The 113,859-nt window shown below is 64.8% G+C and carries 106 protein-coding genes and 3 pseudogenes (1 of these 109 only partly in view); 61 read left to right on the top strand and 48 right to left on the bottom strand.

The window, feature by feature from the left end; all coding sequences use genetic code 11:
* Positions 1-784, bottom strand: partial view of an MDR family MFS transporter gene (locus VSR82_RS28250; protein WP_429455523.1) — the 5' portion only. It extends 710 nt beyond the left edge of the window; only the first 784 of its 1,494 coding nucleotides appear in the window; its start codon is at positions 782-784; the stop codon falls past the left edge of the window.
* A gap of 205 nt (positions 785-989) precedes the next feature.
* On the opposite strand from VSR82_RS28250, the gene VSR82_RS28245 reads away from it, so the two are divergent.
* Positions 990-1,265 carry a DUF1488 family protein gene (locus VSR82_RS28245; protein ID WP_013091756.1) on the top strand — a complete coding sequence of 92 codons (276 nt, stop codon included), beginning with the start codon at positions 990-992 and terminating at the stop codon, positions 1,263-1,265.
* A gap of 320 nt (positions 1,266-1,585) precedes the next feature.
* Positions 1,586-2,221 (top strand): carbonic anhydrase, encoded by a 636-nt coding sequence (locus tag VSR82_RS28240; RefSeq protein WP_368583660.1) that lies wholly within the window; start codon positions 1,586-1,588, stop codon positions 2,219-2,221.
* Between the two features lie 177 nt (positions 2,222-2,398).
* On the opposite strand, the gene VSR82_RS28235 is transcribed toward VSR82_RS28240, so the two are convergent.
* On the bottom strand, positions 2,399-4,684 hold the full coding sequence (locus tag VSR82_RS28235; protein ID WP_429455521.1) for a PA14 domain-containing protein: 2,286 nt from the start codon (positions 4,682-4,684) through the stop codon (positions 2,399-2,401).
* A gap of 246 nt (positions 4,685-4,930) precedes the next feature.
* On the opposite strand from VSR82_RS28235, the gene VSR82_RS28230 reads away from it, so the two are divergent.
* Both VSR82_RS28230 and VSR82_RS28225 read left to right on the top strand, forming a co-directional pair.
* Positions 4,931-5,830: a DMT family transporter gene (locus tag VSR82_RS28230; RefSeq protein ID WP_429457685.1), complete on the top strand. Its 900-nt coding sequence runs from the start codon at positions 4,931-4,933 to the stop codon at positions 5,828-5,830.
* A gap of 181 nt (positions 5,831-6,011) precedes the next feature.
* The gene (locus VSR82_RS28225; RefSeq protein ID WP_368583657.1) at positions 6,012-6,773 is read left to right on the top strand and encodes a DUF4148 domain-containing protein; all 762 of its coding nucleotides are present in this window, start codon (positions 6,012-6,014) and stop codon (positions 6,771-6,773) included.
* A 32-nt stretch (positions 6,774-6,805) separates the two neighbouring features.
* Here VSR82_RS28225 and surE read toward each other — a convergent pair whose 3' ends face one another.
* Positions 6,806-7,582, bottom strand: a complete 777-nt coding sequence (surE, locus tag VSR82_RS28220; RefSeq protein WP_429455520.1) for a 5'/3'-nucleotidase SurE — start codon at positions 7,580-7,582, stop codon at positions 6,806-6,808.
* A gap of 116 nt (positions 7,583-7,698) precedes the next feature.
* Here surE and VSR82_RS28215 point away from each other — a divergent pair, with 116 nt between their 5' ends.
* The 5 genes from VSR82_RS28215 to VSR82_RS28195 all read left to right on the top strand — a co-directional run bounded on the left by VSR82_RS28215 (position 7,699) and on the right by VSR82_RS28195 (position 12,116).
* Positions 7,699-8,874 (top strand): epoxide hydrolase family protein, encoded by a 1,176-nt coding sequence (locus VSR82_RS28215; RefSeq protein ID WP_429455519.1) that lies wholly within the window; start codon positions 7,699-7,701, stop codon positions 8,872-8,874.
* A gap of 66 nt (positions 8,875-8,940) precedes the next feature.
* Positions 8,941-9,555 (top strand): HAD family hydrolase, encoded by a 615-nt coding sequence (locus tag VSR82_RS28210; RefSeq protein ID WP_498858258.1) that lies wholly within the window; start codon positions 8,941-8,943, stop codon positions 9,553-9,555.
* A gap of 48 nt (positions 9,556-9,603) precedes the next feature.
* The gene (locus VSR82_RS28205) at positions 9,604-10,563 is read left to right on the top strand and encodes an aldo/keto reductase (protein ID WP_429455517.1); all 960 of its coding nucleotides are present in this window, start codon (positions 9,604-9,606) and stop codon (positions 10,561-10,563) included.
* A gap of 170 nt (positions 10,564-10,733) precedes the next feature.
* The gene (locus VSR82_RS28200; RefSeq protein ID WP_368583652.1) at positions 10,734-11,678 is read left to right on the top strand and encodes a metallophosphoesterase family protein; all 945 of its coding nucleotides are present in this window, start codon (positions 10,734-10,736) and stop codon (positions 11,676-11,678) included.
* Positions 11,679-11,714: 36 nt separating this feature from the next.
* On the top strand, positions 11,715-12,116 hold the full coding sequence (locus VSR82_RS28195; protein WP_429455516.1) for a cupredoxin domain-containing protein: 402 nt from the start codon (positions 11,715-11,717) through the stop codon (positions 12,114-12,116).
* A gap of 26 nt (positions 12,117-12,142) precedes the next feature.
* On the opposite strand, the gene VSR82_RS28190 is transcribed toward VSR82_RS28195, so the two are convergent.
* A complete protein-coding gene (locus VSR82_RS28190; protein ID WP_429455515.1) occupies positions 12,143-13,210 on the bottom strand; it encodes an aromatic acid exporter family protein in 1,068 nt (355 codons plus the stop codon).
* A gap of 579 nt (positions 13,211-13,789) precedes the next feature.
* Between VSR82_RS28190 and VSR82_RS28185 the strand changes: the two genes are divergently transcribed.
* On the top strand, positions 13,790-14,545 hold the full coding sequence (locus VSR82_RS28185; protein WP_368583649.1) for a hypothetical protein: 756 nt from the start codon (positions 13,790-13,792) through the stop codon (positions 14,543-14,545).
* Positions 14,502-15,698: a diguanylate cyclase domain-containing protein gene (locus tag VSR82_RS28180; protein ID WP_368583648.1), complete on the top strand. Its 1,197-nt coding sequence runs from the start codon at positions 14,502-14,504 to the stop codon at positions 15,696-15,698. Before VSR82_RS28185 ends, VSR82_RS28180 begins: the two co-directional genes overlap by 44 nt.
* Positions 15,699-15,710: 12 nt before the next feature.
* On the opposite strand, the gene VSR82_RS28175 is transcribed toward VSR82_RS28180, so the two are convergent.
* From VSR82_RS28175 to VSR82_RS28165, 3 genes are all read right to left on the bottom strand, one after another.
* Complete coding sequence (locus VSR82_RS28175; protein ID WP_429455514.1) at positions 15,711-16,361, bottom strand: glutathione S-transferase family protein; 651 nt, start codon at positions 16,359-16,361, stop codon at positions 15,711-15,713.
* A 109-nt stretch (positions 16,362-16,470) separates the two neighbouring features.
* Positions 16,471-17,946 carry a sodium:solute symporter family protein gene (locus tag VSR82_RS28170; protein WP_368583646.1) on the bottom strand — a complete coding sequence of 492 codons (1,476 nt, stop codon included), beginning with the start codon at positions 17,944-17,946 and terminating at the stop codon, positions 16,471-16,473.
* A complete protein-coding gene (locus VSR82_RS28165) occupies positions 17,943-18,158 on the bottom strand; it encodes a DUF3311 domain-containing protein (protein ID WP_013091742.1) in 216 nt (71 codons plus the stop codon). Before VSR82_RS28165 ends, VSR82_RS28170 begins: the two co-directional genes overlap by 4 nt.
* Before the next feature lie 351 nt (positions 18,159-18,509).
* Here VSR82_RS28165 and VSR82_RS28160 point away from each other — a divergent pair, with 351 nt between their 5' ends.
* Positions 18,510-19,184 carry a MarC family protein gene (locus tag VSR82_RS28160; RefSeq protein WP_498858257.1) on the top strand — a complete coding sequence of 225 codons (675 nt, stop codon included), beginning with the start codon at positions 18,510-18,512 and terminating at the stop codon, positions 19,182-19,184.
* A gap of 108 nt (positions 19,185-19,292) precedes the next feature.
* Here VSR82_RS28160 and VSR82_RS28155 read toward each other — a convergent pair whose 3' ends face one another.
* A complete protein-coding gene (locus tag VSR82_RS28155; RefSeq protein ID WP_368583644.1) occupies positions 19,293-19,592 on the bottom strand; it encodes a hypothetical protein in 300 nt (99 codons plus the stop codon).
* Between the two features lie 172 nt (positions 19,593-19,764).
* Here VSR82_RS28155 and VSR82_RS28150 point away from each other — a divergent pair, with 172 nt between their 5' ends.
* The gene (locus VSR82_RS28150; RefSeq protein ID WP_368583643.1) at positions 19,765-20,010 is read left to right on the top strand and encodes a DUF6723 family protein; all 246 of its coding nucleotides are present in this window, start codon (positions 19,765-19,767) and stop codon (positions 20,008-20,010) included.
* 48 nt (positions 20,011-20,058) lie between these two features.
* Here the strand turns inward: VSR82_RS28150 and VSR82_RS28145 are convergent, their stop codons facing one another.
* The gene (locus tag VSR82_RS28145) at positions 20,059-20,295 is read right to left on the bottom strand and encodes a hypothetical protein (RefSeq protein ID WP_368583642.1); all 237 of its coding nucleotides are present in this window, start codon (positions 20,293-20,295) and stop codon (positions 20,059-20,061) included.
* A gap of 195 nt (positions 20,296-20,490) precedes the next feature.
* On the opposite strand from VSR82_RS28145, the gene VSR82_RS28140 reads away from it, so the two are divergent.
* The 5 genes from VSR82_RS28140 to VSR82_RS28120 all read left to right on the top strand — a co-directional run bounded on the left by VSR82_RS28140 (position 20,491) and on the right by VSR82_RS28120 (position 24,518).
* Complete coding sequence (locus VSR82_RS28140) at positions 20,491-20,817, top strand: hypothetical protein (protein WP_410849266.1); 327 nt, start codon at positions 20,491-20,493, stop codon at positions 20,815-20,817.
* Positions 20,818-20,885: 68 nt separating this feature from the next.
* Complete coding sequence (locus VSR82_RS28135; protein WP_176123809.1) at positions 20,886-21,062, top strand: hypothetical protein; 177 nt, start codon at positions 20,886-20,888, stop codon at positions 21,060-21,062.
* A gap of 52 nt (positions 21,063-21,114) precedes the next feature.
* Positions 21,115-21,660, top strand: coding sequence for a cupin (locus VSR82_RS28130; protein ID WP_410849265.1), 546 nt, complete (start codon positions 21,115-21,117; stop codon positions 21,658-21,660).
* Between the two features lie 266 nt (positions 21,661-21,926).
* Entirely contained in the window at positions 21,927-24,008 is a 2,082-nt protein-coding gene (gene tkt / locus VSR82_RS28125) for a transketolase (protein WP_498858256.1), read from the top strand.
* Positions 24,009-24,044: 36 nt separating this feature from the next.
* Positions 24,045-24,518 carry a ferritin-like domain-containing protein gene (locus VSR82_RS28120; RefSeq protein WP_368583638.1) on the top strand — a complete coding sequence of 158 codons (474 nt, stop codon included), beginning with the start codon at positions 24,045-24,047 and terminating at the stop codon, positions 24,516-24,518.
* A 46-nt stretch (positions 24,519-24,564) separates the two neighbouring features.
* Here VSR82_RS28120 and VSR82_RS28115 read toward each other — a convergent pair whose 3' ends face one another.
* The gene (locus tag VSR82_RS28115; protein ID WP_498858255.1) at positions 24,565-25,635 is read right to left on the bottom strand and encodes a hypothetical protein; all 1,071 of its coding nucleotides are present in this window, start codon (positions 25,633-25,635) and stop codon (positions 24,565-24,567) included.
* Positions 25,636-26,007: 372 nt separating this feature from the next.
* On the opposite strand from VSR82_RS28115, the gene VSR82_RS28110 reads away from it, so the two are divergent.
* Positions 26,008-26,970, top strand: a complete 963-nt coding sequence (locus VSR82_RS28110; RefSeq protein ID WP_368583636.1) for a universal stress protein — start codon at positions 26,008-26,010, stop codon at positions 26,968-26,970.
* Between the two features lie 25 nt (positions 26,971-26,995).
* Here the strand turns inward: VSR82_RS28110 and VSR82_RS28105 are convergent, their stop codons facing one another.
* The gene (locus VSR82_RS28105) at positions 26,996-27,958 is read right to left on the bottom strand and encodes a LysR family transcriptional regulator (RefSeq protein ID WP_498858254.1); all 963 of its coding nucleotides are present in this window, start codon (positions 27,956-27,958) and stop codon (positions 26,996-26,998) included.
* An 88-nt stretch (positions 27,959-28,046) separates the two neighbouring features.
* Here VSR82_RS28105 and ilvD point away from each other — a divergent pair, with 88 nt between their 5' ends.
* The 9 genes from ilvD (at position 28,047) to VSR82_RS28060 (ending at position 38,676) form a co-directional block, all read left to right on the top strand.
* A complete protein-coding gene (gene ilvD / locus VSR82_RS28100) occupies positions 28,047-29,762 on the top strand; it encodes a dihydroxy-acid dehydratase (RefSeq protein WP_429455511.1) in 1,716 nt (571 codons plus the stop codon).
* 1 nt (position 29,763) lies between these two features.
* Positions 29,764-31,146 (top strand): MFS transporter, encoded by a 1,383-nt coding sequence (locus VSR82_RS28095; protein WP_429455510.1) that lies wholly within the window; start codon positions 29,764-29,766, stop codon positions 31,144-31,146.
* Entirely contained in the window at positions 31,136-32,053 is a 918-nt protein-coding gene (locus VSR82_RS28090) for a TauD/TfdA dioxygenase family protein (protein ID WP_429455509.1), read from the top strand. Before VSR82_RS28095 ends, VSR82_RS28090 begins: the two co-directional genes overlap by 11 nt.
* Positions 32,054-33,340 carry an aconitase X gene (locus VSR82_RS28085; RefSeq protein ID WP_429455508.1) on the top strand — a complete coding sequence of 429 codons (1,287 nt, stop codon included), beginning with the start codon at positions 32,054-32,056 and terminating at the stop codon, positions 33,338-33,340.
* A 2-nt stretch (positions 33,341-33,342) separates the two neighbouring features.
* Positions 33,343-33,828: an aconitase X swivel domain-containing protein gene (locus tag VSR82_RS28080; RefSeq protein ID WP_429457683.1), complete on the top strand. Its 486-nt coding sequence runs from the start codon at positions 33,343-33,345 to the stop codon at positions 33,826-33,828.
* Positions 33,829-33,848: 20 nt separating this feature from the next.
* Positions 33,849-35,174, top strand: a complete 1,326-nt coding sequence (locus tag VSR82_RS28075; protein ID WP_429455507.1) for an FAD-dependent oxidoreductase — start codon at positions 33,849-33,851, stop codon at positions 35,172-35,174.
* 166 nt (positions 35,175-35,340) lie between these two features.
* Positions 35,341-36,747, top strand: coding sequence for an MFS transporter (locus VSR82_RS28070; RefSeq protein ID WP_429455506.1), 1,407 nt, complete (start codon positions 35,341-35,343; stop codon positions 36,745-36,747).
* Between the two features lie 108 nt (positions 36,748-36,855).
* Positions 36,856-38,046, top strand: coding sequence for a porin (locus tag VSR82_RS28065; RefSeq protein WP_368583628.1), 1,191 nt, complete (start codon positions 36,856-36,858; stop codon positions 38,044-38,046).
* A 75-nt stretch (positions 38,047-38,121) separates the two neighbouring features.
* Positions 38,122-38,676: a hypothetical protein gene (locus VSR82_RS28060; protein WP_410849255.1), complete on the top strand. Its 555-nt coding sequence runs from the start codon at positions 38,122-38,124 to the stop codon at positions 38,674-38,676.
* An 85-nt stretch (positions 38,677-38,761) separates the two neighbouring features.
* Here VSR82_RS28060 and VSR82_RS28055 read toward each other — a convergent pair whose 3' ends face one another.
* The gene (locus VSR82_RS28055) at positions 38,762-39,139 is read right to left on the bottom strand and encodes a winged helix-turn-helix transcriptional regulator (protein WP_429455505.1); all 378 of its coding nucleotides are present in this window, start codon (positions 39,137-39,139) and stop codon (positions 38,762-38,764) included.
* 165 nt (positions 39,140-39,304) lie between these two features.
* Here VSR82_RS28055 and VSR82_RS28050 point away from each other — a divergent pair, with 165 nt between their 5' ends.
* Positions 39,305-40,189: an alpha/beta fold hydrolase gene (locus VSR82_RS28050; protein WP_429455504.1), complete on the top strand. Its 885-nt coding sequence runs from the start codon at positions 39,305-39,307 to the stop codon at positions 40,187-40,189.
* Between the two features lie 127 nt (positions 40,190-40,316).
* Here VSR82_RS28050 and VSR82_RS28045 read toward each other — a convergent pair whose 3' ends face one another.
* On the bottom strand, positions 40,317-41,378 hold the full coding sequence (locus tag VSR82_RS28045) for a DMT family transporter (RefSeq protein ID WP_429457681.1): 1,062 nt from the start codon (positions 41,376-41,378) through the stop codon (positions 40,317-40,319).
* A 128-nt stretch (positions 41,379-41,506) separates the two neighbouring features.
* Between VSR82_RS28045 and VSR82_RS28040 the strand changes: the two genes are divergently transcribed.
* The 7 genes and pseudogenes from VSR82_RS28040 to VSR82_RS28010 all read left to right on the top strand — a co-directional run.
* A complete protein-coding gene (locus VSR82_RS28040) occupies positions 41,507-42,487 on the top strand; it encodes a chromate resistance protein ChrB domain-containing protein (RefSeq protein ID WP_429455503.1) in 981 nt (326 codons plus the stop codon).
* Positions 42,484-43,665 carry a chromate transporter gene (locus tag VSR82_RS28035; protein ID WP_429455502.1) on the top strand — a complete coding sequence of 394 codons (1,182 nt, stop codon included), beginning with the start codon at positions 42,484-42,486 and terminating at the stop codon, positions 43,663-43,665. Before VSR82_RS28040 ends, VSR82_RS28035 begins: the two co-directional genes overlap by 4 nt.
* A 169-nt stretch (positions 43,666-43,834) precedes the next feature.
* On the top strand, positions 43,835-44,266 hold the full coding sequence (locus VSR82_RS28030; protein ID WP_498858253.1) for a chromate resistance protein ChrB domain-containing protein: 432 nt from the start codon (positions 43,835-43,837) through the stop codon (positions 44,264-44,266).
* Positions 44,253-45,509, top strand: coding sequence for an MFS transporter (locus VSR82_RS28025; protein ID WP_429455500.1), 1,257 nt, complete (start codon positions 44,253-44,255; stop codon positions 45,507-45,509). Before VSR82_RS28030 ends, VSR82_RS28025 begins: the two co-directional genes overlap by 14 nt.
* Before the next feature lie 211 nt (positions 45,510-45,720).
* Entirely contained in the window at positions 45,721-46,551 is an 831-nt protein-coding gene (locus VSR82_RS28020) for a DUF1259 domain-containing protein (RefSeq protein ID WP_429457679.1), read from the top strand.
* 82 nt (positions 46,552-46,633) lie between these two features.
* Positions 46,634-47,677 carry a hypothetical protein gene (locus VSR82_RS28015; protein WP_429455499.1) on the top strand — a complete coding sequence of 348 codons (1,044 nt, stop codon included), beginning with the start codon at positions 46,634-46,636 and terminating at the stop codon, positions 47,675-47,677.
* A 147-nt stretch (positions 47,678-47,824) separates the two neighbouring features.
* Positions 47,825-48,136, top strand: a pseudogene (locus tag VSR82_RS28010) (ATP-binding cassette domain-containing protein); the annotation flags it as partial.
* Between the two features lie 28 nt (positions 48,137-48,164).
* Here VSR82_RS28010 and VSR82_RS28005 read toward each other — a convergent pair.
* The 3 genes from VSR82_RS28005 to VSR82_RS27995 form a co-directional block, all read right to left on the bottom strand.
* A complete protein-coding gene (locus tag VSR82_RS28005; protein ID WP_410849248.1) occupies positions 48,165-48,803 on the bottom strand; it encodes an alkyl hydroperoxide reductase subunit F family protein in 639 nt (212 codons plus the stop codon).
* A 273-nt stretch (positions 48,804-49,076) separates the two neighbouring features.
* The gene (locus tag VSR82_RS28000; RefSeq protein WP_429455498.1) at positions 49,077-49,448 is read right to left on the bottom strand and encodes a cupin domain-containing protein; all 372 of its coding nucleotides are present in this window, start codon (positions 49,446-49,448) and stop codon (positions 49,077-49,079) included.
* On the bottom strand, positions 49,445-49,771 hold the full coding sequence (locus VSR82_RS27995; protein WP_498858275.1) for a type 1 glutamine amidotransferase family protein: 327 nt from the start codon (positions 49,769-49,771) through the stop codon (positions 49,445-49,447). The genes VSR82_RS28000 and VSR82_RS27995 overlap by 4 nt, the downstream gene beginning before the upstream one ends.
* On the opposite strand from VSR82_RS27995, the gene VSR82_RS27990 reads away from it, so the two are divergent.
* Positions 49,709-49,864, top strand: a complete 156-nt coding sequence (locus tag VSR82_RS27990) for a GNAT family N-acetyltransferase (protein WP_498858273.1) — start codon at positions 49,709-49,711, stop codon at positions 49,862-49,864. The genes VSR82_RS27995 and VSR82_RS27990 overlap by 63 nt on opposite strands.
* A gap of 1 nt (position 49,865) precedes the next feature.
* Here the strand turns inward: VSR82_RS27990 and VSR82_RS27985 are convergent, their stop codons facing one another.
* The 3 genes and pseudogenes from VSR82_RS27985 to VSR82_RS27975 all read right to left on the bottom strand — a co-directional run bounded on the left by VSR82_RS27985 (position 49,866) and on the right by VSR82_RS27975 (position 52,306).
* A complete protein-coding gene (locus tag VSR82_RS27985; RefSeq protein WP_368583615.1) occupies positions 49,866-50,519 on the bottom strand; it encodes a cysteine hydrolase family protein in 654 nt (217 codons plus the stop codon).
* A 281-nt stretch (positions 50,520-50,800) separates the two neighbouring features.
* Positions 50,801-51,226: pseudogene (locus VSR82_RS27980) on the bottom strand (alpha/beta fold hydrolase); the annotation flags it as partial.
* A gap of 246 nt (positions 51,227-51,472) precedes the next feature.
* Positions 51,473-52,306 (bottom strand): oxidoreductase, encoded by an 834-nt coding sequence (locus VSR82_RS27975; protein ID WP_429455495.1) that lies wholly within the window; start codon positions 52,304-52,306, stop codon positions 51,473-51,475.
* A 94-nt stretch (positions 52,307-52,400) separates the two neighbouring features.
* Here VSR82_RS27975 and VSR82_RS27970 point away from each other — a divergent pair, with 94 nt between their 5' ends.
* Positions 52,401-53,372, top strand: coding sequence for an AraC family transcriptional regulator (locus VSR82_RS27970; protein WP_498858252.1), 972 nt, complete (start codon positions 52,401-52,403; stop codon positions 53,370-53,372).
* 40 nt (positions 53,373-53,412) lie between these two features.
* On the opposite strand, the gene VSR82_RS27965 is transcribed toward VSR82_RS27970, so the two are convergent.
* The 7 genes and pseudogenes from VSR82_RS27965 to VSR82_RS27935 all read right to left on the bottom strand — a co-directional run bounded on the left by VSR82_RS27965 (position 53,413) and on the right by VSR82_RS27935 (position 60,540).
* Complete coding sequence (locus VSR82_RS27965) at positions 53,413-53,886, bottom strand: YbhB/YbcL family Raf kinase inhibitor-like protein (protein ID WP_368583611.1); 474 nt, start codon at positions 53,884-53,886, stop codon at positions 53,413-53,415.
* A 159-nt stretch (positions 53,887-54,045) separates the two neighbouring features.
* Entirely contained in the window at positions 54,046-54,342 is a 297-nt protein-coding gene (locus VSR82_RS27960) for a hypothetical protein (RefSeq protein ID WP_368583610.1), read from the bottom strand.
* Positions 54,343-54,543: 201 nt separating this feature from the next.
* Positions 54,544-54,972, bottom strand: a complete 429-nt coding sequence (locus VSR82_RS27955) for a VOC family protein (RefSeq protein WP_368583609.1) — start codon at positions 54,970-54,972, stop codon at positions 54,544-54,546.
* A gap of 68 nt (positions 54,973-55,040) precedes the next feature.
* A pseudogene (locus VSR82_RS27950) lies at positions 55,041-56,147 on the bottom strand (hypothetical protein).
* 224 nt (positions 56,148-56,371) lie between these two features.
* Entirely contained in the window at positions 56,372-57,472 is a 1,101-nt protein-coding gene (zapE, locus tag VSR82_RS27945) for a cell division protein ZapE (RefSeq protein WP_429455493.1), read from the bottom strand.
* Between the two features lie 230 nt (positions 57,473-57,702).
* The gene (locus VSR82_RS27940; RefSeq protein ID WP_368583606.1) at positions 57,703-59,538 is read right to left on the bottom strand and encodes a thiamine pyrophosphate-requiring protein; all 1,836 of its coding nucleotides are present in this window, start codon (positions 59,536-59,538) and stop codon (positions 57,703-57,705) included.
* A gap of 99 nt (positions 59,539-59,637) precedes the next feature.
* Positions 59,638-60,540 (bottom strand): YihY/virulence factor BrkB family protein, encoded by a 903-nt coding sequence (locus tag VSR82_RS27935; RefSeq protein ID WP_410849238.1) that lies wholly within the window; start codon positions 60,538-60,540, stop codon positions 59,638-59,640.
* A 159-nt stretch (positions 60,541-60,699) separates the two neighbouring features.
* Between VSR82_RS27935 and VSR82_RS27930 the strand changes: the two genes are divergently transcribed.
* The 8 genes from VSR82_RS27930 (at position 60,700) to VSR82_RS27895 (ending at position 69,858) form a co-directional block, all read left to right on the top strand.
* The gene (locus VSR82_RS27930) at positions 60,700-61,782 is read left to right on the top strand and encodes a ligase-associated DNA damage response exonuclease (protein WP_429455492.1); all 1,083 of its coding nucleotides are present in this window, start codon (positions 60,700-60,702) and stop codon (positions 61,780-61,782) included.
* A 10-nt stretch (positions 61,783-61,792) separates the two neighbouring features.
* Positions 61,793-63,466 carry an ATP-dependent DNA ligase gene (locus VSR82_RS27925; protein ID WP_368583603.1) on the top strand — a complete coding sequence of 558 codons (1,674 nt, stop codon included), beginning with the start codon at positions 61,793-61,795 and terminating at the stop codon, positions 63,464-63,466.
* A gap of 443 nt (positions 63,467-63,909) precedes the next feature.
* Positions 63,910-64,386 carry a response regulator gene (locus tag VSR82_RS27920; RefSeq protein ID WP_498858251.1) on the top strand — a complete coding sequence of 159 codons (477 nt, stop codon included), beginning with the start codon at positions 63,910-63,912 and terminating at the stop codon, positions 64,384-64,386.
* A 226-nt stretch (positions 64,387-64,612) separates the two neighbouring features.
* Positions 64,613-65,479: a glucose 1-dehydrogenase gene (locus VSR82_RS27915; RefSeq protein ID WP_429455491.1), complete on the top strand. Its 867-nt coding sequence runs from the start codon at positions 64,613-64,615 to the stop codon at positions 65,477-65,479.
* A gap of 86 nt (positions 65,480-65,565) precedes the next feature.
* Positions 65,566-65,880, top strand: a complete 315-nt coding sequence (locus VSR82_RS27910; protein ID WP_368583600.1) for a hypothetical protein — start codon at positions 65,566-65,568, stop codon at positions 65,878-65,880.
* 155 nt (positions 65,881-66,035) lie between these two features.
* Positions 66,036-66,596 (top strand): (2Fe-2S)-binding protein, encoded by a 561-nt coding sequence (locus VSR82_RS27905; RefSeq protein ID WP_368583599.1) that lies wholly within the window; start codon positions 66,036-66,038, stop codon positions 66,594-66,596.
* On the top strand, positions 66,593-67,600 hold the full coding sequence (locus tag VSR82_RS27900) for an FAD binding domain-containing protein (protein WP_498858250.1): 1,008 nt from the start codon (positions 66,593-66,595) through the stop codon (positions 67,598-67,600). The genes VSR82_RS27905 and VSR82_RS27900 overlap by 4 nt, the downstream gene beginning before the upstream one ends.
* The gene (locus VSR82_RS27895) at positions 67,597-69,858 is read left to right on the top strand and encodes a xanthine dehydrogenase family protein molybdopterin-binding subunit (RefSeq protein WP_498858249.1); all 2,262 of its coding nucleotides are present in this window, start codon (positions 67,597-67,599) and stop codon (positions 69,856-69,858) included. The genes VSR82_RS27900 and VSR82_RS27895 overlap by 4 nt, the downstream gene beginning before the upstream one ends.
* A 44-nt stretch (positions 69,859-69,902) precedes the next feature.
* Here VSR82_RS27895 and VSR82_RS27890 read toward each other — a convergent pair whose 3' ends face one another.
* On the bottom strand, positions 69,903-70,325 hold the full coding sequence (locus VSR82_RS27890) for a PRC-barrel domain-containing protein (protein ID WP_368583596.1): 423 nt from the start codon (positions 70,323-70,325) through the stop codon (positions 69,903-69,905).
* A gap of 295 nt (positions 70,326-70,620) precedes the next feature.
* On the opposite strand from VSR82_RS27890, the gene glgX reads away from it, so the two are divergent.
* From glgX to VSR82_RS27875, 3 genes are all read left to right on the top strand, one after another.
* The gene (gene glgX, locus VSR82_RS27885; RefSeq protein ID WP_368583595.1) at positions 70,621-72,834 is read left to right on the top strand and encodes a glycogen debranching protein GlgX; all 2,214 of its coding nucleotides are present in this window, start codon (positions 70,621-70,623) and stop codon (positions 72,832-72,834) included.
* A 161-nt stretch (positions 72,835-72,995) separates the two neighbouring features.
* Complete coding sequence (locus VSR82_RS27880) at positions 72,996-73,172, top strand: DUF2934 domain-containing protein (RefSeq protein WP_368583594.1); 177 nt, start codon at positions 72,996-72,998, stop codon at positions 73,170-73,172.
* A gap of 95 nt (positions 73,173-73,267) precedes the next feature.
* Positions 73,268-75,334 (top strand): AI-2E family transporter, encoded by a 2,067-nt coding sequence (locus VSR82_RS27875; RefSeq protein ID WP_429455487.1) that lies wholly within the window; start codon positions 73,268-73,270, stop codon positions 75,332-75,334.
* 46 nt (positions 75,335-75,380) lie between these two features.
* On the opposite strand, the gene VSR82_RS27870 is transcribed toward VSR82_RS27875, so the two are convergent.
* From VSR82_RS27870 to VSR82_RS27850, 5 genes are all read right to left on the bottom strand, one after another.
* Entirely contained in the window at positions 75,381-76,982 is a 1,602-nt protein-coding gene (locus tag VSR82_RS27870) for an efflux transporter outer membrane subunit (RefSeq protein WP_429457677.1), read from the bottom strand.
* A 70-nt stretch (positions 76,983-77,052) separates the two neighbouring features.
* Complete coding sequence (locus VSR82_RS27865; RefSeq protein ID WP_429455486.1) at positions 77,053-78,642, bottom strand: DHA2 family efflux MFS transporter permease subunit; 1,590 nt, start codon at positions 78,640-78,642, stop codon at positions 77,053-77,055.
* The gene (locus VSR82_RS27860) at positions 78,639-79,835 is read right to left on the bottom strand and encodes an HlyD family secretion protein (protein ID WP_429455485.1); all 1,197 of its coding nucleotides are present in this window, start codon (positions 79,833-79,835) and stop codon (positions 78,639-78,641) included. Before VSR82_RS27860 ends, VSR82_RS27865 begins: the two co-directional genes overlap by 4 nt.
* A gap of 139 nt (positions 79,836-79,974) precedes the next feature.
* On the bottom strand, positions 79,975-80,148 hold the full coding sequence (locus VSR82_RS27855; protein WP_184227466.1) for a hypothetical protein: 174 nt from the start codon (positions 80,146-80,148) through the stop codon (positions 79,975-79,977).
* Between the two features lie 39 nt (positions 80,149-80,187).
* Positions 80,188-81,813, bottom strand: coding sequence for an FAD-dependent oxidoreductase (locus VSR82_RS27850; protein ID WP_429455484.1), 1,626 nt, complete (start codon positions 81,811-81,813; stop codon positions 80,188-80,190).
* 266 nt (positions 81,814-82,079) lie between these two features.
* Between VSR82_RS27850 and VSR82_RS27845 the strand changes: the two genes are divergently transcribed.
* Complete coding sequence (locus VSR82_RS27845) at positions 82,080-84,224, top strand: hybrid sensor histidine kinase/response regulator family protein (RefSeq protein WP_498858248.1); 2,145 nt, start codon at positions 82,080-82,082, stop codon at positions 84,222-84,224.
* A 153-nt stretch (positions 84,225-84,377) separates the two neighbouring features.
* Positions 84,378-84,659: a hypothetical protein gene (locus tag VSR82_RS27840; RefSeq protein ID WP_429455482.1), complete on the top strand. Its 282-nt coding sequence runs from the start codon at positions 84,378-84,380 to the stop codon at positions 84,657-84,659.
* A 120-nt stretch (positions 84,660-84,779) separates the two neighbouring features.
* Here the strand turns inward: VSR82_RS27840 and VSR82_RS27835 are convergent, their stop codons facing one another.
* The 3 genes from VSR82_RS27835 to VSR82_RS27825 all read right to left on the bottom strand — a co-directional run bounded on the left by VSR82_RS27835 (position 84,780) and on the right by VSR82_RS27825 (position 86,652).
* Entirely contained in the window at positions 84,780-85,799 is a 1,020-nt protein-coding gene (locus VSR82_RS27835) for a class I fructose-bisphosphate aldolase (protein ID WP_368583588.1), read from the bottom strand.
* A 97-nt stretch (positions 85,800-85,896) separates the two neighbouring features.
* Positions 85,897-86,316, bottom strand: coding sequence for a secondary thiamine-phosphate synthase enzyme YjbQ (locus VSR82_RS27830; protein ID WP_368583587.1), 420 nt, complete (start codon positions 86,314-86,316; stop codon positions 85,897-85,899).
* 15 nt (positions 86,317-86,331) lie between these two features.
* Positions 86,332-86,652: a thioredoxin family protein gene (locus tag VSR82_RS27825; RefSeq protein ID WP_368583586.1), complete on the bottom strand. Its 321-nt coding sequence runs from the start codon at positions 86,650-86,652 to the stop codon at positions 86,332-86,334.
* 172 nt (positions 86,653-86,824) lie between these two features.
* Between VSR82_RS27825 and VSR82_RS27820 the strand changes: the two genes are divergently transcribed.
* The 5 genes from VSR82_RS27820 to VSR82_RS27800 all read left to right on the top strand — a co-directional run bounded on the left by VSR82_RS27820 (position 86,825) and on the right by VSR82_RS27800 (position 91,204).
* Positions 86,825-87,121 carry a DUF2628 domain-containing protein gene (locus VSR82_RS27820; RefSeq protein ID WP_368583585.1) on the top strand — a complete coding sequence of 99 codons (297 nt, stop codon included), beginning with the start codon at positions 86,825-86,827 and terminating at the stop codon, positions 87,119-87,121.
* 76 nt (positions 87,122-87,197) lie between these two features.
* Positions 87,198-87,641, top strand: coding sequence for a hypothetical protein (locus tag VSR82_RS27815; RefSeq protein WP_429455481.1), 444 nt, complete (start codon positions 87,198-87,200; stop codon positions 87,639-87,641).
* Positions 87,642-87,877: 236 nt separating this feature from the next.
* The gene (locus VSR82_RS27810; RefSeq protein WP_368583583.1) at positions 87,878-89,221 is read left to right on the top strand and encodes a sugar efflux transporter; all 1,344 of its coding nucleotides are present in this window, start codon (positions 87,878-87,880) and stop codon (positions 89,219-89,221) included.
* A gap of 213 nt (positions 89,222-89,434) precedes the next feature.
* A complete protein-coding gene (gnd, locus tag VSR82_RS27805; RefSeq protein WP_429455480.1) occupies positions 89,435-90,469 on the top strand; it encodes a phosphogluconate dehydrogenase (NAD(+)-dependent, decarboxylating) in 1,035 nt (344 codons plus the stop codon).
* Between the two features lie 36 nt (positions 90,470-90,505).
* A complete protein-coding gene (locus VSR82_RS27800; protein ID WP_368583581.1) occupies positions 90,506-91,204 on the top strand; it encodes an HAD family hydrolase in 699 nt (232 codons plus the stop codon).
* A 63-nt stretch (positions 91,205-91,267) separates the two neighbouring features.
* On the opposite strand, the gene VSR82_RS27795 is transcribed toward VSR82_RS27800, so the two are convergent.
* Positions 91,268-91,807, bottom strand: coding sequence for an ankyrin repeat domain-containing protein (locus VSR82_RS27795; protein WP_429455479.1), 540 nt, complete (start codon positions 91,805-91,807; stop codon positions 91,268-91,270).
* 464 nt (positions 91,808-92,271) lie between these two features.
* Here VSR82_RS27795 and VSR82_RS27790 point away from each other — a divergent pair, with 464 nt between their 5' ends.
* Entirely contained in the window at positions 92,272-94,665 is a 2,394-nt protein-coding gene (locus tag VSR82_RS27790; RefSeq protein WP_410849223.1) for a phosphoketolase family protein, read from the top strand.
* A gap of 11 nt (positions 94,666-94,676) precedes the next feature.
* Positions 94,677-95,822 carry an acetate/propionate family kinase gene (locus VSR82_RS27785; protein ID WP_429455478.1) on the top strand — a complete coding sequence of 382 codons (1,146 nt, stop codon included), beginning with the start codon at positions 94,677-94,679 and terminating at the stop codon, positions 95,820-95,822.
* Between the two features lie 30 nt (positions 95,823-95,852).
* On the opposite strand, the gene VSR82_RS27780 is transcribed toward VSR82_RS27785, so the two are convergent.
* A complete protein-coding gene (locus VSR82_RS27780; protein ID WP_368583577.1) occupies positions 95,853-96,107 on the bottom strand; it encodes a BON domain-containing protein in 255 nt (84 codons plus the stop codon).
* A 140-nt stretch (positions 96,108-96,247) separates the two neighbouring features.
* On the opposite strand from VSR82_RS27780, the gene VSR82_RS27775 reads away from it, so the two are divergent.
* Together VSR82_RS27775 and VSR82_RS27770 are read left to right on the top strand one after the other, a co-directional pair.
* Positions 96,248-96,643 (top strand): PaaI family thioesterase, encoded by a 396-nt coding sequence (locus tag VSR82_RS27775; RefSeq protein ID WP_368583576.1) that lies wholly within the window; start codon positions 96,248-96,250, stop codon positions 96,641-96,643.
* 132 nt (positions 96,644-96,775) lie between these two features.
* Positions 96,776-97,471: a YceH family protein gene (locus VSR82_RS27770; RefSeq protein WP_368583575.1), complete on the top strand. Its 696-nt coding sequence runs from the start codon at positions 96,776-96,778 to the stop codon at positions 97,469-97,471.
* A 47-nt stretch (positions 97,472-97,518) separates the two neighbouring features.
* On the opposite strand, the gene VSR82_RS27765 is transcribed toward VSR82_RS27770, so the two are convergent.
* From VSR82_RS27765 to VSR82_RS27740, 6 genes are all read right to left on the bottom strand, one after another.
* Positions 97,519-98,037, bottom strand: a complete 519-nt coding sequence (locus VSR82_RS27765; protein WP_176105924.1) for an SLATT domain-containing protein — start codon at positions 98,035-98,037, stop codon at positions 97,519-97,521.
* 22 nt (positions 98,038-98,059) lie between these two features.
* Positions 98,060-99,103 carry a rod shape-determining protein gene (locus tag VSR82_RS27760; RefSeq protein ID WP_498858247.1) on the bottom strand — a complete coding sequence of 348 codons (1,044 nt, stop codon included), beginning with the start codon at positions 99,101-99,103 and terminating at the stop codon, positions 98,060-98,062.
* A 149-nt stretch (positions 99,104-99,252) separates the two neighbouring features.
* Positions 99,253-100,110, bottom strand: a complete 858-nt coding sequence (locus tag VSR82_RS27755; protein ID WP_429455476.1) for an IclR family transcriptional regulator — start codon at positions 100,108-100,110, stop codon at positions 99,253-99,255.
* Positions 100,111-100,194: 84 nt separating this feature from the next.
* Complete coding sequence (locus VSR82_RS27750; RefSeq protein ID WP_429455475.1) at positions 100,195-100,923, bottom strand: SDR family NAD(P)-dependent oxidoreductase; 729 nt, start codon at positions 100,921-100,923, stop codon at positions 100,195-100,197.
* Positions 100,924-100,936: 13 nt separating this feature from the next.
* Positions 100,937-102,238 (bottom strand): MFS transporter, encoded by a 1,302-nt coding sequence (locus VSR82_RS27745; protein ID WP_429455474.1) that lies wholly within the window; start codon positions 102,236-102,238, stop codon positions 100,937-100,939.
* Positions 102,239-102,322: 84 nt separating this feature from the next.
* Positions 102,323-102,844 carry a 2,4'-dihydroxyacetophenone dioxygenase family protein gene (locus tag VSR82_RS27740; protein WP_429455473.1) on the bottom strand — a complete coding sequence of 174 codons (522 nt, stop codon included), beginning with the start codon at positions 102,842-102,844 and terminating at the stop codon, positions 102,323-102,325.
* Between the two features lie 327 nt (positions 102,845-103,171).
* Here VSR82_RS27740 and VSR82_RS27735 point away from each other — a divergent pair, with 327 nt between their 5' ends.
* The gene (locus tag VSR82_RS27735) at positions 103,172-104,590 is read left to right on the top strand and encodes a Do family serine endopeptidase (protein WP_368583570.1); all 1,419 of its coding nucleotides are present in this window, start codon (positions 103,172-103,174) and stop codon (positions 104,588-104,590) included.
* Positions 104,591-104,653: 63 nt separating this feature from the next.
* Here the strand turns inward: VSR82_RS27735 and VSR82_RS27730 are convergent, their stop codons facing one another.
* The 5 genes from VSR82_RS27730 to VSR82_RS27710 all read right to left on the bottom strand — a co-directional run bounded on the left by VSR82_RS27730 (position 104,654) and on the right by VSR82_RS27710 (position 113,484).
* Positions 104,654-106,159 carry an efflux transporter outer membrane subunit gene (locus VSR82_RS27730; RefSeq protein WP_429455472.1) on the bottom strand — a complete coding sequence of 502 codons (1,506 nt, stop codon included), beginning with the start codon at positions 106,157-106,159 and terminating at the stop codon, positions 104,654-104,656.
* On the bottom strand, positions 106,152-109,349 hold the full coding sequence (locus VSR82_RS27725; protein ID WP_429455471.1) for a multidrug efflux RND transporter permease subunit: 3,198 nt from the start codon (positions 109,347-109,349) through the stop codon (positions 106,152-106,154). Before VSR82_RS27725 ends, VSR82_RS27730 begins: the two co-directional genes overlap by 8 nt.
* Before the next feature lie 11 nt (positions 109,350-109,360).
* On the bottom strand, positions 109,361-110,572 hold the full coding sequence (locus VSR82_RS27720; RefSeq protein WP_429455470.1) for an efflux RND transporter periplasmic adaptor subunit: 1,212 nt from the start codon (positions 110,570-110,572) through the stop codon (positions 109,361-109,363).
* 346 nt (positions 110,573-110,918) lie between these two features.
* On the bottom strand, positions 110,919-112,385 hold the full coding sequence (locus VSR82_RS27715) for an amino acid permease (RefSeq protein ID WP_368583566.1): 1,467 nt from the start codon (positions 112,383-112,385) through the stop codon (positions 110,919-110,921).
* A 370-nt stretch (positions 112,386-112,755) separates the two neighbouring features.
* Positions 112,756-113,484, bottom strand: coding sequence for a hypothetical protein (locus VSR82_RS27710; protein WP_368583565.1), 729 nt, complete (start codon positions 113,482-113,484; stop codon positions 112,756-112,758).
* Between the last annotated feature and the right edge of the window lie 375 nt (positions 113,485-113,859).

Raw genomic sequence — 113,859 nt, 5'->3', positions numbered from 1 at the left:
TCGGGCGGCGGCTCCATAGCGCGAACGAGATCATCGGTTCGGCCGCGCGACGCTCCTGCAGCACGAATAGCAGCACGCACAGCACGAACACGCCGCCCGCGAGCGAGGCGGGCGCGAATGCATCGTCGCCGGCGTAGGTCAGCGTCATCATCAGCGCGGCGATCGCGGCCATGAACAGCGCCGCGCCGGCGAGATCGATGGACGGCCGCGCGTGCCGCTCCGATTCGCGCAGGAACGCGATGAAGCCCGCCGCCGACGCCAGCCCGATCGGCACATTCATCCAGAAGATCCACGCCCACGACAGGTTGTGAATGATGAAGCCGCCGACCATCGGACCCACGACCGCCGAGATCGCCCACACGCTCGCCAGATAGCCCTGCACCTTGCCGCGTTCGCGCGCCGGGTACAGATCGGCGACGATGGTCAGCGTGACCGGCTGGATCGCTCCCGCGCCGATGCCCTGGATCAGCCGGAACACGATCATCGCCGGCATCGACCATGCGAAGCCGGCGAGCACCGAGCCGACGAGGAAGATCGCGATGCCCGCGAGGATCACCGGCTTGCGTCCGTAGAGATCGGCGAGCTTGCCGAACACCACGGTCATCGCGGTCTGCGTGAGCAGGAACGACGAGAACACCAAGCTGTATAAATGCAGGTCACCGAGTTGCGAGACGATCTGCGGCATCGCGGTCGACACGATGGTCGCTTCGATCGCGACCATCGCCATCGAGGCCATCACGGCGGCGATCACGAGCGGGCGTGAAGATTGAGTGTTGCGGGACATGAAGGGCGTAGTATCGGTATGTTGAGTGCGTCGACGGCCCGGAGGAGGCCTTGCTGCGGCGCATCGGCGCGGCCGCGCATGACGGCCGCTCAGGAGTATGCACCTTGCGCAGAATGCGTGCTCGCGCCAGGGCAGCCGGGCAGCCGGCCGGTTTGGGCATGAGCGTTGCGTATTCGGATTTCCCTTTGACACACGGAGGACAATCATGAGGATCGAATTCACCGGACGGCGGGAAGTGGTGGCTGCTGCGCGCGTCGCCTACGAGGCCAATGTGGACGGGAAGGACGTATGGTGCAGCGTGTCGCTCGACGCGCTCAACGACCATTTCGGCAACGGCAGCCTCGGCAACGGCGCCCCGTCCGCTCACGATCTGGTGGGGACGTTCGAGGCGAACCGCGCCCGCATTGAAAATGCTACGCGGCGGGTGCTCGAACGCAACGGGGGACGGTCCGTGGAACTCGAGACGCGCGATTTCGACTGAGCGACCCGCTTAGCGCGTAGCGGGTCAATTGATTCGCGCCGCGGTGGAAAGGACTCTTCCACCGCGGCGGCTATATCCGCGACGCCGGCGCGGCTACAGTATCGACGCACACATTGCTTCATGCGTGTGAGCGAGAGAGTTGGACCCGGCTGCCGGCAGCCGGGTCTTTTTTTTGGCGCGTCCAGGCACACCATTATTTCGCTGGCAATTTTCCGCTGGAGCGTCCGACGATTAGCACGGTGATTCGCGCGACGAGTGAAAGGCTGCGGTATAGTCGCGGCAAACTTTAAATCTGTCTCTTCGATTCTCTGGAGAAAATCGTGCAGGAAATCATCGAAGGTCTGATCCGCTTTCAACGCGAGGTCTTTCCACAGCAAAGCGCGCTCTTCAAGCGTTTATCGACTGCGCAGAATCCCAGCACGCTCTTCGTGACCTGTTCGGACAGCCGCGTGGTGCCGGAGCTGCTGACGCAGACCGAGCCGGGGTCGCTGTTCGTGATCCGCAACGCGGGCAACATCGTGCCGTCGTACGGCCCGGAGCCGGGCGGCGTGTCGGCGACCGTCGAATATGCGATCGCCGTGCTCGGCGTGACCGACATCGTGATCTGCGGCCATTCGAACTGCGGCGCGATGACGGCGATCTCGTCCTGCACGAATCTGGAGCACATGCCGGCGGTCGCGAGCTGGCTGCGTCACGCGGATGCGGCGAAAGCGATCAACGCGTCGCGTCACTATCACTCGGATGCGGAGCGTCTCGCGGCGCTGGTCAAGGACAACGTGATCGCGCAACTCGCCAATATCCGCACGCATCCGTCGGTGGCGGTCGGGCTCGTGAACAAGACGCTGCGGCTCCATGGCTGGATCTTCAATATCGAAAGCGGCGAAATGCTCGCACTCGATGGGAATACCGGTAACTTTTTGTCGCTTGCGGATAATCCGGAAATTTATGCAGTTTGAAGTGGCATTTGGAACGGGCTTTTGCTTTGAGAAATTAACTGATCGAGCTTGCTAAAAGCATTGCCTAAAAAGAACGCGGCGCAGCGGATTTTTCCGGTGCGCCGCGTTGTTTTTTGGGTTGGCCGGCGCGGTGGCGCGGCGTCGATGCCACCGCGCCGCCCGGCACAACCATCTCTATCAGCTCGACGTCACCAGCGAATCCGATGGCACGATCTTCAACACATCAGGGCTCTTCGCAGCCGGGTTCGACCACAGCAGATGCATGCTTGCCGCCCCGCTGCCGTGCACGTACTCGACCTTGATCGACGCACTCTGGTTCGCGGCGAAATGGACTTTGCCCGAAGCGCTGCCCGGCGTCGTGCCCGTTTTGTCGATCACCTTCACGCCGTTGATCCACAGACGCGCGACGTTGTCGCTGTTGATCGTGAACGTGTATTCGCCGTCCTGCGCCGCCTTGAGCGCGCCGGTCCAGCGCACGCCGTAGTTGGTCGCGTTGACGCCGGCCGATGCATCAGGCGAATCGGTGCCGCGCTCGGTGTTCAGATCGAAGTCGATCAGCGGCGTGATCGACGTCTTCACCGGCGCCGCGCTGAAGGTCGGATCGTTGTAGTACGCGACCTGCAGCACCGGCAGCTTGACGTCGAACCCACCCGTCAGCGCCTGCGTTTCCGACGTCTGCCACGGATGGCCGTCCGGGTAGAAGGTCCCCTGGAACGGCGTCGCCGGTTCGACTGTCGCGGGTGCGCTCGGCGTCTGGCCCCAGTGAAAGCGCGTATTGGTGCGGCCGATCATCAGCTCCCACACGATGAAGCCGGTGGTGCCGCCGTAGTTCGCGACGATACCCGGCATCGTCTGACCGGTCGTGCCCGTGAAGCCGCGTTGCAGCGTCTCCGAGTTCATCGCGTTGATGTTGCTGCCATTCACCGGACCCGTGTACGGGTTGTTGTACGGATGGAACCCGTAGAAATCCGAGAAGTAGGTGCCTTCGTCTTCCTGCACCTGCGGCGAGTTGATCGGCTGCGTTGCGCCTGCGTTCAGGATCGCGATGCGCGCATCGTTCATCATCACCGCGCGCGTGTTCCGCAATGAACCATTGCCGCTGCAGCCCGGCTCGTTCATCGGCTCCCAGAAGATGATGCGCGGGTCGTTGCGATGCGGCGCGACGAAGTCGGTGATGTAGTTCGCGAGGCTCTGCTTGTACGTAATCGCCGGGTTCGACGCGCTTGCCTGGAAATACGCCTGCTCGACCGGCGTGCCCGGCGACTGCACCCACTGGCTGTTATGCACGCCCCACACCGGCGCGGGCTGCGGGCCGTATTGCGGGTTGGGGTTCCAGCAGTCGTCGTAGAAGATCGGCGAGACCTTGATGCCGTGCCGCGCGGCGATCGTCAGCAGGTTTTCGAACTTGCTCAGGAAGGCCACGCGATCGTTGGCCCACACCAGATAGTGCAAATACACGGCGACCGTGTTCATGCCGTAGGTCTGCGCATAGGTGAGCTCGCGGTTGACGATCTCGGGGTCGTAGTTCTCCCAGAAGTCGATCGCGTTGACCGCATTGGACGGCGTGTAGACCGCGCCGACCACCTTCGAGAAATCGTAGACGGGCGAGGTCACGGCCGGATACGTATGGATCGTGATGTTGCTGAACGACACGCCGACACCGAAGCGCCGCACGCCGAAGCTGCCCGACTGGAAGACCGCCGGCAGCGCGTTGGTCGCGTCGTTGGCGCTCACCACGCGCTGGCCGTCGAGGTCGACGAGGATCGCGTTGCCGCTCGTCGTCACCTTCAGGTGATGCGTGCTGCCGCCGACGATCGAGGCGACCGGATACTGGATGAAATTGGTCCAGTTGTTGTTCTCGCGACCCACTACGAGCGCATGCGAGCCGGTGTCGAGACCGATGAAATAGCCGGTCAGGCTGTCCGGGCCGCCCGCGGTCGGCTTCGTCGTGCGCACGACGAAACCGGCGTTCGCGGGGCCCGTGCCGACCGGCGCGGTGACGGTCACGTCCGCTTCGTACGAAGCGCTCGCGTAGGTCGTGCCGAGCGCGACCGCCTTGTCGCCGGCGCCGGTGCCGTTGGCGGGCGGCGCGTCGATCGCGAGCGTCGACGCACTCGCGCCTGGGTGCCAGGCGCTCGCCGAACCGGGTGCGAGGTAGCTCGTGAAATCGCCGAACGACAACGTCGTCGTCGCGGTCGGGGCGGGCGGCGCCGGGGGCGTGTACGGCGCCAGATTCAGCGTCGGGTCGGCGATCACGAGCGGCGGGGTGGTCGTTTTCATGCCCACCGGGATGGCTTTGGCAGCCTTGAACTCGTTCTGCACGTCGGCTGTGGCGGCCGCAGCCGCTGTCGCATCGATTGCTTTCACCTGCTTGTCCGCCGTAGCGGACACGTTGGGCGATCCGTCATTACCGCCGCAGGCGCTCAGCATCGCGAGCGCGGCCAGTACATAGAAATTGCGCACCTGTATCTCCAGAGGTCCCCGCTTGATCGATGGTCATAATTATTATTAAAAATGCATACGACGAAGGCACTTGAAGCGTCGGTGTAACGGCGCAAAAATCGCTATGAATAATATTATTAGTTCGTCTGACCAGTATCGGTGGATTCCCTGATTTGCCAAAGCGGGTGCGCGGCGTACGCGCGAGGGCGCGCGCGAGCGCGGGCATAATCCTGTTTCCCCATGACCCACGTTCAACCCGAACCGTCCATGCCGCCCGTCGTCGCCGTCCGCCCGAGCGCCGTACCGTTGCGCAGCGTCGCGCTGATCCTCGTGTCGATGCTTTGCTTCGCGCTCGTCGACGCGTTGGCGAAATCGCTCGCGCTCGCCTATCCGGCCAACGAGGTCACGTTCTTCCGCATGCTGTTCGGTCTGTTCCCGGCCGTCGCGATGTGTCTGCGCGGCAAGCCGCTCGTCACGCGCTTGCGGCAACTCGACGTGCGCGGGCAGACCCTGCGCGCGCTGACGCTGCTCGGATCATCGGGCCTGTTCTTTGCGGGGTTGCCGTACATGCCGCTCAGCGAGGCGGTCGCGATCGTCTATTCGGAGACCTTGCTCGTGATCGTGCTGGCGCCGCTGCTGTTGCACGAAACGCTGAAGCCGCGCGACGCGCTGGCCGCGGCGGTCGGTTTCGCCGGCATGCTGCTGGTGGTGCGTCCGGACGGCTCGCATTCGAGTTGGCTCGGCCCGGCGCTGCTGATCGCGAGCGCGTTGTGCGGTGCGCTGTCGATCATCCAGATCAAGCGCATCAACGCGAGCGACGATTCGGGCACGACCGTGCTGTACTTCACGCTGGTCGGCACCGCGGTGATGGGCGCGTCGCTGATCTTCGCGTGGCGCACACCGTCGTTCGATGCGCTCGCGATCATGGCGCTGCTCGGCGCGCTCGCGACGGCGGGACAGTTGCTGATGACGATGGCGTTCCGCGATGCCGACGCCGGCGCGCTCGCGCCGTACAACTACACGAGCATCGTGTGGGCCGCGCTGTTCGGCTATCTGGTGTGGGGCGAGACGATCGGCGGGATCTCGATGCTGGGTATCGCGTTGATCGTCGGCAGTTCGGTTGCCGTCGCGATGCGCGGCAAGACCGAGGAAGGACCGCTCGTTTGAGCCCTCCTGGCACTCCGGTTAAAGGGCCCGTTTGGACAGAAGAATGCCCGTCGGTTTCGGACACATCCACGACCAGATCCGCCGATTCGTCAGTTGTTGGGTCTAAAAGCGAAACACTGTTCTTCGGATCGCCGACACTTTGACTAATGGGTCGTCGTTCTGTCGAAAGGGGGAGCGTGCCTTGTATAGCGAACCGAGAATGATCGTGTTGACGGGTCTCGTCTTCGGCGCGGTGACGATTGGGGCCTACGTGTCGCAGCTGGACAACGACTGGTCGTCCGGCCGGGACGTGAGCCTCGTCGCCGATGGCGAACGGAGTGTCGGCGCGACGGGCGCGGCGGCGGCGCGGCACCATGCGCTGCCCGACGACGTGACTGCGTTGCGGTCTCAGCCGGCGCCATCGATCGGAGCGCAGGCAGGCGACGCACTGGCCATCGCGGCGCTCCAGTTCGCGCGGGAGTCGAACAAGCCGCAACCGCAGGTGCAACCACAGCCGCAGCCGGCGAATCTGCCGCCACAGCCCGCGGTCAGTTCGAACCGGACCCAGGCGCCGCCTGCGGCAAAGACGGTGCGCTCACACCATAGCCAGGTTGCATCGGGCACCACGACGAAACCGCGTTCAGCGCAAAGCGCTGCGACGACATCGGGTAATCATGCGCGGGGCAGCAGCCACCGGAAAAGTTCTACTGCGGAGCGCTCCGGGAAGAAAGCGGCTGGCGTCGCGCCGGAGGTACGGCAGTCGCCGCAACATGCAACGCAAGGCGTCGAATCGGCATGGTCGATGCCGCGCTCGGGGCAAAGCAGCCAGGCCACGACTGAAGCGATTGTCAACAGCGGCCCCAAAACCCGCGCCGAGGTACAGGCCGAACTCGCGCGCGCGAGAGAGAACGGCACGATGCCCGCGTTCGGCAGACCCGCACCGTCGGGACCTGGAGCGCACTGAAGCGGGGTATTGCGCCGCGTTCCGTGCAACCGTCAGATCAACGACGCGGCGAGCCGCGCGAAGGTGGCTTCGTCGGTGCGATCGAACGCGAGCGGTGTGACCGAGACGCGACCCGCCGCGACCGTCGCCGTTTCGCTGTCGGCCTCGTTCTCGCGCGGGCCGCGATCGAAGCGCAGCCAGTGATACGCGATGCCGCGCGGATCGACTTCCGGCAATACCTCGATGTCCCTGACGAGCCCGACGCCCTGGCGAGTCGGCGTCAGAGGACCCGCATCGGCGGCATCGACGTCCGGGAAGTTGATGTTCAGGCAGGTCGGCGCCGCATGCTCGATCGCGAGCAACTGGCGGATCACGCCGGGCGCGAGCGTGCGCGCGGTGTCCCAGCGCACGCGCTCGCGATCGGTGAATACCTGGCTCAGCGCGAACGACGGCAGCCCGAGCAGCAGACCCGTCATCGCCGCGCCGACCGTGCCGGAGAACATCGTTTCGATGCCGAGGTTGCCGCCGCGATTGACGCCGGACAGCACCAGCGACGGCGCCTCGCGCATCAGATGACGCACCCCCATCACGACGCAATCGCCGGGCGTGCCGGTCACGCCGAAACGGCGTTCGCCCTGGCGGCTCACGCGCAGCGGCGAATGCAGGCTGATCGAATGCGAGGTACCGCTCTGGTCGTGCTCGGGCGCGACCACCCAGACTTCGTGCGCGAGCTCGGCGGCCACCGCTTCGAGCACGGCGAGGCCGGGCGCGTCGATCCCGTCGTCGTTCGTCAGCAGCACTCGCGGCACCTTGGATTCGTAAGCGGACATCGCGTCAATCTCCTGTGGGTCGGTCAATGAATCGTACGGAAGGGACGCCCATTATCCGGCTTTCATTCGACGCGCGTACGATGACGTTGAGCCGCCAACCGACCCAGGACGACCCCATGCAGATCGACCCGTTTGAGATTGCGATCGCCGATCAGGACATCGACGATCTGCGCCACCGCATCCGCGCGACCCGCTGGGCGCCCGCGACGCCCGCGCCCGCATGGCAGCAGGGCGCCGACCCAGCCTGGCTGCGCGAACTCGCGAGCTATTGGGCTGGGCAATTCGACTGGCGCGCGGCCGAACGCAAGTTGAACCGGCTGCCGCAATTTCTCGCCGACGTGAACGGCCAGACCGTGCACTTCGCGCATCGGCGTGCCGCGAGTGTGACGCCGGGCTTCCAGGCTTATCCGCTCGTGATCACGCACGGCTGGCCCGGTTCGTTCTTCGAGTTTCACGCGCTGCTCGATCAGTTGTGCGACCCGGCCGCGTTCGGCGCCGATCCCGCCGACGCGTTCGACGTGGTCACGCCGTCGCTGCCGGGGTTCGCGTTTTCGCCTGCGCCCGCGCAAGCCGGCATGTCCGCGTTCCAGGTCGCGGACCTGTGGGTGTCGCTGATGCGCGGGCTCGGCTACGAGCGCTTCGGCGCGCAGGGCGGCGATCTTGGCGCGGGCGTGTCGATCGCGTTGGCCGCGCATCATCCGCGGGTGGTCGACGGCATTCACCTGAACTTCCTGCCGAGTTCCTATGAGCCCGCGATCGGCGCGGCGCAGCGGGAGCTGACGCCGGCCGAGCAGGACTATCTGCGCGAGAAGAACGACTGGGCCGCACTCGAAGGCGGCTATGCGCATCAGCACAGCACCAAGCCGCTGACCGTCGCCGCATCGCTGAACGACTCGCCGGTGGGACTCGCCGCATGGATCGGCGAGAAGTTTCGCGCGTGGAGCGATTGCGGCGGCGACGTCGAAAGCGTGTTCTCGATCGACGAGCTGCTGACCAATATCTCGCTGTACTGGTTCACGCAGTGCATCGGTCCGGCGATGCAGATGTATTGGGAAAACCGCCTGCAGCCGATGCGTTTCTCCGACGGCGAGCGCATCGACACGCCAGTCGGCTTCGCGCTGTTTCCGAAGGAGATCAATCATCCGCCGCGCAGCTGGCTCGAACGGACCTTCAACGTCGTGCAGTGGAGCGAAATGCCTGCCGGCGGGCACTTCGCGGCGATGGAAAAGCCCGAGTTGCTGGCGGCCGAGCTTCGCAAGTTCTTCAGGCCGTTGCGGCAGAAAACACGTTAGGCCGCAGCGCAGCGCGCAAAAAGCGCATCGCGCACCGCGCAAACTTCAACCCGGGAGATCGACGGCATGAGCGCACCCGTCACGCTGCTTCTGTTCGACCTGGAAGGTGTGCTGTCGCACTACGACCGCGCCGCGCGTGTCGAGCGTCTCGCGGCGATCGCGGGCTGCAGGGAAGAGACCGTGCGTCATGCGATCTGGGGCTCGGGACTCGAGGCGCGCGCCGACGGCGGCGAAATCAGCGACGACGAATATCTGCGCGAACTCGGCGCGCTGCTCGGTTATCCGGTGAGCCGCGCCGAATGGCTCGACGCGCGACTCGCGTCCATCAGGCCAAACGAAGCGGTGCTCGCGCTGGCGTCGCGCGCGGCGCAGCGTTGCCGCATCGCGATACTGACGAATAACTGCCGCCTGCTGACCGATCACATCGCTTATCTGAATCCGCCCGTGGCGCGGCTCTTTGGACCGCACGTCTATTCGTCGGCGGCGTTCGGCGCGGCGAAGCCCGCCACGCAAACCTATCTGCGCTGCGTTGAACGGCTCGGCGCGGCCGCAACGCAGACGCTCTTCATCGACGACAGCGAGGCCAACGTGGACGGCGCGCTCGCGGCTGGTTTGCAGGGCTACCGGTTCGTCGACGCGGATGGCCTCGCGGTCGAATTCGCGCGGCGGGGTGTGCTTTAGCCGCTGCGATGACGGTCGAACTTCCATGCACGAGGGCAGCTACCCGCTATGGCACTTTCGTCGAACCACGCTCGCCGCCGCCGCTTTCTGCGCGCGGCGCTCGGGTTACCGGCAACACTCGCGTTATCGCGCGTCACCTCCGCGCAGACTGAAACACCCGCGCAAGCCGATACCACCTTACCGCGCATGAACCGCCGCGCGATCCCGTCCACCGGCGAAGCGCTGCCCGTGATCGGCTGCGGCACGTGGCGCACCTTCGACGTCGGCGACGATGCCGCCGCGCGCGCCCAACTCGCCGAGGTGCTGCGCATCCTGTTCGAAGCGGGCGGCTCGGTGATCGATTCTTCGCCGATGTACGGTTCGTCGGAAGCGGTCGCGGGCGCGCTGCTCACTCAGCTCGACGCGCATCGCAAGGCCTTCGTCGCCACCAAGGTCTGGACCGAGGGACGCGCAGCCGGCATCGCGCAGATGGAGGAATCGCTGCGGCGTTTTCAGCAGCCGCATGTCGATCTGATGCAGATCCACAATCTGCTCGACTGGCGCACACAGCTCGCGACCTTGCGCGACTGGAAAGCGCGCGGCCGGATTCGCTATCTCGGCATCACGCATTACACGTCGAGCGCGTTCGACGACGTCGCGGCGGTGATGCGAAGCGAGAAGCCCGACTTCGTGCAGATCAACTACGCCGCCGACGATCGCGCGGCTGAGCAACGCATCCTGCCGCTCGCGGCCGAACTCGGCATCGGCGTCGTGATCAATCAGCCGTTCGGCGGTGGTGGTCTGCTCGCGCGCGTGATAAAAACGCCGCTGCCCGCATGGGCCGCCGAAATCGGCTGCACGAGCTGGGCGCAGATTCTGTTGAAGTTCGTGCTCGCGCAGCCGGCGGTGACCGTCGTGATTCCGGGCACCGGGCGGCCGCAATACATGGCGGACAACGTGCGCGCGGGATCGGGTCCGCTGCCCGACGCCGCGATGCGCGCGCGGATCGTCGCGGCGGTCAGCGGCTGACGCGATGCGCAATCCAGTGTGCAATCCGTCACGGCGTTTACTGGCTGCTTTCCATTTGCATACACTCGCCGCGTCCCGCAAACGCCACACAACACGGGAATAAAACCCGCGACACGACAGTCATGCCTCACGAACCGGGTGGTTCGGCGAATCCCTATCGTGAGGTCATCATGTCGTCACAACATTCATTCGATCCGGCGCGTCGCGGCGCGCTGAAGTGTCTTGCGTTCGGTGGTCTGGGCACGGTGTTCATGCTGTCGGGCGGCGTGCTGACGCCGGTCGAACTCGCGCTCGCGGCCGACGCCAAAACCGCGACGCCAGCAGCGGGCACGCCGCTTTTCCTGCAGATCAGCGACACGCATATCGGCTTCAACAAGGAAGCGAATCCCGACGTCGCGGGCACGCTGAAACAGACGATCGATTACGTCAACGCGATGCCGTCGCGGCCGCCGCTCGCGATTCACACCGGCGACATCACGCACCTGTCGAAGCCCTCTGAATTCGATCTGGCCGCGCAGCTGATGTCGGGCCTGAAGATCACCGAGCTGCACACGGTCCCCGGCGAGCATGACGTCACCGACGGCCCCGGCACCGAGTACTTCAGCCGTTTCGGCAAGGCGTCGGATAACCGCGGCTATTACAGCTTCGATCACCAGGGCGTGCATTTCGTCGGTCTCGTCAACGTGATGCATTTCAAGCCGAACGGCCTCGGCGGTCTCGGCAGCGAGCAGCTCGAATGGCTCGAAAACGATCTGAAAGGCCGCTCGTCGAGCACCCCGGTGGTCGTGTTCGCGCACATGCCGATGTGGACGATCTACGAGCCGTGGGGCTGGGGCACCGGTGACGCCGGACAGGCGATGGACTATCTGAAGCGCTTCGGTTCGGTGACGGTGCTGAACGGTCACATTCACCAGATCGTGACGAAGGTCGAAGGCAATGTGACGTTCCATACCGCGCGCTCGACCGCCTATCCGCAACCGACCGCCGGCCAGGGCGATGGCCCGGGGCCGCTGAAGGTCGCGAGCGACCAGTTGCCGAAGATGCTCGGCGTGACGAGCGTCAGTATCGCGCGTCATCCGCTGAAGGCGACGCTCGACGACACGACGCTCGCCTGACCGCACCCGCTACTTTTACGCTCGAGGAGATCAATGATGCCTACCAAGCTGATGGGCCGAGTACTCGCAGTTGCGCTCGGCAGTGCCGCGCTCCTGGCGATGTCGCCGGGGCTCGGCTTCGCGCAAACCACCATGCCGATGCAGATGCCGATGCCGATGAAGGCGGCGCAGCAGCAGACCGTCGCATCGACGCCTAACGCGATGTTCATGAAAAACTTTAATTTCACGCCGACGGATTTGACCGTCAAGGCGGGCACGACGGTCACATGGAAAAATCTCGACGGCGAGCCGCACACCGTGGTCAACGACGCGGGGCTGTTCCGCTCGGCCGCGCTCGATCAGGACGACACCTATCAATTCAAATTCGATAAACCGGGCGTGTACAAGATCTTCTGCGGCATCCATCCGAACATGAGGGCGACCATCACCGTGCAATGAGCGGTGAACCGGACGACCCGCGCCGCTCACGCGGTATGCAGCTCGCTCAACCGGCACAGCAGAATCCCGTAGCCGGTCAGATGCCCGAGGTACACGCTCGTAAACACGTTCGACGCGGGCAGGTCCTCGGTCAGCTGACGCAGGTCCTCCATATGCAGAGGCGGCGCGTCGAGCGGCGCAGGCTCGACGCGCAGGTCCGCCGCCTCGGCCAGTTGCCGGTGGGCGCTGACGAGCCGCGCGAGCCGCGCGAGAAACATTTCGCGCCAGCCGGCGTCGAGCGCGGCGAACTGATCGTGAAACGTGTCCATCGTTTCGAGAAAGTTGACCAGCGAATCGAAAGTCTCCTGATAGCACGCGAACACCGGCAGCCGCGCCGCGTTGCGCTTCAGATGCGGCGACACCCACGCCTGCTCGAGGTCGGTCTTCAGCAGCAGGTGCGCCTGCTTCAGGTTCGTGCTCAGCGTGCGCAGCTTCGAGGCTGCCGGCTTGATCTGCGCTTTGTCGAGCTGACCCGCGGCTAGTTGCGCGACGACATCGGTGGCCAGTTCGTTGCCGTCGTTGACGAGCGTGTTCGCCCAATAGCCGTGATCGGGCGGAAACGCGATCTGCTGGATCACGAAGCCGAGGAACATGCCGAGTACCACGCCAATCAGGCGCTGTTCGAGCAGCGGCAGATGTTCGCCGGTATAGAGCACCAGCGTGATCGGCACCGTGATGCTGGTCATCTGGAACAGCGACGGCCGCAGCGCGACGATGCTGAAGATCACCAGCGGCAGCAGCGCCGCAGCCATCCACAGGTGCGGCGCGGTCAGCCAGATCAGCAGCGTGCCGATCGGCATCGCCACCACGTTGGACAACACCCGTTTGTAGAAGTAGCTTCGCGCCGCCGAAATCGAGCTACCGAGCGCCAGCGTCAGCATCGTCGAACCGGCGAGCGGCACGGCCGCGTCGGGAAAGCCGAGCAGGTACGGGATGCCGAAACCGATCCACAGGCCGAGCGTCAGCTTCGTGTACTTGGCGGTTTCTGAAAGAGAAAAGCGCGCGAGCGCGCGGCGCAACGGCGTGAGTGGTTTGTGCTGATACCTGTTCGACATGATTCTCATGCTGACCGATGAGGTGGGCCGGGGCCGCGTCAGGCCGGGCCGGGTGAGGCATGGCGCGCGTTCGCGACATGCGGCAGGTGACCTTACCACCGGGCGCGAACGGCTTTGGGAATTCGCACGGTAGCAGGTTCGCGCGATGCTGCTTAAGGGCGCGCGGCGCTCTGTCTCACGAGGGTTTCAAGCGGCGCTATCGGGGTCGCGCATGAGTGCGCCTTCAGGCCCGCTTGTTGCATGCGAAACGGCGACCGCGATGGCGCGTTTCGCGGAACCCGCGTCGCATCGGGCGTCGCGGTGACGGCGGGCGGGGGGCTGGCTGTCGAGCGATTAGCGGAGTTGGAGTTTTTACCAGCTTTGCGCACTTTTTTGCCAACTCACGCGGTGTCTGACGGCGTCGTTTGAAGCACCTGGAAGCGAGGCGGAAACGCAACGCTGCTGTGTTGTCGGCCGTTCGCGACAGGGTTACATTCATTGAGCATTGCGTGCGGCGGCAGCCCGCGAGCGCGGCTTACGCGGCGGCTCGCCAGTGCGCCAGCTTGTCAGCAGGAAGTGGCATACCCGGAGCGTATTGCGATGGCTACCGATCCCGACGATACCGACTTGCGTCATTCCACCACGGACAGCCGTTCCTCTTTCGAACCCGACGGCACGGACGAATCGGGCGTACCGCCGCCGCGCTTCGGCCGCCTCGCGCTGTGCCTCGCGGCAGCCGGCGCGCTGACCTTCGGCGTGATGGGCACCGTCGCCTACGGTGTCTGGTTCAACCAGGATCAGCAGACCTACGCGGATGCCATCGCGGGCGCACGCCAGGCGCTCGGTTCGTCGGCGCCCGCGGTGCCGACGGTGGCCGTCGCGCACGCGCCGCAGGAGGCCGCCACGCCCGCCACCGCGCAATCAGCCGCGCAGCCCACCGCGTCGGATGTCGCGCTCGCAACGGCCGGCGCGAACGGCGGCTTCGAGGACACCAACCCGGCCGTGTGGTCCGGTCAGATCCACCCGAGTACGCCTGACCCGAATCTCACCGCCGCGCTGGCCGATACGCCGGTCGATGCCTCGGCGGATCTGTCGGCCGGTCTGTCGGACGACCCGCCCACCGCCCCGATTGTTCCGACGCCACCGCCGCGCTCCGTGCGGCACGTCGCGAATTCGACCGCGAAGCCCGCGGGCGGTCAACATGCGAAAGAAACGCGCGTCGCGCAGCAGGAGCGGCGCGCGTCGTCGCAGCACAACGGCGGTCTGTTTGCGCGGATCGGACAGTTCTTTCGACGCGTGAGCTATCGTCAACATGACAACGGCCGACAGCAACGAGATCCCTACTCCCACCCCTGAGCACGCGCTCGCCGGGTCAGCGGGGCAAGCGGGGCTGCGCGGCGCCGCGCGCGCGCGCGCGCCGGTGTGGCGCTTCCGGCCGGGGCCCGCGAGCGTCGCCGTGGCCGCGCTGTTGTGTCTGCTGTTCGGCCTGCTGTATGTGGCGACGCAGATGCGCACGGTGTTTTCCGATCAGCTGAAGCAGGAGTACGCGGGCCTCGTGCTCGAAGCCGTCGAGCGCGTCGACAGCGCGCGCGAACAGTTGGCCGCGTGGAAGCGCATGGCCGACACTCCGGCGAGCCACGACGCGTCGTTCGTGCCGGCCTATGACGCGGCGCGCGCGGAACTCGCGCGGCGTTTCGCGTCGCTCGCGGCGCTCGTCAACGCGAGTCCGTCGCCGGCGCCGCCCATTCCGTCGATGTCACCGACCCAGGCGACGCCCGAAGCCGTCGCGGCGGTGCTCGGCAGCGTCTCGGCCTACTGGCGCGCGCAACGCGATGCGTCGAGCGCCGACGTGCGGCTGCGCGTCGCGCACGTCGCGCGCACGCTGATCGCGCTCGCCGCGTTACTGTTCTGCATGCTGATCACCGCGCTCGGCATGTACGCGAAGCGCAACCGCCAGCTCGCGGGGCAGTCGCACGAGTTCGAACTGGCGTCGCTGCACGATTCGCTGACCGGCCTGTCGAACCGCCGCAAGCTGCTGGGCGCGCTCGACGCCGCCGCCAGGAATGCGCGGACCGCGGCCGTCGAGCCGCGCCTCGCCGTGCTGTATATCGACCTCGACGGCTTCAAGCAGGTCAACGATTCGTTCGGGCATCGCACCGGCGACGAGTTCCTCGCCGCGGTGTCCGAGCGGTTTCGCGCGTCGGTGCGCAAAGGCGATCTGGTCGCGCGCATCGGCGGCGACGAGTTCGCGGTGCTGGTGCGCACCTTCGCCGGCGATGACGAGCTCGCCGAGATCGCGCGCCGGCTGATGGCCTGCGTGGTCGAGACCGACGAGCAGATGGGAATCGGCCGCGTGCGCGCGAGCGTGGGCATCGCGAGCTACCCCGACGACGTCGACGATCACCGCCGTCTGATCGCCGCCGCCGATGCCGCGATGTATCAGGTCAAGCGCGACGGCAAGAACGGCTTCGCGTTCGCGGCGCAGACGGGCAGGGAAGCGACGATGTGAAGCTGCCGGGCGTTACTGAGCTTCGTTGCGCCACTCGGTCAGCTTCTCGCGCTCATTGAGTTCGATGAACGCCGGCCGTGCGCGCAGCCTGCGGATATAGCCCGCGAGATGCGGCCAGCCCACCGTCGCCGGGTGCGGCATGTTGCGGGTCCAGCGCATCAGTACGAGCGCGAGCAGATCGGCGGTGCTGAGCATATCGCCCGCGAGGTACGCGTGGCCGCTCGCGAAATGCGCGTCGAGCCGCTCGCACGCTGTTTCGATGCGGCGTTGCGCGAGCGCGCGCACCGCGTCGGCGCCGGCCGGGTCGCCGTCGCTGCCGGCGTAGAACCAGTCGCGCATTGCGGGCAGCAGCGTGTTCGCGAGGTAGATCATCCACTCGAACCATTCGCCGCGCGCGGCCGAACCGGGCGCGGGCGCGAGCCCGGCGTCGGCGTGGCGCTCGGCGAGCAGCATCAGCAGCGCGGCCGATTCATGCCGGGGCACGCCATCGACGACCAGCGTCGGCACGCGTCCGGCCGGATTCAAACGCAGATAGTCGGGATCATGCTGCTGGCCCGCGTCGATATCGACGAGGCGCGCTTCGAACGGCACGCCCATTTCGAGCAGCATCCAGTGCACGGGCATGCTGGCCGCGCCGGGCGAGTAGTAGAGAACGTAGGACATGTCGGGGCTCCGTGGATCGAGGGATGAGCGGTCGAACCGTGAACCGGAAGAATAAGGGGCTGTCGCCGAAGCGAACAGCCCCTTCAGATGCATCAGCCGTAGCTGTCTTTCAATGCACCGACGCGTGCTTCTCCTGCTCGGCCGCGCTCGGCTGCGTCACCGCGCTGACGATCACGAACACGATCACGTTCACCGCGAGCGCGAGAAAGCCGATGTTGACGTCCTTCAGCGCCTCGGGCAGGAACGGCATCAGTTGACCGACGCTCCAGTGCAGCGTCGTGGTCAGCGTGACCACCGCGACACCCGCGATGATCCCGCAGAACGCGCCTTGCTTCGTCGCGCGGTTGTGCGGGAACAGGCTGCAGATCACGGCCGGGAACAGTTGCGTGACGAAGCTGTAGCCCATCAGCAGCAGCGCGACGATGGTTTCGCCGCCGTTCAGCGTGAAGAAGACCGCGACCAGCGCCACGATAGGCACGAGGACGCGCGCGATCATCGCGACCGATGCATCCGACGCTTTGCGGTTCACCATGCCGCGATAGACGTCGTTGGCGAGCAGCGTCGAGGCCGAGGTCAGAATCATCGATCCCGGCACCAGCGCGGTCAGGATACCGGCCGCGCCGATCACGCCGACGAACCACGGATCGAACGTCTGCAGCGACAGGCGGAACAGCGACAGGTCGATGTCGGCGCCCTTCAGGCCCGGCACGCGCAGCGTCGCCGCGAAGCCGACGAAGAACACGAACAGCAGGATCAGCTGATAGAGCGGCAGGATCGCGGCGTTGCGGCGGAAGATCCGCTCGTCCTTCGCCGTGAAGATCGAACCGAACGTATGCGGCCACATGAAGAAGCCGAGCGCGGTCAGCAGCACCGTCGACTGGAACCACACGACGCTCGAACCGTGCGCCGGGAAGGTCAGGAAGCCGGGACGGGCGGCGTCGATGGTGCGGAACATCGCGCCGAAGCCGCCGTAGTAATGCAGCGGCAGATAGATGCCGAGGAACAGCACGATCGCGAGAATCAGCAGGTCCTTGACCACCGAGTTCCATGCGGAGCCGCGCACGCCCGACACGATCACGTAAGAGGTCACGACGATCGCGCCGATCCAGATCGCCGCCGTCGACGAGATCACGCCATACGACGCGGTCGCGACGATGATGCCGAGGCCCTTCAATTGCAGCACCAGATATGGAATCAGCGCGGCAACGCCGACCAGCGCGACCAGCGTGCCGAGCGCCGGGCTTTCGTATTTGCGCGAGAAGAAGTGCGGCTGCGACACGAGGCGGTGCGCTTTCGCGTAGCGCCAGATCGGCGGCAGCATCCAGTACGACAGGATGTACGCGAGCGTGCCGTACGCGAGGATGTAGTAGACCGGTGCGCCCTTGCCGTACGCAAAGCCGCTGCCGCCGAGGAACGTGAAGGTCGTATAGATTTCGCCGGCCATCAGCAGGAACACGAACGCGGTGCCGAAGCTGCGGCCGCCCACGCTCCATTGCTCGAGGCTCATGTCGTGGCCGCGCCTCGCGCGCACGCCGAGGAACAGCGCGAACAGCGTAACGGCAGCGATGATGACGAGTGCGCTCATGGGCGAACCTCCTCGCCATTGGCGGCGACGCGCCGGTTGGACGGATCGAGGTTGTAGACGATCGCCATGATGATCGCGCTCAACACCACCCACATGACGATCCAGGCCAGCACGAACGGCATGCCGAGCACGATGGGCTCGACCCGATTGACAAACGTAACGCCGACCAGAATGCCGATGAACGGCAACGCGGCAAGTACACGAAGAAGCATGCGGGCAACTCCTCGAACCAGTAGTTATGTGTCGTTGAAATTCCGGCTTCGCTGATGACTGTATGCCGGATGCTTCGCTCCCGTAAAGTCGGTCAAAATAAATGTGAGGTTGCGACCGTTGCAATTGCATCTTTCCCGCGCGGAATGCTGCGGTGCAAAGCGGGACGCGACGTGACGCGCCAGGTATCGCGCGGCTTTTTTACTGGGGCGACTGGCGCGCCGCGATAGGATCTGCGAGCATTGCAGCATTTTCCGGACCGCGCGAGGCGGGCTGGATTCATGACCGGCGCCGCGCCCAGGCGCGAACCCGCGCGAGAACATGCAGGCACACGTAGACACACGGACAAGCACATGGTCGAAAGTCTGATCTCGGACATTATGTTCGGTTTCATTGGCGTGATCAGCATCATCAATCCGTTCGGAGGCGCGTTCGTTTTTTTGGATCGGACCGCATCGTTGACGCTCGACGAGCGCGACGCGCTTGCCCGCAAGGTCGCGATCAACGCCGCCTGCGTGCTGCTGGTGGCGTTCTTCATCGGCACGCCGATCCTGCATTTCTTCGGTATTTCGATGGAGGCGTTGCGCATCGGCGGGGGGCTCGCGCTCGCCGTGGGCGGCTGGCAGATGCTCAATGCACCGGACACGCCGGCCGAGCAGACGGACGTCAAGCGCGTCGATGCCGAGACCGCGAAGGCCCGTGCGTTCTTTCCGCTCACCGTGCCGCTGACCACTGGGCCCGGCTCGATCGCGACCGCGATCGCGCTGTCCGCGAATCGCACGCACAAGCTGTCGGCGTTCGTGATCTCGGGCATCGCGTCGGTCGCGATCACGTTCGCGGTGGCCGTCTGCGTCTATCTGATCTATAGCCGCGCGACCGTGTTGGCGCGCTATCTCGGCGTCGAGGGCACCAAGGTCGCATTGCGGGTGTCGGCGTTCCTGCTGCTGTGCATCGGCGTGCAGATCATCCTGACCGGCGTGTCCGAATTCCTGACTCCGATCGCGACGATGCGGGCGGCCACCCCGTAACGCCGCGTCGCGCGAAGATTCTTCGCATCGTCACGCGCCACCATTCGGTGGTCCCGCTCTGTGTCGCGCGCCGATAGACAGTGAGGTTGTCGTCCAGGTCGGGCGCGCTCATGGCAAGCTTCGATCTCCGTGCAGACGCCGGCGCCATGCGTGCAACGGCGGCGGTGCCGCGGGCGGGTCGCCTTCCGGTGGTTCGTGGGGGTCGCCGAGCGGGTCGTCCGGGACCGGATCGGGGTCGATGTTCGGCGGCGGCGTCTTAGGCGGGATCTCGGGGTCGACCTCGGGCGGCGTCGGCACATGCAGATGCAGATGCGGCGACTGCATCGAAATCCGCGTCAGGGGTCGTGCGTCCAGGTCGAATGTCCCGATTGCACGGGGCGCTTGCCGGCTCGTGTCAGGTAAATCCATCAGGGTCTCCACAAAGTCTTCGTTCAGACGCGCAATGCTCGTGCCGCATGGCGACGGGTGCCGTTATGTGGAACACCACTTGCTGAAACTTCGCACACGCCGCATCGCGATGACCGCGCGCGCCCGGCTCGCATCGGACATCCCCCCGCAAAACACAGGCAGAGGAACGCACATGGCGCGACACAAGGCCGACGTTGCTGACGACGAGTTCGAGATTTTCGCCAGCTATCACGGAACAGGCGACGGCCGATACATAGGTGGACTGAGGGTCGTGAGGAAAGCGGACAGGCGAATTCTGTTTCCGTTCGACGGCGCACCGCAGATCGGCCCCTATGCGACCGCCGACGAAGCTCGCCGCGCCGCGATTGCGTATGGCCGCGAGATCGTCGCGGCCGATCGCGCCGCACCCGAAGGCTGAGCGCGCGCAGCCGGTGTGGTGCTTGTCCCGCAACACGCGCAGACGCGATCAAGGCATCCCGCCGAGCGACGGCGAAATCGTGCTGCCACGCGCGGGATCGTCCGGATGTTCGTCGGGCACGGTGGGGCGCGTCGACAGCGGCGGATGATCGCGATAGCAGGTGTCGACCGGACCCTCGACGAGGCAGTTCTGGAACGCATCGGCGTCGCTCTTTTGCGCGAACGTGTACAGCGTGCGCTCGACTTGCACCTCGGTGTCGGATACGCGAATAGTCGTGATGCTCATGGGGTTCTCCTTTGGGTTCTACTTTTTACAAAGCGAACGTGCCGCGCTACCGCCATCGAAATCGCAATGGCCGTGCCTGTCGCGCTGCACTCGGACTTCGGCGGCAAGGCTCGAATGTTGCTGCATTAACCAGGTGCCCGTTCGAGATGCCGCGTCACAACGCGAATCGACGGCAGAACCCACGAGGAGGGCGTGATGCCAGATCCCCAATCGACCAACACCGACACCCAGCAGCCGGGCGCGACACCAGGCGGCGAGCAGTCCGCGCGGCCAGATCAGCGCGCCGCGCCCGCGGTGTCCGACGAAGTCAAGGCCCGCAACAAACCGAGCGGCACCCACTACGTCGAGCCGAGTCCGCTCGGCATCGAACCGGTCGTGCAGACCGGCGTGGATAAAGCGACCAATCCGCCACGCTCGAGCGAGAGCCCGCGGCACGGCGCCGAAGTGCCGCTCGGCACCGGCGAGCACGCCGAACCGCCGGGCGGCGGCGGGCGCGAATCGCATCGCAAGCAGCCGGGTTGAGCAATGACGCGGTGCGTTGCGAGCCAGCCCGAGCATCCAATCCTTCAACCTTCAACCGGAGAAAGCGCATGCAACCGGACAATTCAACCGAATCGATGAACCCCGGCGACGAAGCGCCGCCCAACACACCAGGCGCGGGCGAAGACATTTGCCGCGCCTGCCACGGCACCGGCAAGGTCGACGGTGCTCGCTGCACCGTGTGCGGCGGCACGGGCAAGGTGCTGCAGGGGATCGGCGGCGGCTAGCCGACGCTGGACCGCCGGTTCGCGGCAACCGCATCACAAGCCAGGAGCAAACATGTTCAACGAGTCAAAGCACGGCTTCGACGCCGCGCAGACCGAATACGAAGCTTTCATGCTGGAACCGCACGACTGGGTGCCGAACAACAGCAAGCTGCCGGTCGTGCTGTACCGGCGCGCGCTGTCGCCCGGCAGCGGCAATCTGCCCGCCGCGTTCGAAATCCTGTTCGAGCGCAATGCATGGCCCGCGCAGTGGCGCAACAGCATCTTCGACTTCCATCACTTTCACGCGACCGCGCACGAGGTGCTCGGCGTGACCGACGCGAGCGCCGAAGTGATCGTCGGCGGACCGGGCGGACGGGTGGTGAGGCTGCATGCGGGCGACGTGCTGCTGCTGCCGGCTGGCACCGGTCATTGTCTGCAATCGTTCGAGCCGCATTTTCAGGTGGTGGCGGGCTATCCGTTGGGGCAGCAGTGGGACATCCGCCGCGAAGCGCTGACGCCGCAGGAACTCACCGACATGCTGGCGCTGCCGTTTCCGCCGCTCGATCCGATCGACGGCAAGCATGGTCCGGTGGTCGAGCTTTGGCTGCAGGCGGCGTGAACTTCGTCGTTCGCGAAGCAGCCGGTCTGTTGCGGGGTGGCGTGCAGAGTTGCGCGGTTAGGCGCATCATCTGTGGGCTTCGCCGCGATTTTCCCGCGCGCTTTCGGCAGTAACTTCGGCACGTGTGCGGTTCCACGTGCGGCTTCGCGTCCCTGGGGACACGCCCGGACGCGCGCGTTTTCCATGTCGACACGATGCGCCGATCCGTCCGCGCGCTCAGCGGTGTGCGTCGGCCGTCTCCCGAATTGCCGAACAAGGAGCGTCCCATGCAAAACGATCCCTCCCTCGACCAGTTGTGCATCAACACGATCCGCACGCTGTCGATGGACGCCGTGCAGAAGGCCAATTCCGGCCACCCCGGCACGCCGATGGCGCTCGCGCCGATCGCCTATCACCTGTGGCAACACCATCTGCGTTACGACCCTGACGAGCCGCTGTGGCCGAATCGCGACCGCTTCGTGCTGTCGGTCGGGCATGCATCGATGCTGCTGTATTCGCTGCTGCATCTGGCCAACGTGAAAGCCGTCGACGAGCACGGCAAGCCGACCGGCGCGCCGGCCGTGTCGCTCGACGACATCCAGCATTTCCGCCAGATCGACAGCAATACGCCGGGCCACCCCGAGTACCGGATGACAACCGGCGTCGAGACCACCACGGGACCGCTTGGCCAGGGGCTCGGCAATAGCGTCGGCATGGCGATGGCCGCGCGCTGGTACGAGAACCACTTCAACCGCGCGGACGCGCCGCTGTTCGATTACCGCGTGTACGCGCTGTGCGGCGACGGCGACATGATGGAAGGCATCTCGCACGAGGCGGCCTCGCTGGCGGGGCATCTGAAGCTGTCGAACCTGATCTGGATTTACGACAGCAACCGCGTGACGATCGAAGGCCATACCGACCTCGCGTACAGCGACGACGTAGCGAGCCGCTTTCACGGCTATAACTGGCACACACTGAACGTCGGCGACGCGAACGACACCGCCGCGTTCGAAAAGGCGCTGATCGAGGCGAAGAGCGTGACCGACCGGCCGACTTTGATCGTGGTCCACAGCATCATCGGCTGGGGCGCGCCGCACAAGCAGGACACCGCGTCCGCGCACGGCGAAGCGCTCGGGGTCGACGAAGTCGCGCTGGCCAAGAAGTTCTACGGCTGGCCCGAGGACAAGTTCTTCTACGTGCCCGAGGGCGTGCACGAACGTTTCGCGCAAGGCATCGGCGCGCGCGGCAAGGCGGCGCGCGAACAATGGCAGGCGAAGTTCGACAGCTACAAGAAGCAGTACGCGGATCTCGCGCGCGAATTCGCGCAGATGCAGGCGCACGAATTGCCGCAGGTCTGGGACAACGACATCCCGAGCTTCGACGCGGACCCGAAGGGCATCGCGACGCGCGAATCGTCGGGCAAGGTGCTCAATGCGATTGCCGCGCGCGTGCCGTGGATGATCGGCGGCGCGGCGGACCTGTCGCCGTCGACGAAAACCAACCTGAAATTCGAAGGCGCCGGCAGCTTCCAGGCGGATAGCTATGGCGGCCGCAATCTGCACTTCGGCATTCGCGAACATGTGATGGGCGCGGTGGTCAACGGGCTTGCGCTTTCGAATCTGCGCGCGTACGGCTCGACGTTCCTGATCTTCAGCGACTACATGAAGCCGCCGATCCGCCTGTCCGCGATCATGGAAGTGCCGGCCATCTATGTGTTCACGCACGATTCGATCGGCGTCGGCGAAGACGGTCCGACGCATCAGCCGATCGAGCAGCTCGCATCGTTGCGCGGCGTGCCCGGCCTCACGGTGCTGCGTCCCGGCGATGCGAACGAAGCGGCCGAAGCATGGCGGGTCGCGCTGACGCAGCCGCATCGGCCGGCGTGCATCGTCGTGTCGCGCCAGCCGCTGCCGACGCTCGACCGCAGCCGCTATGCGTCAGCGAGCGGCGTCAAGCGCGGCGCGTACGTGCTTGCCGATGCGCCCGATGGCAAGAAGCCCGAGGTGATCCTGATGGCGACCGGCAGCGAGCTGTCGATCTGCGCCGACGTGTACGAGAAGCTGAAGAGCGAGGGCATCGCGGCGCGCGTCGTGTCGATGCCGTCGTGGGACATCTTCGAGCGCCAGGACGGCGCGTATCAGGAGTCGGTGCTGCCGGCGGACGTCGAGGCGCGCGTCGCGGTCGAGCAGGCTGCGTCGCTCGGTTGGGATCGGTATACGGGGCGGCTCGGCGCGCAGGTCGTCATGCATACGTTCGGCGCGTCGGCGCCGATTGCGGATCTGAAGAAGAAGTTCGGTTTCACGCCTGATGCGGTGTATCAGGCGGCGAAGCAGCAGATCGAGCGGGTGAAGAAGGGGAAGGGTGCTTGAGCGTGCGGCGACGGTTTGAGTGAAAGGAGAGTTCAAATGGCCGAGATCAATAAGGAGGACGTGGTTGCGGTGCTGAACCGGATTCTCGAATCCGAGTTGGCCGGCGTCGTCCGATATACGCACTATTCGTTCCTTGTTTTCGGATTCGGACGTATCCCGATCAGGGAGTGGTTGCGCGCTCAGGCGGATGAATCGTTGCTGCACGCGCAGCAGGCGGGCGAATGGATCACCACGCTGGGCGCCTATCCGTCGCTGGCGATCGGTCCTCTGCTCGACTCGCATACCTTCGATATCGCTTCGATCCTTCGCGAGTCGTTGCAAGCCGAGAATGTCGCGTTGCAGTTGTATCGCGACCTGCTGGCGCTGGTGGAAGACCGCTCGGTGGCACTCGAGGAGTTCGCCCGTCAGATGATCCACGTAGAAGAGATGCACGCGGGCGAGGTCGACAAGATGCTGCGCCGCCCGGGGGAAATGATGACGTCGGAGGAACGGCAAGCGCCCCGGGCTTGATCGTGGACGGCCCTGTGCGATGAGCGGGGCATCGCAGAGGGGCCGCTCAGGCGTCGCGTTTCGCGTAGATCTCGTAGTCGACGCCATTCGTCACCACTACGCCGGGCTCCGGGTAAGCGGTGCCGAACAGGTAACTCAGCGCCGAGCCGACCGACTTCGCGCCGGCGAGCCGTTCGTAGATGAACATGCCGTAGTTCGGGTCCAGCAGGATGAAGAAGTCACCCGGATGCCAGTAGAGGGCGACTGCGTGTCCAGAGTCTTCGTTGCCATTCTGCATGCCGAACCCGAGCGTCATTGCGCGGCCGATCGACAAGTCCGTCGGCGCGGGGTTCGTCACATCCTCGATCGCCGCTAGCAGTGAACCATACTGCTTCATCGGGCTCTTCTGCAGCAGCGCGATGCCGCCGAACTTCCTTTTCTTCGGAAATTTCGCGTCGATGTTTTTCGTGAAGGCGGCGAAGCTACTCTTGTGAGTGTCCGAGAGTGACGGCGCTGTTGCCTGCACCGGTGCCTCCAGTGCATTGTGTCTCTCCAGGACCCTCTCCGAAAGCTGATCGAGCTGAAGCACTGTGAGCACCGCCGGCGGTGTTTTCAACTGCGGAAAAATCTTCTGCAGCTTGGCGCCGTAGCCGATCTGCACCTGGTGTGCCTCACCGAGGTACATGTGGTCGTTGTAATCGCTAATCAGTTGCTGGTACACGTCAGACATCAATTGATAGTCATTGACGTACTTGTCGTAGGCCTGATCGTAGGCAGCCTTGTTGCTCTGCTTCTGCACATTCGCGAGATCGATGTAGTGGTTGCTGATCTTGTCGAAGCTGGCCCAGGCGTACCCCTGCCGCTTCGCCTGCCCCTGCCGCCGCGTATGGTAGTCGTAGCTTGCCTTGGCGTTGTTCTCCGGGTTGGGGCCGAAGCGCGGCCGCCCGCCCTGCAACACGCGCCGGATCCAGTCCACGCAAACGCCATGACAGTAGCCATTGTCGGGCGAGTAGCCCGCGACTGGCAACGCACCGGTTTTCGCGTTCGCCTTGCGCTGCGGCTCGGACATATTGAAGTTCTCGAGCTGGCCGCGGCCGAGCTCCTTGAGCTGCGTGATGATTGTTTGCCGGTCGGGCATGGTCGGAGTTCCTGAAGAGATAACAGCAGACGAGCTGTGCTCGTGGGTGGTCGGAACGCACCTCAGAGCAGTACATTCAATCCCGAACGGCTAGCTTTAGAAGGGTAATTTGCCAGGACCGGAATGCAAGGTCGACGGCATTGGGGATTTCAGCGGGCTAAATGACGTGTGTTGTGTGGGATCTCGCGCAGACAGAAACGTCCTCGTGGCCAGGTCCAACCCTGTCGCATCTGCAGGAACTGGCCGCCTGGAATCGACGCCGCGCCTAATCGACCATCGACCCGCAGCCGTTGATCCTGATCAACCAACCACGAGTCTTCGGCAGTAGGATGGTGATCGGAACGCTGCAAACCTGCGAGTACGGAGCCAACCATGAATTCTCTCCATTCACGCGACGCCATCTCGACGCTGCCGCGCAGAGTGTTGATCGCAGTCGATTCATCGGAAGCCTCTCGACAGGCGCTCGACTACGCGCGAAACCTCCTTCCCGCCGGATGCGACGTCCGCCTCGTGAGCGTGGCCGAGAATCCCCATACGCTTTTTCCGACGGGCCGGCGCGTCGGCCACATGCTGGATCTGGCGCGCGACGAATTGCTCCGCGATGCGGTCGAGGCGCTCGAACGAGCGACACGATCGCTAGCCGCGTGTGATGCACGTATCGACTCAGAAGTCATCGACCTCGCGAAACGGGGTAACGACGTCGTGGATGCCCTGATCGATGCGGCCGACACATGGAGAGCCGACCTGATGGTGGTGGGCGCGCGTCAACATCAAGGCTTGCAGCGTTGGGCCGAGGGTACGGTGTCCGAACGGCTGACGAGACGTCTGCGCTGTCCGATGCTGGTCGTTCCGCAGAGCTACAGCACGACGCATAGCGAGCTGCCCGAACGCATCCTGTTCGCGGTCGATGGAAGTTCTCAGTCGATGTCCGCGTTGCAGTACGGCATACGGTTCGCTACGTCCGGCACCGAATTGCGAGCGGTTTATGTGATCGATCGCGCGGTGCGACTCTCCGATTGGATCCCCATCGATTCGCTCGAGGACTCGTTCGTCGGCGAAGGCAACGAGGCAATAGCCGCTGCGGAGCCGATTCTGGCGCGCGTGTCGGCGCGGGTCTCGACGGCGCTCGTCAGGACGAACCGAACCGACGATGACGTTGCGCATGCGATCGTGCGCGAGGCGGGCGGCTGGGAGGCGCAACTGATCGTGATGGGTACGCATGGCAGGCGCGGCATCACACGCTGGATACTTGGCAGCGTCGCTGGGCGGGTCCTGCAAATCACGCAAACGCCAATTCTGCTGATCCACGCGAGCGACGCCACTGCCGCATCGTGAGCGCGTAGCGCCGTAACGGCGTGCGCTACAGCGCCGCGTTCAAGCGCGTCCGTTTCGTATTCGGCAACGGCTCGTGCTGCATCGGCCCCTTGATCAGCTCGCTCATCGCATCGCGGATCCAGCGGTTGGCCGGCTCGTGATGAAAGCGCGGATGCCAGTGCAGATAAAAGTCGTACTTGGGCGCGGGGAAGGGTAGCGGCAGCAGCTTGACGTTCACGAACTCCGCGAAGCGCCGCCCGACCGCCTGAGGCACCGCTGCAATCATGTCCGAGCCGGCGACGACGAACGGCACGCCGATAAAACGCGGCACGCTGAAGCGCACGTTGATGCGAATCCCGAGGCGTTCGTGCGTACGAGCGAGCACGTCCTGCTCGCGGCCTTCGGGATGCACCATCACGTGCGCGGCCGCGCGGTACTGATCGAGCGACAACGTGTCGCCGATTTCCGGATGATCTTCGCGCGCGATACACACATACGAATGCCGGTACAGCGCTTTGCGCTTCAGCGACTCGCTGTTCAAACCCGGAAAGTAGCCGATCGCGAGATCGACGTCGCCGCTCGCCAGACCTTCTTCCAACTCCGGCATGCTGAGCGCGACCGTCTTGATGCTCACGTGCGGCGCGGTCTTGTCGAGAAAGTTCTGCAGGCGCGGCAGGAACACCATTTCGCCGATGTCCGACATACACAGCACGAAGCTGCGCGACGACTCGGCCGGACGGAATTTGGGCATCGGCAGGATTTCGGTCTGCACGAGATCCAGCAGCCGCGCAACCGGATCGCCGAGCGCCTGCGCGCGCGGCGTCGGCTCCATACCCCGGCCCGTGCGCACGAACAGCGGGTCCTCGAACAGCTCACGCAGCTTCGATAGCGCATAGCTCATTGCCGGCTGGCTGAGCCCGATGCTCACGCCCGCCTGCGTCACATGCCGCTTTTTCAGCAGCGCATCGAACACTTTCAACAGATTCAGGTCGACCTGACGAATATCCATGGTTTGGATGATGCCTATCGATGTCACATAATTGACGGATTTTATCGTGCTTCCTAACATCGTTTCCACAACAAAGGAGTGAGACGCCATGTCCGATGGACGCAAGCCGCAACGCCCGTTGCGCAGCAATTTCCCGCGCGGTTCCTATCTCGGCGCGGTGCGCGCCGCCCAATGGCGCAATCTTGGCATCAGCGAGGAAGACCTCGACAAGCCCAAGATCGCCATCGTCAATTCCTCGTCCGAACTCGCTACCTGTTTTAGCCACCTCGACGGCATCGCCGCGCAACTAAAGCAGGCGATCCGCGCGGCGGGCGCGCTGCCGTTCGAAATCCGCACCGCGGCGCCGAGCGACTTCATCACCGGCGCGGGCGCGCGCGGCGCGTACATGCTGGCCGGGCGCGACCTCGTCACGAACGACATCGAAGTGGCCGTCGAAGGCGCGCAGCTCGACGGCATGGTGTGCCTCGCGTCGTGCGACAAGACCGTGCCGGGCCAGTTGATGGCCGCCGCGCGGCTGAACATCCCGAGCATCGTCGTCGCGTGCGGCTATCAGCCGAGCGGCGAATTCCGCGGCGAGCATGTCGACATCGAGGACGTGTTCGTCGGCGCGATGCATACGCTGACCGGCAAGCTGCCCGTCGAAGACCTGATCGGCATGAGCCAGAACGCGGTTCGCGGGCCGGGCGTGTGCTCCGGTCTCGGCACCGCGAACTCGATGCATATGGTCAGCGAGGCGCTCGGCATGTCGTTGCCCGGCAGCACGCCGGTCGCCGCCAATAGCGACAGGATGTTCGCGTTCGTCCGCGAAGCCGGCGCGCGTATCGTCGAGATGGTGCGCGACGACCTGAAGCCGCGCGACATCCTCACGCGCGGCGCGTTCGCGAATGCGGTGAAGACGGTGCTCGCGGTCGGCGGCTCGATCAACACGGTCAAGCACTTGCAGGCGGTCGCGGCCGAAGGCCAGCTCGATGTCGACGTGTACGCGCTGTTCGAGGAATTCGCCGCGCAGATTCCGGTGCTGACCGGCGTGCGTCCGGTCGGCTCGCACACGATCGAGCAACTGGAGGCGGCGGGCGGCGGGCGCGGCGTGATGAAGCGGCTCGAAGCGTGGCTCGACACCGGCGCGCTGACGGTGACCGGCCGCACGGTGAAGGACAACCTGGCCGATGTCCGGATCGCCGACGACGACGTTATCCGCCCGCTGGAGCGCGCGTTCGCGAACCATCCCGCCATCGTGCTGGTGCGCGGCAACCTGGCGCCGCAAGCCGGCATCGTGAAATTCGGCATCTCGCCGACCAAGCAGCGCCACTTCACGGGCGAGGCGATCTGCTTCTCCACCTCCGACGATGCGATCGCGGCGATCAAGGATGGCCGCGTGCAACCGGGCAAGGTCGTCGTGATGCGCGGCGCGGGCGTGTGCGGCGGCCCGGCGATGGGCGGCGGTGCGTCGCGCGTGGTGTTCGCGATCGACGGCGCGGGCCTGTCCGAGCAGGTCGCGATGCTGACCGACGGGCATCTGTCCGGCCTCGTCTGCAAGGGGCTGGTGGTCGCGGAAGTGTCGCCGGAGGCGGCGACCGGCGGACCGCTCGCGTTCGTCGAGGACGGCGACACGATCGAGATCGACCTCGAGCGGCGCGTCTGCGATCTGAAGGTGGGCGAAGCCGAGCTGGCGCGGCGCCGCGCCGCGTGGCAGCGTCCCGCGCCGGTCAACGACACCGGCTGGCTGAAGATCTATCGCGCGACGGTCGGCACGATGCCGCAAGGCGCGGTGCTCGGCGCGGACCGCCCGGCGCGGGAGCGTTGAGATGGGCGACCAGACCGTAATCGACATCGGCACGGTGATCGAGCGTCAGCAGACGAACCGCTTCGGCATGCTGCTGATTGTCGCGATGGGCGTGATGATGATGACCGAGGGCTACGACCTTGCTGCGATGGCCTTCGCGGCCCCGGCGCTGAGCCGCGCGTGGCATCTCGAGCACGGCGTGCTCGGCCCGGTGTTCGGCGCATTCGTGTTCGGCACGATGATCGGCGCGTTCGTGCTCGGCTATCTCGGCGACGTGCTCGGCCGCAAGCGCATGATCGTGATCGGCAGCGTCGTGCTTGCGGGGTTCACGCTCGCGGCGTCGCGCGCCACCGCGCTCGACCAGCTGCTCGTGCTGCGTTTCCTCGCGGGCATCGGCATCGGCGGCGTGGTGCCGAACGCGATCGCGTACACGACGGAGTTCGCGCCGAAGCGCTGGCGCGCGACGTGGGTCACGCTGATGTACACCGGCTACACGATCGGCAGCAGCGTCGGCGGCCTCGTGTCCGCTTGGCTCGTGCCCAAGTTCGGCTGGCAGGTGGTGTTCGTGATCGGCGGCATCGCGCCGCTCGTGTCGAGCGCGATGTTGTGGTTCGCGGTGCCCGAGTCGATCCGCTTTCTGACGCTCAAGGGGCGTCACGCCGAAGTGGCGCGAATCGTCGCGCGGATCGCGCCGGGTTTCCACGTCGCGCCGGGGGCGCGCTTCGTGACCGGCGGCGCTTCGGGCGGTGACGCACATGGCGACGGCCGCGACGGCTCGCTGCGGCTGCTGTTCGCGGGACGGCTGCGCGCGCTGACGCCGGTGCTGTGGGCCGTGTACATCGCGAACTCGATGGCGCTGTTTTTCCTCAGCAGCTGGCTGCCGGTGCTGATCGAAAGCGTCGGCCTTGCACCGCGCGAGGCGGCGCTCGTATCGACGATGTTCCAGCTTGGCGGCACGCTCGGCGGCCTCGCGCTGATGCGCTTCGTCGACACACGTGGCGCCATCATCATCACTGCGCTGCCGCTCGTCGGCACGCCCCTCGTCGCGCTGCTCGGCACCGGGCTGCCGGGTCCGATGCTGGTCGCGGCGGTGTTCCTGACCGGCTTCACGGTGGTCGGCACCCAGTTCGGCCTGAACGCGGTCGCGGCGCTCGTTTATCCGACCGCGCTGCGCGCGAAAGGCACGGGCGCGGCGGTCGGCATCCAGAAGATCGGCGCGATCGCCGGGCCGGTGATCGGCGGGATGCTGATGTCCGCGCATCTGCCGGTCGAGCAACTGTTCTTCCTCGGCGCGGTGCCGGTCGCGTTCGTCGCGGTGCTCGCGTTCGCTCTCGGCCGTCTGCATCGTCGCCGCGACGATGCCGCGCCGGACAACTCTCAAACAGGAGCAGCCCATGTCGCTTGAAGTCGTGCCCATTGACGCCGCGCATCCGGATTTCGTTGGCCTCGCCAGCGGCATCGATCTGACGGCGCCGGTTTCCGAACAGCTCGCGTGCGCGATCGACGCCGCGATGAACCGCTACGCGGTGCTGGTGTTCCGCGCTCAGCCGCTCACGCAGGACCAGCAGCTCGCGTTCGCGCGCTCGCTCGGGCCGCTCGATCTCGGTTTCAAGCGCGTCGCGCGTCCGCATGCGCGGCTCGCGTACCAGGAGCTCGCGGATATTTCGAACGTCGACGAGTCCGGACAGATCGCGGACCGCGCGCACCGGCGCATCGTCGGCAATCTGGCGAACCAGTTGTGGCATAGCGACAGCTCGTTTCAGCAGCCGGCCGCGCGCTATTCGATGCTGCACGCGGTGGTCGTGCCGGAGTCGGGCGGCGAGACCGAATACGCGGACATGCGCGCCGCGTGGGATGCGCTCGAGCCGCGCGAGCAGCGCGAACTCGAAGGGCTCGAAGCGGAGCACTACGCGCTGCACTCGCGCTTCCTGCTCGGCGACACCGACTACAGCGAAGAGCAGCGCAACGCGCTGCCGCCGGTGCGCTGGCCGCTCGTGCGCGAGCACGCCGGTTCGGGACGCCGGCATCTGTTCATCGGCGCGCACGCGACGCATATCGCCGATCGCACGCTTGCCGAAGGACGCGTGCTGCTGATGGACCTGCTCGAACACGCGACCGCGCGCCGCTTCGTGTATTCGCATCGCTGGCAGCCCGGCGACCTCGTGATCTGGGACAACCGCTGCACGCTGCACCGGGGCCGCCGTCACGATCTGTCGGTGCGCCGCGAGCTGCGGCGCGCGACGACGGTGGACATCGACCGGCACGCGGCGCCGCAAGCGGAGCAACTCGAACCTGCCCACGGAGTGAGCTAAATGCAGCTGAACGACGACGAACGGGCGATGCTCGACGGCCGCGACGGCGCGGCCGTGCAGCGCGCGATGGATCTGCTGGTGCGCTACGGCGAGGCGCTCGGCGCGCCGAGGCTGGTGGACACGAACAACGTGTGCGGCACGGTCGGCGCGACGATGCCGTTCCTGCGCGATTACGCGGCGAAGCACGGCGGTCTCGACGCGGTGTTTTCCGAATTCAACCTCGATAGTCCGGAGGTGGTCGAGGTGCCGAAGGCCAGGGTGTTCAGCAGCCATCTGCAGCAGGGGCTCGACCCGCAGCATGCGCAGCGTCAGGGCATCGACAGCGAGGTCGTGAAGCTGTACCGCCAGGGCGAGGCGTTCACGGGGCGGCTCGGCATCCAGCCGCTGAACACCTGTGCGCCGTACCTGACCGGCAACGTGCCGGTGCGCGGCGAGCATTGCGCGTGGATGGAATCGTCGGCCGTCATTTACATCAACGCGGTGCTCGGCGCGCGCACCAACGCGGAAGGGCGCGAGAGCACCGGCGCCGCGATGCTGACCGGCAAGATTCCGTACTGGGGTCTGCACCTCGACGAAAACCGCGGCGGCACGCATCTGATCGAGCTCGACATCGACGTGAAAACGGTGCAGGACTGGGGGCTGCTCGGCTACTACGTCGGCGAGCTCGTGCAGGACCGCATTCCGGTGATCGACGGGCTGCGCGACGTGCCGAACCTGCCGAAGCTCAAGCACTTCGGCGCGGCCGCGGCGTCCTCGGGCGGTGTCGAGATGTATCACATCGTCGGCCAGACACCGGAGGCGCGCACGCGCGTCGAAGCGTTCCGCGGCCGCAAGCCGCTCGAGACGATTCGCTACGGCGCGGCCGAGCGGCGCCTCGCGTACGAGCGCGTGAACACCACCGCGAAAGACGCGCAGGTCGACTTCGTGATGCTCGGTTGTCCGCACTATTCGATCGAGCAGATCTGGGAGGTCTGCCAGCTACTCGAAGGCCGCCGCATCGGCGCGAATACCGAACTGTGGATCTTCACCGCGCGCGCGACCCGTCAGCTCGCGGACCAGGCCGGCTATACGAAGCTGATCGAGGACGCGGGCGGCGTGCTGATGACCGACACCTGCTCGGCGATCGGCCGCGTGATGCCGAAGGGCACGCGCGTCGTCGCGCTCGACTCGGCGAAGCAGGCGCACTACCTGCCCGCGATCATGGGCGTGCAGGCCTGGTTCGGCACCACGGCCGATTGCATCGAGGCCGCGGTGAGCGGCCGCTGGACTGGAGGGCTGGCTGCATGAGCATGAACAACGAGAAGCCGGCCGCGCCTGAGCTGGCCATACCTGAGCCGGCCGCACCTAAGCCGGCCGCACCGATCGTGCTGCGCGGCCGCAAGGTGGTCGGCGGCTATGTCGAGGGCGAGGCGCTCGTCACGCGCGACCGCATCTCCGGCTGGGGCGGCATCGACCCGCGCACCGGCACGATCATCGAGACCCGTCACGAACTGCGCGGCCAGAGCTTCGCGAACAAGGTGCTGGTGTTTCCCGGCGCGAAGGGCTCGTCGGGCTGGTCGAGCCAGTTCCATATCGCGCGGATCGCCGGCACCGCGCCGGCCGCGATGCTGTTCAACGAGATGACCACGAAGATCGCGCTCGGCGCGGTGGTGAGCCATGCGCCGTCGCTGACCGACTTCGACATCGATCCGCTCGACGTGATCGAAACCGGCGACTGGGTGCGCGTCGATGCCGAGCGTGGCGTCGTCGAAGTGCTCAAACGCAGCCGCGCCTGATCTCGCCGCGCGCAACCGCGATGGTTTTTCAAGGAGGAAATGTTTTGAAGACTGGTACTCGTATCGTCCGCCGCGGCGGCCAACCGACGGGCTGGAAACTCGACGCTGACGTGTGCATCGTCGGCGCGGGCATCGCAGGCACCTCGGCTGCGCTCGAAGCGGCCGCGCTTGGCCGCAAGGTCGTGCTGGTGGACAGCCTGCCCGCGCTCGGCGGCCAGGCGGTCAACTCGATCATCGGCACGTTCTGCGGGCTGTTCTCGAATGGGCCGCAGCGCTTCCAGGTGACGCACGGCATCGCGGACGGCATCCTGCGCGATCTCGGCGAGAAGGGCGCGCTGCACTACAAGGAAGGGCCGCTGACGACCGTCGTGCTGTACGACGAAGTCGCGCTCGCGCGCTGGATCGAGCAGAAGATCCTCGACGCCGGCATCACGGTCGTGCTCGGCGCGGTGTTGCGCGACGTCGTGCGCGAAGGGCGGCGGGTGCGCGAGCTCGAAGTCGCGACGCGCTACGGCGACGTGCGCATCGCGGCGAACGGCTTCGTCGATGCGAGCGGCGACGCGGCGCTCACGTGGCTGGCCGGCTTCGACTGCCAGGAGCCGGAAACGCCGATTCGCGGCACGCAGATGATCGTGCTCGAGAACCTCGACGAAACCGATCTGCCGACGCCGCCCGCGTTTCGCGAGCGCGTCGAGGAAAAGGCGCACGCGTACGGGCTGGAGCGCAAGGACGGGCTCGTGTTCTATTTCCGTGGCCGCAATATCGGCATCGCGAACATGACGCACATCGAGACGCCGCTCGAACCGATGGCGGCGTCGCATACGGCGCTAGTCGGCCGCGACCAGGCGGACCGCGCGTTCGAGTTTCTGCGCGGCGAGTATCCGCATATCTATCGCAACGCGCACATCCGCAGCTACGGTCTGCCGGGCATCCGGCAGACGCGCTGGATCGTCGGCGCGCAGCAGTTGAGTTCCGAAGACGTGATCGCCGCCCGGCAGTTTCCCGACGCGGTCGCGCGCACGTCGTGGCCGATCGAATTGCACGATCGCGCCGAAGGCTATGAATGGAAGCCGTTCGGCGACGACCATCTGCATACCGTGCCGTTCGGCAGCCTCGTCGTGAAGGACGCGGACAACCTGATCGCCGCCGGGCGCTGCATCGACGCGGATGCGACCGCGCTGTCGAGCGTGCGGGTGATGGGTCCGTGCATCGCGATGGGCGCGGCGGCCGCGCACGCGTTCGATCTCGCCGACGGCGGCAGTGTCCACGACATCGATCGCGGCAGGCTGCGCGAGCGGCTCGCGGACAACGTCGATCGCATCGATCCGCCGCATCTGAAGAACTGACGCACGACCCGCCGGCGGCGCGGCAATACCAAAGAGGTGCAGCGCGAGCTCCGCTAGGAGGCTCGTGACGAGCACCCACTGCCGCGCCGGCTAGAGACGATATGACGGAACCGCGCGACGCGCCGGGAGTTGCCCGGCCGCCGACGCGGCACCTCTGGAGGAGACGATGATTCAAACCCTGCCCGATGCGCGCACGGTGGACGTGTCGCGCCTGATCGACGAACAGAGGATCGGCCGCTTCGCGATCCTGCTGATCGCGTCCACATGGCTCGTGATGCTGACCGACGGCTACGAGCTCAGTGCGCTGGCGTTCGCCGCGCCTTCGCTGATTCGAGCGTGGCACATCGAGCGCAGCGTGCTCGGTCCGGTGTTCGGCGCCAACATCTTCGGCATCATGGTCGGCTCGATCCTGTTCGGCTATATCGGCGACCGGATCGGGCGCAAGCGCGCGATCCTGCTCGGCGCGTGCTGGTACGGGCTCATCACGCTCGCGACCGCATGGGCCGCGAGTGTCGACCAGCTGCTGTGGCTGCGCTTCGCGGCGGGCATCGGCATCGGCGGCGCGGTGCCGAACGCGTTCGTGCTGGTGTCGGAATTCGCGCCGAAGCGGCTGCGCGCGACCTGGGTCACGCTGATGTTCACCGGCTACACGCTCGGCGCGGGCTTCGGCGGCGGCGTCGCCGTGTGGCTCGTGCCGCACTATGGCTGGCCCGCGGTATTCGTGGTCGGCGGGCTCGCGCCGCTCGTGGTGGCGGCCGGGCTGTCGTTCGTGATGCCGGAGTCGCTGCGCTATCAGGTGCTCAAAGGCTGGCCCCGCGACGGCATCGCGGCGACCGCCGCGCGCGTGCGGCCAGAACTCGCGTTGCCGCCCGGCGCGCAGTTCGTCGTCACCGACGAGCGCCGCGTCGCCAGGTTCTCGCCACGCATGCTGTTCGCCGGCCGCCTGCGCTATGTGACGACCGCGCTGTGGCTCGCGTACATCGCGAATTCGATGGCGCTGTTCTTCCTGCAGAACTGGCTGCCCGTGCTGATCGAGGCGACCGGCGTCGCCGCGCATCGCGCCGCGCTGATGACCACGCTGTTCTCGGTCGGCGGCACGCTCGGCGGCCTCGTGCTGATGCGCTTCATCGATCGCCACGGCGTGCGGCTCGTCACCTGTTTGCCGCTGGTTGGCTTTCCGCTCGTCGCGGCGCTCGGCATGGACCTGAATACGGCTTTGCTGACCGCAGCCGTGTTCGGCGTCGGCTTCTGCGTGGCCGGCACCCAGGCGGGTCTCAATGCGGTCGCATCGATCGTCTATCCGACCAGCTTCCGCTCGAAAGGCACCGGCACCGCGATCGGCGTCGCGAAGATCGGCTCGATCTCGGGCCCGATGATCGGCGGGATGCTGCTCGCCGGACATCTGCCGGTGCGCGAGCTATTTCAGGTCGCGGCGCTGCCGGTCGTCACCGTCGCGGCGCTGATGTTCGTGCTCGGTCGCATGTACCGGCCCGGCGATGCGCACGACGACGGCCTCGCCGAGCACGATCTGGCGGGCGGCGCCGAGCCGCCGCTGTCCGCGGCAGAGCGGTAGGACTCGCAGCGGCGGCAGGGCCGGCTGTGCGCGGCGCACCGTCGCGCACTCGGCTCGCTGGCGCCTTTCATCCGCATCACCCGATTAAATCGAAACCGGAGAAGCACAATGAAAACAGCAGTCTGCACTGCTGCGGTGGTTTGCGCCTTCGCGGCGCCGCTCACGGCCGACGCGCAAAGCTCGGTCACGCTGTACGGCATCATCGATACGGGCATTGCCTGGACGAATACGGTCGCGTCGTCGATCAAGGCGCAAGGGGCCTCGCGCTGGTCGATGGCGACCGGCTGGGGCAGCGGCGACCGCTTCGGCTTCCTCGGACGCGAGGACCTCGGCGGCGGTCTGTCCGCCGTGTTCCAGCTCGAAGCCGGCTTCAGCGGACTGAACGGCACGTCGTCGCAGGGCGGCCGGCTGTTCGGGCGGCAGGCGTACGTCGGGTTGGCGAGCACGCAGTACGGCAAGCTGACGCTCGGCCGCCAGTACGACTACACGTTCGACTACGTCGCGCCGCTGATGTCCTGGCTGATGTTCGGCAGCATCTACGGCGCGCACATCGGCGACGTCGACGACAGCTTCCAGACGTTTCGCCTGAACAACAGCGTCAAGTACGAGGTGAGTCCGCTTACGGGTCTGAAGCTCGGCGCGCTCTACGCGTTCAGCAACCAGGCGGGCGGCGACGCCGGCCAGGGCTTCGCCAACAACCGCGCGTACGGCTTCGGGGTCGACTACCTGCGCGGGCCGCTGCACGTGGTTGCGAGCTACCTGCAACTGAACAATCCGTCGGCGGGGCTCGCGTCGGGGAACAATCCGACCGGCGCGATCGGCGACGAGTACAGCGGCTCGACCAGCATCTTCTATAACGCGGGCTTCGTCGAGCGTCAGCGGATCTCGGCGCTCGGCGCCGGCTATACGTTCGGCGCTGCAAACGTGAACTTCATCTTCACCAACACGCTGCTCGACTATCGCGGCGGCCACAGCCTGCGTGTCAACAACTACGAGATCAACGGGCGCTACTACTTCACGCCGGCGCTGATGGCGGGGCTCGGCTACATCTTCACCGATGGCGGTGGCTATACCGGCACCGGCGCGACGTCGTTCGCAACCGGCGACCGGCCGAAATGGCACCAGGTGGACGCGGGCATCAGTTACCTGCTGTCGAAGCGCACCGATCTGCATATGTCGATGGTCTATCAGCGTCTGGCCGGCGATGCGAGCACCGTCGCAATCAACTTCTTCGGACCGGCTGGGGCGGGGCGCAATAGTCAGATCGCGGTGCTGGCGGGGTTGCGGCATCGGTTTTGAGCGAGGCGGCGGCGGTGGAGGCTCGCGCCTCCCCGCAATGGAACCAGCGACCTAGAATGATTGGTAGGAGGGGCCATGAAACGTGGTCAGGTCGTTGGGCTCATTTGCGGTGCGGTGCTGGCCGGATGCGTGTCGGCCGGTGTCGATGTGAGCCCGGAACAGATGTCGAACTTCAAGCCGGGCGTGACTACGCTGCAAGAAGTCGTGGCCGCGCTCGGTCCCGCTTCGGTAGAGAGTGCGCTGGACGACGGCTCGACGTTACTCGTCTACACCTACGTGACCTCGCGGCCTCACCCGGAAAGCTTTCTTCCGTTCATCGGGTCGCTGGTTGGCGGCTCCGACACACATAGCTCCGCAGCCGTGTTCATGTTCGGCCCGCAGGGCATTCTCAAGAGCGCGAGTACCACGACCTCGACCGTCGGCACGGGCCTTAGCAGCGTTTCGAGCGATCTGCAGCGCAAGGCGCCGGCGGCAAGTGCCAGTCCGCCCGTCGTGGTCGAACGCGTGCAGCCGCCTGCCGTGCAGAGTATCGGGTCGTTTCCGGAAGAAAACGTGCAGTCGGCGCCTGACGATGGCGTCGAAACGTCGCCGGAAGATAGCGTTCAGCCGGACTCGCGGGGGCAGCGGTAAACCGTGCTGTTCGGCACGCGTGGACACCGCCGTCCCGCTCATTGCGAGTGACCGATGTCGAGTCTGGCCGAATGATCTGACAAGCCTATCGCTTCCCCAATGCATGTTGGTCATAATCTCTTTGCGCCTGCTCGATCACATGCAGGTGCTTGATCGACCAGTCATACACTGCGCCAAACGGGACCTGGAGCGTCCGCCCGAGGTCCGTGATCGAATACTCGACCGCCACGGGCGAAGTGTTGAGCACCTCCCGAGCGATCAGGCCATTGCGTTCGAGACGCCTCAACGCCTGGGTGAGTGCCTTGTGAGTGATCCCTTCCAGCCGACGCTTGATCTCATTGAAACGCGTTGGCTTCTGCGTCAGTAGCGTAAGAATCATCACCGACCATTTGTTCGCCACCTGATCGAAAAAGGATCGCGCCGCGCAGTCCGCAAAGAACACCTGGTCCACCTCGCAAGTCATGCCGGTATCCTCCTGTATATCTGCGCACCCGAAGGTGCGTAATTGACTATAGATATCCGCTGTATAACATGGCGCCAAGGTAATCGCTTCGTGCGTGGCGCTCATTAAAATCACACAGCCGCCCGCGTTCGTTCATGTTTTTTTATGCGTAGGTTAGGACGACACATGGAAATCAAACTGCGCGAACTTTCGCGTCGTGACATGCTGAAGGTCGCCGGTGCGGCAGCGATTGCGGCCACTCTCGGCAACCATGAAGCCTTTGCTGCAACGAAACCACTGGCCACATTGTTCGCGACCGAGGCAGGCACGGGCAGGAGCGTCATGTTCATCCACGGCTGGACCTGCGATTCCCACGACTGGAGCTGGCAACTGCCGTTCTTCGAAAGCAGGTTCCGTGTCGTCGCTGTCGATCTGCGCGGGCATGGCAGGTCGGAACTGATGCCGTCCGGGAGTTATGCGCCCGCCGACTACGTCGCGGACATCGAGGCGCTTATCGAAACACAGCATCCCGGACAGAAATTCATTCTCGTCGGACATTCGATGGGCGGCCAGATCGCCGCCCGACTCGCCGCAAAGCGCGCCGATCTGGTCAGCGCGGTCGTGTCCGTCGATGGCGCGCTCGGCTTTTCCGGCGCTGCTGCCGAGCTCTTTGCGAAAACCACGCATGACCTGAATGCGAGCGATCCCGGCATCGTTGTTCGAGCGTTGTTTGAGCATGTTTACGACCGCAACACCGACCCGGCATTCAAACGTTGGCACGCGAGGCGCGTGCAGGGCATGCCGGCGCATGTCGTGCGCGAATCCTTCGGTCCGCTGTTCTTCGGCAGCGATCAGGTCGGCATCGGAGAAGCGAGCGCAACGTTCTGCAGAAGCCTTACCGTTCCCATCTATCACTTGTGTCGCGACCCCGAGCAGGCGCATCGCATGCGCCCCTGGCTCTCGCATCCAAAGTCGAAAGTGGAGGTATGGACCGATACGGGTCATTGGATCATGCAGGACCGAAGTGGCGACGCTAACGCCGCGATTAGCGCATGGATAGACGCGTTATAGCCGGCGGCCTTCGCAACTCGACCCCGGAAAACCTCGTGCCTGAACTCGACGTTCTGCTCGATGAAATCGCAGACTTCACGCCAGACGCATTCTCGACTTTGGACCAGTTCGATCCTCGTGCGCACAACTAGTGCTGATGCCGATGATGAATATCGGGGAAATGCGCGTGCGAATGGGTGATAGGCAGATGCACGTGAGGGTGCGTGTGCGGCTCGTCACCGGCATAAGGAAAATCATGCTCGTGCTGATGATGCTCGTCATGGCGATGCCGGTGCGTGTGTTCGAGAAACTCATGACGGTGCTCATGCTCATGCCGTTCGCGCACATGTAGCCAGATACCGAGCGCCATCAGGACCGCGGCGCTCCAGAAAGACGGGTTGGGCAGGGCGGGCCAGATGATCAGCGAAAGGATCACACCGAACAGCGGCGCAACGGAAAAGTACGCACCTGTACGCGCGGTACCAAGATGGCGAAGCGCAACAACGAACAGCACGAGGCTGATGCCGTAACCGCCGAGCCCGGTCAGCATCGCTGCGGTCATGGTTCCTGCTGACGGCAGCGCAGCGCCAGCCGCGATCGCGATGCCGAGATTCACGGGACCGGCCACCAACCCTTTGAGACACGCGATCACCATCGCATCGTTCGCCGAGACCTTGCGCGTCAGGTTGTTGTCGATTGCCCAGCACAGACACGCGCCGACGATCAGTAACGCACCTACCGGCACGCCTGTCTGTCCCGGATGCCACGACAGAAGCACGCCGCCCGCAACGATCGCCACCATCCCGAGAAAAACCTGAAGGTCGACGTTTTCCCGGAAGACCACCCAGGCAATCACTGCGGTCAACACGCCTTCGAGGTTGAGCAATAACGAGCTGGTTGCCGCTGGAGTGGTGGACAGGCCCAGCATCAGCAGTGCGGGCCCGGCGACGCCGCCCATCGCTATCGCCCCGATCAGCCAGGGCAGCTCGCCTTTGGTGATGCGATGGTGCGAGCCGGACTGACGCCCGCGCGATCGGAAGGCGCGCCACGCGATGCCGACGCCAAGCCCCAGGCCGCTACCGAGATAAAACAAGCCTGCGAGCATGAATGGGCTGACCGAGCCGAGCAGCGCCTTGGCCAGCGGTGTCGCGGCGCCGAACAGCGCCGCAGCGGCCAACGCGGTGAATATCGCGCCATATCCTGATCTCACAACTTCAACCTCATGTTCGCGGCAGAAGGGACAGTTTACCGACCATTGCTGGGGTGACGGATGCAATTCGTCGTACGCAGCAAAAAGTTAACTTGTAGGGAGCGTTACTGCAATGTAACGTAATCTACATGACTACACTTTCAACCTGGTCGCTACTGGTGCTGACTCTCCCGACAGAGAACGCTACCGCGCGGATGCGTTACTGGCGTGCGCTGAAGGCCCGTGGCTGCGCTGTGCTTCGGGACGGCATTTATCTGCTGCCTCACACGGAAGAGCGCGAGCAGGTGCTGCGCGAACTCGCAGGAGCCATCGCTGATAGTGGCGGCACCGCGCACCTGCTACGCGCGGCGAGCCTCGACGCCGCGCAGGAAGCGGAATTCCGGGCACTTTTCGATCGCAGTGACGACCATGCTGAGTTCATGCGCACGCTGAAGGACGCACGCAAGACAGTTTCCGGCCATTCAGCGGCGGACCTTACGAAGCTGCTTCGGCGTCTGCGAAAGGATTACGAAAGCATCGTCGCGATCGATTTCTTTCCGGGCGACTCCGCAACTCGCGCCGAGGCGGCGTGGCAGGACTTCATCGGTTTGGTCGATACCGTGCTTTCGCCGGGTGAACCCCATTCCGCCGAGCGGCCCATCCGAAGCCTGTCAGTAAGCGACTACAAGGGGCGCACGTGGGCCACGCGGCAACACATGTGGGTCGACCGCGTAGCAAGCGCCTGGTTGATCCGGCGCTTCATCGATCGCGATGCGCACTTCATCTGGCTCACATCGCCCAGTGCCTGCCCACCCAATGTGCTTGGTTTCGACTTCGACGGCGCCGCGTTCACCCACGTCGGCGAACGCGTGACGTTCGAAGTGCTGGTCGTCAGCTTCGGTCTCGACAAGGATCCCGCGCTGCTGCGGCTCGGCGAGATGGTTCACGCGCTCGACGTGGGTGGCGCCCCCGTGCCCGAAGCCACTGGGTTCGAAGCCGTGATGGCAGGGGCGAGGGAACGCGCGCCGAATGATGACCAGTTGCTTGATGAAATGGGCCGCGTGCTGGATTCGCTTTACACGCACTTTGCGTCGGCCGCGAAAGGCAGGGACGCTGGAGGACGATCGTGAACACCGCGACGGTGACGGCTCCAGGTTACACGCTCAGCCAACTGGTCCTGTACATGCTGCAGCTTGGCACGTTCGGATTCGGCGGACCTGTGGCGCTCGTCGGCTACATGCACCGCGACCTCGTTGAACGGCGCGGCTGGATCAGCGAGTCGGACTACCGTGAGGGACTGGCGCTCGCGCAGATGATGCCGGGACCACTCGCGGCACAGCTCGGCATCTATATGGGCCACGTGCACTATCACATCCTCGGCGCAACGCTCGCCGGTATCGCCTTCGTGCTGCCGTCGTTCCTGATGGTGGTTGGCCTAGGCTGGGCCTACGCTCATTTTGGCGGTCTCTCATGGATGCAGGCTGCCTTCTACGGGGTCGGTGCCGCAGTCGTGGGGATCATCGCGATGAGCGCGTACAAGCTCACCACGAAGACCATCGGCAGCAACAGGCTCCTGTGGGCGATCTACCTGACGCTCGCGGCGGTGACCGTCATCACCGAATCGGAGATCGTGTGGCTGTTCATTGCGGGCGGCCTCATCAACTGGTTCATCGTTGCCCCACCGAAATGGTTGAGCAGGGGCGGACTGAACGCAGCCGCAGCCGCCCAGCTGCCGGCTGCGAGCGGCATGCTCAGTGGTCTTGACTGGCCGCTGCTCGGCCAGATCGGACTGTTCTTTATGAAGGCGGGCGCTTTCGTGTTCGGCTCCGGACTGGCAATCGTCCCGTTCCTTTACGGCGGGGTGGTCACCGAGCATCACTGGCTCAACGACAAGCAGTTTGTCGATGCTGTGGCCGTCGCGATGATTACGCCGGGACCGGTCGTGATCACGGTTGGTTTCATCGGCTATCTGGTCGCAGGACTCGCGGGCGCTTGCGTGGCGGCTCTCGGCACCTTCCTGCCTTGTTATCTCTTCACGGTGCTGCCGGCACCGTACTTCAAGAAGTACGGCAAGCTGCCCGCCGTCAAGGCGTTCGTCGACGGTATCACTGCCGCTGCTGTTGGCGCCATTACCGGCTCGGTGATCGTGATTGCACGGCGCTCAATCGTCGACGTGCCGACTGTTCTGCTCGCGCTCGCAACCGTGCTCTTGCTGTGGCGTTTCAAGAAGCTGCAGGAGCCAATCATCGTCATCGCCGCGGCCCTAATCGGTCTTGCTGTGTACCCGCTCATCCATGCGCACGGCTAATGGAAGCGGACGCGATGTTGATTCCCAAAGGACGATATTTGATCGCCAGTCCGTTGCTTGCCTGCATGCTTGCGCCCGCCGGCTGCAAGCAGCGGCCTGGCGAAAGAACCGAGGAAGACGACGACTGATCAAGCGTTTTGCACAGCTGTGTTCAAGGAGGAGCAGCGTTATGAAATGGATTACGCGCGAACGACCCAAAGTCGACCGTATCGCCTGCCCGTGGCTGATTGCCCGTTTCATCGACAAGGAACCGGAGTTCCTCTACGTGCCTCGCGACGAGGTCATGCGCCTCGCTCAGCAAACAGGGGCGATTCCCTTCGATGTGCCGGACGTCGAACTCGGTCATCACGGCGAACTCTGCAGTTTCGATGCCTTCCTGCAGAAATATCAACTGGACGAACCCGCGCTGATCAGGCTCGCGCGCATCGTGCGAGGCGCCGACACCAGCCGGCTCGATCTGGCTCCTGAGGCGACCGGGCTCTATGCCATCTCTATTGGCCTGTCACGCAATTTCACAGACGATCATGAGCAGTTGCGACAAGGCATGATCGTCCACGACGCGCTGTATGCCTGGTGCAAGAGCAGCAATGAACACACGTGAGGAAGGTCACACTGTTTCGCTGGCAGCGCGGATGTCAAGACGGGTGTTGCCAGCAGGAGCCGACCGCGCGGCGCAACTGCTGCTGGTAAGCCGTGGACTGCGGGGCCTCTGTGACGGTTTCATCGCGGTGCTGTTACCCGCATATCTGCTTGCGCTTGGGTTCGCCAAGGTCGACGTCGGGCTGATCAGCACCGCGACGCTGGTCGGTTCCGCAGTGGCCACGATCGCGGTCGGTGTGCTTGCCAATCGCTTTGCGGCACGCCGGATGTTTATTTTCGCCGCTCTACTGATGGTCGCGACTGGCCTTGGCTTTGCGGGGCTATCGTCGTTGCTGCCTCTGCTCATCGTCGCCTTTGTCGGTACGCTCAACCCGAGCTCTGGCGACGTCAGCCTTTTTCTCCCCCTCGAACAATCCCAGCTTGCCGGGATGGCGACGGGCGATGCACGAACGGCGCTATTCGCCCGCTACAGCCTGGTCGGTGCCGTTTCAGCCGCAGTCGGTTCGCTCGCAGCGGGCGTGCCCGCGTGGCTGGTAGCACATGCACACATGGCGGAACTCACGGCCATGCGCACGATGTTCATCGTGTATGCGGCGACGGGCGGTGCGATCTGGTTGCTCTATCGTCGCTTGCCGCCTGCTGGCGCACACACTTCTGGCCTGAGCGCACCGCTCGGCAAGTCACGGCGCATCGTGACACGTCTGGCGTTGCTGTTCAGTGTCGATGCCTTTGCCGGCGGTCTGGTCGTCAATTCACTGATGTCGCTGTGGCTCATGCAACGCTTCGGCCTGTCCGCGGGCGCGGCGGGCCAGTTCTTTTTCTGGGCAGGGCTGCTTACCGCTCTCTCCCAGCTTGCTGCACCGCGACTCGCCAGCAAGATCGGGCTGCTCAATACGATGGTGTTCACGCACATCCCAGCAAGCCTGTGCCTCATCGCCGCGGCCTTTACTGCTTCGTTGCCAGTGACTTTGGCGCTGCTGCTCGCGCGCAGCGCGTTGTCCCAGATGGATGTTCCCACGCGCACCGCCTACGTGATGGCCGTCGTTACGCCGGCCGAGCGGTCCGCCGCGGCAAGCTTCACTTCGGTACCACGGAGCCTCGCTGCATCGCTCGCACCGTCTCTGGCGGGCGGCCTGATTGGCATCGGGTGGCTTGGCGCGCCGCTTGTCGCCTGCGGCGCGCTCAAGATCGCGTATGACCTTTCGCTACTTTTCGTCTTCCGTCACGTCAAACCGGATCGCTGAACGAAACGGCCCGGACTAGTTCCACCACGCAGGCGGGAGGAAACCAGACAGAGCGCAGTTCCCGAAGAGCAAAAAAATGCTGCGTACTGGATGCACCCAGTTCAAGGAGGAATTTCTGATGTCATCGTTAAGACGCCTCTCGCATGCATTGATGATCGCCACCAGTGTCTGTGCGTTTACCAGCTCAGCCAATGCAAGGCAGCCTGCGTCAATGGACACGGCTCGCATTGAACAGATCACCGGCCTGAAGGGCACACTTTCCAAACAGGAGGGCGTGTTCAAGATCACGAAACCGCGCAACGATGTAAAGGTCCAGTTAGACGGCTGGACAATGCCACCGTTCATGGGACTCACGTCCTATGCAGCATTCAAGCCGGCACACGGTTCGCAGGTCATGATGATGGGCGACACCGTATTGTTCGAAGATGAAGTCGGTCCAGCCATGAGTGCAGCGCTCGACGCCGGCCTGGAAGTGACGGCGCTTCACAATCATTTCTTCTTTGACCAGCCCAAGGTGTACTTCATGCATATCGGCGGCACGGGCGATGCTGGAAAGCTCGCGGAGGGCGTCAAGGAGGTCTACGACAGAATCGCTGAAGTCCGGGCCGCCCACACCGACCCAGAAAATGCCTTTGCTGGCCACATTGCGGAGCAGAGCAACATCACCCCTGCACCGCTGGAAGCGGTGTTCGGCGCGAAGGGCCAGACGAACAACGGCATGTTCAAGGTGGTCGTCGGCAGGACAGCCACCATGCATGGCGTCACCGTTGGCAACGAGATGGGCGTCAACACGTGGGCCGCCTTCGCCGGCACAGACGACGAAGCGGTTGTCGATGGCGATTTCGCGATGCGTGAAAGCGAGCTGCAGGCGGTACTCAAGAGCATGCGCGCATCGGGGATCAATATCGTGGCCATCCATCAGCATATGACGGGCGAGTCGCCCCGCATCATGTTCCTGCATTACTGGGGCAAGGGTAAGGCCGCCGACCTGGCCAGGGGTGTCAAGGCGGCTCTGGATGCGCAGGCCGCAATCACGCGCTAACGCTGCGCGGCCATATTCTGCGCGATGCCACCGCAGCCGCCATTCGCGCGCAGCGGTGGCCGTCGTGCCGCAGGAGGGTTTGATGAAAATCTTTCAACCTTGGCGTTTGCGCCCGGCGGTGCTCCTGTACCTCGTCCTACTCGGACTGTGTACAGCCTTGGGTGTGCTGGTGCATATGATTCCGCCCGCTGCCGGGCAGGAGGTCAACAATCTCCCACTGACACACGTCGCTGATATCCCGCTGCCGGGTCGCGCCACGCGGCTTGACTACGAAAGCTACGATCCCGAGCGCCATCTGCTGTTCATCGCGCACCTCGGCGACGCAGAGGTGATTGTCGTTGATGTGAATGCTTCGCGCGTGGTCGCACGGATTCCTGATGTTTCATCGGTGCATGGCGTGCTCGCCATTCCCGGGATGTCGCGCGTGTATGCCTCGGCGACGGGAACGGACGAGATTGTGGCCATCGATGAAGCAACACTCAAGATCGTCGCGCGCATGCCGGGCGGACATTACCCGGACGGGATGGCTTATGCGCCGGATGTGCATAAGCTTTACGCGTCAGACGAGACCGGGAGCACGGAGACAGTCGTTGACGTCCGGACCAACCAGCGCGTCACGACCATTCCGCTTGGTGGAGAGGTTGGCAACACGCAATACGATGCGCAATCGCATCACATCTTTGTCAACGTGCAGACGCGCAATGAACTGGTTGAAATTGACCCGACAGTCGACAGGATCGTCGCCCGGTTTGCCCTCCCGGGGGCCGATCACAACCATGGACTGTTGATCGATTCGATAGACCGGCTTGCTTTTGTCGCCTGTCAGGGCAATGACAAACTGCTCGTCTTCGATATGGAAGCACGGCGCGTCGTCCAGTCATTCCCCGTCGGCAAGGACCCCGACGTGCTCGCGTTCGATCCCGGCCTGGGGAGGGTCTATGTCGCTGGCGAAGATGGCGTTGTCTCGATCTTCAATGTCAAAGGCCCTAACGTTGCCAAAATCGCTGAGGGTCGGGTCGGTCCAAACGCGCATGTAGTCGCAATCGACCCTGCCACCCATCACTCGTATTTCCCGCTGAAGAACGTAGACGGACACCCGGTGCTGCGCGTAATGGCATCCGGGTGATGCGGTGATGTCCTCTACAGCAGGGGAAGTCAGGCGTGGCTGAGTTGGGGCAGCTAAGGGCCGTTGCATCGACAGTGGGGCGGCGCCAAATAGGTGTTTGCCCGCATTCTTACCGGAAACGCTTGAAGCGAGACCAGCCGGGCTTTGTCCCTGTGTCCGCACATGAGCGTTCTCGAGAACGTGACGCTCGCGCCGATTCGCGTTCTGAAACAGAGGAAAGACGAAGCAGACGAACGCGCGATGACGCTGCTCAAGCGTGTTGGCCTCGCTCACAAGGCGAAGGAATATCCGGATCGCTTGTCGGGTGGTCAGCAGCAACGCTTGGCGATCGTGCGCGCGTTGGCGATGGACCCGATGGTGCTGTTGTTCGATGAAATTACTTCGGCACTGGACCCCGAGCTGGTCTCCGAGGTACTCAATATCGTGCGCGATCTGGCGAGCGAAGGCATGACGATGCTGGTGTCGTTCGCGGGTTGCAGGGGCGGCGTTACGACTTGCTCGCCGCACGCAGTGCCGCTCGCATGCTCATTTCTATGTCGAGAAGTCGTGCGCCGAGCTCCACGAAGCTGCTGCGCCCCTCGCCGAAAACTTCGCCGTTCATGTAGATCGTCGGCACGACGCTGATATCACGCGCGGACAGCTCACTCTGAAAAATTCCGCCGTCGATCGTAACGTTGTGAATCCGTGGATTGATCACCGCCATCATGTTCAGCGCTTGCACGACGTCCACACAGCTGCCGCACGATAACGAAATATAGGTTTCGAAATAGTAGTCACGTTCCAGTGTTCGAATCCGTTCGATGGTCGTATGGTCTGCGACGACCGGATGCCCGCCAACGTGGAGGATTGCAAGGACAAGGGACGAAAATTCAGGCCCTGTTGGGGTGGCGGCAAACTGAATGCAGGCATCTGCTCCCACCTGCCTGATTGAAAAGGAGGGCTTGCGCTCGTCGCCGTGCTGCTCCTCGACGACCGTGACCAGGTCGGTCAACGACGCAATTTCGTTCAGCATCGCCAGCATTAAGTGCGATGTTTGACTACCGCCCGGCGACACGATCAATTCGACGGGTCTGCGAAGGTTTCGCAGATACGTCTGCAGTTGTGACCTCAGATCGATGTTCAGCATTTGAATTTCGATTCCGTAGCAACCTGCACAGGGTGATGTGAGGAGCCTAACGCCACAACAACACGCGGGTACCCACAACCGGCAGCGCCGGTTGGTGGGTAGGGAGTGCCTCGCAATGCTCCCCCAACATCGGGACGATTTGGTGCGCTATCGCACACATTCAAAGCGGTCGCGAATTACCTCCAATGCTTGTCACCGTGCCTGCTTCAGCGGCAACTTCGGCCAGCGTCGAGGGTGACAATGCCACCGAAGCGTCCGCAGCGCAACTGATCTTCAAAGCTCGATGACGTATGACTGGCCGGGTTCCAGTGCACAAATTGTCAGAAAGCGAAGTGGGCGTTCCGGGTCGCAGTTGCGAAAAAGCGTATGCGGCACGTCCGTCCTGTCCTGCAAAGACGCGCCGGCCGAGTATCGTCGGGGAGCGTCGCTGCCGTATGCAGACTCGGCTACGCCTTCCAGTATGTAGACGATTCCACCAACCGGATGCGCGTGCAGCGGGGCCACGCCACCGGGTGGGTAAGTCACCTCGGTCAGAACGAGTTCCTGACCACTTCCCGGCATCGGCATACGTTCGAGCACGCGTCGCGTGACACCCTGAAACCCGCTTGCTCCGGTATCGGCAGCGGGATCGACAGGTTCAGTCATGGCAAAACTCCTCCCAGCGCAGGCACGATGACCCGATCGAACCCGTCGGCTGCGCTCGGCGCCTCGACCGACATCCGCATTTCGAGCGCCGTGCGCACCTGACGCTTCATTTCCACCACACGAAGGTCGACGGGCCGTGAGTGCGGGTCCTGCTGCGCCGCCAGATCGTTTGCGGTGTTGATGGCATTCAGTACCGCAGTGAGGCCGGTATCGAACACGTCGTCGAGGGCGCGGACGCCCAGCTTCATGGCGTAAACGCTATCAAAGTTGACATTTACCGCAATGGTACAGCGGGAACGGCGCATGTTCGCAATGACAATCATGCCGCGATCGGCTTGTATGAACGCCTGGGGTTCAAATTGAGGCGGCCCTTTCACCTGATCAGCATCGAGCGTGTTCCTGCGCCGGTCTGCTGATCTATCGTTGAGTCATTGCGTCAACCACGTCCCGGGTCTTGACGACGGCGTGCGCAAGAAACGCAAAGTTGGTCAACGCAGCCTTATAACCGTCGCCCCAAACCGGATGCCGCGGTCCCGCTGTGGCATCGGCGACGACGGATACTTCGAAGCCCTGTTCGAGCAGGTCGCGCAGGTGAGCCTCGACACACATATTGGCGAGCATGCCGCCCAGTACGACCTTCTGTACGTTGCGCTTGCGAAGCTGCAGCGTCAGGTCGTTCGTTTGCGGACCAAAAACCTTGTGCGGGCTCACGACGATGGTTTCCCCATCGTCGATGAACGGCTTGAACTCCTCCAGCCAGTCAGCGCCCGATTTCTCGAATCCGCTCAGATTCAGTGCGCCTGTGCGAGCAAAAGTGCCGGTTGCAAACTCGTCCGTCTCCAGCGGGCCATTGAATTTCCACGTGCGATCGGTCGGATAGAAGTAATGCGGCGAGATGAAAACGCTGAATTTCGCCGCTTTTGCCGCCTTGAATATCTGCAGCATGTTTTCGACGGTCCGGTTTTCCGTCACGCTGGCTCCAACAGCGCCCCAGTTCTTCCCCAAAGGGCTGAGCACATCGATTTGGGGATCGATAAACACAACGGCGGTGTCCGTGGGATCGTATTTCATGATTCGAGCTCCAGAGGGTGAAGACTGCGCGTGCCGATTTGCGAAGAACAGCTTCTATCTACATCACTCGAGCGAGTGAGACGAAGTGTAGGCAAAGTCGCGCGTCGCACACAAAGGAAACTTTCCACGCGTTGTGCAGGTTTGCACGTTTATCGCCGATCACGCACGACTATGCGACAGCTTGCGCGAAAGAAATTCGTCGATATACGCGGCGATTTCCGCGCCGTGCGTTTCGAGCGCAAAGTGTCCGGCATCCAGCAAATGGACTTCCGCCGATGGAATATCGCGTCCACATAGGCATTGCCATTCTGGCTGATGATCGCCGTCACACGTTCGGGATGTGCAACAGCGAGCCGGTAACCGGTCGGCGCACCGTCGTCGAATGCGTAGATCGCGTAGCGACTGAGTTGCAGCATCTCGGTGAAAGCGTCGATGACCTTGGCGAGATTGTCGAACGTGTAGTCGAATTCGCCGCGCGGCGGCGCCTTGGTCTGACCGAAGCCAGGAAGATCCGGTGCGACGAGCCGGTAGCGGTCGGCCAGCAGCGGCATCAGATCGCGGAACATATGGCTCGACGTGGGAAAACCATGCAGCAGCAGGATGACGGGCGCGTCTGCCGGACCGGCTTCCCGGTAGAACACTTCGACATCACCGACCTGTCGAGTCTTGTACTGGACGGGATGGGCGGGCAGATTGCGAACGTTCATGGTGCTGCCTCCGTGTGTCGACGATGCCGTCATCAGGCGGCCTGGTTTGCTAACGTTGAAAACCCATTGCAGTTGGGCTAGCGGATGAAGGCTCCCACTGTCGATATCTACTCCAGCAGCATGTTGTCAGATGTTCCGCCGCCGTGGCCGGCGCGGGCATCGTCATGCGGTCTGCGTTTGCAAGAGCGGAACGCTTCGGCTGCCTGACAGTGAGGCCGCCCGACAGCGTCAACAAGACTTCGGTCATTAGCCATCCGTTGAAACGGTGGTGGCCTCCCACGCGCCGATTTCCGCGTTCAACGCCGACAGCTTGTCTCGAACGAGCCCGAGTGCGTCGCTACCGAGCAAAAGATGCGCGGGCGGATGTTCCGCTGCGATGGCGGCCAGCATTGCCCGCGCCGCTTTCCCAGGATTTCCCAATTGCTTACCGCTTTTTTCCTCGCGGGCCTGGCGGATGGGATTGAAGATCTCGTCGTAATCCGGAATCGAGCGGGGCGTCCGAGTCATCGAGCGACCCGCCCAGTCAGTGCGAAACGAGCCCGGCGCCACCGCCGTCACGGCAATACCGAACGGCTTGACCTCTTTGCCGAGCGCCTCGGAGATGCCTTCCAACGCAAACTTGCTGCCGCAGTAATAAGTGATTCCGGGCATCGTGATGTAGCCGCCCATCGATGTGATATTCACAATGTGACCGCGGCGGCGCGCACGCATGAATGGCAGGACGGCCTTCATCATGGCGACCGCACCGAAAACGTTGACATCGAACTGTCGGCGCATCTCCGACAGAGGCGATTCCTCCATGATGCCCTCGTGACCGTAGCCGGCATTGTTGACCAGCACGTCGATGGGTCCGACGCTGGCCTCGATTTCCGCCACGACGCCGTCGATCGCGTCGAAGTCGGTCACGTCGAGCACGCGTGCGCAAGCGGCGTTCGTGGCCAGGGACTCGAATTCGCGCTTTGCCTGGGCACTTCTCACCGTACCGACGACCTTGTGACCCATCGCCAGCGCTTCCTGTGCGAGCGCGCGGCCAAAGCCGCTGCTGACGCCGGTGATGAGCAGAGTTTTGCTGGATGCCATTGAAGCTTCTCCCGAATGTCGATTGGAGAGTGCATACTAATCTGGCAAACGAGGCAAAATAAGCCGAATTCCGCTGAGTTTCTTGCACAAAACTATGAGCACAATCCGCGCTTCGACCCAGCACCCAGCTTTATCCTCGCGAAGCCAGAAACGCATGGTTGCGTTGCTGCGCGCGTTGGCGCCCGACGAGGGCTACAACCTGACGGCACTGCCGAGCGTCCGCATCTTGCGGTCGAACCGGGCGCTATCGCGCACGCCCGTTCTGTACGACCCCGGTATCGTGATCGTCTGCCAGGGCCGCAAGCGTGGTTATTTCGGCGACCAGCTGTACCTGTATGACGAGAGCCACTATCTGGCCGTATCCGTGCCTGTGCCATTCAGCATGGAGACCGACGCAACCGAGGAGCATCCACTGCTCGCGCTGTATCTGCACCTCGATTTCACATTGGCCGCCGAACTCGCGGAGCGCATCGACCGCGAAGGCGTGGCTGAGCGCCCACCAGCACCTCAGAGCATGATGTCGACGCCGATGGATGATGCGATGCAAGCGTCCGTGCTGCGATTTCTCGAGGCGATGCATCGGCCACTCGAAGCGGCTGTGTTGGGTGCCGGGCTGCTGCGTGAACTGTATTTCCGCGTGCTCACCGGAGCCCAGGGAAGCTCGTTGCGCGAGGCTTTGGCGATGCGAGGACAGTTCGGCCAGATAGGCCGCTCACTGCGCGTGATTCATGCAAGCTATGCGCAGCCCCTCGACGTAAGGCAACTGGCCGACGAAGCGGGTATGAGCATTCCGAGCTTCCACAGCCACTTCAAGGCCATTACACAGGTATCCCCGATGCAATACGTGAAGTCGACGCGCCTTCATCAGGCCCGCCTGTTGATGGTGCGCCACGACCTGACGGCGGAGGCGGCGGGACACGCTGTGGGTTACGCGAGCCCGTCCCAGTTCAGCAGGGAATTCAGGCGTCTGTTTGGCTTGACGCCGGCCGCGGAGGCGAGGCGGATGCGCGAGAGCTTCGCGATCCCGGCGGCATTCGCTGATACGGCTTACGTGTCGTCGCACTGATTCTGGGGCACCGGCACTGCTGGATTCTCTTCGTCAGCGCTCATCGCTTCTGATAGGTGCCGATCAGTTCGGCGTGCGTGAGTACGTGCCCTTGCATGGCCTTCTCGAGCGCAGCCTTGCTGGGGCTTTTCAAATCGGGCAATACGGTGTCGAGCGCGTACAGCTTGTGGAAATAGCGGTGACGTCCAACGGGCGGACACGGGCCGCCGTAAGCGGCACGCTTGAAGTCATTGGTGCCTTCGAGCGTGCCGCCCGGCAAAGGCTGTGCATCAGCGCCATCGGCTAACCCGGTGGCTGTCGGCGGGATGTTGTAGAGCACCCAATGCACCCAGGTCATTCTCGGCGCGGCGGGGTCCGGCGCGTCGGGGTCGTCGACGATCAGCGCCAGGCTTTTTGCGTTCGCGGGTACGCCGGACCACGCGAGCGGCGGGGATACATTGGCGCCCTCGCAGGTATGCTGCACCGGAATCTCGCCGCTCTGTCGGAAGGCTTGCGACGTTAGCGTGAGTGTCATGGCAGCCTCCTCGTTGGGTCGCGACCATGCTTTTATTCTAGGTCAGCGCCCACGGAGGTCGCGCGCGGCGAGTTCACGTATACGCGGATCGAACGACCGTATGCCCGCGGCAGAGGCGACGTCCGATTTACCGCGCGGTGTTGCCAGCCAAGCTTGCGCTTATTGGCCGACTGGCGACTTCGTGGATGGGGTCGCCAGTGAGTTGTTGACCCCGTAAGCGGGCTGGCGGGACGTCGAGCTACCGTCCGTGCTCATCGTGTTCATCGGCTGGCCCGAGGTCGGCGACGCCGCGCCGCTGTCCGTGCCGGTGGCGCCAGGCGTGCCATAGCCACTCGTTGGAGCGGCCGGCGACTTCGTGGACGGAGTCGCCAGCGTGTTGTTGCTTTGTGCATATACGCCGCCCGACAGCATCAGCGCGGCGACGGCCGCGATCAATGTGCTGGTTGCCTTGTTCATGAAGCGCTTCTCCTTTGATGGATTGCGATTTCGACGCAAACGCGATGCTCTCGTACGTTTCCGTCAGGGTCGCGAAACTCCAAGTTTAGGAAAGCGAAGGCTGATAGTTATGCGCATTATTCACAATGGTGAATATCGATTTTCGGAATTAACCGGGCAATCTGATGCGCGCTCGTTCCTAATCGGCACGGCGGCCGGCGATCATTTCTTGTCACGCATCCATGGCGTAAACGTGATGCCGGTCAGCAATCCTTCCGGCCCGATAAAGCGGCTGACAGTCTGGCCCCACGGCTCAGTGCGGTTCCTGACCAGCATTCGATACCCTTGCGATTCAAGTTCTGCCGTTGCCGCTTCGACGTCGTCGACGTCGAACTCGATCCAGGCTTGCGGAATGGGTACGTCGGCAGGCCACGATTGCGTGCCGAAGCACGACTGAGAGGCGTGAGAGAGCGGCCACAACGCGAAAGAGTTTGCGCCGTTCAAACTCTCCGTATGCAGATAGCCGCCGTTCTCTTCCTTGAAGGGGATACCGAAGGCGCGGCGGTAGAGATCGCGGCTTGGCTGGGCGTCGGTCACGATCGGGCCAAAGCCTGCGATGAACAAGGCCGTGGTAACGGGGATCTTTTGCATGGCTTCTCCTTTGCCGCGAAAGGGCGGCGGGTGAGCGGCGGGGCGGGTGAGAGGTTTTCATTCACTCGTCAATTCGCCGGAATGGTCACCACCGGCGCCTTACTGCTCGTATCCGATTCCGCGAGCGCCATCAGATTCTGCACGACTGTAAACGCGTATTTCGAATCGAAGTCATTGCGCTCGACCCAATATACCGAAGGCCCATATGCGATCGACACATAAGCATCGGCCGGCGCGGCGTTGCCCGAGTGCACGATAATCGTCGGCCTGGTTTCACCGCCGACCAATCCGACCGTCGGCTTCGTCGAACCGTCGCTGATGCGCTCCTGCGGCACCTGCACCTGCGCGCCGAGATCGCTGAGGATGCCGAGCACCGAGCGCGTGACCATGGTAATGCGCTCGCCCTTCGCGGAAGTCGACGACGGCCCATACACGACCTCATAGCTACGTGTCTTCGTAGACAGATGCAGCAGCCTGCGCACGCGCGCGACATCGGCGGCCGTGCCCGGCGACTCGCCGCTGCTGGTCGCGCCGATCGACAGAAACACCGCCAATGCGGGGCTCTGGCCGCCTTTGAGATCGGCCTTTACATCGAGCTAACGCGTCTCCACGTTCAGCTCGCCCGCCAGTTGCAGACGGCGCAACGCCTGCAGCAATTCGAAGAAGCCCGGCGCGCCCGCACTGTTGTTGCCGCCGAGCACGTCGCCGTTGCGCAGACCGCCGATCGACTGCGCGGTGATGCGCAACAGCAGATCGATCGGCACGCCGCCCTCGGCGAGCGGCAACACGAGCGCCGGCGCGAGCGGCCGGATATAGGCGGACGCGAACGCTTCACCGGTGGTCGGCGTGAACGTGAAGGTCGGCCGGTTCGAGTACGACACGCTGCCGGTTGCCTGCGCGTAGTTCGGCATGGTGCCCGAGCCCGCGTTGAGCGTCGCGCCGCCGGTGGTGTCGAACGTGTAGGCGGCGATGATGCTGCTCACGGTCAGGAACGCGGGCGCATCGCCGTAGCGCAAACCGATCACGGCGGCGAGGATCGCGCGCTTCTTCGCGTCGCCGAGCGCGCGTGCATAGTCGACCTGATCGGCCTTCAGACGCGAGGGGCCGATATGCACGCAGGCGGACGTGAGGCAGGCCGCGCACAATGCGGCGGCTACGGAAGCGGTTCTGAGCATGGGCGGGCGCGAGCGGCGGTAATCCGCTGAACAATGGAGTCTGCGCTCGGCGTTAGCAGAACCCATTCCCGCGCAAGCGGCGGGCCGGCTCCGGGGCCGCTTCGTTGTCGCTGCGGCGCAGCGCGCGCCGCTGGAGCGCGTGTGTCGACGCGAGAGGGCGCTGGCACGCTTTACCGCTGCCTTGCAAGAATTCCAGAAATGGGCGCGGGTCAGATGCCCGGCTTTCAAGCTTCGGCGTCGATGCCGTCTTGCGCTTCGTCCGCGCCGCCTCGCTCGAGCGCGCCGCGATACGCGCGCGATTGCATCTCGGCGAGCCGGCTCAGCGTACGCGACAGATCATGCGCGCCTTCGAGACCGATCAACGCGGTCTCGATCGGCTGATCGGACGCGATGAAGAGGGCGCGCTTGCGGTCGTAGAAGATGTCGATCAGCCACACGAGGCGCTGCAGCGTATGCGACTGTCTCAGTGCTTGCGTATGCAGACGATCGACGATCAAGCCTTGCCATTGCTCGGCGAGATCGAGGTAGTCGAGGTGCGAGCGGTTGGCGACGCATAGCTGGTCGAAGTCCGCCCACAGCAGCGCGCTGCCGGCAGCGCGCGCTTCGAGCGGGCGGCCCGCCGCGCTCAGCTTGACCGGTTCGATCGCAGCGCCGCTTTCATGGCTCGCGAAGATATCGCGCAACGCGGCCGCGCTCGACGCATCGAGCGGCGAGAAAAAGCGCGGCACTTCGGCCGCTTCGCCGCCGAAGCGGTAATCGCGCGCGCCGTCGAAATGGATCACCGTGAAGGCACGTTTGATCTGCGCGATGGTCGGCATAAAGCGCTCGTGGAACTCGGGGTCGGGCAGCAGATCGTCCGGTGCGTAGTTCGACGTCAGCACGATGCGCGTGCCGAGGTTGATCGCGGTATCGAGAAAGCGCCCCATCAGGAACGCGTCGGCGATATCGTGCACATGGAATTCGTCGAAGCACAGCAGCTCGATACCGTCGAGCCATTGCCGCGAGACGTCGCCGAGTCGGTCGTCGCCACGCGGCGCCTGGACGAGCCGGCGGTTCATCTCGCGCAGGAACTCGTGGAAATGCAGGCGCCGTTTGCGGCACGGCGCGAGCTCGAACAGCGTATCGACGACGAGGCTCTTGCCGCGCCCCGGCAAGCCGTGACAGTAGACGCCTTGCGGCCCGAACGCGGCGGTGGACCATGCATGCCGTGCGCGCTGCTGCGCGCCGAGCAACCCGGCGAGCGCGCTGATGGCCTCACGCTGGCGCGGATCGGGCGTGATGCCGCGCGCGGTCAGTGCGCGTGCGATGCGGGTTTCGTCAAGCATGGGCGAGGGCGTCCATGCCAGGTGATGCAAACGATGCGACCTGCGCGAATGACGCAGTCTGGGCCGCCGCGAAAACGGCGAGGACGTGTGTGAGCATGAGATAAGGGGCGACGTGATGGCCTGCGTTGAAGCAGGCCCAATGAGCGCGTGCACGAAGCGCGCGCCATTTTAACAGTCACGTCCTCTGTCGAACCGTTGGTGCGCGCACACGTCGTCGAGCCGCTACCGCATCATTTGTCGTGATGTCCCGGCAGCACCGCACCGAGCACCTGCCTGGCCGTCTCTACCACCACGTTGCCCTGATCGGGATCGCCCTTCAGCAAAGTCTCGGCAAACGCTTTGGCCTGCGCGAGCGTAACGTGGGGCGGCAACGGCGGCACGTTCGGATCGGACTTCACCTCGATCACGACCGGACGATTCGACGCGAGCGCGTCGTCCCAGGCGGTTGCCATCTGCTCGGGATTGTCGACATAGATGCCCTTCAAACCGATCAGCTCCGCGAAGCGGTGATACGGCACGGAAGGAATGTCCTGCGACACCTCGAACTTCGGATCGCCTTCCATCACGCGTTGCTCCCACGTGACCTGGTTCAGATCGCCATTGTTGAGCACCATGCAGATCCAGCGCGGATCGCTCCAGCCTTGCCAGTACTTCGCGACCGTGATCAGCTCGGCCATGTTGTTCATCTGCATCGCGCCGTCGCCGACCAGCGCGATCACGGGCCGCTCGGGATACGCGAACTTCGCGGCGATCGCATACGGCACGGCCGCGCCCATCGACGCGAGCCCGCCCGACAGCGAGCACATCATGCCGCGCTGCACCTGCAGATCACGCGCGTACCAGTTCGCGACCGAACCCGAATCGCTGGTGACGATCGCGTTCGACGGAATGCGCTTCGACAGCTCCCATACCGACAGCTGCGGATTCAGGCCAGCCTTCGCGGGTTCGTGCGCGCGTTTTTCCAGCGTCTTCCACCAGTCCGACACCCAGCCTTCGATGCGCTCCCGCCACAGCCGATCCTCCTTCTGCTCGATGAGCGGCAGCAGCGCGCGCAGCGTCTCGACGCTATCGCCGACGAGGTTCACTTCCATCGGATAACGCAGGCTCAGCATGTCGGCCTTGATGTCGATCTGCACGCCGCGCGCGTCGCCTTCCTTCGGCAGAAACTCCGAGTATGGGAAGCCGGAGCCGATCATCAGCAACGTATCGCAATGGGTCATCATGTCGTAGCTCGGCTTCGTGCCGAGCAGGCCGATCGAGCCGGTCACCCACGGCAGATCGTCGGGCAGCGCCGCCTTGCCGAGCAGCGCTTTGGCGACGCCGGCGCCGAGTTTCTCGGCGACCGCGATCACTTCGTCGGTCGCGTGCAGCGCGCCCGCGCCGACCAGGATCGCGACCTTGCGGCCGGCGTTCAGCACGTCGGCGGCCTCGCGCAACTGCTGGTCGCTCGGCACCACGCGCGGGCGCGCGTAACCGATGCCCGAATGCAGCGTGCCGTGCTTGCGCCCCGGCGGTTCATACGGAATGTCCTGCAGATCGTTCGGCAGTATCAGCGCGGTCACCGCGCGCTCGGCAAGCGCGATACGCACCGCCCGATCGACCAGATGACGCACCTGCGCGGGCATCGTCGCAAAGCCGACGAACGAGCCGGCCACGTCCTTGAACATCGCCGGCAGATCCAGCTCCTGCTGATAGTGTCCGCCGATCGCCGCGCGCGCCTGCTGACCGGCGATCGCCAGCACCGGCATGTGATCCATGCGCGCGTCGTAGAGGCCCGTCAGCAGATGCGAAGCGCCGGGCCCCGAGGTGGCGATGCACACGCCGAGTTCGCCGGTGAACTTGGCATGCGCGGCGGCCATGAACGCGGCCATTTCTTCGTGGCGGACCTGGATGAATTCGATCGGGCCCGGCTGATCCGTGCCTTTATGGCGTTTCTTCGCTTCGCTCTGCGCGCGGTTCAACGCGCCGAAGACGCCGTTGATGCCGTCGCCCGGATAGCCGTAGATACGCCGCACGCCCCATGCATGCAGCCGCTCGATGATGAAATCGCCAACCGTCTCAGCCATGATCCTTGCTCCCTCGATATCCAGTCGAAGCCGCCGTGTGGCATGGGCGGCTTGGGTCGGTATCGAACGAGCAAGGGCTGTACCTTGCGACTGGCTTGCTTAGCCGGTCTTGATCTTCGGCTGCGGCGCGTCGAGCGCTTCGGTGCCGAAGCGCTCGTACTGCGATATCACCTGCGCGCCGAACAGCAGCAGAGTGGCGAGCCATTCGAAGCTCAGCAGGATCACGATCGCCATCGTCAGCGAACCATAGACGAGGCTGACCTGCGACAGCGTGGCGAAATACCAGACCAGCACGTGCCGCGTAACCTCCCACAACACGCCGGCCACCACGCCACCGATCAGCGCATGTTTGAGCGACGGACGTCCGACCGGCATCACCAGATACACCGAAGTCAGCACGAAGATTTCGCCGGCGAGCCCGAGCAGATACAGCAGCACTCGCGTGAAGCCCTGCAACGACACATGCAGGCCGAACAGTTGCAGACCTTCGGCGCCGATCGTGTCGAGCGCGCTCGATACGAACGTGACGATCAAGAGGCCCACGCCGAGAAACATGATGTAGCAGTAGGGCAGCAACGCCGAGACCAGGAAGTGGCGCCGCTTCACGACGACGCGGTGCACGAAGATCAGCGACATCGCGTTTTCGAGCACGGTGAAAGCGAGCGAACTGAAGAACAGCATCGTCAGCAGCAGCACCCAGCCGATCACCGCGCGATGCTGCAAAAAGTTCGACAGCTCACGCACGAGCGCGGCCGATTGCCCGGGCACGAGCCAGCGCAGCAAATGCGACAGCGCCTCTAGCACCAACTGCTGCGGCACCACGCGCGACAGCACGATGACGACCAGAATCAGCAGCGGCACGATGGACAGCAACGCGTAATACGCGACCGCGCCCGCGAGCAGCAGCCCCTGGTTCGCGCGAAACGCCTTCAGCGTTTGCAGCAGGAAGCGCCCGGGATGCCTGGCGATAAACAGCGCATGCTGGTCGAGCAGGATCGGCATGAGGCCTCGCGGTGCGCGCCGGGCGCTGCCGGATGGCAACCGCTCTCGACACGCCTGTGTGCTTTATATACCGTAAGCAGAAACGGGGCCATCAATGGCGCGGCATACAGTTTGCTTGGCCGCGTTCGGAAGATCGCCCGCCAATCCCGAGGACAGCCGATGGATCAGCCGCCCCGTCAGACCAACGCCGCGCAGCAAGCCAATGATCTGGTGGTCGCGCGGCCCGAGGGACTGTATTGCCCGGCCGGCGATTTTTACATCGATCCATGGCGGCCGGTGGAGCGGGCGGTGATCACGCATGCGCATTCCGACCATGCGCGCTTCGGCCATCAGCGCTATCTGGCGACGCGCGCAGGCGCGAGCGTGCTGCTGTCGCGGCTGCCCGGCATCGCGCTGCACACGCTCGACTATGGCGAGCCGCTCATGGTCGGCGCGGCGCGCGTGTCGCTGCATCCGGCCGGGCATGTGCTCGGTTCGGCGCAGGTGCGCATCGAGCACGGGGGCCGCGTATGGGTCGCATCGGGCGACTACAAGCTCGAAGCCGATCCGACCTGCGCCGCGTTCGAACCGGTGCGCTGCGATACCTTCATCACTGAATCGACTTTTGGTCTGCCGATCTATCGCTGGGATACGCCGCAAAGCGTGTTCGATTCGATCGATTCATGGTGGCGTCACAACGCGTCCGAAGGGCGCGCGTCGGTGGTGTTCTGCTATTCGTTCGGCAAGGCGCAACGCGTGCTCGCGAGCGTCGATGCCGCGATCGGACCGATCTTCTGTCACGGCGCGGTCGAGCCGCTCAATCGCGCGTATCGCGACGCGGGCGTGCGCCTGCCGCCAGTCAATCTCGTCAGCGAGATCGCCGCGAAAGACAAGGCCGTGTTCAGACAGGCGCTGATCGTCGCGCCGCCGTCCGCGCAGAACAGCGCGTGGCTCAAGCGCTTCGGCGATTACAGCGATGCGTTCGCGTCGGGCTGGATGCGCCTGCGCGGTGCGCGCCGCCGGCGCGGCGTCGATCGCGGCTTCGTGCTGTCCGATCACGCCGACTGGCCGGGTTTGCAAACGGCGATCCGCGAGAGCGGCGCCTCGCGTGTGATCGTCACGCATGGCTCGATCGAACCGATGGTGCGCTGGCTCAACGAGCAAGGCCTGCAGGCGAGCGCGTTCGACACGCAATACGGCGACGATACCGTCGAAGCCGATGCGGCCGGCGCCGACGAAGCGCCCGCGGCGAGCGAAACATGACGGACACCGTATGAAACGCTTCGCGGCCCTCTACACCGCGCTCGATGCGACCACGTCAACGCACGACAAACTCGCGGCGCTGACCAGTTATTTCTCGGTGGCCGAGCCTGAAGACGCGGCATGGGCGTCGTATTTCCTCGCGGGCGGCAAACCGCGTCAACTGGTGCCGACGCGTTTGCTGACCGACATCGCGCGTGAGCGCGCCGGCTTGCCCGAGTGGCTGTTCGAAGAGTCGTATCACGCGGTGGGCGATCTGGCCGAAACCATCGCGCATATTCTGCCGCCCGCGTCGCGCGACTCCGAACTGGGTCTTACGCAATGGATCGAGCAACGCATGCTGCCATTGCGCGGCCTGCCGCCCGACGAGTTGCGCACGCGTCTACTCAGTTACTGGGACGAACTCGACTGGGGCGGCCGCTTCCTGCTGACCAAGCTGATCGGCGGCGGCTTTCGTGTCGGCGTCGCACGGCAACTGGTGGTGCGCGCGCTCGCCGAAGTGGCCGGCGTCGATCACAAGCGGATCGCGCAACGAATGGTCGGCTGGACCGATTCGCGACAGAAGCCGGATGCGGCGCGCTATCTGCGTCTGATCGCGCCGCAGACCGACGACGATACGCAAGCGCATGCCCCTCAACACGATAGTGACCTGGGCCTGCCGTACCCGTTCTTTCTCGCGCATCCGTTGCAGAGCGATCCGGCGACGCTCGGCGATCCCGCGCACTGGCTGATCGAATGGAAGTGGGACGGCATCCGCGCGCAACTCGTCAAACGCGGCGGCCGCGTGTGGTTGTGGTCGCGTGGCGAGGATCTGATTACCGATCGTTTTCCGGAGGTCGCGGCATTGGGCGAGTCCTTACCCGATGGCTATGTGATAGATGGCGAGATTCTCGCGTGGGAACCCGGTGCGGCTGCGCCGTTGCCGTTCGCGCGGCTGCAACCGCGCATCGCGCGCAAGACGCTGACGCGCAAGATCCTTGCGGATTCGCCCGCAGCGCTGCTCGCCTACGACCTGCTCGAAGCGAACGGCCAGGACCTGCGCATGAGCCCGCTCGTCGATCGGCGCGCGCGGCTCGATGCGTTGAGCGCGTCGGTCGATGGCACGCTCGCGCGCGGTCTGTTGCGCGTATCGCCGCTCGTCCGTGGCGCGGACTGGCATGCGCTGGCGGCCTTGCGTGAGGAGAGCCGCGCGCGCGGCGTCGAAGGCTTGATGCTGAAGGAGCGTGAATCGATGTATGGCGTCGGCCGTACCAAGGCATCGGGCACGTGGTGGAAATGGAAGATCGAACCGTATGCGGTAGACGCTGTACTTGTTTACGCGCAGCGCGGTCATGGCCGGCGCGCGAGTCTTTACACCGACTACACGTTCGCGGTATGGGACGAAGCCGACGGCGTGCGCACGCTCGTGCCTTTCGCGAAGGCCTATTCAGGGCTCACCGACGAAGAGATGCATCGCGTCGATGCGATCGTGCGCAAGACCACAGTCGATAAATTCGGCCCGGTGCGCAGCGTAACGCCGACGCTCGTGTTCGAGATCGGCTTCGAAGGGATACAAGCGAGTTCGCGCCATAAGTCAGGCGTGGCCGTGCGTTTTCCACGCATGTTGCGCTGGCGTACCGACAAACATATCGACGACGCCGACACGCTCGCGATGCTGAAAGGCTTTATCGATAATCGTGCGGGATAACCCGCAGAGCACAAACCCCTAACACGTCGAGCATTTTTTTATCGGCAGCGTCGCTTATCCTTTGTTTATGACCGCGTCATCGATTCGCGCCATGAGAGCGCTCGCGGCATGCATTGCGTGGACCCTCGATCCGTTGGAATACCGATGTCGTGCGACGCCCCTTAGCGAGGCGGATCGCACAAAGACAGAGCGTCAAACGATGTTGCGCAGCACGCACATCGTCGTCGCCGTCATTCAAACGCCGTGATGTATGGGCACGCTGAATCCCGCATACCAGGTGATTGCAACGCTGGAATGCGGGATGACGCATGTTGGCCGCGGCATCGTCCGAATGAAGCGGAAATAACAAAAACCTGGCCGCAGTCCGGCAGACGCAATGGGATCGAATCTTGCGCGCGTGGCGCGGGATGCCCTTCAGGGCGAATGTAAAAGGGCGAGAAAAAATGACTGTGTTCAACGACAACGTGGACAGCAGCGACGACGTGCTCGTATGGCGGCAGATCCGCTATGCGATGGCCGCGCATCGTCGCGTGCTGGTAGTCGACGATTACCGGGAAGCAGCCGACGCGCTGCAAATGCTACTGACGGCCGACGGCTTCGAGTGCCGTGCGCTCGACGATCCGTATGCGGTGTGCGAGACCGCGTGCGAGTGGCAGCCGTTTGCGGTACTGCTCGACATCAAGATGCCGGGACTCGACGGGCTCGAACTCGCGCGGCGTCTGCGCGCGCATCCGCAGACTGCGCATATGCTGCTGGTTGCGTGCACCGCGTTCGCGTCGCGAGAGGATCGCGCGCTCGCCAAGGCGGCGGGCTTCGACGCGCATTGCGCGAAACCATTGACGCCCGAGCGGCTGCTGCGGGTGCTCGAATCGGCGGCCGCGTTGCACGCGGCGAAGCCATCATCTGAATCAGGCTGTTAGCGAAAACTTGCTGACCGTTCTGTCATTTATGCAGGGTCGTGGCCGGAAATCGCACCTGGCGCGATGCGAACCGGTTTGTCATTTGTCTGCCATCTTTCTGCCAGCGTTCTATCCGCCGCAGCTTCTTTAGCGGTGCGGGCCCACTCGTTGCTCAAAGACCGATGACGCGGCGCGCTCATGCGCGCCGTCCATGGTCATTTGTGATTTGCAACGAGGGAGATCAGACATGAGCGACACGCAACGCCCGGCACCGCCGTTTCCCAAACAGCAGCAGGACCAGACGCCCGGCCGCACGGCCGGCATGAACCCGCAACCGGATCACGGCGAGAAAACCTACGAAGGTTCGGGGCGTCTCGCCGGCAAGGCAGCAATCGTGACCGGCGGCGACAGCGGCATTGGCCGTGCGGTCGCGATCGCGTTCGCGCGTGAAGGCGCCGATGTGCTGATCGCCTATCTCGACGAAGAAGACGATGCGCGCGAGACCGCGCGCTGGGTCGAGGACGCCGGTCGCAAAGCGGTGCTGGTCGGCGGCGATATCCGCGATCGCGAGCATTGCGATGCGATCGTCGACAAGGCGATCGAGGCTTTCGGCCGGCTCGACGTGGTGGTCAACAACGCCGCGTATCAGATGAGCTATCCGTCGCTCGACGCGATCAGCGACGAAGAATGGGACAAGACCTTCGATACCAACATCGGCGCGATGTTCAGGATCACGCGCGCGGCGGTCCGCCATATGAAACCGGGCGGCGCGATCATCAATACGTCGTCGATCAATGCCGATCATCCGAACCCCGGCCTGATCGCCTATGCGAGCACAAAGGGCGCGATTCAGAACTTCACCGGCGGCCTCGCGCAATTGCTCGCGGAAAAGGGTATTCGCGCGAACTGCGTGGCGCCGGGACCGATCTGGACGCCGTTGATCCCATCGACGATGCCGCCCGACAAGGTCGAGCAGTTCGGCAAGCAGGTGCCGATGAAGCGCCCCGGACAACCGGCGGAGCTTGCGGCCGCGTATGTGATGCTCGCGTCGGACGAAGCCAGCTATATCTCGGGCGCGACGATTGCGGTGACAGGCGGCGCGCCGATTATTTAGGTTGTCGAACCGAAGGCGGCGAGGCTGCCATGGACCGCGCGGCAGCTTCTCGCAGTGGTTTCCATAACGTCATAAGGGAGAGTGACATGAAGATCGATGTATCCGTCAAACTGGGTGCCGCGCTCGTGTCGGGCTGCCTTGCGCTAGGGTTTGCGCAGGCGGGCTTCGCGCAGACCGGTTCCAATCCGTCTACGCAACACGGCAAGTCCGCCGCAAAACCGGGCGCAAGTCTGGAAGAATCGCGCACGCCGGATACGACCAGCACGAACGACGCGAACGGCAATGTGGGCGAGTCGGGGGGCGCGACCAATGGTGTCGCCGGCGGCGGCAATGGCCGAGCCACCAACAAGCGCTTCAAAGGCGCGACGCCGCCGCGCGCGGGTAGCGCGGCGGGGCAATAAGCGTTCAGCCGCGCGCGTCGGGCTGCGTCGCGACGCGCCGGAGGCCGCGGCGGCATCGCGCTCGCGCGCTGCCGCCGTTTTGCATGGGTTCGAGTTGCATGGAGTTTCGTCGCGCGCCGCGTTGCTTGCGCGACGCCTTGTGAGGAGGAAATCCGATGGCTACCCCCGATGCTGAAGCCGCGCAGGCCGACGCGCCCGCGTCGCATGCATTGACGTTCGATATCAACGGCGAGACGCGGCACTTCGACGTTCAAGCGTGGACCTCGCTGCTCGATCTGCTGCGCGAGCATGCGCACCTCACCGGCACCAAGAAGGGCTGCGATCACGGCCAATGCGGCGCGTGCACCGCGCTCGTCAATGGTCAGCGGATCAATACCTGCCTCGCGCTCGCGGTCGTGTACGACGGTGCATCGATCACGACGATCGAAGGTCTCGCGAACGGCGATACGTTGCATCCATTGCAGCAGGCGTTCATCGAACATGACGCGTTCCAGTGCGGCTACTGTACGCCGGGGCAAATCTGCTCGGCGTACGCGATGCTCGAAGAAGGCCATGCGCGCTGCGCGGACGACGTGCGCGAGCAGATGAGCGGCAATCTGTGCCGCTGCGGCGCATACACGAATATCGTCGCCGCGATTCTCGACGTGGCGCATTTCGGCGACGAGGATGCACCGCACGACAGTCCGGTCGGCAATCAGCGCGGAGCGCGGCCATGAACCGCTTCTCATACACGCGCGCCGATGCGGTGCAGGATGCGCTCGAACGGCATCGTTCGGACAAGGCCGCCGCGTTCATCGCGGGCGGCACGAATCTCGTCGACCTGTTGCGCGAAGATGTGGCGCGGCCGGCTTTGCTCGTCGACATCAACCGTTTGCCGCTCAGGCGGATCGAAGCGTCGGCGCAAGGCGGCCTGGTGATCGGCGCGCTGGTAACGAACAGCGCGCTCGCGTATGACGATACCGTCGCAACACGCTACCCGCTGCTCGCGAAAGCGATCCTGGCCGGCGCGTCGCCGCAGATTCGCAACGTCGCGACGGTCGGCGGCAATCTGCTGCAACGCACGCGCTGCTACTACTTCTACGACGTGGGCACGCCGTGCAACAAACGCGAACCGGGCAGCGGCTGTCCGGCGCTGCACGGCGTGAACCGCATTCACGCGATCCTCGGCGCGAGCGAACACTGCATCGCCGTGCATCCGTCAGATATGTGCGTGGCGTTGGCGGCACTCGGCGCCACCGTGCATCTGATCGGCAACGACGGCGCACGCACGCTGCCGTTCGCGGATTTTCACCGGCTGCCCGGCGACACGCCGCACATCGATACCAACTTGCGCGACGACGAACTCGTGACCGCGATCGAACTGCCGGCGCAAGGCTTTGCCACGCATCACGCGTACGTGAAGGTGCGCGACCGCGCATCGTATGCGTTCGCGCTGGCGTCGGCCGCGGTCGGTGTCGAACTCGATGACGACTCGCGTATCGTCGACGCGCGTTGCGCGCTCGGCGGCGTCGCGCACAAGCCGTGGCGGGATCCCGCCGCCGAAGCTGCACTGCGCGGCGAGACGCTGAACGAGCGGACCGTGCGCGATTTCGCGGCGGCGCTGCTGCGCGATGCGCGCGCTCAGCGCGACAACGCGTTCAAGATCGAACTCGCGGCGCGCGTGATCGTGCGCGCCTTCGGCGAGGCTACACAACGTTCGTTCGAGGAGGCCGCGCGATGAACCGTGCCGAAACCTTGCCATCGGCAGGCAGCCCGAAGCCCGCGATCGGCGTGCCGCATTCGCGTGTCGACGGGCCCGCCAAAGTGACCGGCGCCGCGCAATATGCGGCCGAGTTCTGCGCCGAAGGGCTCGTGTATGGCGCCGTCGTGTCGGGCACCATCGCGACGGGCAAGATCGTGTCGATCGATACCTCGGCCGCCGAGGCGCTGCCCGGTGTGCTGCTCGTGCTCACGCATCGCAAGCGCCCGGCGCTGCCGTCGGATGTCGATGCGTTCAAGGACATGATCGCGCCGGCCGGCACGCCATTGAGGCCGCTGTGGGACGAGCGCGTGTGGTATAGCGGGCAGCCCGTCGCGCTGGTGGTCGCGCAGTCGCTCGAACTCGCGCGCTATGCGGCGTCGCTGGTGCGGGTGCGCTACGAGGCCGCTTCTCATCAGACCGATATCGAAGCGGCGTTGATGAGCGCCGTGCCGCCGTCGGCGGAGAAAGGCGGCTTCGATCCGCCGCCGCCCGAGCGCGGCGAGCCGCGCAAAGCGTTGGCCGACGCCAGGGTGCGCGTAGACGCCTTCTACACGACGCCCGCGGAATACCACAATCCGATGGAAATGCACGGCTGTACCGTGGTGCCCGATGCGCAAGGACACTTGACCGTCTATGAGAAGACTCAGGGCGTCGTCAATACGAAGGGCTATCTGAAGCGCGTGTTCGGTTTGCAAGACGACGAAGTGCAGGTGGTGTCGCCGTTCGTCGGCGGCGCGTTCGGCTCCGGCTTGCGGCCGCAATATCATCTGGCGCTCGCGGTGATGGCGGCGCGCGAACTGAAGAAACCCGTGCGCGTCACGCTGACCCGGCAACAGATGTTCACCTTCGCGCATCGGCCGCAATCGGTGCAACGCGTCGCGCTCGGCGCGTCGGCGGACGGCCGCCTGCAGGCGGTGATTCACGAGGCGGTGTCGGAAACCTCACGCTACGAGGAGTTCTGCGACGTCGTGGTCAACTGGGCCGGGCAGCTGTATCGATGCGACAACGTGTCGATGGGATACAAGGTCGCGAAGCTCGACGTGCCGACGCCGGCCGACATGCGCGCGCCCGGCGCGACCCAGGGGCTCTTTCCGCTCGAAGTCGCGATGGACGAGCTCGCCGAGGCATTGCGGATGGACCCGCTCGAATTGCGGCTCGTCAACTATGCGGAGCGCGACGCGAACAAGAACCTGCCGTTTTCGAGCAAGGCGCTGCGCGACTGCTATCGCGAAGGCGCGGCGCGCTTCGGCTGGGCGGGGCGGCCGCTCGAACCGCGCGCACGCCGCGAAGGCAACGAGTTGATCGGCTGGGGGATGGCGACCGGTGCGTGGGACGCGATGCAGAACAAAGCGGCCGCCCGCGCGGTGCTGACGCCCGATGGCCGCGTCAGAGTGTCGAGTTCGACCTCCGATATCGGCACCGGCACCTACACCGCGATGACGCAGATCGCCGCCGATGCGCTCGGCGTGCCGCTCGCGGACGTCAGCTTCGAACTCGGCGATACGCGGTTGCCGAAGGCGCCGATCGAGGGCGGATCGTGGACGGTGTCGTCAGTGGGCAGCGCAGTCGATGCGGCCTGTACGCGCCTGCACAATCGTCTCGTCGAACTCGCGCGCGAACATGGCGGTGCGCGCTTCGCGTCGGTGGAGCGCGAAGCAGTGCGGCGCGAGCGCAACCGGCTCGTGTGCGGCCCGCACGCGGACGACTCGATTGCGATCGCGACGCTGCTCGAACGCGCGGGGCTCGACGAACTCGAAGAGCAGGCGAGCGTGCAGCCGCACGTCAAGCAGCAGGCGTATTCGATGGGCACGTATTCGGCGGTGTTCGCGGAAGTGCGCGTCGACGAAGCGCTCGGCACCGTGCGCGTGACGCGCGTGGTCAGCGCGGTCGCGGCGGGGCGCATCGTCAATCCGAAGACGGCGGGCAATCAGGTCGCGGGCGGCGTCGTGTGGGGCATCAGCATGGCGCTGCACGAGCACGGCCAGTTCGATCACGTGCTCGGACGGCAGATGAATCACAACCTCGCCGAATACCACATGCCCGTGAACGCCGACATTCACGAAATCGACGTGCTGTTCGTCGACGAGCGCGACGACATCGTCAATCCGCTCGGCGTCAAAGGCGTCGGAGAAATCGGCGTGGTGGGCGTGGCCGCAGCGGTCTGCAACGCGATCTGGCATGCGACCGGCAAACGCATCCGCGATTTGCCGATTACGCCCGACAAGCTGCTCGGCTGACGGCCCGTTGCCGCGTCGATCGATGCGACGCGGCAACGCCGCGCTCAATCCGCGTACTTGAACTCCGGCAACGCCTCGAGCGATTTCTTCGTCCCATCGGGCAGCACGACACGCCGGTTGTCGATCTGCAGATCGTTGAACGGCACGGCGACCAGATGCTTGCCCAGGCCGAGAAAGCCGCCGACCGACAGGATCGCGTAAGTGGTGCGCTCGGTGCCTGGCGAAACGATCAGATCGTCGAGCGTGCCGATGTTGTCCTTGTTGCGGTTGTACACGTCCGCGCCCGACAGCTTCGACGCGCGATAGCCGCTCGCGAGCTGCACGACGTCGGTGCGTTTTTCGGTGATCGCCTGCGGCGCGCCTTGCGCGAACGCGCTGCCGCATGTGCCGAACGCGGAAATCAGCGTAATGGCGGCGAGAAGCGATGCGGAAGCGGCCAGCGGTTTGATCTGCGTGTTGCGCATCATCTGTGTTCTCCCTGATTGCTGTCGTGGCTTTTCGATGGCGCGGAACGCGTGCGCCTTGCCGCTGTGCTGCAAATCTCATGCCGCGACTTTGATCTGAGGGAAGGGGAGCCAATCAGGCCCATAAGTTGCTATCAGAACTCGCCTGCTGGGTGCGCGCTGTGCATTGTCCGGCGCGTTCGCCCCGAATGCCTACACTTGAATAGAGAGCAGCCCGGAACAGGTGGAAAGGCAGTTGAAAAAAAGCACATGCATGCCCCCGAGATACCAACCTTCCTTGCATCCACTGAGACCATCTATGTCATTCCCAGCCAGCTACTCGACGCGCATTTCCGAAGGCGCGCCTTTTCCGCTCGGCGCGACATGGAACGGCAGCGGCGTCAACTTCGCCCTGTTCTCCGCGCACGCGACGAAAGTCGAACTGTGTCTGTTCGACGAATCCGGCCAGCACGAACTCGAACGCATCGAGCTGCCCGAGTACACCGACGAGGTATGGCATGTGTTCGTACCGAATCTGAAACCGGGTGCCGTCTATGGATATCGCGTGCATGGTCCCTACGAGCCCCAGAACGGGCATCGCTTCAATCCGAACAAGCTGCTGCTCGATCCGTATGCGAAGGCGCACATCGGCGAGCTGAAATGGGCGCCGGAAATTTTCGGCTATACGCTCGATTCGGAAGAGCTCGACCTGTCATTCGATGAGCGCGACAGCGCGCCCTTCGTGCCGAAATGCAAGGTGGTCGACGCGAATTTTTCGTGGAGTCATCCGGAGCGTAACGCGCTGCCGTGGGAGCGCGTGATTCTGTACGAGACGCATGTGCGCGGCTATACGAAACGTCATCCGCAAGTGCCCGAGCGTTTGCGCGGCACATTCGCGGGTCTCGCGCAGCAGCCGGTGCTCGACCACATCCGCAGCCTCGGCGTGACCACGGTCGAACTGATGCCGATCCAGACCTTCGTCAACGACAAACATCTGCTCGACAAGGGGCTGACGAACTACTGGGGCTACAACACGATCGGCTTTTTCGCGGCCGATCCCCGTTTCTTCGCGTCGTCGACCGAATCGGTCGGCGAGTTCAAGGAGATGGTCGACCGCTTTCACCAGGCCGATCTCGAAGTGATACTCGACGTCGTGTACAACCACACGGCCGAAGGCAACGAACGCGGCCCGACGATCTCGTTCAAGGGCATCGACAACGCGTCGTACTACCGGCTGATGCCCGACGAGCCCCGCTACTACATCAACGACACCGGCACCGGCAATACCTTGAACCTCTCGCATCCGCGCGTGCTGCAGATGGTGACCGACAGTCTGCGCTACTGGGTCACCGAAATGAAAGTGGACGGTTTCCGCTTCGATCTCGCGACGATCCTCGGCCGCGAAGATCACGGCTTCGACGAAGGCGGCGGCTTTCTCGACAGCTGCCGCCAGGACCCGGTGCTCTCCAGCATCCGGCTGATCGCCGAGCCTTGGGATTGCGGCCCCGGCGGCTATCAGGTGGGCGGTTTTCCGCCGGGCTGGGCCGAATGGAACGATCGCTTCCGCGACACCGTGCGCGCGTACTGGAAGGGCGACGAGAGCACCGCCGCGGATCTCGCAACACGCATCACCGCGTCGGGCGACAAGTTCAATCACCGCGGCCGGCGGCCGTGGGCGAGCGTGAACTTCATCGCCGCGCACGACGGCTTCACGCTGAACGATCTGGTCTCGTACAACGACAAGCACAACGACGCAAACGGCGAGGACAATCGCGACGGCCACGCGGACAACCGGTCGTGGAACATGGGCGCCGAAGGACCCACCGACGACCCCGACATCCGCCAGCAACGCGAGCGCCAGAAGCGCAATCTGCTCGCGACGCTGCTGCTCTCGCAGGGCACGCCGATGATCCTCGCCGGCGACGAATTCGGCCGCACGCAGCAGGGCAACAACAATGCGTATTGCCAGGACAACGAGATCAGCTGGGTCGATTGGGATGCGATCGATGACGACGGCCGCGCGCTGACCGAGTTCGTGCGCAAGCTGACCACGCTGCGCCACCGCTTGCCGGTGCTGCGGCGCGGCCGGTTTCTGACCGGCGAATACAACGAGACGCTCGACGTAACCGACACGCGCTGGCTATCGCCGGACGGCACCGACATCACGGACGAGCAATGGGCCGATCCGGCGATGCGCTGCTTCGGCCTCGTGATCGACGGCCGCGCGCAAGCGAGCGGCATTCGCCGTCTCGCGTCCGACGCGACCTTGCTGCTGGTGCTGAACGCGCATCACGACGTCGTCAACTTCACGCTGCCCGACATTCCCGAGGGCGAGCGCTGGACCTGCCTCGTCGACACCAACATGCCGGTGCGCGCCGAGCTGCCGCAATTCAGCGCGGGCGACGCCTACCAGGTGACGGGCCGCTCGCTGCTGCTGTTCGCGCTCGAAGCGCCGAGCCGCGCGACGCAGCGCGTGTTCGACCGTCTCGAAGAGCAGTTGACTTCCGACGAAGGCGACTCATCGCCAGGCTAGTCCGGGTGAGCGAGCGACGCCAGTTCCGTCGCACTCCGTGGTACAAGCGGGCCGCAGCCCGGGTACAAGGTTTGCTCCCTCTGTTGTCGACGACACGCACGCGTCTCCGATCTTCGCGACGATAGACGCGCGAACGCAAACAGCCAGGCTGGGGTGAACAAATGGAACAGGAACCGAGCGTCGACGAGCAGATCCGCATGCGCGCCTACTATCTGTGGGAGCAGGCGGCCGAGCCGAAGGGCAGGCCCGAGCAATACTGGGAGCAGGCGCGCAGTGAGATCGAGAAGGAGGCACCACCGGTCGAGAGCGGGCCGGTGTCGGGCGACACGATGAAATAGGCGTTACTTGGCCTTCACAAGTAACTAGACTCTGAGCCGGCGCATCGCGGCGCGGCTCAGGGACCGCTTTCCCATGCCCGATCTTCTTCAACGAGATGAACGACACACCCGAGCCGCGCGCCACGAGCCCCGCCGCGCGCATTCAGGCGGCGAGCGCCGCATTCGGTATCGAGGGCCTCGTCACGTTCGTCGTCGCGGTGATCGCGGTCGCATGCCTGTACTTCGCGAGCGCGGTGATGATTCCGATCACGCTCGCGATCCTGTTGAGCTTTCTCGTCGCGCCACTCGCCGATGCACTGGCCCGGCTCAAACTCGGCCATGTCGCGTCGGTGTGCGCGGCGGTGCTGATCTCGGTGTCGGTCATCGCGCTGTTGTGCGCGGTGATCGCCACGCAACTGACCGATCTCGCCGCCGGCATGCCGCGTTATCAGGCGACCATCCATCACAAGCTCGATACCGTGCACAGCCTGACGATCGGCAAGCTGAACCGGTTCGCGAGCGAGGCAGGGCAGGCGTTGCAGCGCACGACGATCGAGCCGCCACAATTACGAGCGCCGAACGGCGCGGCGGCCGCGGCGAGCCCGCAGGCATCGACGGCCGTGCCGGTCGAAGTGCGCGAGCCGGTGCCGACGCCGTTCGAGCTCGCGCGACGCGTGCTGTCGCCGGCCATCAGTCCATTGGAAACCGCGTTCATCGTTTTCGTCGTCACGATCGTGATCCTGCTGCAACGCGACGACCTGCGCGATCGCGCGATCCGGCTGTTCGGCTCGCGCGACCTGCATCGCACGACCACGGTGATGGACGAGACCGCGCGGCGCCTGAGCCGCTACTTCGTGTCTCAGCTCGGCGTGAACACCGGCGTCGGCGTCGTGATCGGCGCGGGGCTGTTTCTGATCGGCGTGCCTAGCCCGATCCTGTGGGGCATTCTCGCGGCGCTGCTGCGGCTCGTGCCCTACGTCGGCATCTGGATCGCCGCGATACTGCCCACCGCGCTCGCGGCCGCGGTCAGTCCCGGCTGGGAGATGGCGATCTGGTCGCTGGTGCTGTTCGTGGTCGCCGAACTCGCAGTGGGGCAGGTGGTCGAGCCGTTGCTGTATGGGCGCAGCACGGGCCTGTCGCCGTTTTCGGTGGTGGTCGCGGCGATCTTCTGGAGCTGGATCTGGGGGCCCATCGGCCTGATCCTGTCGACACCGTTGACGCTGTGTCTGATGGTGCTCGGCCGGCATGTGCGGCGTCTGGAGTTTCTCGACGTGCTGCTCGGCGATCAGCCGCCGCTGACGCCGGTCGAAAACTTCTATCAACGCGCGCTCGCTGGCGATCCGGATGAACCGATCGAGCAGGCCGAAGTGCTGCTGCGTGATCGCTCGTTGTCGGCCTATTACGACGAAGTCGCAATCAAGGGCTTGCGGCTCGCGGCCAGCGACGTAACGAGCGGCAGCGTGACGAGCGCACAACTCGCGCGCATCGAATCGACGACCAACGAGCTGGTCGACGGCCTCGACGGCTACGAGGATCGCGAGCCCGCACCGCTCGCAACACAGCCGAACTGGGGAGCACCGGGGCCGCTCGCGCCCTCCGACGAAACGCAGACCGCCCGGGCGATGCCACGATCGGTCGACGCGGCGAACAGTGGCGTGAGCACCGCGACGCTCGCGCCGGAACAGAGCCACGGCCCGCAGCAGGAGCCGGGCGGCGAACCGTCCGTCGTAGAGCCCGTATTCGCGTGGCATGCGCCGACGAGCCGCGTGTTGTGCCTGCCGGGCCGTGGTCCGCTCGACGCGCTCGCGACGGTCATCCTGCTGCAGTTGCTCGGCAAGCACGGCTTCGCGGCGCGTTCGCTGCCGCACGAGGCGGTGTCGCGCGCATCGATCGATCGCCTCGAGGCAGACGACATCGGCATCGTCTGCCTTCTGTATCTGCAGATCGACGGTATTCCGTCGCATTTGCGCAATCTGATCCGGCGCATCCGCGCGCGCCTGCCGAACGTGTCGATCGTGGTCGGCCTTTGGGCACCCGAGGATACGCAGCAGTGGAGCGCGGAACAGCAAGAGTCGCTGGAAGCGGATTGCGCGGTGACGTCGTTGCAGCAGATGCTAGCCGCATGCCGTCATCTCGATGCGACGCGAACGGAGATTGCGGAGCCGCAGTTCGAGCATGGCTGAAGCCTTGCGGCCTTGCGACCTTGCGGCACCGCTGCATCGCGGCCGCTTATCCGCCACTGCCTGGCGGCGCCGCCGCGCCGGTTGCCCCCGCCGCATCCGCATCGCTCTGCCAGCCCCCGCCTAGCGCCTTGTAGAGCGCCACCAGATCGGTGCTGACCTGGGTCGTGCCTTGAGCGTATTGCTCGCGTGCCTGCGCGAGCTGCCGCTGCGCGTCGAGCACGTTGATGAAACTCGTGAGCCCCTTTCGATAGCTGTCGCGCGACAGATCGAACGAGGTCTGCTGCGCGCTGACGCTGTCGGCGAGCGCATCGCGCCGCGCCTGATCGGTGCGATAGACGACGAGCGCGTTGTCGACGTCCCGCAGCGCCGTCAGCACGGTTTTGCGGTAATCGAGCGCGGCCTCGGCCTGCTGGGCCTTCGACATGCGCAGATTGGCGACCAGCGCGCCGCCCTGGAAAATCGGCAGCGACACGGTGGGTCCGAACGAATAGAACAGGTGCGACCAGCGCGCGAGATCGCGCGCATTCGTCGCGCGCATGCCGGCCTGGCCGGTCAGCGATACGTCCGGATAGAACTGCGCGACCGCGACGCCAACACTCGCGGTCGCCGCATGCAGGTTCGCCTCGGCGCGGCGGATGTCGGGCCGGCGCCGCGCGAGCGTCGAAGGCAAGCCTACCGGCACGACGGGCGGCACCGGCGGCACGGTCTGCGGCGTGCTCAGCTGCGCTTCTAGCGCGCCGGGCGGCTCACCGATCAGATACGCGAGCGCGTTCAGCGCCTGGGCAATCTGCTGATCGAATTGCGGCAACTGCGTTTTGGTTTGCGCGAGCTGGGCGCGGGCGCTTTGCACATCGAGCTGGCTCGCGAGTCCGACCTTCGCCTGGTTCTCCGTCAACGCGACGGTCTCGCCTTGCTGCTCGACGAGGCTCACCGCGATGTCGTGCAAGGTCTGCGCGCCGCGCAACTGCATATAGGTCTGCGCGACCTCGGCTTCGAGCGATAGCAACGCGTCGTTGCGGCTTTCGTAGGCGGCCTCGGTTTGCGCGTTCGCGGCCTCGACCGAGCGACGCACGCGGCCGAACAGATCGAGCTCCCAGGTCGCGTCGAAGCCGACCTGCCACAGATTGACCGGCGCGGTGAGCTGATCGAGCAGGTTGTTCGCGCCGTTTTGCAGCGCGGCCCCCGCGCCCGGTGCGATCGCATTGACCGGCGAATTCGGCGCGCCGAGCTGATCGACCTTATCGAACGCGCCGTTCTCCTCCAGAAAGCCTTTGAGGCCGAGCTGCTCGCGCTGATAGCTGCCGGTCGCGCGCAGATTCGGCAAACCTTGCGCGGCCGCCGCTTGCACCTGGGTGCGCGCTTCGACGATGCGCAGCACAGCCTGCTGCAAGTCCAGGTTGCCGAGCGCGGCGCGGGCGATCAGCGCGTCGAGCGTCGGATCGTTGAAGCTGCGCCACCAACGCGGGTCGGGATCGGTGTCGAGCGTCGGCACGGAAGCGACTTTGGCCGCCGTTGCGGATGATGCGCCGCTTGCGGCCGCCTCGCTCGCAGCGGTGCGCTCGGTATCGTGCCACTGCGCCGGCACGTCGGCGTGCGGCACATGAAAGTCGGGGCCTACCGTGCAGGACGCGAGCAGCAGCGCGGGCATGCCGATGACGAAACACGCGATGAAACCCGCAGCGGAATCGAGAACGCCGCGCTTCGAACGAAGCTTCACTTCAATGTCCTCCGCCGCCGGACGCCTTGACCGGTGAAAAGAAAATCGTGATCGGGATGCAAAGCGTGCAGAAAATCGCGAGGAACGCGAACACGTCGACATAGGCGAGGAACGTCGCCTGCGAGATGTACGTGGTGTACAGATGGCCGTTGGCGGTTTGCAGCGCCTGCGAAAGCGGCATGCCATTCATATCCGCGATCCTTTGCGCATTGCGTTGCAAGGTATCGTCGTAGTTCTGCGAGAGCGGCGACATGAACTCCGACAGATGCGCCATGCGCGCCTGCGTGCGCTCGCGAACCATCGCGGTCGACAGCGAGATGCCGATCGAACCCGCGACGTTGCGGAACATCGTGAACAGCGCGGACGCGTCGTCGTTGAGTCGCGGCGGCACCGTCAGATACGCAAGCGTCGTGATCGGCACGAACAGGAAGCCGATCGCGAGCGACTGCGCGCTGCGCATCTTCACCAGCGTGAAGTAATCGATGTCCGGCGTCAGCGTGTGCGTATACGCGAGCGCGCACGCGAGCAGCCCGAAGCCGGTCGCCACCAGAAAACGCGTCTGCACGTGCGGCATCATTTTGCTGATCAGCGGAATTTCCATCGTGATCAGCACCGCGCCCGGCGATAGCACGAGGCCCGCGAGCATCGCCGTATAGCCGAGCTGCTGCTGCGCGAGCTGCGGCACGAGCACCGCGCTGCCATAGAGCATCGTCGCGAACGCGGCGATCGTCACGCAGCCGAGCGCGAAGTTGCGGTCCTTCAGACAGCGCAGGTCGACGACCGGCTTCTTCGTGTACAGCAGCCAGTAGGTCGCGCCGACGATGCCCGATACCGCGAGCACCGTGAACGCGCGAATGAAGTTCGATGAAAACCAGTCGTCGTCCTCGCCGCGATCGAGCATCACCTGCAGGCAGCCGAGGCCGATCGCGATCAGCAGGATCCCCACGTAATCCACCGACACGCGCAGGTCGCCCTTGCGTTTCCACGGCGGGTCCTCGACCAGCTGCATCACCGCGAGCGAGGTCAGCACGCCGAACGGCACGTTCACGAGGAACACCCAGCGCCACGAAAAGTTGTCGGTGATCCAGCCGCCGAGCGTCGGCCCCAGCACCGGCGCGACGACGATCGCGACCGCCGAGATCGAGAACGCGCGGCCGCGCTGCTGCGGCGGGAACGTGTCGAGAATGATCGACTGCTGGTTCGGTTGCAGTCCGCCGCCGAAAAAGCCCTGCAAACAGCGGAAGATGATCAGCTGCCATAGACCGGTCGCGATGCCGCACAGAAACGAGCAGACGGTAAACGCAACGATGCAGACGAGGAAATAGCGCTTGCGGCCGAGCAACCGGCCGAAGAAACCCGAGAGCGGCAGCACGATGCCGTTGGCGACCAGATACGAGGTCAGCGTCCACGTCGCTTCGTCGTAGCTCGCGGACATCGTGCCCGCGATATGCGGCAGCGCGACGTTGACGATGGTCGTGTCGAGCACTTCCATGAACGCCGCGAGCGTCACGACGATCGCGATCAGCCACGGATTCGCGGATGGCTTCCAGTTCGACGATGCGTCGCCCGGCGCGGCATCGGACGCCGTCATTTCAGGTACACCTTCGGCGTGACCGACAAGCCGAGCCCGAGCGGATGATCGCGCGGCAGACCTTCGTCGATGACAATCTTGACCGGTACGCGTTGCACGATCTTCACGAAGTTGCCGGTCGCGTTTTCGGTGGGGAACGCCGAGAAGCGCGAGCCGCTGCCGAGTTGCACGCTATCGACATGGCCGCGCAGCTCGAGCTTCGGATACGCGTCGACGTCGACCTTCACCTTGTCGCCGGGGCGCATGCGTTCGAGCTGCGATTCCTTGAAGTTCGCGGTGATCCACACCTGCGGCGTGACGATCGAGAACAACGACACCCCCGCGGTGAGGAAGCTGCCGAGCTGCACGTTGCGCCGCGTGATCCAGCCATCCGACGGCGCGCGCACCTCGCAGTAGGACAGGTTCAGCTGCGCCTGTTCGAGCTGCGCCTCGGCCTGATGCACCTGCTGGCGGCGTTCGTCGACGCTGGCCTCGGCCTCCCGCAACTGCTGCGGCACGAGGCTCGCGGTGCGCTGCTGCGCACGCGCCTGCTCGACGCTCGCGCCGGCCGACTGGCGCTGCGCGTCGGCGGTATCGACGTTCTGCTGCGTGGTCGCGCGCGGATCGACCGAGTGCTGCCGCTGCCAGGCGGCTTGCGCCTCGCGCAGATTCGCTTCCGCCGACGAGGTCTGCGCCTTCGCCTGGCGGTACTGCGCGGGATACTGCACGCGCGCGATATCGAGCTGCACCTGCGCGGCGTTCAATTGCGCCTTCGCAAGACCGAGCTGCGCCTTCGCCTGATCGACCTGTGCCTGGTAGTCTCGCTTGTCGATTACGAGCAGCAGGTCGCCCTTGTGCACGAACAGGTTGTCGTCGACCGCTAGCGTCGCCACGTAGCCGGAGACTTTCGGCGCCATCGTGATTGCGTTGCCGTCGGTGTAGGCGTCGTCGGTCGTTACTTCGTTGCGGGTCGCGAACCACCAGACGAAGCCGACGATGCCGATCAGTATCACGACCGCGCCGAGAATGATCAGCGGCTTTTTGCCGGGCTTTTTCTGCTGGCCGTCGTCGTCGCCGTTGTCCTTGTTCTTCTCGTTGCCGCGTTTGCCCCCGTCATCGCGTGCGTCGTTGCCGTCGCGGCGCGCAGCGCCGTGCGGCGCATCGCGCCCGGATGCTTCCTTCCCGGTGCTGGCCGAGCCGGTCTCGTCTGACATGGTGAGTCGTTTCCATCGTTCCAGTGGGTTGAGAATGGGGAGTGCAATAGATGCCGCCCACGGCCGCCGTGATTACCGCAATGGGCGACGCCGCGGGCGCTCGGGAAGCGCGGGCAGCGCGTAGCGCGCTGCCACGCGCCTATTGACCGGCGGGCTTGTCGTGCCCGGTCTTTGCCTTGTCCTGCTCCGGCTCGATCTTCGTGGTGCCGCCGGTCGAAGGCGGGTCGCTAGCCGGGAAGCTGTCCTCGACCTGTTCGTCGATCTGCTGTTCGCTCTTTTCCGAGTGCGGATGCTGTTCCTTGTGTGTCGTCATGGTGGCTCCTTCCTCCAGGTTGAACGGCAAAACGATGGATCACGACGGCGCCGCTTGCGGCGCGCTGCCGGCCGTCGCGCCGATGATCGTGAGCGCGTCGGCGCGCGACAGTCCGCCGCGCATCGCGTCCGAAAGCCGCGCGGTCAGCGCTTCGCGCTCGCAGGCGAACACCGCGTCGACATTCCCGTCGCGCACGTACAGCGCGATGAACTGGTGATGATCGAAGTCGCCATCGACGACGATCTCATCCCACTCGCTAGCGTGACCCAGGTATTCGAAGTTCTTGCCGTAGTGATAGGTCCAGAAGAACGGCACGTCCGCATAGCGGGTACGCACGCCGCACATGTTCTGCGCGGCGATGCGCGCATGCTGCTGCGCGACGCGCCAATGTTCGATACGCAGCGGCTCCTGGTTCTCGTGCAGCGAGAACACGGCGATATCGCCGGCCGCATACAGACCGCACGCGGCGCTCATGCCGGCATTGACCACCAGGCCGCCGTCCTTCTGCAACGGCAGTCCTTCGACGAACCCTGTAGCCGGCGCAACCCCCGTGCCCAGCAGCACGACATCCGCGGCAATGGCTTCGCCGTCCGCGAGCATTACCGTATGCACGTTGCCTTCCTCGCCCTCGAGCGACGCGACCTTGGCGTCGAGATAAAACTTCACGCCATTGCTTTCGTGCAGCGCGCGAAACATCTGGCCCGCGCGCTCGCCGAACTGCTTCACGAACGGCACCTTGTCGTGCGAAATCACGGTGACGGGCACACCGTGCTTGCGCAACGCGGATGCGACTTCGAGGCCGATGAAGCTGCTGCCCAGAATCGCGACGCGGGTTTGCGATGCATCGTCGCCGAGCGCGTCGATCAATGCGGCGGCATCGTCGAGGTGGCGCAGCACATGCACGCCGCCCAGTTCGCAGCCGGGAATGTCGGGCACTTTCGGCACGCTGCCGGTGGCGAGCAGCGCGGTGTCGTATTTGAGCGGCTCGATGCTCTGCCCGCCATTACCCGCGCCGGCTTCGAAATGGATCGTGCGCGCGGGCACATCGAGCCGCGCGACCTTCGCGACGATCCGTTCGATGCCGTGCGCGTGCAGCCAATCGGGCGGCAACAGCGGTGGCACGTCGGCGGGTGGCATCTCGAACGAGGGGACGAATTTGCTCAGCGAGGTGCGGTCGTAGGGCGCGTGCGCTTCGTCGCCGATCAGCGTGATGCGGCCTTCGAAGCCGAACTCGCGCAACGCGGCACAGGCGGCAGCGCCGGCCGCGCCCGCGCCGATCACCACGTAGTGCTTGCGTTGCGCGGCGGTATCGAGTGCGGGCGTGTGCCCCGCAGCTTCCGGCGCGGCGATTTTTTCCGCCGACACGAGCACGTCGTCGCCATCGAGCGTGACCGGGTAGCGATCGAGCGGCAGCAGCGGGGGAGGCTCCAGCACGTTGCCGGTCGCGACATCGAAGGTGCCCTTGTGCCACGGACAGATGATGCGGCCGTGGCACAGCGCGCCCTCTTCGAGCGGGCCCCCCGCATGCGGGCAATCCGGGGAGTACGCGTGCACGGTGTCGCCATCGCGCACCAGCAGGATCGGCGTGTCGTCCACGGTGACGCGCACCGCGCGCTCAGCCGGCAATTCCGATAGCCGCGCAACGCGGCGGGCAGTCGTCGACATGGTGAGGCCTCGCGCATGGAAAGGCTCGCGCAGCGCAGCGAGGCGCGTCGCGAGCAGGAACGGAAGTGGGCTTGCCATCAAGCAGTGATAAGGCAGCAATCGCTGTGCCCGTCCGGGTTCGCGAAGTGATGCAGCGAACCCGCTTGGGAAGATAGGCCGAGTTGCGGTAAATTTCGAGGCAGGGGAATTAGCACGCGAACAGCGGCGTGCGAATTCACAGGCAATGCCTTCCCTGACCGTATGCAACTTTGATGGAGCAGGTGAGCGTGCAGCGTGCAGAACGTGTCGCAGTCGATGTGCCGATGCCGTCACGCAACTTCGCGGCGACACGGCGCATGTTGCTGATCGTGCTGGCCGTGTCGATCGTGTTTCCGTTGGCCTGCCTCGCGGGCTATGGCTACTTCGACTACCAGCGCAGGATCTCCGATGCGAACGATATGATCGACCGCCTCGCGCGCGTGGCGCAGGAGCAGGCCGTCAAGGTGCTGGATCTGAACCGGCAGATGGCCTCGCGCGTGATCGAGCTGCTCGGCGATTCCGACGATGCGCAGATCCGTGCGCGCGAGCGCGAACTCCACGCGCGTCTGCAGAGTATTGGCGGCGACTTTCCGCAGGTGGCATCGATCGCGCTGCTCGGCGTGAACGGCGAGCTGCTCGCGTCGAGCCTCGCGTACCCGGCGCCGGCGGTGCAGATCGGCCAGCGCGACGATTTTCTCGCCGCGAAGGCGATGCGTCCGCAGCCGTATTTCTCGCTGCCGATGTTCGGCGCACTGTCGAAGGTCGACGTCTTCACGACCGCGATCGGCCGCTCGGACGCGAACGGTCGGTTTCTCGGCGCGGTCACGGTCGCGCTGCGCAACGAATATTTTTCGCGCTTCTATCACGAACTGACCAACGGCGATCCGTCGCTCGCGCTCGCACTCTACCGGCAGGACGGCAATCTGCTGGTGCGCTATCCGCCATGGCCGGCCGGCGCGCGACCGTCGGTGCACAGCGCGTTCATGTCCGCGTTGCGCGACAAACAGCTGTTCGGCCACGTGCGTCTGAATTCGACCGTCGACGGCGTCGAGCGGCTGCTCGCGTTTCGCCGCGTCGGCGACTACCCGTTGTATGTGATGAGCGCGTACGCGACGTCGTCGATCGTGGCGGCGTGGCGCACGCACTTTCTGTTGATCGCGGCGCTGACGGCGGTGCCGTGTATCGCGATCTGGGCGCTCGTGCTGTATTCGCTGCGCCAGCTCGAAGCGGAGCGGCGCGCGTGGGAGCGCTGGCAGGGCGAGGTCGCGATGCGTCTGTCGGCCGAGGCGTCGAGCCGGCAACTGCAGCGCATGGGCGCGCTCGGCAATCTGGTCGCCAATGTCGCGCACGATTTCAACAACCTGCTGATGGTGGTGTCGGCCAACACCGAGCTCGCGCGGCTCAAGCATTACAACGATCTCGAGAAGGAAGTGCATGCGGTCGAGCGTGCCACCGCCACGGCCCAAGCGCTGACACGGCGTCTGCTCACCGTCGCGCGCAAACAGCCGCTGAAGCAGGAGCCCGTCGAGCTTGCGCGCTGGCTGCCGGCCGCGGTGCCGCTGATCAACGCGGCGCTCGGCGACACGATCGAGCTGGCGCTGCGCATACCGGAGGGCTTGTGGCAGGTGCTCGTCGATCCGACCGATCTCGAGTTCGCGATCGTGAACATCGCGATGAACGCGCGCGATGCGATGCCGCGCGGCGGACGCTTCGTGATCCGCTGCCAGAACAATCGGCTGGTCGGCAGCGACACGCTGCTGCCGGACGGCGAGTACGTGCTGATCGCCTGTTCCGACGACGGCGAAGGGATGCCTGAATCGGTCGCGCGGCGCGCGTTCGAGCCGCTCTTCACGACCAAGCTGCGCGGCGCGGGCACCGGCCTCGGGCTCGCCCAGGTGCTGTCGATGTCCGAGCAGGCCGGCGGCACCGCGAAGATCGACAGCGTGCTGGGCAGCGGCACGACGGTACGGATGTTTTTGCCGCGCTATCGCGAGCGCGCGGCAACGGCCGGCGTCGATGCACGCCAGCCGCAGCCGACCGCGGCCGGGGTCGTGCTGCTCGTCGAGGACAACGAGGACGTCGCGGCCGGCGTGACCGCGGTGCTCGAAACCTTCGGCTGCGAGGTCCATCACGAGCCGACCGCCGACCAGGCGTTCGACGTGCTCAGCGCCGGCGAGCGCTTCGAGCTCGTGCTGTCGGACATCCAGATGCCGGGCAAGCTGAACGGTATCGACCTCGCGGAGAAGATCCGCAGCGCGTGGCCGACGCAGAAGATCGCGCTGATGACCGGTTACGCCGACGAACTGGACCGCGCGCGTCGGCTCGGCATCGCGATACTCGCGAAGCCGTTCAACATCGACGAATTGCATGCGCTGGTGGCGTGCGGCGCCTGAAGCCGCGGCACGCCGTTTGCGCATTGCGTGCATGAGCTTTTCCTGTCGTGCTGTGCTGCGGCACAGCCCTTGCTGAAAAGAGTGCGAGGTTTGCGCGTGCGGCTGTCGCGCGCCCACTTCCTTTCGACAGTTTCGACACCAAGGAGAATCGCCATGAAGATCAGACACGCAGTGCTCGTTTCCACCTTGCTCGCGGCTTCGTCGCTCGTGATGGCGCAAGGCGCCGGCGGCGGCGGCGGCGGGGGGCCGGCCGGCACCGACCCGAGCACCAACGCCGCGACCTCGTCGCGCGAGGGCGGCGATGCGGGCCCGGCGGCGACGACCACGCCTGCGACCCACCATCACATGAAGAAGCATTCGAAGTCGAAAAAGCCCATGACCGATTCGACGAATATGCCGGGCGCCGACGCGAGCAGCGATACGAAGGGGCAGTAAGCGCCGCGTATCGAGGCAGAAGGACGGCAGGAGCCGCACGCCGGTCCCCCGGCGTATCGGCTGCTGCGGTTTCGTACAGAAGCGTGCTGACGGGCGATTCGCGCTTCGCCCGCCGGCGGGTCAATCCTTTTCCATCGACGGGTCGTACTTGCCGAGCGCGGCCGCGCCATTCAGACGCGCGCGCTTGAGCAGCGCCTGCTGCGCTTGCTTCACGTTGCCCGGCTGGCCGCGCCACGCATTCAACGGCGGCTCCTGCAACGCGCGCCCATACGAGAAGCTCAGATTCCACGGCAGCGCGCCGAGCCGGTTCATCGCGCTGAGATTGGCGGTAGCTTCCTCGGGCGACTGTCCGCCCGACAGGAAAACGAGACCCGGCACCGAAGAGGGCACCGTGCGCATCAGCACGCGAACGGTCGCCGCCGCGATATGCGCGGTGCTCGACTGCTGCTCATGCTCGGAGCCAGCCAGCACCATGCTCGGCTTCAGCACGATATGTTCGAGCACGACGCGATGCCGATGCAGCGCATGAAACACCTCGTGCAACACGGCCTCGGTCACTTCCGCGCAACGCTCGATCGTGTGATCGCCGTCCATCAGCACCTCGGGTTCGACGATCGGCACGATGCCGGCTTCCTGGCTGATCGCCGCGTAGCGCGCGAGCGAATCGGCGTTCGCCTCGATCGCGAGCCGGCTCGGCAGGCTCGCGGTGATGTTGTAGACCGCGCGCCACTTCGCGAAGCGCGCGCCTTGCCGCTTGTAATCGACGAAGCGTTTGGCGAGACCGTCGAGGCCTTCGGTAATTTCATCGCCCGGAGCGAGCGCGAGCGGCACCTTGCCGAGGTCCACCTTGATGCCCGGCACGATGCCGTTCGCCGCGGCCACTTGCGGGAACGGCGTGCCGTCGTCGGCTTTCTGGCCGAGCGTTTCCTGGTAGAGGATCACGCCGCTCACGAACTCGCCGAGGCCGGGTGTCGTCAGCAGCAGGTTGCGATACGCGCGACGGTTTTCTTCGGTCGATTCGAGGCCGATCGTCTTGAAGCGTTTGGCGATGGTCGGGCCGCTTTCATCGGCGGCGAGAAGACCCTTGCCCGGTTGAATCATCGCCTTGACGGTGGCTTGCAGCTCGCTACGGGTGTCCATGAGGTGTGCTCCCTTGGGTAGGCTCCGTACGATGCGGTGTGCGGAGAAGTGCCGGTGACAGTTTCCTTTGCGTGACGAGTGGGTGCGAAAGCGGACTTTATTCGCCGAGCAGATGCAACACGATATCGCGCGGCTGTGGCTGACGCCGATGTTCGAACAGATAGAGCCCCTGCCATGTGCCGAGCACCATTCTTCCATGCTCGACGGGCACCGATAGCTGCACCTGGGTGAGTGCCGTGCGCAGATGCGCGGGCATATCGTCGGGGCCTTCGGTGTCGTGCTCGTAGCGCGTGTCGTCCTCGGGCGCGAGGGTCTCGAAGTAGCGCTGCAGATCGCGCCGTACCGATGGATCGGCATTCTCCTGAATCAGCAGCGACGCCGACGTGTGCCGGCAAAATACCGTCAGCAGACCGGTACGGATGTCCGTATCGTCGACGAAGCGGCGCGCGTCGTCGGTAAATTCGACCAGGCCGCGGCCACGGGCCTGGACACGCAGATGATGGATGACCTGGCGCATGATGGAGCTCGAATCTCAGAGCGACGCGAACGCGTCCTCGATGTCCTCGGCGCTGCGTGGCCGCACCACGCGCGCGACCTCGGCGCCGTCGCGCATCAGCACGAGCGTCGGCCAAAGCTTGACCTTGAACGAGCGGCCGAGCGGGCGGCCGGGACCGTCCTCGATCTTCAGATGCCGCACGCCCGCGTGCGGTGCGAGCGCCTGCCGGATCGAGGCCTGCGCACCCTGGCAATAGCCGCACCAGTCGGTGCCGAATTCGACGACGGTGGCGCCGGGCAGCGAGTCGAGCTCGGCGCGGGAAGGGGCTTTCGGGGAATAAGCTGTCGGGGAGGTCATGCGTGCTCCGCTCTTGATCGTGATCTGCCAAGGGTAGCAGCTATGCCGCGGATCGTCAGCGCAGCGGCCGTATGCAGCCGATGCGCGTGATGTCGCCGCGGCATGTTAAAAAGCGGTGCGCGCGTGCTCGACCGATCGACGCGCCGCGTCATCGCACGGAACCTCGCAAGACATGAACGCACGAATCTATCTGCAACATCCGCAACACAAGGACGCGATCGCGGTCGCGACCGGCTTCAGCTGGGGCGCGTGCCTGCTCGGCTTCATCTGGGCGCTGTCGAAAAGAATGTGGTTCGCCGCTTTCGTGATGCTAGGCATCAACGTGATCCTGCTCGGCATCGGTCTGTGGGGCGAGACGGCCGATCTGATCGGCTTCGGGCTGTCGATCGTGTTCGCGTTCGCGTGCGGCGCGTATGGCAACCGGTGGCATCGCTGGACGCTCGAACAGCGCGGCTACGTCGTCGTGTGATGCGTTCACGCTGGAGCGCGGATTGCTGCGCGGGCGTGTGATCGAAGCTCGGTTCAATCCGTGATGGAGGCGTTTCATGCTCATTGCATCGACAGTCGCTGGTCTCGCCGTGTCGTTGGGAATGTTGGCCATCGCGCCGCTCGCCCACGCCGCCGACGCGGCGCCCCCCGCCACGATCGCGGCCACCCCGGCGACCCCAACGTCCGCTCCCGCCGACGACACCTTCCTGCTGACGATCTTCCTGCGCCACGACGAATCGAAGCCGCTGCCGAAGATCAACGATCAACTGCGCGAGCAGGGCTTCTTCAAGACCTTTCCGCCGCCCGGCATCGAAGTCGTGTCGTGGTACGTGATGATGGGCATCGGACAGGTGGTGACGCTGCGCGTGCCCGCGAGCCGGCTGCGCGACGTGAACCGCGCGATCGAATCGACCGCGTGGGGCGGCTATCACACCGAGTTCTATCCGACCTACGACTACAAGGCGCAGGCGCAGCAAATGCGCGCAACTGAGGGCAAGTAGCGGCGAGTGTGCGGGGAGCTTGCCGCTAACGGCGCGCATCGGCACCGCACGGCGCGAGCAGCGCTACACCCACGCGCGCGCATTTCACAATTGGGACGGCTGTGAGCGGGTTTACGCGAGCCGCGCTCCGGGTCGATAATGCCCCGGTCGTTTTTGGCCCCGAGCCCGCGACGCCTATCGTGCCGTCGCGCGCATCGAAGCGCAGCGAGGCCCGCTCCACCTGACCTTCCGTCCCCGTGTTGAAAACTGCGCGTTTTTTCGACCTGCTTCGCATTCCTGGCTTCAAGCCGCTCGCTGCCGCCACCCTGATGCTCGGTGTGGCGATGTCCTTCACCGCACCGTATCTGTCTTTGTTCGGCATCGAACGCGCCGGCATGACCCCGTTCCGGCTCGGCGTCTTCATGACGCTGATCGCCGCGAGCGGCGTGCTCGCGAGCACGGCCGCCGGGCGCTGGAGCGACAGGAGCGGGCGGCACCGCCCGTTGTTGCTGGCGGCGCTGATCCTGGCCGCGCTCGGCTACCTGTGTCTGTGCGTGGTGCGCGATTACCGGCTGCTGCTCGTGGTCGGTATCGTGTTCATCGGCGCGGGCGGCTCGGCGATTTCGATGGTGTTCTCGTTCAGCCGCGCGGCGCTGCCGGTGCCCGACCCAGCCGAGCGGGTGTTCGCCAGCGCGACGCTGCGCACGATCCTGTCGGCCGCATGGGTGTTCGGGCCGTCGGTCGGCGCGCTGGTGCTCGCCGCGACGAACTTCACCGGGCTGTTCCTGTTCGCGGCCGCGAGCTTCGCGATCTGCGGGTTCATCGTCTGGCGCATGCAGGAGCCGCAGAGCCATCTCGGCGATCACACGGTCGAGGACACCGCGTCCGAGCCGTCCGCGTCGATCACGGTGCCGCCGCTGCGGCAACCCGGCGAGGATGCGCACGAAACGCTGCCGGCCGCGTCGGCGAACGACATCCTGCGCTCCGTGACCGCGCTGACCTTGCTCGGCCTCGCCGCGAACGCGACGATGATCGTGCTGCCGCTCTACATCGTGCACGGGCTGAACGGCACGCATCTCGACGTGTCGGTGATGCTCGGCCTCGGCGCGCTGACCGAGATCCCGATGATGCTCGCGCTCGGCGCGAAGTCGTCGTCGCTGCACAAGCCGAACTGGCTTGCCGCGTGCGCGGCCGTGCATGCGGTGTACTTTGTCGCGATGTCGCTGGCCGGCAGCGTCAGCGTGCTGATCCCGATGCAGATGCTGAACGCGTTCGTGGTCGCCGTGACCTCGTGCCTCGGCATGACCTACGTGCAGGATCTGATGCCGCACTCCCCCGGGCGCGCGACCGCGCTGTTCTTCAATGCGGCGCGGGTCGGCTCGATCCTGTCGGGCGTGCTGTCCGGGCTGCTCGTGCAGGCGTTCAGCTATCGCGGCACCTTCCTGTTTTGCGGACTGCTGGGGCTGTGCGCGCTCGTGCTGTTCGCGGTGCCCGGCTATCGCTATCCGGTGATGTGGCGCGCGGTGAAGCGCTTCACGGCTGAGCAATACGCGAAGCTGGCCGCGCGCCGCGGCACGCGCTTGCCCGAGCGCAGCGAATGACGCGCGACGCCGCGTTCGCTTTCGTGCGGATGCGGCGCGCCTCCAGCCGCGCGGAACTTTGACCCGCGCCGCACCTCTGCAAAAAAGTGCGGCTTCTTTCGACCCATTCGGCGCACCTCGCGACACAGCGCCTATGCTTAAGGGCAACCGCGCCGCCGCAACACGACGACCAGAAAATCGGACAGCGCAACGCAGCATCTTTCGGAGCGAGCTATGCAGCTAGGCATGATTGGATTGGGACGGATGGGCGCCGACATGGTGCGGCGCCTGACCAAAGGCGCTCAGCAATGCATCGTGTACGACGTGCAGCCGGCGGCGGTCGACAGGCTGAAGCAGGAAGGCGTAGCCGGCGCCAGTTCGCTCGAAGACCTCGTCGCGAAGCTCGCCAGGCCGCGTGCCGTGTGGCTGATGGTGCCGGCCGCGGTGGTCGACGCGACGCTCGACAAGCTCGTGCCGCTGCTCGAACCGGGCGACATCGTGATCGACGGCGGCAACTCCTACTATCACGACGACATCCGCCGCGGCCAACAGCTCGGCGCGCACCAGCTTCACTATGTGGACGTCGGCACTAGCGGCGGCGTGGCGGGGCGCGAGCGCGGCTACTGCCTGATGATCGGCGGCGAGGCCGAGGTCGTGAAACGGCTCGAACCGATCTTCTCGGCGCTGGCGCCCGGCGTCGGCACCGAGAGCGCGACACCGGGCCGCGTGGCGGGCGCGAGCACCGCCGAGCAGGGTTTTCTGCATTGCGGCCCGCAAGGCGCGGGGCATTTCGTCAAGATGGTTCATAACGGCATCGAGTACGGGCTGATGGCCGCCTACGCCGAGGGTTTGAACGTGCTGCGCCACGCCGACGCCGGCCGCCACGCGCGCGAAGCCGATGCCGAGACGGCGCCGCTGCGCCGCCCCGAGCTGTATCAGTACGATCTGAATCTCGCGGACATCGCCGAGGTGTGGCGGCGCGGCAGCGTGATCGGCTCGTGGCTGCTCGACCTGATCGCCGGCTCGCTCGCCGGCGACACCGACCTGAAGGGCTACGCGGGCCGCGTATCGGATTCGGGCGAGGGGCGCTGGACCGTCGCCGCGGCGATCGACGAAGGCGTGCCGACGCCGGTGCTCAGCGCGGCGCTGTTCGCGCGCTTCAGTTCGCGCGGAGAAGCCGATTTTGCGAACCGCGTGCTGTCGGCGATGCGGCACGATTTCGGCGGTCACGCGGAAAAACCCGTCGCGCCGGACGGCGGACTGAAGTAGCCGAGGCGATCCACGAACCTGCCACGAGGAACCGCGATGCCAGTCACTTCCGCCACGCCGCACGACGTCGTATTTCTATTCGATTGCGATAACACGCTGCTCGACAACGATCACGTGCTGCAAGATCTGCGCGCGCACATGATGGGGCAGTTCGGCGAAGAGAACAGCGCGCGCTACTGGGAAATCTTCGAGAACCTGCGTAAGGAACTTGGCTACGCCGACTACCTCGGCGCGCTGCAGCGCTACCGGACCGAGCATCCACGCGACACGCGTCTGCTGCTGATGTCGTCGTTCCTGATCGAGTATCCGTTTGCGAACCGGCTCTATCCGGGTGCGCTCGACGCGCTGCGGCATGTCGGCAAATACGGGCCGACGGTGATCCTGTCGGACGGCGACGTCGTGTTCCAGCCGCGCAAGATTTCGCGCTCGGGCCTGTGGGACGAAGTGGAAGGACGCGTGCTGATCTACATCCACAAGGAGTTGATGCTCGATCAGGTGATGGATTGCTATCCGGCGCGCCATTACGTGATGGTCGACGACAAGCTGCGGATTCTGAGCGCGATGAAGCAGGCATGGGGCGCGGAGCTGACGACCGTGTTTCCGCGCCAGGGACACTATGCGTTCGATCCGAAGGAGATCGCGAACAATCCGCCCGCGGACGTGAGCATCGGGCGAATCGGCGAGTTGGCGGAGATCGACGTGCAGACGCTGTTGCGTAGCGGGAAGGGCAACTAGGCGGCGCCGCGCGCGATGTGCGGGCACCGCCTCTTGGATGGAGTCGCGGGTGAAGTCGCGAGATCAAGCGCCCAGCGCTTTCAGGCGCGCCTGGGTATCGGCTGCGCCCATGCGCGCGGCGGCATCGGCCGCGCTGACGCCGTTCGCGTCGCGCGCATGCGGGTCCGCGCCGTGCGCGAGCAGCAGATCGACGATTGCGGTGCGGTTGAACATCGCGGCGATCATCAGCGCGGTGCGGCCATCGGGCGATGCGCCTTCGACGTCGGCGCCATGCGCGAGCAAGGTTTCGATCACGTTGTCGAAGCCCTTGAACGCGGCGCCCGCGATCGGCGTCTGCCCCGCATCGTTGCGCAGGTTCGCATCGGCACCCTGTTCGAGCAGCGTGCGCACCGCGTCGACGTGGCCGTGGTAACTCGCGAGCATCAGCAGGCTGTCGCCGCGCTCGTTGCGCAGATTCGGCGGTACGCCCTTTTCGATGACGGCGGCGAGCATCGCCGCATCGCCGCGTCGCGCGAGGTCGAAGACTTCCCGGGCGAGCGCCTGCAATTCAGGATCGGGTTGCGAAGCGGACGGGTTGTTGGTGTGGTCGCTGTGGTTGGCCAAGGCTCTCTCCTTGCGTTGAATGAGAGGCGCGATGCAAATGTCGCGCCCGGTTTTTCAGAGAGCATACACATTCCGCGGCGCTCGCGTCCGCGTGCCGACAGCGGCGCCGCTGTGCTACGCGTGGCTGAAAAGCTTGACCAGCAGCCCGAATACGCCTATCGGTATTCCGACCGCCACGAACGTCAATACGAGCGTAAGGACCAGAACCTTAAGCACTTTGAGCGCACTGGGAGATGTCGACATGGCGGCCATTGACCTGAGACAGAGGATCACGAAAAGAAAGCAGACAGCGCAAGGCAATTGCAGTACGAATGCCACAGTCAGCGCCAGATACTGCGAGGGGTAGAAACATTCGCCCCCGGTTTGAGCAGCTTAGTACATTCGACCCGTGCCCCACGGCTTCGTTTCGATTGCACCGCATCATCCGCCAACCAGCCTGACAGTTCTTTTCGAGGAGTGACGCCATGGCCGAAGCAACCTCGCATCCCACCCCACCGCAAGTTCTGGACCCCGATATGCTGCGCAACCTCGATCGGTACTGGCGCGCATGCAATTATCTGTCGGTCGGCATGATCTATCTGCGCGACAACCCGCTGCTGCGCGAACCGCTGAAGCCCGAGCACATCAAGAACCGGCTGCTCGGCCACTGGGGTTCCGACGCCGGCCAGAGCTTCGTGCTCGTGCATCTGAACCGGCTGATCCGCAAACACGATCTCGACATGATCTTTCTGTCCGGCCCCGGTCACGGCGCGCCGGCGAGTCTCGCGCACTGCTATCTGGAAGGCACCTATTCGGAGGTCTATCCGGACCGCAGTGAGGACGAAGACGGTATGCGGCGCTTTTTCCGGCAATTCTCGTTCCCGGGCGGCATCGGTTCGCATTGCACGCCGGAAACGCCGGGCTCGATTCACGAAGGCGGCGAACTTGGCTACTGCCTGTCGCACGGCTACGGCGCCGCGTTCGACAATCCTGATCTGATCGTCACCGTGATGATCGGCGACGGCGAAGCGGAGACCGGGCCGCTCGCCACCTCGTGGCATTCGAACAAATTCCTGAACCCGATCCGCGACGGTGCGGTGCTGCCGGTGCTGCATCTGAACGGCTACAAGATCGCCAATCCGACGCTGCTCGCGCGCATTCCGCATGAAGAGCTCGAGGCATTGATGGTCGGTTACGGGCACAAGCCATATTTCGTCGAAGGCGACGATCCCGACACGATGCATCAGCAGATGGCGGCGACACTCGAACAATGCCTCAGCGAAATTCGCGCGATCCAGCAGAACGCGCGGCAGAACAACGACACCACTCGGCCGCGCTGGCCGATGATCGTGCTGCGCTCGCCGAAGGGCTGGACCGGGCCGAAAGAAGTGGACGGTCACAAGGTGGAAGGCTCGTGGCGCTCGCATCAGGTGCCGGTGGCCGATGCGGTGACCAATCGCAAGAGTCTGAAGATCGTCGAGGATTGGCTGCGCAGCTACGGTCCTGAAACGCTGTTCGATGCGAATGGCCGCCTCGTCGAAGAACTGCGCGCGCTCGCGCCCGAAGGCGCGCGCCGCATCAGCGCGAATCCGCACGCGAACGGCGGGCTGCTGTGCAAGATGCTCGACATGCCGTCGTTCCGCGATTACGCGGTCGCCGTGAAGAAACCGGCGGCGGCGTATACGTCGCCGACCGCGGTGCTCGGCACCTTCCTGCGCGACGTGATGCGCAAGAACATGTCGAACTTCCGGCTGTTCGGTCCCGATGAAACGTCGAGCAACAAGCTGCATGCGGTTTATGAAGTGTCGGGCAAGACCTGGCTCGATCCGCTCGAACCGAGCGACGCTGACGGAGGCCACCTGTCGCCCGACGGCCGCGTGATGGAGATGCTCAGCGAGCACACGCTCGAAGGCTGGCTGGAAGGCTATAACCTGACCGGCCGTCATGGGCTCTTCGCGACCTACGAAGCGTTCGTGCACGTGATCGACTCGATGTTCAACCAGCACGCGAAATGGCTCGAAAAATCCAAGCGTGAGCTCGGCTGGCGGCAGCCGGTGCCGTCGCTCAATCTGCTGATCACGTCGATCGTGTGGCGCCAGGATCACAACGGTTTCACGCACCAGGACCCCGGTTTTCTCGACGTGGTCACGAACAAGAGCCCGGATGTCGTGCGCATCTATCTGCCGCCCGATGCGAACTGTCTGCTGAGCGTTGGCGACCACTGCCTGCGCTCGCGCGACTACGTCAACGTGATCGTGTCCGACAAGCAGCCGCATCTGGATTATCTCGACATGGACGCGGCCGTCATTCACTGCACCAAAGGTATCGGCATCTGGGACTGGGCGTCGACCGATCAGGGCGCCGAGCCGGACGTCGTGATGGCGTGCGCGGGCGACATCGCGACGATGGAAGCGCTCGCCGCGGTGCAGATCCTGAAGGAGCACTGCCCGACGCTGAAGATCCGCTTCGTCAACGTGGTCGATCTGTTCCGCCTGATGCCGGAGCGTGCGCATCCGCATGGACTGTCCGACCGCGATTTCGATTCGCTGTTTACGACCGACAAACCGGTGATCTTCAACTTCCACGCGTATGCGGCGCTCGTGCACAAGCTCACGTACAACCGCAAGAACCACGGCAACATGCACGTGCATGGCTACAACGAGAGGGGCAACATCAATACCCCGCTCGAACTCGCGATCATCAACGGCGTCGACCGCTTCACGCTGGCGATCGATGCGATCGATCGCGTCCCGACGCTGCGCGGCGTCGGCGATCATACGAAGGAGTGGCTGCGCGGGCAGATCATCGAGCATCTCGCATATGCGCACGAGGAGGGGATCGACAAGGAGGAAATCCGTAACTGGACGTGGAAAGGCTGAGGGGGAACACCATGCACGACCACGATCAGGAACGGACGATCCTCGTGTTGAACAGCGGGTCGTCGTCGTTGAAGTTCGGGCTTTTCGCACCTTCGGCCGACGACGAAACGCTGCTGCTCGAAGGCGCGGCCGAGGGCATCGGCCGCACCGACGGCCGCCTGCGGATCAAGGCGGCCGACGGCCGCGTGCTGTTGCAGCAGGACCAGAGGCTCGACTCGCAGACCGAGGCGCTGCAACAGCTTTCGCAACTGCTCGTGCAACAGCATCATGCGCGGCCCTCGGCGGTCGGGCATCGCGTCGTGCATGGCGGCCCGCATCTGCGCACGCACCAGCGCATCACCGACGACGTGCGCCGTCAGTTGCTCGACGCGCTGCACTTCGCGCCGCTGCATATCCCGCCGGCACTCGAGTTGATCAACGAAGCCACGCAGATTTTCCGCGACGCCACGCATTACGCGTGCTTCGACACCGCGTTTCATGCGACGCTGCCGCCGCGCGCCGCGCGGCTCCCGCTGCCGCGCCGATATGCGGATGCCGGTGTGATCCGCTATGGCTTTCACGGGCTGTCGTACGAATCGCTGGTCAAGCAACTCGGCGCGGCGTTGCCGTCGCGCGCGGTGTTCGCGCATCTCGGCAACGGAGCGAGCCTGTGCGCGCTGCTCGACGGCCGCTCGGTCGATACGACGATGGGTCTGACGCCGACCGGCGGCATCCCGATGGGCACGCGCAGCGGCGACCTCGATCCGGGCGTGCTGCTGTATCTGATGCGCGCGGAACGGCTCGACGCGGATGCGCTGGACACGCTGCTCAATCGCCAGAGCGGTCTGGCCGGTTACGCGGACGGCGAAAGCGACATGCAAGCGCTGCAAAAAGGCGCGGCGGCCGGCGATGCGCACGCGTCGCTCGCGCTCGATGCGTTTGCGACCGGCGTGCGCAAGACGATCGGCGCTTACGCAGCACTGCTTGGCGGCATCGATCTACTGGGGTTCACCGGCGGGATCGGCGAGCACAGCGCCGAGGTCCGGCGGCGCGTATGCGATGGGCTTGCGTTTCTTGGGCTCGTCGAGGGCGATCCGGCGGGCAAGGTGAGGGTGCTGCACACCGAGGAGGAGAAGCAGATCGCGCGGCATTGTCGGGAACTGCTGCTAGCGGGCTAGAGCTGACGCGCCTGACCCGCTCGAGCCGCGTTATGCCGATTTGACCATGGTCCGGTCCGCGATGCCGGTGACGCCGAACAACCGCGTCACGTCTTCGAGCATCGCGGTGCGCTGTGCTTCGTGCTGAAGCTCGCCCGACAGCGTGATGCGCCCGCGCGTGACCTTCACGCGCACGGCGCGCGGCGGCACGGCCGAGTCCCACGCGAGACGGCGTGCCGCTTCAGCGGCGATCTGCGCGTCGGTCAGGCGGGTAGGCTCGCCAGATTTCGAGCTAGCGGAGCGCATGGAATCTCCACGAAACAGAATGTCCATCCCTTCACACTAGCAGATGCGGCGGGATTTGCCCGCGTGCGCGCCTGGCCGCTGCCGCCGCCCGGTTCAAGGGTATGCTCACGGTTCGTTCCGACCGAGCCAAGGCCCGAATCATGTCCGACTTTCCCATCGACAACCCGTTTCTCGACTCGCTCGGCGTGCGTCTGACGCAATGGCGCGACGGCTACGCCGAGCTGCTGATGCCGATCGACGCGAGCAAGCTCAATCGTCAGGGCGTGCTGCAAGGCGGCGCGATCGCGACGCTGCTCGATGCCGCCGCGGGCTACGCGGGCCTGTATGCGCAGCCGGGACAACCGGCGCGGCATGGCTTCACGCTGTCGCTGACCACCAACTATCTGGACAAGGGGCTCGGCGCGACGGTCACCGCGAAGGGTTTTCTCGAACGCTCGGGCCGTTCGATTTTCTTTTCGCGCGCGGAAGCGTGGGTGGACGGCAAGCTGCTGATCGCGAGCGCGCAGGGCACCTTCAAGTATTCGAAGACCGCCTGACGCGCGGCGGCCCCGGCAGCGCAGATTCCCGCACCGCGCGGGCCGCGCCGCGTTTATCATAGTGGCCACCTGACAGGACGCGCCGTCCAGCCGTGAACGGCGCGCGCATCTTCCACGAGACCTCGCATCCCCATGAATTCGACTCCCGACGCTCCTTCCCGACCCTCGCTGCGCGCGCTGACCGCGCTCGAAGGACGTGTCCTCGGTGTGCTCGTCGAAAAACAGAACACAGTACCCGACAGTTATCCGCTATCGCTGAACGCGCTGACGCTCGGCTGCAATCAGAAGACCGGCCGCGCGCCGGTAATGAACGCGACCGAGGCCGAGGTGCTGACCGCCATCGACGGCTTGAAACGCCTGAGCCTCGTGTTCGAGGGCAGCAGTAGCCGCGTGCCGCGCTTCGAGCACAACATGAACCGCGTGCTCGGACTGCCGGGGCAGTCGATCGCGCTGTTGACCACGCTGCTGCTGCGCGGCCCGCAAACGGCCGCCGAATTGCGCCTGAACAGCGCGCGTCTGCATGGTTTCGCCGATATCTCGTCGGTCGAAGCGTTTCTCGACGAACTGGCCGCGAACGATCCGCCTCGCGTCGTCCGGCTGCCGCGCATGGCGGGCGAGCGCGAGAACCGCTGGATGCATCTGTTGTGTGGCGAGGTCAGCCTCAGCGAAGCCGCGCAGTCGGCGGTGGCCGAGGACGACAGCGTGCCGCTGTCCGCATTCGAGGCGCTGAAGGCCGAGCAGAAGCGTCTCGCCGACGAAGTCAGCCGTCTGCAGGCCGTCGTGCGGCGCATGGCGGCCGAGCTGGGTATCAGCGCGGACGATTTGTGATCTGAAATGAAGACGGAAATGGAAACGGAAACGTAAAGCCGCCCGTTTCACGCGTCGCGCCGACGCGGCCTGTCCGCCAGCAACGTGCGCTGCGTGCGATAGAAGATTCGCGGCGGCACGTTCGGCGAGTCTTCGGCGAGACGGTCGAGTTCGGTACGAATGCCGGTGAGGTAGTGCGCTTCGCGCGCATCGGCGTCGCCGGCAAACACCGCTTCGAGCCGCCGGCGCACCGCGCCATAGCGCGCACCGGCCGCGCGATGTTTCTCGGCACGCTCCGCATACCGCAGGAACGTTTGCAACGCCGCGGAAATCGCCGCCGTCACGCTGACGAGCCCAACGAATATCCGCATCTCGAACGACACCGGCGGCACGCTCAACGACGCGAACACCGCGGTGCCGACGAACGCGGTCAGCGCGGTCACCAGCCAGCCCATGCGGCGCTCGCGCGCCGACAGCAGATCGGCCATGTCGTAATGGCTCATCTGCGATTCGCGCGCGCGGCGAATCCATTTCAACAGCAACTCGGTTTCGTCGACGGGCGGCTCGTAGGCGGGCAGGGTCGTCATCGTTCAGTGGTCGGCGCGCACATCAATCGTAGGAAAACGAGCTGCCGAACTTCTCGATCCGCTCCAGCGCCATGCCCGAGCCGCGCACGACGCAGGTCAGCGGCGCCTCGGCGACGAACACCGGCAGGCCGGTTTCCTCGGCGAGCAGACGGTCGAGATCGCGCAGCAGCGCACCGCCTCCCGCGAGCGTGATGCCGCGCTCGGCGATGTCCGCGCCGAGTTCCGGCGGCGTCTGTTCCAGTGCGATCTTTACCGACGAGACGATCTGGTTCAGCGGATCGGTCAGCGCTTCGAGGATTTCGTTGCTCGACACGGTGAAGCTGCGCGGAATGCCCTCGGACATGTTGCGGCCTTTGACCTCCATCTCCATGACCTCGGAGCCCGGAAACGCGGAGCCGATTTCCTTCTTGATCGCTTCGGCGGTCTGCTCGCCGATCAGCATGCCGTAGTTGCGGCGAATGTAGTTGACGATGGCGTCGTCGAACTTGTCGCCGCCGACCCGCACCGAACCCTTGTACACGATGCCGCCGAGCGAGATCACGCCGACCTCGGTGGTGCCGCCGCCGATATCGACGACCATCGAGCCGGTCGCATCGGACACCGGCAGGTCGGCGCCGGTCGCGGCAGCCATCGGTTCCTCGATCAGATAGACCTGCGAGGCGCCCGCGCTATGCGCGGCCTCCTTGATCGCGCGACGCTCGACCTGGGTCGAACCGCATGGAACGCAGATGATGATGCGCGGCGACGGCGCAAAGAGCCGCGCCTCATGCGCCATCTGGATGAAGCGCTTGATCATCTGCTGGGTGATGTTGAAATCGGCGATCACGCCGTCTTTCATCGGCCGGATCGCCTCGATGTTGCCCGGCACCTTGCCGAGCATCTGCTTCGCTTCGCGGCCCACGGCGAGGATGATCTTCTTGCCGTTCGGCCCGCCTTCCTGGCGGATCGACACGACCGACGGCTCGTCGAGAACGATGCCCCTGCCGCGCATGTAGATCAGCGTGTTCGACGTGCCGAGGTCGATCGCGAGGTCGTTGGAAAAGTAGCCGCGCAGAAAACCGAACATGCGTATTCCTGTCTTTGCGAAGGCGGGCGCGTGAGCGCCGCCGGGAGCTTGTCGGGGTCTGCCGCTTGCACGCGGCGGGCGGCCAGAGCGTGGGCCGCGCGACAGCAAGAATAGCAGTTTATCGACGGCTGCGGCCGCAGTATCGTTTGCTATCTGCCGCTCGCCGGACCCAGCCGCGCCGCGATCGTGCGGCATGCCGCAAGCAGCGGCTCGATGTAAGTAGCCTGCACATCGTCGCGACGGCGGAAGGTCGGCATGCTGATGCTCACGCAGCCGGCCGCGCGGCCGTCCGGGCCGCGAATCGCGGCGCCGTAGCAGCAGATCGAAGCTTCGTTCTCCTCCTGATCCTCCGCGTAGCCGCGTTGCGCGGTCGCATCGATCTCGCGGCGCACGGCGTCGAGGTCGGTCAGCGTGTGCTCGGTGAAACGCGCGAGTGGCGCGTTCTTCAGCAACGCCTCGCGCTCGGCCACGGTAAGTGTCGCCAGGTAGGCCTTGCCGACCGAGCTCGACGTCAGCGACACGCGCGTGCCGATGCGCGAGGCCATGCGCACCGCGTGCGGGCTTTCGAGCTTTTCGATGTAGACCATCTCGCCCTGACTCGGCACCGCGAGGTGGATCGTCTCCGACGTGAGGTCGCGCAAGGCCATCAACGCGTCGACGGCCGCGAGCCGCAGGTCCGAGCGCTCCCAGCTATGGCTCGCGAGATTGATCAGGCGCGGTCCGAGGCCGAAGGTGTTGCCGCTGCCGCTTGCGATGATCAGCCCTTCGGCCTGCAATGCGGCGACGATGCGATGCACGGTCGGGCGAGGATAGCCGCTCGCCGCGCTCAGTCTGGCGACGTTGGGCGGCGTTGGCGCATCGGCGATCAATTGCAGCACCGCGATGAACTTCGAGAACGCGGCGGCGCCGGCGACGGCCTTGGAGTCGGCTTTGTTCTCAGCGTGCCGGACGGCATCGTGGCGGGCGGCGCCAGCGCGCGAAGAGGGTTTGGAAGCGGAACCGGACATTACATAGAGGCAGGGCAGGGGTACGCAATTATGCTTTATCGATGGCGTCGAACGAAGGTAGCGCCGCTTCACGCAACGACTGGCTCACGCGACGAGATACCCGCCGTCGACCGGCACGATCGCGCCCGTCATGAACGACGCCGCCGGCGTGCAGAGGAACACCGCGACCTGCGCGACTTCTGCCGGCGTGCCCCAGCGACGCAGCGGTGTCCGTTCGAGGATCGCCTGCGAGCGGCCATCGTCGTCCTGCAACGCCTGCGTGAGCGGCGTTGCGATCCAGCCCGGCGCAACCGCATTCACGCGAATGCCGTCGGCCGCATACGCGATGGCCAGCGACTTCGTTAGCTGCGCCACCCCGCCCTTGCTCGCGCTATAGGCGGGCACAAGTCCGCCGCCGAAAAAACTCAGCATCGACGCCGTATTCACGATGCAGCCCGCCGACGCCTTCAGCAAGTCGCGCGCGGCCGCGCACACCCGCATCGTGCCGTTCAGATTGATATCCATCACGCGTTCGAACACGTCGAGCCGATGTTCTTCGGCGCGGCTGATCACGCCCGCGCAATTGACCACGATGTCGAGACGCTCGAACGCGTTAACCGCTGCGCTCACGGCGTCCGCCGAGCGCACGTCCAGCGTGACGCGCGGGATCTCGCGTTCGAGCGTATCGGGTGCGCCTGCGGGCAGCGGCAAACCGGCCGCGATCGTCTGCGCCCCGAGTTGCGCGAGCGCGTTGGCGATTGCCGCGCCGATGCCGGACAAGCCGCCGGTCACGAGCGCGGTCTTGCCTTCGAGTAGCTGATTCTGGAATGTCATGTGAGAAGCCGCGTCAGGTGGGTTGGGTCTCGATCGAACTCGCGAGCGGCGCGGGCGCCACTTCCTTGACGACGAACAGATAGACGAACGCCGCCGCGAACGCAACCGCCGCGCTGATCAGCAGCGCGTTGACGAACGAATGCGTCTGATCGACGACGATGCCCGTGATCACAGGCGCGAACGAGCCGCCCAGATAGCCGCCGAAGTTCTGCATGCTGCCGAGCGACGCGACCAGGTGGCGCGGCGCGGCGACGCTGACGAGCGCCCATGCGCTGCCGCTCGACAGGTTCACGAACAGCATCGCGAGCGACACGTAGACGATCGCGAGCGTCGTGCTCGGCGTGTAGGCGGCCGGCACCGTGAACGCGGCCGCGCCGACGAGGCCGATACACAGCGGCCATTTGCGGCTGCGGATCGGCGCCATGCCGCGCTTCAACAGATAGTCGGCGATCACGCCGCTGCTCGCCATGCCGATCGTGCCGAACACATAGGGAATCGCGACCAGCCAGCCGGTATGCGCGATGCTCAGATGACGCTCGCGCTCGAGATAGCCGGGCAGCCAGGTCAGATAGAGCCACACCATGTAGATCACGCCCATGAAGCCGAAGATCATGCCCCACGTATTGCGCAGCTTGAACAGCGCGCCCCATTCGGACCAGCTGAGGCCCTGCGGGTTTTCCTGGGCGGTCGCGCCTTCGTTCAGATGCGCGGTTTCGGCTTCGGTCAGCGCGATTTCGCTGCGATTGCGATAGACGACGTACCACGCGAGCGCGACGATAATGCCGATCACGCCCATGATGACGAACATCGTTCGCCATCCGAAGGCCAGCATCAGCACCGTGAGCAGCGGGGGCGCGATCATCGGCGCGATGGTGGATGACGAGATGAAGGTGCCGATCGGCGTGCCGCGCTCGCGTACCGCGAACCATTCGCTGACGACTTTCGCGCCAGCCGGAAACAACGGCGCCTCGGCGATGCCGAGCACGACGCGCGCGCTCAGGAAGTGATTGAGCGTCTGGATGAAGCCGCCCGCGACCTGGGCGATCGACCATACGAGCATGCCGAGGCCGAGCATCACGCGCGAACCGAAACGGTCCAGCAGTGCGCCGACCGGCAACTGAGCGAACGCATACGACAACGAGAATGCGGACAGCAGTAACCCCATCTGTGAAGCCGACAGATGCAATTCCTCGCTGACCAGATGATTCGCGATCGACAGCGTGCTGCGGTCGAGATAATTGACGATGCCCGCAACCGTCAGGAAGACGACGGCGACCACCTGGATACGTTTCAGACGTTGCGACTTCTGAAGCATGCTTGTCTCCTGCGCAATGGGTCCTGCTGTGTCGGGATGGTGTTGCTGTGACTCCGGGTATTGCAGAGTCGTTGGGCGTGTTGTTTACCGGATGAACTGGTCGACGTAGTCTTCGCCGAGCCCGACCGCCGTGTAGTGCTTGCGGCACATGTCGATCTTCGTGAACACGTCTTCGTAGCCGGTGTAGTTGCCGTACGGATCGCAATAGAACATCACGCCGTTGACCTGGAAGTACGTGATCATTTCCTCGACGTCTTCGGGCACATATAAGGTATGCGTTTCGCCCGGCGGCTCGTACACGTAGCTGCCTTCGGTCGCGACCCAGTCATGTTCGAGATAGCGCCAGCGGCCCTTGAGCACCATGCCGTGCACGGCCTGCGGATGACGATGGCGGCTCAGCACACCCGAGCGGCGCACGCGCAGCAGATTCATCCAGTATCCCTGCGACGCATTCAGACATAGCGGACGGAACGACACGTTTTCGGCCTGCGGGACCCACACGCGTTCGTCGGTCGGAATCGCGAAGGGCACGACGATTTCCTTTTGCGCTTCCTTCGGGAACGGCAGTTGGTACGGCGTCAAGGCGGATTGATTAGCCTCTGGCATGCGGAAATTCCTCGCGAAGTGTGCTCAAAGAACTTCATGTCCACATGGTGGATATCAAGTCCACGATATGGCTATTATCGGAACCGGTTTCGGCGGGGTCAATCCTGGGGAAATCACCGGTCGGACACGACAAACCACACGTGAATTCATGCTCACGTCGCGCGACAGATGCACGGGCAACGGTGGCCGCAAGCGCGCACGCGCAAATAGCCCATAAATCAAGGCTTCTTCGCCCGTTCTGATCGAGCACCATCTTTAAGCCTTGTTTAAGAGGAGGCCACTACATTACGCATCCATCTCGAAATTTTCGGCAATATTCCCTTGACTATGACCACGAAAAAATACTGGAGCGGTAGCGCTGCGATTTGCGTAGTACTCGCCTTTGGCGGCGCGTATGCGCTCAGCCATCGCAATGCCGATGCGTCCGTGAGCGACACGCAGGGCCCGACGTCGTCGCTGCACGCGGCGGCGGATATCGTCGGCTCGCGCTCGTCGGCACCGGACTTCTCCAGCATCGTCACGCGCTATGGTCCGGCGGTCGTGCATATCGGCGTCAAGGCAGCCGCGTCGATCGACGAGAACGGTCAACGCAAGAGCGGCGGCGAAGCGCTCGGCTCGGGCTTCATCATCAGCCAGGACGGGTACATCCTGACCAACAATCACGTCGTCGACGGCGCGACCAGCGTGAGCGTGAAGCTCACCGACGGCCGTGAATTCCGCGCCCGGGTGATCGGCAAGGACAAGACCACCGACGTCGCCGTCGTCAAGATCGACGCGAACAATCTACCGACCGTGAAGATCGGCAACCCGGACAGCAGCAAGGTCGGCGAATGGGTCGTGGCCATCGGCTCGCCGTACGGCTTCGACAGCACGGTGACTTCGGGCATCATCAGCGCGAAATCGCGCTCGATGTCCGACGACAGCCCGATCCCGTTCATCCAGACCGACGTGCCGGTCAATCCGGGCAACTCGGGCGGTCCCCTGTTCAATCTGAATGGCGAAGTGATCGGCATCAACTCGATGATCTACTCCCGCACTGGCGGCTTCCAGGGTCTGTCGTTCGCGATTCCGATCGATGCGGCGATGCATGTGAAAGACCAGCTCGTGAGCACTGGTCACGTGACTCGCGGCCGCATCGGCGTGGCCGTGCAGCCGCTCAGCGCTGACAAGGCGAAGGCGCTCGGCCTCGACTCGACGGGCGGCGCACTGGTCGGCTCCGTCGATCCGAATGGTCCCGCGCACGCAGCCGGTCTGCGCCAGGGCGACGTGATCGTCGGCGTGAATGGCAAGCATATCGATAACACCAGGGAATTGGTCGGTCAGGTTGCGCAACTGTCGCCGGGCAGCAAAGCGACGATCAGCGTGTGGCGCAACGGCAGCGAAAACAAGCTGTCGGTGACGGTAGGCGCGCAGCAAGCGCAGGACATGGCGTCGGCCCAGCCGCGCGAAGAGCAGCAGGAGCAACCGCAGCAGCAGAACCGTCCGCGTCTGGGCGTCGCCGTGCGTCCGCTGAGCCGCGACGAACTGCAGCAAGCGCAGCTGCCGGGCGGCGTGGTGGTGCAGCAGGCCACCGGTCCGGCCGCCGAGGCAGGCATTCAGGCGGGCGACATCATCGTTGCCGTCGACGGCAAGGTGATTCGCGGCGTCGAGCAGCTGCGCCGCATGATCGCGCAGGCGGACGAAAGCGTGTCCGTCACCGTGGTGCGCGATGGCGAACAGGCGTCGGTCGACGTGACGCTTGGCTGATGAGTAGAACCCGCCGGTGCAATGCCGGCGGCGGGCACGACGCGCTGATGCAGCGCGCGTGCCTCAGTTGGACGGCTGGACCCCATCCGCGTGAGACGTGCTTTGCGATACGTTCGGCGGCTCGTCGGGTCCGCCCCCCAACGCGACGTAAAGCGACACGCCATTCTGCAACGCTGTCGCCCGAAGCTGGATCAATTGCTGCTCGGCGGCAAACTGATTGCGTCGCGCATCCACTACCTCCAGATAGATCGAGATCCCGTTTTCGTAACGCAGCTCCGCCGTTTCGGCGAGCTGCCGCTGCGCCTGCACCGCCTGTTCCTGCGCCGCGATCTGCTCCTTGTAGCGTTGCCGTGCGACCAATGCATCGGAGACCTCGCGAAACGCGTTCTGCACCGTGCGCTGATAGTCGGCGACCAGTTCGTCGCGCCGCGCGCGCGCCTGCGCGAGTTGCGCCTGGCGCTGTCCCGCATCGAAGATCGGCATGCCGACCAGCGCGCCGAACGACCACGCCTGCTTGGCCGGCACGAACAGATCCCCGAGTTCCGGCGACACATAACCGAAGCTGCCCGTCAGCGCGATGCGCGGGAAAAAGTCCGCGCGAGCGGCGCCGATGTCGGCATTGGCCGCGCGCAGCTGCTGCTCGGCCTGCTGGATGTCCGGCCGGTCGATCAGCAACGCGGAGGGCAGGCCCGCATCGAGTTCGCGGAACTGCGCGGCGTCGGCGATCGGCGGCGCTTGCGGTAGCGCCTCGTTCAGCGGCCCGCCGATCAGCACCTCGAGCAGATTGCGCTGCTGCGCGGTGGTTCGTTGCAGCTCCGCGAGCTGCGTCTGCGCCTGCGTGACGAGAATGGCGGCCTGGTCGTAATCGACCATCGACGTGACGCCCGCATCGAGCCGCATCTTCGCGACTTCCAGCGCGTAGCGCCGACTGTCGAGCGTCCGTTGCGCGAGCGCGATGCCTTCTTCCCCCGAACGGATCGCGTAGTAGTTCGACGCGACATTGCCGATCAGCGACAAACGGAACGCGTGCTGCGCGTCGACGGTGGCCAGATACCGGCGCCGCGCCGCTTCGCTGGTATTGCGCACGCGCCCCCAGAAGTCGAGTTCGAACGACGTCACCGCGGCCTGCACGTTGTACTGGTTGAACTGGACCGAGATGTCCGTGTTGTCGAACTCGGGGTCGATCGAACCGAGCGGCGCCTTCGTGCGGGTCGCACCCGCGTTCGCATTGACCTGCGGCAAACGCGCGGCGTTCTGGATGCGATAGAACGCGCGCGCCTGCTCGATGCGCGCGATCGACGCGGCGAGATCGCGGTTGTGCCCGAGCGCGGCCTCGATCAGCAGCTTCAGTCGCGGATCGGCGAAGAAGGTCTGCCAGTCGACTTCGCTTGCCAGATGCGCGGCGGCCGGATTGACGGTCTCCGTCGTATCGAAATGATCGGCGATCGGCAGCGAGGGCTGCTGATACTTCGGCGCAAAGTTGCAGGCGGCGAGCGAGCAGCAGAAGAGGGGCAGCAGCAGGCGCTGATGAAGGCACCGATGAAGGCTCGGATGAAGGCTCTTAGGCATCGCGCTGCCCTCCACCCAATTCGCCCGGCGTGGCCGTCGGCCGATCGTCATCGTCGAGATCGATGCTGCGCTTCTTGCGGCTCAGCCAGCGACGCGCGGCCACGTAGAACAGCGGCGTAAAGAAGATGCCGAACATCGTCGCGGTCAGCATGCTGCCCATCACGCCGGTGCCGACCGCACGCCGGCTCGCAGCGCCCGCACCGGTCGCGAGCACGAGCGGCAGCATGCCCAACACGAACGTGACGCTCGTCATCAGAATAGGGCGCAGACGCTGCTGTGCGCCGTTCTTCGCAGCGGCCAGCGCATCCTTTCCTTCGGCTTCCTCCTTGATCGCGAACTCGACGATCAGAATCGCGTTCTTCGCGGCAAGGCCGATGATCGTCACGAGGCCGATGTTGAAGTACACGTCCGCTGACAGTCCGCGCAGCATCGTCAGCAGTACCGCGCCGATCACGCCGAACGGGATGATCAGCAACACCGCGACCGGAATCGCCCAGCTCTCGTACAGCGCCGCGAGCAGCAGGAACACGACGACGAGCGACAATCCCAGCAGCATGCCGATCTGTCCGCTCGCCTGTTTTTCCTCGAACGCAGTGCCGGTCCATTCGTAGCTCAGGCTGCCGGTCAACACGTGCGACGCGATGCGTTCCATCTCGGCGATCGCCGCGCCGCTCGAACGGCCGGGCGCGGCCTGCCCAGACAGCGTCGCGGACGGAAAGCCGTTATAGCGTTCGAGTTGCTGCGGCCCGGAAATCCAGCGCACGTGCGAGAACGCCGAGAACGGCACCATCTCGCCGCGGTTGTTGCGCAGGCGCAGCGCGCTCACGTCCTCGGCGCGCATGCGTTGCTCGGCGTCAGCCTGCAACAGCACGCGCAGCACGTTGCCCTCGAACACGAAGTCGTTCACGTAGTTCGAACCGAACGTCAGCGCGAGCGCCTGGTTCACCTGACCGATCTGCAGACCGAGCGCGCGCGCCTTCACGCGATCGATCTCGACATACAGCTGCGGCGCCTCCGGCATGCCCTCGGCGCGCACGCCCGCAAGAAGAGGGCTTTGCGACGCCTCGATCATCATGCGCCGCGCGGCCTGTTGCAGCGCTTCGCCGCCGACGCCGCTACGATCCTGGATCTTCATCGTGAAGCCAGTCGCGGTGCCGAGCGACGGAATCGGCGGAGGATCGAGCGCAAAAATGATCGCCTCGGGAATCTGCCGGAACGCGGCATTCGCGCGACGCACCAGCGCGCTCGCCGAATTTTCCTCGCCCGAGCGCTCGTCCCATGGCTTCAGATCGACGAACGACAGCGCAGCCGATTGCCCCTGGCCGAAGAAGCTGAAGCCCGTCACGGACGCGACGTTGCGCACCTGCGGCTGCGTTCGCAAGAACGCCTCGACCTGATCGATCGCACGCTGCGTGCGCTGGTCGGTCGAACCCGGCGGCCCGGTATAGGTGACGAATATGTATCCCTGGTCCTCGGTCGGCAGAAAGCCGGTCGGCAGCCGCGTGAAGAAAAACGCGGTGATCGCGCAGGCCGCGACGAACACCAGCAGCCAGCGCAGCGGCGCGCGCAGCATCGCATCGACGCCGCCGATATAGCGCGTGGTGCCCGCGTCGAGCCCGCGATTGAAGCCGCCGAATACGCCGTGCAGCAGACGTGACGCCGGGTTCTTCGGCCGTTGCTTGGCCGCCGCCTCGCTGCGCAACATCGCCGCGCACAACGCCGCGCCGAGTGTCAGCGCCAGCACCGTCGACAGCAGGATCGACACCGCCAGCGTGACCGAAAACTGCCGGTAGATGCCGCCCGTCGAGCCGGGAAAAAACGCCATCGGAATGAACACCGCGACGAGCACCAGCGTACTCGCGATCGCCGCTCCCGATATCTGCCCGATCGCTTTGACGGTTGCGCGCGGCGCGCCGAGCCCTTCCTCGCGCATGATGCGCGCGACGTTTTCGACGACGACGATCGCGTCGTCGTTGAGGATACCGATCGCGACCACCATGCCGAACAGCGACAGAATGTTGATCGACAGCCCGAACAGATAGAGCCCCGCGCAGGTGCCGATCAGCGCGATCGGCACGACGATCGTCGGGATCACGGTCGCGCGCCAGTCCTGCAGGAACAGGAACACCACGACCGTCACGAGCAGCAGCGCTTCGACCATCGTGCGGATCACGCCCTGCACCGAGGTCGTGATGAACGGCGTGGTATCGAACGGCACGGTCCACGTGACGCCGCGCGGGAAGATCGGCTGTAATTCGCGCATGCGCTGGCGCACCGCGTTGGCGACCGCGAGCGCATTCGCGCCGCTGGCGAGCTGAATCGCGATGCCGGCCGACGCCTTGCCGTTGACGGTGAGCCGGTTGCCATAGCTGTCGTTGCCGAGTTCGACGCGCGCGACGTCGCCCACCCGCACGGTCGAGCCATCCGGATTCGCGCGCACGATGATCTCGCGGAACTGCTCGGGCGTGGTGAAGCGGCTTTGCGTGACGATCTGCGCGGTGAATTCGGAGCCCGGCGCGATCGGCTGATCGCCGAGGCCGCCGCCGGCGGTCTGGCTGTTCTGTTCCTGGATCGCCTGCAGCACCTCGCTTGCCGACAGACCAAAGCCCGCGAGCTTGCGCGGATCGATCCAGATTCGCATCGCGTACGACGAGCCGAACAGCTGCACGTCGCCGACGCCGTCGATCCGGCGCAACTCGTTGACGATGTTGTTCGTCGCGAAGTTGCCCATCGCGACGGCGCTGGTGGAGCTGTCGGTCGCCTGCAACGCAAGCAGCATCAGAAAGCCCGACGACGCCTTCGTCACGCGCACACCGACCTGCCGGACTTCGAGCGGCAGGCGCGGCTCGACGCGGCTCAGACGGTCCTGCACCTGGCTGCGCGCGACGTCGAGATCGGTGCCGGGCTTCAGCACCACGGTGATCTGCATCGTGCCGTTCGAGCGGCTCACCGACGACATGTACAGGAAATTGTCGATGCCGTTCATCTCGTCTTCGACGATCGACGTGACGGTACGCTCGAGCGTGTTCGCGTCGGCGCCGCTGTACACCGCGGCGATGCTGAGCGACGGCGGGGCGACGTCGGGGTACTGCTCGACCGGCAACAGCGCGAGCGCGATCGCGCCGAACAGCACGATGAACAGGGCTATGACCCACGCGAAAACCGGCCGGGCGACGAAGAATCGATTCATCGGCCCGCCCGTCAGTGCGCGGCAGAAGCGGGGGCGGGGGGCGCGGCCGGCTGCGCCGCTGGCGAAGCATCGGGCGCGGGCCGCGCGTCGACGTGCTGACCCGGTTGCACCTTCTGCCAGCCGTCGACGATCAGGCGCTCGCCGGGCTTCAGGCCACCGCGCACGGTCCAGCGTCCTTCGCCCTGTTCGCCTAGATCGATGTTGCGGCGAACCACGGTGCCGTCGTCGGCGACCAGCGCGACGCTCGCAACGCCGTTGTCGAGTTGCACCGCCCGCTCGGGAATACGGATGCCCTGCAGCGTGCCCGCCGCGATGATGCGCCCGCGCACGAACTGCCCCGGCAACAGCGTGCGGTCCGGATTCGCGAAGCGCGCGCGCACCGTCTGCGTGCCGGTCGACGGATCGATGACGAGATCGGCGAAGTCGAGAAAACCGCGCTCGTTGTAGACCTGGCCGTTGGCGAGGATCAGTTGCACCTCGACGTGCTTCATGCTGGTCGGCTTGCGCGCGCCCGACTGGATCTGCTGCTCGACATCGAGCATCACGGTATTCGACTGCGTGAACACCGCGTTGATCGGCGTCAGCTGATTGACTTGCGTGAGCAGCGTTGCCGCGCCCGCGCTGACGAGCGCGCCTTCGGTGACGAGCGCGCGGCCCGCGCGCCCGGCGATCGGCGTGCGTATGATGCAGCGATCCAGCCGCAGTTGCGCAAGCGCAACCGCCGCTTGCGCATCGGAGACATTGGCCTGCGCCTGCTGCATCGTCGCGAGCGCGGCGTCGTATTCCTGCGCGCTGACCGCATGACGGCCGACGAGCGGCTTGAACCGCTCCACGACCGACGCCGCGTTGTCTCGCACGGCGGTCGCGCGCGCGAGCGCGGCCTGCGCCTGCTGCAACTGCGCGCGATAGTCGCTCGCGTCGATCTGGAAGAGCGGGGCGTTGGCCGGCAGGTCCGTGCCTTCCTGATAGAGCGTGCGCTCGACGATGCCATCGACGCGCGCGCGAATCTCGGCGGTGCGCACGGCCTCGATGCGGCCCGGCAACTCGACCACATCGGCGACAGGGGTGGTGGAAACCGTTTCGACCAGCACGGGAACCGGCGGCGGCATCGACGCGGCGGTGGGAGGCTGCGACCGGTCGTTGCAGGCGGCAAGCAGGAGCGGCAAACCGGTAACAAGCAGCGATACGGCACGACTACGCAGGCGGAATGCGGAGCAAAGCAAGCGAAACTCCTTTGATCAAGGCAGTCTTTTTTGCGCGTGAGATCGGTGACGGTTTTACCGGTTTGCGGTCGAATTAACTATTGGGAACGAGTGTGGGCGCGTTAATGCGCGGAAAAATATTTCCGTTGATCCTACCGTGTCTGGGTGGCTTGTCAATTTATTCTTGGTGTCGCGAGCAGGACCAGGCTTCGCGCTCGCAAACGCGGCACCACGTGGATCGCCGGATAGAGACGCAGCGCGCATGTCCAAAGAGACCGGCAGGTTGAATGGCAATCGTCAATTACATGTCAATTGCCATCCGGTAATCGCGGCTATTTAAAGGCATGCAATTGTCACTGAATAACAGTCACGTACGCTTGCGCTCCGGATGGCGCAACACCGAATGATTGCGGCCGTATGACAGATAAATCGTCATGCCGATCACGAGCCACACGACGAGACGCAGCCACGTGACGAGCGGCAGGCCGACCATCAGCAGCAGGCAGAACAGGATGCCGAGCACTGGCACGACCGGTACGCCGGGTGCCCGGAATGGACGCGCCGCCTCGGAGTCGCTGCGCCGCAGATAGATCACCGCGCCGCACACGAGCACGAACGCGAACAGCGTGCCGATGCTGACCATCTCGCCGAGTACGCCGATCGGCGTCAGCGCCGAGACGATCGCGACGACCGTGCCGATCAGGATCTGGCTCAGATAAGGTGTGTGCAGACGCAGATGCACCTTCGCGAAAAAGTGCGGCAACAGACCGTCCTGCGACATCGTGAAGAAGATGCGGCTTTGTCCATAGAGCAGCACGAGTATGACGGTGGTCAGCCCCGTCAACGCGCCGATTTTGATCAGTATCGCGAACCACGTGAGCCCGATCGTGTCGACGCCCTTGGCGATCGGATCGGGAACGTTCAGCTCGGTGTACGGAACGAGGCCGGTCAGCACGGCGGCAACGAGGATGTACAGCACCGTGCAAATCACCAGCGAGCCGAGAATGCCGATCGGCATGTCGCGCTGCGGCTGTCGCGCCTCCTGCGCGGCGGTCGACACCGCATCGAAGCCGATGAACGCGAAGAACACCACGGCCGAGCCGCGCAGAATGCCGCTCATGCCGAAACTGCCGAACTGGCCGGTGTTGGCAGGAATGAACGGATGCCAGTGTTCCGGCTTGATGAAAAACACGCCGATCGCGATGAACGCGACCACCACGGTCAGCTTGACCGCGACCATCACGTTGTTCAGGCGCGCCGATTCCTTGGTCCCCAACACGAGCAACGTGGTCAGGATTGCGATGATCACCACCGCCGGCAGGTTGATCACGCCGGTGACCGTCGAGCCATCGGCCAGTTTGACGACGGTGCCGGGGGCGGCGGCGAGGGTAGCTGGGATGTCGATACCGACGTTGCGCAACAGGCTCACGATATAGCCGGACCAGCCGACCGCGACGGTCGCGGCGCCCATCGCGTACTCGAGGATCAGATCCCAGCCGATGATCCACGCAAAGATTTCGCCGAGCGTCGCATACGTGTACGTGTAGCTGCTGCCGCACACGGGCAGCATCGCCGCGAGCTCCGAATAGCACAGGCCGACGAACGCGCACGCGATGCCGCCCAGGATGAACGACAGCGTGATGGCCGGCCCCGCGAACTGCGCGGCGGCGGTCCCCGTCAGCACGAAGATGCCGGCGCCGATGATCGCGCCGATGCCCATCGCGGTGATACTCGTCGCGCCCAGCGTTTTGGACAGATGACGGCCTTCTTCGACGTCGGCGCTGGCGACGATCTCAGCGATGGTTTTGCGTGCCATGTAACCGGTATCGGCCATGATGAGTCGTCCCTTTTCAGTGTTGATTAGGCACGAACCGGTCGGACCGCCATCGGCTCGCGGAGCACGACAAAAACATCCGTCGCCGCGCACGGCAACGGTCACGGCAAGTGCGAAGAAAGCGTCTTACGGAAAAAGTCTGGATTCAGTCTATGCCGGATTAAAAGCAAAGTGAAATCGGCTTGCTTCGACGGGGCGATAGGGCAGTGACGTGGCCGGCGCGCGCAGCAGCGGCGTGCTGTGCGCCGGTGTGCATTTGTGCATTGCGATCCCGCATGCGGACGCCTGCTGTCCGATGCAGTAGAACTTACGATGTGCGCCTGCGATACCGGCAAGGAAAGGTGGCGATTCCAGCCTTGCGAGGCGGACCTCAGCCGATACGCCCGCGCCGCAGCACGCCGCTCAGGCCGAGCGAGTGACCGGGGTCGTAGTAGTGAATCAGGAGCGTGCGCCGCTGCCCGTTCTGTACGTCGAGGTTCGCATGCTGAAGCGCAAAGCCGTTGAATTCGTAGACGCTGCCCGGTTTGACCGGAATGCGCTTGCAGTTGCCCACACGCAGATCATGCAGGGTATGCCAGCTGCGCCAACTGAGCGGCAGGCTATGCAGGAAACCATGCCGCATCTTGCAGATCACGTTGGTCAGCGTCGTGACCGACAGGCGCGGTTTGCAATACATCACGAGATCGCCGTTGTGAACGCCGTCGGGTGCGAGCTGAAGCGGAATCAGCAGCGTCAGCAGGTGCGAGTCGTAGTGGCGGCAGTGGCTCTCCGCCAGCGAAGCCTTGCTCGCGCAACGCAGTACGTGGAACGGCTCGGCCGGTAAGTTTGTCTGCCCGATCCTGGCGGCCATCGCGCGCGCATTCGCGCAGATCGACTGCTCGAGTTCGCGAAAGGCCTGAACGCCACGCAGCATCCCGGCAATCTTCGCGCCGGATTGCGAGCGCGGAGCGGTCGTGTCAAATAAATGGTCGATGAACTGGTTGATTTCGGCGATCGTCTCCTGGGGAATTACGTCGTCAAAAGATTTCAGGGCGACGCTTTGGTCGATTCGGATCCGGTTAATCTCAGTGTGCCCACGCACGTCTGTCAGGGTGTCCATAGCCCAAATTCCATTCGTTTTTTTGCGCTACAACCGTAATGAAAAATATTCCCTACTAGCCGCGCACAATGTGCGGCAGCGTACGTAAAGTCCTCAGGTCATTGATTCCGATCATTAAATCTAAAGTCGGACTTCTCTGGCTGCTTTTCTAAACTCGTTACGAGAATTTGGAAATGGCTCGACTGCGGCGATGCGCGCCGGCGTTCGACGAAATGCGGAAATAATGACTCGATCTCCAAATTCGAATTTGTCGAGGCCATTTTGAAATGTCCGCTGTGCGGCTCGTTAGAAATGTCCGATGTTGTAGGGGTTCAAGGTCTGTCTTTCATGGTTTTCATTCCGTGCAGTGTTGAAGGATTCGGTTTGAATGGGCAG

Source organism: Burkholderia sp. JPY481, assembly GCF_038900515.1.
Classification (GTDB): Bacteria; Pseudomonadota; Gammaproteobacteria; order Burkholderiales; family Burkholderiaceae; genus Paraburkholderia; species Paraburkholderia youngii.
This window is presented reverse-complemented; position numbering and strand designations above follow the sequence as displayed.

Coding starts and splice junctions, on each gene's coding strand:
- VSR82_RS28245 (WP_013091756.1), top strand. CDS start 990: ATGAGGATCGAATTCACCGGACGGCGGGAAGTGGTGGCTGCTGCGCGC.
- VSR82_RS28230 (WP_429457685.1), top strand. CDS start 4,931: ATGCCGCCCGTCGTCGCCGTCCGCCCGAGCGCCGTACCGTTGCGCAGC.
- surE (WP_429455520.1), bottom strand. CDS start 7,582: ATGTCCGCTTACGAATCCAAGGTGCCGCGAGTGCTGCTGACGAACGAC.
- VSR82_RS28215 (WP_429455519.1), top strand. CDS start 7,699: ATGCAGATCGACCCGTTTGAGATTGCGATCGCCGATCAGGACATCGAC.
- VSR82_RS28210 (WP_498858258.1), top strand. CDS start 8,941: ATGAGCGCACCCGTCACGCTGCTTCTGTTCGACCTGGAAGGTGTGCTG.
- VSR82_RS28205 (WP_429455517.1), top strand. CDS start 9,604: ATGGCACTTTCGTCGAACCACGCTCGCCGCCGCCGCTTTCTGCGCGCG.
- VSR82_RS28200 (WP_368583652.1), top strand. CDS start 10,734: ATGTCGTCACAACATTCATTCGATCCGGCGCGTCGCGGCGCGCTGAAG.
- VSR82_RS28195 (WP_429455516.1), top strand. CDS start 11,715: ATGCCTACCAAGCTGATGGGCCGAGTACTCGCAGTTGCGCTCGGCAGT.
- VSR82_RS28190 (WP_429455515.1), bottom strand. CDS start 13,210: ATGTCGAACAGGTATCAGCACAAACCACTCACGCCGTTGCGCCGCGCG.
- VSR82_RS28185 (WP_368583649.1), top strand. CDS start 13,790: ATGGCTACCGATCCCGACGATACCGACTTGCGTCATTCCACCACGGAC.
- VSR82_RS28180 (WP_368583648.1), top strand. CDS start 14,502: ATGACAACGGCCGACAGCAACGAGATCCCTACTCCCACCCCTGAGCAC.
- VSR82_RS28175 (WP_429455514.1), bottom strand. CDS start 16,361: ATGTCCTACGTTCTCTACTACTCGCCCGGCGCGGCCAGCATGCCCGTG.
- VSR82_RS28170 (WP_368583646.1), bottom strand. CDS start 17,946: ATGAGCGCACTCGTCATCATCGCTGCCGTTACGCTGTTCGCGCTGTTC.
- VSR82_RS28165 (WP_013091742.1), bottom strand. CDS start 18,158: ATGCTTCTTCGTGTACTTGCCGCGTTGCCGTTCATCGGCATTCTGGTC.
- VSR82_RS28160 (WP_498858257.1), top strand. CDS start 18,510: ATGGTCGAAAGTCTGATCTCGGACATTATGTTCGGTTTCATTGGCGTG.
- VSR82_RS28155 (WP_368583644.1), bottom strand. CDS start 19,592: ATGGATTTACCTGACACGAGCCGGCAAGCGCCCCGTGCAATCGGGACA.
- VSR82_RS28150 (WP_368583643.1), top strand. CDS start 19,765: ATGGCGCGACACAAGGCCGACGTTGCTGACGACGAGTTCGAGATTTTC.
- VSR82_RS28145 (WP_368583642.1), bottom strand. CDS start 20,295: ATGAGCATCACGACTATTCGCGTATCCGACACCGAGGTGCAAGTCGAG.
- VSR82_RS28140 (WP_410849266.1), top strand. CDS start 20,491: ATGCCAGATCCCCAATCGACCAACACCGACACCCAGCAGCCGGGCGCG.
- VSR82_RS28135 (WP_176123809.1), top strand. CDS start 20,886: ATGCAACCGGACAATTCAACCGAATCGATGAACCCCGGCGACGAAGCG.
- VSR82_RS28130 (WP_410849265.1), top strand. CDS start 21,115: ATGTTCAACGAGTCAAAGCACGGCTTCGACGCCGCGCAGACCGAATAC.
- tkt (WP_498858256.1), top strand. CDS start 21,927: ATGCAAAACGATCCCTCCCTCGACCAGTTGTGCATCAACACGATCCGC.
- VSR82_RS28120 (WP_368583638.1), top strand. CDS start 24,045: ATGGCCGAGATCAATAAGGAGGACGTGGTTGCGGTGCTGAACCGGATT.
- VSR82_RS28115 (WP_498858255.1), bottom strand. CDS start 25,635: ATGCCCGACCGGCAAACAATCATCACGCAGCTCAAGGAGCTCGGCCGC.
- VSR82_RS28110 (WP_368583636.1), top strand. CDS start 26,008: ATGAATTCTCTCCATTCACGCGACGCCATCTCGACGCTGCCGCGCAGA.
- VSR82_RS28105 (WP_498858254.1), bottom strand. CDS start 27,958: ATGGATATTCGTCAGGTCGACCTGAATCTGTTGAAAGTGTTCGATGCG.
- ilvD (WP_429455511.1), top strand. CDS start 28,047: ATGTCCGATGGACGCAAGCCGCAACGCCCGTTGCGCAGCAATTTCCCG.
- VSR82_RS28095 (WP_429455510.1), top strand. CDS start 29,764: ATGGGCGACCAGACCGTAATCGACATCGGCACGGTGATCGAGCGTCAG.
- VSR82_RS28090 (WP_429455509.1), top strand. CDS start 31,136: ATGTCGCTTGAAGTCGTGCCCATTGACGCCGCGCATCCGGATTTCGTT.
- VSR82_RS28085 (WP_429455508.1), top strand. CDS start 32,054: ATGCAGCTGAACGACGACGAACGGGCGATGCTCGACGGCCGCGACGGC.
- VSR82_RS28080 (WP_429457683.1), top strand. CDS start 33,343: ATGAACAACGAGAAGCCGGCCGCGCCTGAGCTGGCCATACCTGAGCCG.
- VSR82_RS28075 (WP_429455507.1), top strand. CDS start 33,849: ATGGTTTTTCAAGGAGGAAATGTTTTGAAGACTGGTACTCGTATCGTC.
- VSR82_RS28070 (WP_429455506.1), top strand. CDS start 35,341: ATGATTCAAACCCTGCCCGATGCGCGCACGGTGGACGTGTCGCGCCTG.
- VSR82_RS28065 (WP_368583628.1), top strand. CDS start 36,856: ATGAAAACAGCAGTCTGCACTGCTGCGGTGGTTTGCGCCTTCGCGGCG.
- VSR82_RS28060 (WP_410849255.1), top strand. CDS start 38,122: ATGAAACGTGGTCAGGTCGTTGGGCTCATTTGCGGTGCGGTGCTGGCC.
- VSR82_RS28055 (WP_429455505.1), bottom strand. CDS start 39,139: ATGACTTGCGAGGTGGACCAGGTGTTCTTTGCGGACTGCGCGGCGCGA.
- VSR82_RS28050 (WP_429455504.1), top strand. CDS start 39,305: ATGGAAATCAAACTGCGCGAACTTTCGCGTCGTGACATGCTGAAGGTC.
- VSR82_RS28040 (WP_429455503.1), top strand. CDS start 41,507: ATGACTACACTTTCAACCTGGTCGCTACTGGTGCTGACTCTCCCGACA.
- VSR82_RS28030 (WP_498858253.1), top strand. CDS start 43,835: ATGAAATGGATTACGCGCGAACGACCCAAAGTCGACCGTATCGCCTGC.
- VSR82_RS28025 (WP_429455500.1), top strand. CDS start 44,253: ATGAACACACGTGAGGAAGGTCACACTGTTTCGCTGGCAGCGCGGATG.
- VSR82_RS28020 (WP_429457679.1), top strand. CDS start 45,721: ATGGACACGGCTCGCATTGAACAGATCACCGGCCTGAAGGGCACACTT.
- VSR82_RS28015 (WP_429455499.1), top strand. CDS start 46,634: ATGAAAATCTTTCAACCTTGGCGTTTGCGCCCGGCGGTGCTCCTGTAC.
- VSR82_RS28005 (WP_410849248.1), bottom strand. CDS start 48,803: ATGCTGAACATCGATCTGAGGTCACAACTGCAGACGTATCTGCGAAAC.
- VSR82_RS28000 (WP_429455498.1), bottom strand. CDS start 49,448: ATGACTGAACCTGTCGATCCCGCTGCCGATACCGGAGCAAGCGGGTTT.
- VSR82_RS27995 (WP_498858275.1), bottom strand. CDS start 49,771: ATGATTGTCATTGCGAACATGCGCCGTTCCCGCTGTACCATTGCGGTA.
- VSR82_RS27985 (WP_368583615.1), bottom strand. CDS start 50,519: ATGAAATACGATCCCACGGACACCGCCGTTGTGTTTATCGATCCCCAA.
- VSR82_RS27975 (WP_429455495.1), bottom strand. CDS start 52,306: ATGGCATCCAGCAAAACTCTGCTCATCACCGGCGTCAGCAGCGGCTTT.
- VSR82_RS27970 (WP_498858252.1), top strand. CDS start 52,401: ATGAGCACAATCCGCGCTTCGACCCAGCACCCAGCTTTATCCTCGCGA.
- VSR82_RS27965 (WP_368583611.1), bottom strand. CDS start 53,886: ATGACACTCACGCTAACGTCGCAAGCCTTCCGACAGAGCGGCGAGATT.
- VSR82_RS27960 (WP_368583610.1), bottom strand. CDS start 54,342: ATGAACAAGGCAACCAGCACATTGATCGCGGCCGTCGCCGCGCTGATG.
- VSR82_RS27955 (WP_368583609.1), bottom strand. CDS start 54,972: ATGCAAAAGATCCCCGTTACCACGGCCTTGTTCATCGCAGGCTTTGGC.
- zapE (WP_429455493.1), bottom strand. CDS start 57,472: ATGCTTGACGAAACCCGCATCGCACGCGCACTGACCGCGCGCGGCATC.
- VSR82_RS27940 (WP_368583606.1), bottom strand. CDS start 59,538: ATGGCTGAGACGGTTGGCGATTTCATCATCGAGCGGCTGCATGCATGG.
- VSR82_RS27935 (WP_410849238.1), bottom strand. CDS start 60,540: ATGCCGATCCTGCTCGACCAGCATGCGCTGTTTATCGCCAGGCATCCC.
- VSR82_RS27930 (WP_429455492.1), top strand. CDS start 60,700: ATGGATCAGCCGCCCCGTCAGACCAACGCCGCGCAGCAAGCCAATGAT.
- VSR82_RS27925 (WP_368583603.1), top strand. CDS start 61,793: ATGAAACGCTTCGCGGCCCTCTACACCGCGCTCGATGCGACCACGTCA.
- VSR82_RS27920 (WP_498858251.1), top strand. CDS start 63,910: ATGACTGTGTTCAACGACAACGTGGACAGCAGCGACGACGTGCTCGTA.
- VSR82_RS27915 (WP_429455491.1), top strand. CDS start 64,613: ATGAGCGACACGCAACGCCCGGCACCGCCGTTTCCCAAACAGCAGCAG.
- VSR82_RS27910 (WP_368583600.1), top strand. CDS start 65,566: ATGAAGATCGATGTATCCGTCAAACTGGGTGCCGCGCTCGTGTCGGGC.
- VSR82_RS27905 (WP_368583599.1), top strand. CDS start 66,036: ATGGCTACCCCCGATGCTGAAGCCGCGCAGGCCGACGCGCCCGCGTCG.
- VSR82_RS27900 (WP_498858250.1), top strand. CDS start 66,593: ATGAACCGCTTCTCATACACGCGCGCCGATGCGGTGCAGGATGCGCTC.
- VSR82_RS27895 (WP_498858249.1), top strand. CDS start 67,597: ATGAACCGTGCCGAAACCTTGCCATCGGCAGGCAGCCCGAAGCCCGCG.
- VSR82_RS27890 (WP_368583596.1), bottom strand. CDS start 70,325: ATGATGCGCAACACGCAGATCAAACCGCTGGCCGCTTCCGCATCGCTT.
- glgX (WP_368583595.1), top strand. CDS start 70,621: ATGTCATTCCCAGCCAGCTACTCGACGCGCATTTCCGAAGGCGCGCCT.
- VSR82_RS27880 (WP_368583594.1), top strand. CDS start 72,996: ATGGAACAGGAACCGAGCGTCGACGAGCAGATCCGCATGCGCGCCTAC.
- VSR82_RS27875 (WP_429455487.1), top strand. CDS start 73,268: ATGAACGACACACCCGAGCCGCGCGCCACGAGCCCCGCCGCGCGCATT.
- VSR82_RS27870 (WP_429457677.1), bottom strand. CDS start 76,982: ATGCCCGCGCTGCTGCTCGCGTCCTGCACGGTAGGCCCCGACTTTCAT.
- VSR82_RS27865 (WP_429455486.1), bottom strand. CDS start 78,642: ATGACGGCGTCCGATGCCGCGCCGGGCGACGCATCGTCGAACTGGAAG.
- VSR82_RS27860 (WP_429455485.1), bottom strand. CDS start 79,835: ATGTCAGACGAGACCGGCTCGGCCAGCACCGGGAAGGAAGCATCCGGG.
- VSR82_RS27855 (WP_184227466.1), bottom strand. CDS start 80,148: ATGACGACACACAAGGAACAGCATCCGCACTCGGAAAAGAGCGAACAG.
- VSR82_RS27850 (WP_429455484.1), bottom strand. CDS start 81,813: ATGTCGACGACTGCCCGCCGCGTTGCGCGGCTATCGGAATTGCCGGCT.
- VSR82_RS27840 (WP_429455482.1), top strand. CDS start 84,378: ATGAAGATCAGACACGCAGTGCTCGTTTCCACCTTGCTCGCGGCTTCG.
- VSR82_RS27835 (WP_368583588.1), bottom strand. CDS start 85,799: ATGGACACCCGTAGCGAGCTGCAAGCCACCGTCAAGGCGATGATTCAA.
- VSR82_RS27830 (WP_368583587.1), bottom strand. CDS start 86,316: ATGCGCCAGGTCATCCATCATCTGCGTGTCCAGGCCCGTGGCCGCGGC.
- VSR82_RS27825 (WP_368583586.1), bottom strand. CDS start 86,652: ATGACCTCCCCGACAGCTTATTCCCCGAAAGCCCCTTCCCGCGCCGAG.
- VSR82_RS27820 (WP_368583585.1), top strand. CDS start 86,825: ATGAACGCACGAATCTATCTGCAACATCCGCAACACAAGGACGCGATC.
- VSR82_RS27815 (WP_429455481.1), top strand. CDS start 87,198: ATGCTCATTGCATCGACAGTCGCTGGTCTCGCCGTGTCGTTGGGAATG.
- gnd (WP_429455480.1), top strand. CDS start 89,435: ATGCAGCTAGGCATGATTGGATTGGGACGGATGGGCGCCGACATGGTG.
- VSR82_RS27800 (WP_368583581.1), top strand. CDS start 90,506: ATGCCAGTCACTTCCGCCACGCCGCACGACGTCGTATTTCTATTCGAT.
- VSR82_RS27790 (WP_410849223.1), top strand. CDS start 92,272: ATGGCCGAAGCAACCTCGCATCCCACCCCACCGCAAGTTCTGGACCCC.
- VSR82_RS27785 (WP_429455478.1), top strand. CDS start 94,677: ATGCACGACCACGATCAGGAACGGACGATCCTCGTGTTGAACAGCGGG.
- VSR82_RS27780 (WP_368583577.1), bottom strand. CDS start 96,107: ATGCGCTCCGCTAGCTCGAAATCTGGCGAGCCTACCCGCCTGACCGAC.
- VSR82_RS27775 (WP_368583576.1), top strand. CDS start 96,248: ATGTCCGACTTTCCCATCGACAACCCGTTTCTCGACTCGCTCGGCGTG.
- VSR82_RS27770 (WP_368583575.1), top strand. CDS start 96,776: ATGAATTCGACTCCCGACGCTCCTTCCCGACCCTCGCTGCGCGCGCTG.
- VSR82_RS27765 (WP_176105924.1), bottom strand. CDS start 98,037: ATGACGACCCTGCCCGCCTACGAGCCGCCCGTCGACGAAACCGAGTTG.
- VSR82_RS27760 (WP_498858247.1), bottom strand. CDS start 99,103: ATGTTCGGTTTTCTGCGCGGCTACTTTTCCAACGACCTCGCGATCGAC.
- VSR82_RS27755 (WP_429455476.1), bottom strand. CDS start 100,110: ATGTCCGGTTCCGCTTCCAAACCCTCTTCGCGCGCTGGCGCCGCCCGC.
- VSR82_RS27750 (WP_429455475.1), bottom strand. CDS start 100,923: ATGACATTCCAGAATCAGCTACTCGAAGGCAAGACCGCGCTCGTGACC.
- VSR82_RS27745 (WP_429455474.1), bottom strand. CDS start 102,238: ATGCTTCAGAAGTCGCAACGTCTGAAACGTATCCAGGTGGTCGCCGTC.
- VSR82_RS27740 (WP_429455473.1), bottom strand. CDS start 102,844: ATGCCAGAGGCTAATCAATCCGCCTTGACGCCGTACCAACTGCCGTTC.
- VSR82_RS27735 (WP_368583570.1), top strand. CDS start 103,172: ATGACCACGAAAAAATACTGGAGCGGTAGCGCTGCGATTTGCGTAGTA.
- VSR82_RS27730 (WP_429455472.1), bottom strand. CDS start 106,159: ATGCCTAAGAGCCTTCATCCGAGCCTTCATCGGTGCCTTCATCAGCGC.
- VSR82_RS27725 (WP_429455471.1), bottom strand. CDS start 109,349: ATGAATCGATTCTTCGTCGCCCGGCCGGTTTTCGCGTGGGTCATAGCC.
- VSR82_RS27715 (WP_368583566.1), bottom strand. CDS start 112,385: ATGGCCGATACCGGTTACATGGCACGCAAAACCATCGCTGAGATCGTC.
- VSR82_RS27710 (WP_368583565.1), bottom strand. CDS start 113,484: ATGGACACCCTGACAGACGTGCGTGGGCACACTGAGATTAACCGGATC.